At 66.4% G+C, this 115,343-nt stretch carries 97 protein-coding genes (1 of these 97 running past the window's edge); 46 read left to right on the top strand and 51 right to left on the bottom strand.

The annotated features are described in order from the left end of the window. Positions 1 to 374 carry the 5' end (the start) of a GuaB3 family IMP dehydrogenase-related protein gene (locus EPN29_05540; GenBank protein TAN33739.1) on the bottom strand. It extends 841 nt beyond the left edge of the window, so 374 of the gene's 1,215 nt are visible here — the first part of the coding sequence; the start codon lies at positions 372 to 374; the stop codon falls past the left edge of the window. A gap of 83 nt (positions 375 to 457) precedes the next feature. Here EPN29_05540 and EPN29_05535 point away from each other — a divergent pair, with 83 nt between their 5' ends. After that, entirely contained in the window at positions 458 to 880 is a 423-nt protein-coding gene (locus EPN29_05535; GenBank protein ID TAN33738.1) for a DUF4332 domain-containing protein, read from the top strand. Positions 881 to 937: 57 nt separating this feature from the next. Here the strand turns inward: EPN29_05535 and EPN29_05530 are convergent, their stop codons facing one another. From EPN29_05530 to EPN29_05520, 3 genes are read right to left on the bottom strand one after another with little or no spacing between them, the layout of a single operon-like run. Continuing rightward, positions 938 to 1,972, bottom strand: coding sequence for an acyltransferase family protein (locus EPN29_05530; GenBank protein ID TAN33737.1), 1,035 nt, complete (start codon positions 1,970 to 1,972; stop codon positions 938 to 940). Next, a complete protein-coding gene (locus tag EPN29_05525) occupies positions 1,969 to 3,066 on the bottom strand; it encodes an NAD-dependent epimerase/dehydratase family protein (protein TAN33736.1) in 1,098 nt (365 codons plus the stop codon). Before EPN29_05525 ends, EPN29_05530 begins: the two co-directional genes overlap by 4 nt. Beyond that, positions 3,044 to 4,300 carry a Glu/Leu/Phe/Val dehydrogenase gene (locus tag EPN29_05520; protein ID TAN33735.1) on the bottom strand — a complete coding sequence of 419 codons (1,257 nt, stop codon included), beginning with the start codon at positions 4,298 to 4,300 and terminating at the stop codon, positions 3,044 to 3,046. The genes EPN29_05525 and EPN29_05520 overlap by 23 nt, the downstream gene beginning before the upstream one ends. 142 nt (positions 4,301 to 4,442) lie before the next feature. On the opposite strand from EPN29_05520, the gene EPN29_05515 reads away from it, so the two are divergent. Together EPN29_05515 and EPN29_05510 are read left to right on the top strand one after the other, a co-directional pair. Beyond that, complete coding sequence (locus EPN29_05515; protein TAN33734.1) at positions 4,443 to 5,165, top strand: DUF881 domain-containing protein; 723 nt, start codon at positions 4,443 to 4,445, stop codon at positions 5,163 to 5,165. Continuing rightward, complete coding sequence (locus EPN29_05510) at positions 5,149 to 5,841, top strand: DUF881 domain-containing protein (GenBank protein TAN33733.1); 693 nt, start codon at positions 5,149 to 5,151, stop codon at positions 5,839 to 5,841. Before EPN29_05515 ends, EPN29_05510 begins: the two co-directional genes overlap by 17 nt. Positions 5,842 to 6,004: 163 nt before the next feature. Here the strand turns inward: EPN29_05510 and EPN29_05505 are convergent, their stop codons facing one another. Beyond that, positions 6,005 to 6,511, bottom strand: a complete 507-nt coding sequence (locus EPN29_05505) for a hypothetical protein (protein TAN33732.1) — start codon at positions 6,509 to 6,511, stop codon at positions 6,005 to 6,007. Between the two features lie 47 nt (positions 6,512 to 6,558). Between EPN29_05505 and EPN29_05500 the strand changes: the two genes are divergently transcribed. Next, entirely contained in the window at positions 6,559 to 7,098 is a 540-nt protein-coding gene (locus EPN29_05500; GenBank protein ID TAN33731.1) for a hypothetical protein, read from the top strand. Between the two features lie 18 nt (positions 7,099 to 7,116). On the opposite strand, the gene EPN29_05495 is transcribed toward EPN29_05500, so the two are convergent. Further along, positions 7,117 to 8,646, bottom strand: a complete 1,530-nt coding sequence (locus tag EPN29_05495; protein TAN33730.1) for an amidohydrolase — start codon at positions 8,644 to 8,646, stop codon at positions 7,117 to 7,119. A gap of 19 nt (positions 8,647 to 8,665) precedes the next feature. On the opposite strand from EPN29_05495, the gene EPN29_05490 reads away from it, so the two are divergent. Continuing rightward, entirely contained in the window at positions 8,666 to 9,697 is a 1,032-nt protein-coding gene (locus EPN29_05490) for a low-specificity L-threonine aldolase (protein ID TAN33729.1), read from the top strand. Positions 9,698 to 9,733: 36 nt separating this feature from the next. On the opposite strand, the gene EPN29_05485 is transcribed toward EPN29_05490, so the two are convergent. Continuing rightward, positions 9,734 to 10,669 carry a pyridoxal-phosphate dependent enzyme gene (locus tag EPN29_05485; GenBank protein ID TAN33728.1) on the bottom strand — a complete coding sequence of 312 codons (936 nt, stop codon included), beginning with the start codon at positions 10,667 to 10,669 and terminating at the stop codon, positions 9,734 to 9,736. Here EPN29_05485 and EPN29_05480 point away from each other — a divergent pair. Continuing rightward, entirely contained in the window at positions 10,662 to 10,964 is a 303-nt protein-coding gene (locus tag EPN29_05480; protein TAN33727.1) for a zinc ribbon domain-containing protein, read from the top strand. The genes EPN29_05485 and EPN29_05480 overlap by 8 nt on opposite strands. Here the strand turns inward: EPN29_05480 and EPN29_05475 are convergent, their stop codons facing one another. Further along, positions 10,965 to 12,350 (bottom strand): HD domain-containing protein, encoded by a 1,386-nt coding sequence (locus tag EPN29_05475; protein ID TAN33726.1) that lies wholly within the window; start codon positions 12,348 to 12,350, stop codon positions 10,965 to 10,967. On the opposite strand from EPN29_05475, the gene EPN29_05470 reads away from it, so the two are divergent. Then, on the top strand, positions 12,147 to 12,725 hold the full coding sequence (locus EPN29_05470; protein ID TAN33725.1) for a DUF309 domain-containing protein: 579 nt from the start codon (positions 12,147 to 12,149) through the stop codon (positions 12,723 to 12,725). The two genes, EPN29_05475 and EPN29_05470, sit on opposite strands and share 204 nt — an antisense overlap. Here the strand turns inward: EPN29_05470 and EPN29_05465 are convergent. Beyond that, positions 12,716 to 13,609 carry a hypothetical protein gene (locus tag EPN29_05465; GenBank protein TAN33724.1) on the bottom strand — a complete coding sequence of 298 codons (894 nt, stop codon included), beginning with the start codon at positions 13,607 to 13,609 and terminating at the stop codon, positions 12,716 to 12,718. The genes EPN29_05470 and EPN29_05465 overlap by 10 nt on opposite strands. Between EPN29_05465 and EPN29_05460 the strand changes: the two genes are divergently transcribed. After that, complete coding sequence (locus EPN29_05460) at positions 13,559 to 15,142, top strand: cysteine--tRNA ligase (protein TAN33723.1); 1,584 nt, start codon at positions 13,559 to 13,561, stop codon at positions 15,140 to 15,142. The genes EPN29_05465 and EPN29_05460 overlap by 51 nt on opposite strands. 76 nt (positions 15,143 to 15,218) lie before the next feature. Here EPN29_05460 and EPN29_05455 read toward each other — a convergent pair whose 3' ends face one another. Both EPN29_05455 and EPN29_05450 read right to left on the bottom strand, forming a co-directional pair. Next, complete coding sequence (locus tag EPN29_05455) at positions 15,219 to 15,770, bottom strand: hypothetical protein (protein ID TAN33722.1); 552 nt, start codon at positions 15,768 to 15,770, stop codon at positions 15,219 to 15,221. A 32-nt stretch (positions 15,771 to 15,802) separates the two neighbouring features. After that, the gene (locus tag EPN29_05450) at positions 15,803 to 16,366 is read right to left on the bottom strand and encodes a sigma-70 family RNA polymerase sigma factor (GenBank protein ID TAN33721.1); all 564 of its coding nucleotides are present in this window, start codon (positions 16,364 to 16,366) and stop codon (positions 15,803 to 15,805) included. Between the two features lie 26 nt (positions 16,367 to 16,392). On the opposite strand from EPN29_05450, the gene EPN29_05445 reads away from it, so the two are divergent. Next, on the top strand, positions 16,393 to 18,645 hold the full coding sequence (locus EPN29_05445) for a DEAD/DEAH box helicase (protein TAN33720.1): 2,253 nt from the start codon (positions 16,393 to 16,395) through the stop codon (positions 18,643 to 18,645). Beyond that, on the top strand, positions 18,537 to 19,769 hold the full coding sequence (locus tag EPN29_05440) for a hypothetical protein (protein TAN33719.1): 1,233 nt from the start codon (positions 18,537 to 18,539) through the stop codon (positions 19,767 to 19,769). The genes EPN29_05445 and EPN29_05440 overlap by 109 nt, the downstream gene beginning before the upstream one ends. On the opposite strand, the gene EPN29_05435 is transcribed toward EPN29_05440, so the two are convergent. Next, positions 19,698 to 21,869: a diguanylate cyclase gene (locus EPN29_05435; GenBank protein TAN33718.1), complete on the bottom strand. Its 2,172-nt coding sequence runs from the start codon at positions 21,867 to 21,869 to the stop codon at positions 19,698 to 19,700. The two genes, EPN29_05440 and EPN29_05435, sit on opposite strands and share 72 nt — an antisense overlap. A gap of 107 nt (positions 21,870 to 21,976) precedes the next feature. Here EPN29_05435 and EPN29_05430 point away from each other — a divergent pair, with 107 nt between their 5' ends. Genes EPN29_05430 through EPN29_05420 form a run of 3 tightly spaced genes read left to right on the top strand, consistent with a single transcriptional unit; the run spans position 21,977 to position 25,435 of the window. Then, complete coding sequence (locus EPN29_05430; GenBank protein TAN33717.1) at positions 21,977 to 22,579, top strand: hypothetical protein; 603 nt, start codon at positions 21,977 to 21,979, stop codon at positions 22,577 to 22,579. Further along, complete coding sequence (locus EPN29_05425) at positions 22,576 to 23,214, top strand: hypothetical protein (protein TAN33716.1); 639 nt, start codon at positions 22,576 to 22,578, stop codon at positions 23,212 to 23,214. The genes EPN29_05430 and EPN29_05425 overlap by 4 nt, the downstream gene beginning before the upstream one ends. Then, entirely contained in the window at positions 23,183 to 25,435 is a 2,253-nt protein-coding gene (locus tag EPN29_05420) for a hypothetical protein (GenBank protein TAN33715.1), read from the top strand. The genes EPN29_05425 and EPN29_05420 overlap by 32 nt, the downstream gene beginning before the upstream one ends. A 6-nt stretch (positions 25,436 to 25,441) precedes the next feature. On the opposite strand, the gene EPN29_05415 is transcribed toward EPN29_05420, so the two are convergent. Beyond that, on the bottom strand, positions 25,442 to 25,786 hold the full coding sequence (locus EPN29_05415) for a hypothetical protein (protein ID TAN33714.1): 345 nt from the start codon (positions 25,784 to 25,786) through the stop codon (positions 25,442 to 25,444). A gap of 36 nt (positions 25,787 to 25,822) precedes the next feature. On the opposite strand from EPN29_05415, the gene EPN29_05410 reads away from it, so the two are divergent. The 3 genes from EPN29_05410 to EPN29_05400 are packed head-to-tail and all read left to right on the top strand — an operon-like array spanning position 25,823 to position 28,443. Beyond that, positions 25,823 to 26,287, top strand: a complete 465-nt coding sequence (locus tag EPN29_05410; GenBank protein ID TAN33713.1) for a transcription elongation factor GreA — start codon at positions 25,823 to 25,825, stop codon at positions 26,285 to 26,287. 37 nt (positions 26,288 to 26,324) lie between these two features. After that, positions 26,325 to 28,067, top strand: coding sequence for a long-chain fatty acid--CoA ligase (locus EPN29_05405; protein TAN33712.1), 1,743 nt, complete (start codon positions 26,325 to 26,327; stop codon positions 28,065 to 28,067). 10 nt (positions 28,068 to 28,077) lie between these two features. Continuing rightward, entirely contained in the window at positions 28,078 to 28,443 is a 366-nt protein-coding gene (locus EPN29_05400) for a hypothetical protein (GenBank protein TAN33711.1), read from the top strand. Here the strand turns inward: EPN29_05400 and EPN29_05395 are convergent. Then, positions 28,440 to 29,180 carry a hypothetical protein gene (locus EPN29_05395; GenBank protein TAN33710.1) on the bottom strand — a complete coding sequence of 247 codons (741 nt, stop codon included), beginning with the start codon at positions 29,178 to 29,180 and terminating at the stop codon, positions 28,440 to 28,442. The genes EPN29_05400 and EPN29_05395 overlap by 4 nt on opposite strands. Before the next feature lie 93 nt (positions 29,181 to 29,273). Here EPN29_05395 and EPN29_05390 point away from each other — a divergent pair, with 93 nt between their 5' ends. After that, positions 29,274 to 30,968, top strand: a complete 1,695-nt coding sequence (locus EPN29_05390) for a hypothetical protein (GenBank protein ID TAN33709.1) — start codon at positions 29,274 to 29,276, stop codon at positions 30,966 to 30,968. On the opposite strand, the gene EPN29_05385 is transcribed toward EPN29_05390, so the two are convergent. Next, positions 30,904 to 31,881 carry a cation transporter gene (locus EPN29_05385; GenBank protein ID TAN33708.1) on the bottom strand — a complete coding sequence of 326 codons (978 nt, stop codon included), beginning with the start codon at positions 31,879 to 31,881 and terminating at the stop codon, positions 30,904 to 30,906. The two genes, EPN29_05390 and EPN29_05385, sit on opposite strands and share 65 nt — an antisense overlap. Positions 31,882 to 31,969: 88 nt before the next feature. Continuing rightward, entirely contained in the window at positions 31,970 to 32,863 is an 894-nt protein-coding gene (locus EPN29_05380; GenBank protein ID TAN33707.1) for a hypothetical protein, read from the bottom strand. On the opposite strand from EPN29_05380, the gene EPN29_05375 reads away from it, so the two are divergent. The 10 genes from EPN29_05375 (at position 32,774) to EPN29_05330 (ending at position 43,738) form a co-directional block, all read left to right on the top strand. Further along, on the top strand, positions 32,774 to 34,309 hold the full coding sequence (locus tag EPN29_05375; GenBank protein ID TAN33706.1) for a class II fumarate hydratase: 1,536 nt from the start codon (positions 32,774 to 32,776) through the stop codon (positions 34,307 to 34,309). The genes EPN29_05380 and EPN29_05375 overlap by 90 nt on opposite strands. A 20-nt stretch (positions 34,310 to 34,329) precedes the next feature. Further along, positions 34,330 to 35,340 (top strand): potassium channel protein, encoded by a 1,011-nt coding sequence (locus tag EPN29_05370; protein TAN33705.1) that lies wholly within the window; start codon positions 34,330 to 34,332, stop codon positions 35,338 to 35,340. Positions 35,341 to 35,369: 29 nt separating this feature from the next. Continuing rightward, positions 35,370 to 35,630: a hypothetical protein gene (locus EPN29_05365; GenBank protein TAN33704.1), complete on the top strand. Its 261-nt coding sequence runs from the start codon at positions 35,370 to 35,372 to the stop codon at positions 35,628 to 35,630. After that, a complete protein-coding gene (locus EPN29_05360) occupies positions 35,627 to 37,000 on the top strand; it encodes a cation transporter (protein TAN33703.1) in 1,374 nt (457 codons plus the stop codon). Before EPN29_05365 ends, EPN29_05360 begins: the two co-directional genes overlap by 4 nt. Positions 37,001 to 37,129: 129 nt before the next feature. Further along, on the top strand, positions 37,130 to 38,776 hold the full coding sequence (locus EPN29_05355; GenBank protein TAN33702.1) for a hypothetical protein: 1,647 nt from the start codon (positions 37,130 to 37,132) through the stop codon (positions 38,774 to 38,776). Beyond that, entirely contained in the window at positions 38,707 to 39,957 is a 1,251-nt protein-coding gene (locus tag EPN29_05350) for a PrsW family intramembrane metalloprotease (protein ID TAN33701.1), read from the top strand. Before EPN29_05355 ends, EPN29_05350 begins: the two co-directional genes overlap by 70 nt. Continuing rightward, a complete protein-coding gene (locus EPN29_05345) occupies positions 39,894 to 40,730 on the top strand; it encodes a zinc ribbon domain-containing protein (protein TAN33700.1) in 837 nt (278 codons plus the stop codon). The genes EPN29_05350 and EPN29_05345 overlap by 64 nt, the downstream gene beginning before the upstream one ends. Positions 40,731 to 40,746: 16 nt before the next feature. Then, positions 40,747 to 41,370, top strand: a complete 624-nt coding sequence (locus tag EPN29_05340) for a LysE family translocator (GenBank protein TAN33699.1) — start codon at positions 40,747 to 40,749, stop codon at positions 41,368 to 41,370. A gap of 308 nt (positions 41,371 to 41,678) precedes the next feature. Further along, complete coding sequence (locus EPN29_05335) at positions 41,679 to 43,355, top strand: hypothetical protein (GenBank protein TAN33698.1); 1,677 nt, start codon at positions 41,679 to 41,681, stop codon at positions 43,353 to 43,355. Continuing rightward, positions 42,812 to 43,738: a hypothetical protein gene (locus EPN29_05330; protein ID TAN33697.1), complete on the top strand. Its 927-nt coding sequence runs from the start codon at positions 42,812 to 42,814 to the stop codon at positions 43,736 to 43,738. The genes EPN29_05335 and EPN29_05330 overlap by 544 nt, the downstream gene beginning before the upstream one ends. Before the next feature lie 172 nt (positions 43,739 to 43,910). On the opposite strand, the gene EPN29_05325 is transcribed toward EPN29_05330, so the two are convergent. The 3 genes from EPN29_05325 to EPN29_05315 form a co-directional block, all read right to left on the bottom strand. Continuing rightward, positions 43,911 to 44,222, bottom strand: coding sequence for a hypothetical protein (locus tag EPN29_05325; protein ID TAN33696.1), 312 nt, complete (start codon positions 44,220 to 44,222; stop codon positions 43,911 to 43,913). A 27-nt stretch (positions 44,223 to 44,249) separates the two neighbouring features. Further along, positions 44,250 to 45,029, bottom strand: a complete 780-nt coding sequence (locus EPN29_05320; GenBank protein ID TAN33695.1) for an ATP-binding protein — start codon at positions 45,027 to 45,029, stop codon at positions 44,250 to 44,252. 220 nt (positions 45,030 to 45,249) lie between these two features. After that, entirely contained in the window at positions 45,250 to 45,837 is a 588-nt protein-coding gene (locus tag EPN29_05315; protein ID TAN33694.1) for a hypothetical protein, read from the bottom strand. Between the two features lie 408 nt (positions 45,838 to 46,245). Here EPN29_05315 and EPN29_05310 point away from each other — a divergent pair, with 408 nt between their 5' ends. Then, positions 46,246 to 46,911 (top strand): transposase, encoded by a 666-nt coding sequence (locus EPN29_05310; GenBank protein ID TAN33693.1) that lies wholly within the window; start codon positions 46,246 to 46,248, stop codon positions 46,909 to 46,911. Here the strand turns inward: EPN29_05310 and EPN29_05305 are convergent. Next, positions 46,908 to 47,480, bottom strand: coding sequence for a GNAT family N-acetyltransferase (locus EPN29_05305; protein ID TAN33692.1), 573 nt, complete (start codon positions 47,478 to 47,480; stop codon positions 46,908 to 46,910). The genes EPN29_05310 and EPN29_05305 overlap by 4 nt on opposite strands. Before the next feature lie 8 nt (positions 47,481 to 47,488). On the opposite strand from EPN29_05305, the gene EPN29_05300 reads away from it, so the two are divergent. After that, positions 47,489 to 48,718, top strand: a complete 1,230-nt coding sequence (locus EPN29_05300; GenBank protein ID TAN33691.1) for a DUF2029 domain-containing protein — start codon at positions 47,489 to 47,491, stop codon at positions 48,716 to 48,718. On the opposite strand, the gene EPN29_05295 is transcribed toward EPN29_05300, so the two are convergent. Genes EPN29_05295 through pruA form a run of 3 tightly spaced genes read right to left on the bottom strand, consistent with a single transcriptional unit; the run spans position 48,572 to position 52,117 of the window. Beyond that, entirely contained in the window at positions 48,572 to 49,438 is an 867-nt protein-coding gene (locus EPN29_05295) for an ABC transporter (protein ID TAN33762.1), read from the bottom strand. The two genes, EPN29_05300 and EPN29_05295, sit on opposite strands and share 147 nt — an antisense overlap. Positions 49,439 to 49,443: 5 nt before the next feature. Continuing rightward, on the bottom strand, positions 49,444 to 50,436 hold the full coding sequence (locus EPN29_05290) for an ATP-binding cassette domain-containing protein (protein TAN33690.1): 993 nt from the start codon (positions 50,434 to 50,436) through the stop codon (positions 49,444 to 49,446). A gap of 46 nt (positions 50,437 to 50,482) precedes the next feature. Beyond that, entirely contained in the window at positions 50,483 to 52,117 is a 1,635-nt protein-coding gene (gene pruA, locus EPN29_05285) for an L-glutamate gamma-semialdehyde dehydrogenase (protein ID TAN33689.1), read from the bottom strand. A gap of 119 nt (positions 52,118 to 52,236) precedes the next feature. Between pruA and EPN29_05280 the strand changes: the two genes are divergently transcribed. From EPN29_05280 to EPN29_05260, 5 genes are read left to right on the top strand one after another with little or no spacing between them, the layout of a single operon-like run. After that, complete coding sequence (locus EPN29_05280; GenBank protein TAN33688.1) at positions 52,237 to 53,151, top strand: hypothetical protein; 915 nt, start codon at positions 52,237 to 52,239, stop codon at positions 53,149 to 53,151. Next, the gene (locus EPN29_05275; GenBank protein TAN33687.1) at positions 53,037 to 56,753 is read left to right on the top strand and encodes a glycosyltransferase; all 3,717 of its coding nucleotides are present in this window, start codon (positions 53,037 to 53,039) and stop codon (positions 56,751 to 56,753) included. The genes EPN29_05280 and EPN29_05275 overlap by 115 nt, the downstream gene beginning before the upstream one ends. Beyond that, on the top strand, positions 56,750 to 58,087 hold the full coding sequence (locus EPN29_05270) for a B12-binding domain-containing radical SAM protein (GenBank protein TAN33686.1): 1,338 nt from the start codon (positions 56,750 to 56,752) through the stop codon (positions 58,085 to 58,087). The genes EPN29_05275 and EPN29_05270 overlap by 4 nt, the downstream gene beginning before the upstream one ends. A 58-nt stretch (positions 58,088 to 58,145) precedes the next feature. Further along, a complete protein-coding gene (locus EPN29_05265) occupies positions 58,146 to 58,583 on the top strand; it encodes a DoxX family membrane protein (GenBank protein TAN33685.1) in 438 nt (145 codons plus the stop codon). 25 nt (positions 58,584 to 58,608) lie between these two features. Then, complete coding sequence (locus EPN29_05260; GenBank protein TAN33684.1) at positions 58,609 to 59,034, top strand: hypothetical protein; 426 nt, start codon at positions 58,609 to 58,611, stop codon at positions 59,032 to 59,034. Here the strand turns inward: EPN29_05260 and EPN29_05255 are convergent. Continuing rightward, complete coding sequence (locus tag EPN29_05255) at positions 59,031 to 60,260, bottom strand: NAD(P)/FAD-dependent oxidoreductase (GenBank protein TAN33683.1); 1,230 nt, start codon at positions 60,258 to 60,260, stop codon at positions 59,031 to 59,033. The two genes, EPN29_05260 and EPN29_05255, sit on opposite strands and share 4 nt — an antisense overlap. 216 nt (positions 60,261 to 60,476) lie before the next feature. On the opposite strand from EPN29_05255, the gene EPN29_05250 reads away from it, so the two are divergent. Next, positions 60,477 to 61,787: a hypothetical protein gene (locus EPN29_05250; GenBank protein TAN33682.1), complete on the top strand. Its 1,311-nt coding sequence runs from the start codon at positions 60,477 to 60,479 to the stop codon at positions 61,785 to 61,787. A 55-nt stretch (positions 61,788 to 61,842) separates the two neighbouring features. On the opposite strand, the gene EPN29_05245 is transcribed toward EPN29_05250, so the two are convergent. The 15 genes from EPN29_05245 to EPN29_05175 all read right to left on the bottom strand — a co-directional run bounded on the left by EPN29_05245 (position 61,843) and on the right by EPN29_05175 (position 81,516). Further along, positions 61,843 to 62,883 (bottom strand): branched-chain amino acid aminotransferase, encoded by a 1,041-nt coding sequence (locus tag EPN29_05245; protein TAN33761.1) that lies wholly within the window; start codon positions 62,881 to 62,883, stop codon positions 61,843 to 61,845. 188 nt (positions 62,884 to 63,071) lie between these two features. Next, positions 63,072 to 63,476 (bottom strand): large conductance mechanosensitive channel protein MscL, encoded by a 405-nt coding sequence (gene mscL / locus EPN29_05240; GenBank protein TAN33681.1) that lies wholly within the window; start codon positions 63,474 to 63,476, stop codon positions 63,072 to 63,074. 86 nt (positions 63,477 to 63,562) lie between these two features. Then, on the bottom strand, positions 63,563 to 64,726 hold the full coding sequence (locus EPN29_05235) for a DUF2029 domain-containing protein (GenBank protein ID TAN33680.1): 1,164 nt from the start codon (positions 64,724 to 64,726) through the stop codon (positions 63,563 to 63,565). 39 nt (positions 64,727 to 64,765) lie between these two features. Beyond that, the gene (locus EPN29_05230) at positions 64,766 to 65,662 is read right to left on the bottom strand and encodes an NAD-dependent epimerase/dehydratase family protein (GenBank protein ID TAN33679.1); all 897 of its coding nucleotides are present in this window, start codon (positions 65,660 to 65,662) and stop codon (positions 64,766 to 64,768) included. Next, the gene (locus EPN29_05225; GenBank protein ID TAN33760.1) at positions 65,662 to 67,245 is read right to left on the bottom strand and encodes a GMC family oxidoreductase; all 1,584 of its coding nucleotides are present in this window, start codon (positions 67,243 to 67,245) and stop codon (positions 65,662 to 65,664) included. Before EPN29_05225 ends, EPN29_05230 begins: the two co-directional genes overlap by 1 nt. Positions 67,246 to 67,306: 61 nt before the next feature. Next, the gene (locus EPN29_05220; GenBank protein ID TAN33678.1) at positions 67,307 to 68,818 is read right to left on the bottom strand and encodes a gamma-aminobutyraldehyde dehydrogenase; all 1,512 of its coding nucleotides are present in this window, start codon (positions 68,816 to 68,818) and stop codon (positions 67,307 to 67,309) included. A 35-nt stretch (positions 68,819 to 68,853) separates the two neighbouring features. Further along, complete coding sequence (locus tag EPN29_05215; GenBank protein TAN33677.1) at positions 68,854 to 70,281, bottom strand: CoA-acylating methylmalonate-semialdehyde dehydrogenase; 1,428 nt, start codon at positions 70,279 to 70,281, stop codon at positions 68,854 to 68,856. Between the two features lie 22 nt (positions 70,282 to 70,303). Continuing rightward, positions 70,304 to 71,599: an aspartate aminotransferase family protein gene (locus EPN29_05210; protein TAN33676.1), complete on the bottom strand. Its 1,296-nt coding sequence runs from the start codon at positions 71,597 to 71,599 to the stop codon at positions 70,304 to 70,306. Then, positions 71,596 to 72,042 (bottom strand): heme-binding protein, encoded by a 447-nt coding sequence (locus EPN29_05205; GenBank protein TAN33675.1) that lies wholly within the window; start codon positions 72,040 to 72,042, stop codon positions 71,596 to 71,598. Before EPN29_05205 ends, EPN29_05210 begins: the two co-directional genes overlap by 4 nt. 32 nt (positions 72,043 to 72,074) lie before the next feature. After that, complete coding sequence (locus EPN29_05200) at positions 72,075 to 73,547, bottom strand: APC family permease (protein TAN33674.1); 1,473 nt, start codon at positions 73,545 to 73,547, stop codon at positions 72,075 to 72,077. A 199-nt stretch (positions 73,548 to 73,746) separates the two neighbouring features. Then, on the bottom strand, positions 73,747 to 75,645 hold the full coding sequence (locus EPN29_05195) for a PucR family transcriptional regulator (GenBank protein TAN33673.1): 1,899 nt from the start codon (positions 75,643 to 75,645) through the stop codon (positions 73,747 to 73,749). Continuing rightward, positions 75,579 to 75,983 carry a 3-aminobutyryl-CoA ammonia lyase gene (locus tag EPN29_05190; GenBank protein TAN33672.1) on the bottom strand — a complete coding sequence of 135 codons (405 nt, stop codon included), beginning with the start codon at positions 75,981 to 75,983 and terminating at the stop codon, positions 75,579 to 75,581. The genes EPN29_05195 and EPN29_05190 overlap by 67 nt, the downstream gene beginning before the upstream one ends. A 14-nt stretch (positions 75,984 to 75,997) precedes the next feature. Further along, positions 75,998 to 78,082: a CoA-binding protein gene (locus EPN29_05185; protein ID TAN33671.1), complete on the bottom strand. Its 2,085-nt coding sequence runs from the start codon at positions 78,080 to 78,082 to the stop codon at positions 75,998 to 76,000. Then, entirely contained in the window at positions 78,082 to 79,278 is a 1,197-nt protein-coding gene (ccrA, locus tag EPN29_05180) for a crotonyl-CoA carboxylase/reductase (protein TAN33759.1), read from the bottom strand. Before ccrA ends, EPN29_05185 begins: the two co-directional genes overlap by 1 nt. A 336-nt stretch (positions 79,279 to 79,614) precedes the next feature. After that, entirely contained in the window at positions 79,615 to 81,516 is a 1,902-nt protein-coding gene (locus EPN29_05175; GenBank protein ID TAN33670.1) for a hypothetical protein, read from the bottom strand. Between EPN29_05175 and EPN29_05170 the strand changes: the two genes are divergently transcribed. Both EPN29_05170 and EPN29_05165 read left to right on the top strand, forming a co-directional pair. Continuing rightward, positions 81,473 to 82,624: a hypothetical protein gene (locus EPN29_05170; protein TAN33669.1), complete on the top strand. Its 1,152-nt coding sequence runs from the start codon at positions 81,473 to 81,475 to the stop codon at positions 82,622 to 82,624. The two genes, EPN29_05175 and EPN29_05170, sit on opposite strands and share 44 nt — an antisense overlap. A 5-nt stretch (positions 82,625 to 82,629) precedes the next feature. Next, complete coding sequence (locus tag EPN29_05165) at positions 82,630 to 83,835, top strand: glutamate-1-semialdehyde 2,1-aminomutase (GenBank protein ID TAN33758.1); 1,206 nt, start codon at positions 82,630 to 82,632, stop codon at positions 83,833 to 83,835. Positions 83,836 to 83,878: 43 nt separating this feature from the next. On the opposite strand, the gene EPN29_05160 is transcribed toward EPN29_05165, so the two are convergent. The 6 genes from EPN29_05160 to EPN29_05135 form a co-directional block, all read right to left on the bottom strand. Continuing rightward, positions 83,879 to 85,576 carry a response regulator gene (locus EPN29_05160; protein TAN33668.1) on the bottom strand — a complete coding sequence of 566 codons (1,698 nt, stop codon included), beginning with the start codon at positions 85,574 to 85,576 and terminating at the stop codon, positions 83,879 to 83,881. A 124-nt stretch (positions 85,577 to 85,700) separates the two neighbouring features. Further along, positions 85,701 to 86,351 carry a stage II sporulation protein E (SpoIIE) gene (locus EPN29_05155; GenBank protein ID TAN33667.1) on the bottom strand — a complete coding sequence of 217 codons (651 nt, stop codon included), beginning with the start codon at positions 86,349 to 86,351 and terminating at the stop codon, positions 85,701 to 85,703. Beyond that, positions 86,339 to 86,740: an ATP-binding protein gene (locus EPN29_05150; GenBank protein ID TAN33757.1), complete on the bottom strand. Its 402-nt coding sequence runs from the start codon at positions 86,738 to 86,740 to the stop codon at positions 86,339 to 86,341. Before EPN29_05150 ends, EPN29_05155 begins: the two co-directional genes overlap by 13 nt. Continuing rightward, on the bottom strand, positions 86,730 to 87,104 hold the full coding sequence (locus EPN29_05145) for an STAS domain-containing protein (GenBank protein ID TAN33666.1): 375 nt from the start codon (positions 87,102 to 87,104) through the stop codon (positions 86,730 to 86,732). The genes EPN29_05150 and EPN29_05145 overlap by 11 nt, the downstream gene beginning before the upstream one ends. Before the next feature lie 6 nt (positions 87,105 to 87,110). Continuing rightward, positions 87,111 to 87,926, bottom strand: a complete 816-nt coding sequence (locus EPN29_05140; protein TAN33756.1) for an STAS domain-containing protein — start codon at positions 87,924 to 87,926, stop codon at positions 87,111 to 87,113. A gap of 358 nt (positions 87,927 to 88,284) precedes the next feature. Continuing rightward, on the bottom strand, positions 88,285 to 90,201 hold the full coding sequence (locus EPN29_05135) for a response regulator (protein ID TAN33665.1): 1,917 nt from the start codon (positions 90,199 to 90,201) through the stop codon (positions 88,285 to 88,287). A 190-nt stretch (positions 90,202 to 90,391) separates the two neighbouring features. Here EPN29_05135 and EPN29_05130 point away from each other — a divergent pair, with 190 nt between their 5' ends. Beyond that, on the top strand, positions 90,392 to 91,423 hold the full coding sequence (locus EPN29_05130) for a hypothetical protein (protein TAN33664.1): 1,032 nt from the start codon (positions 90,392 to 90,394) through the stop codon (positions 91,421 to 91,423). A 522-nt stretch (positions 91,424 to 91,945) separates the two neighbouring features. Here EPN29_05130 and EPN29_05125 read toward each other — a convergent pair. Next, positions 91,946 to 92,659 carry a DNA-binding protein gene (locus EPN29_05125; GenBank protein ID TAN33663.1) on the bottom strand — a complete coding sequence of 238 codons (714 nt, stop codon included), beginning with the start codon at positions 92,657 to 92,659 and terminating at the stop codon, positions 91,946 to 91,948. Between the two features lie 190 nt (positions 92,660 to 92,849). Between EPN29_05125 and EPN29_05120 the strand changes: the two genes are divergently transcribed. Together EPN29_05120 and EPN29_05115 are read left to right on the top strand one after the other, a co-directional pair. Continuing rightward, positions 92,850 to 93,635, top strand: a complete 786-nt coding sequence (locus tag EPN29_05120; GenBank protein TAN33662.1) for a hypothetical protein — start codon at positions 92,850 to 92,852, stop codon at positions 93,633 to 93,635. Then, positions 93,593 to 94,477 carry a nucleotidyl transferase AbiEii/AbiGii toxin family protein gene (locus EPN29_05115; GenBank protein ID TAN33661.1) on the top strand — a complete coding sequence of 295 codons (885 nt, stop codon included), beginning with the start codon at positions 93,593 to 93,595 and terminating at the stop codon, positions 94,475 to 94,477. The genes EPN29_05120 and EPN29_05115 overlap by 43 nt, the downstream gene beginning before the upstream one ends. Positions 94,478 to 94,897: 420 nt before the next feature. Here EPN29_05115 and EPN29_05110 read toward each other — a convergent pair whose 3' ends face one another. The 5 genes from EPN29_05110 to EPN29_05090 all read right to left on the bottom strand — a co-directional run bounded on the left by EPN29_05110 (position 94,898) and on the right by EPN29_05090 (position 109,191). Next, a complete protein-coding gene (locus tag EPN29_05110) occupies positions 94,898 to 100,150 on the bottom strand; it encodes an ATP-binding protein (protein ID TAN33660.1) in 5,253 nt (1,750 codons plus the stop codon). Between the two features lie 23 nt (positions 100,151 to 100,173). Beyond that, positions 100,174 to 101,787 (bottom strand): hypothetical protein, encoded by a 1,614-nt coding sequence (locus tag EPN29_05105; GenBank protein ID TAN33659.1) that lies wholly within the window; start codon positions 101,785 to 101,787, stop codon positions 100,174 to 100,176. Next, the gene (locus tag EPN29_05100; GenBank protein TAN33658.1) at positions 101,784 to 105,848 is read right to left on the bottom strand and encodes a hypothetical protein; all 4,065 of its coding nucleotides are present in this window, start codon (positions 105,846 to 105,848) and stop codon (positions 101,784 to 101,786) included. Before EPN29_05100 ends, EPN29_05105 begins: the two co-directional genes overlap by 4 nt. Further along, positions 105,833 to 106,936 carry a hypothetical protein gene (locus tag EPN29_05095; GenBank protein ID TAN33657.1) on the bottom strand — a complete coding sequence of 368 codons (1,104 nt, stop codon included), beginning with the start codon at positions 106,934 to 106,936 and terminating at the stop codon, positions 105,833 to 105,835. Before EPN29_05095 ends, EPN29_05100 begins: the two co-directional genes overlap by 16 nt. Before the next feature lie 221 nt (positions 106,937 to 107,157). Continuing rightward, on the bottom strand, positions 107,158 to 109,191 hold the full coding sequence (locus EPN29_05090) for a restriction endonuclease subunit M (GenBank protein TAN33656.1): 2,034 nt from the start codon (positions 109,189 to 109,191) through the stop codon (positions 107,158 to 107,160). Between the two features lie 1,125 nt (positions 109,192 to 110,316). Here EPN29_05090 and EPN29_05085 point away from each other — a divergent pair. The 6 genes from EPN29_05085 to EPN29_05060 all read left to right on the top strand — a co-directional run. Next, positions 110,317 to 112,815 carry a type IV secretory system conjugative DNA transfer family protein gene (locus EPN29_05085; protein TAN33655.1) on the top strand — a complete coding sequence of 833 codons (2,499 nt, stop codon included), beginning with the start codon at positions 110,317 to 110,319 and terminating at the stop codon, positions 112,813 to 112,815. Beyond that, entirely contained in the window at positions 112,812 to 113,906 is a 1,095-nt protein-coding gene (locus EPN29_05080) for a hypothetical protein (protein TAN33654.1), read from the top strand. The genes EPN29_05085 and EPN29_05080 overlap by 4 nt, the downstream gene beginning before the upstream one ends. Positions 113,907 to 114,097: 191 nt before the next feature. Continuing rightward, a complete protein-coding gene (locus EPN29_05075; GenBank protein TAN33653.1) occupies positions 114,098 to 114,304 on the top strand; it encodes an XRE family transcriptional regulator in 207 nt (68 codons plus the stop codon). Between the two features lie 2 nt (positions 114,305 to 114,306). After that, the gene (locus EPN29_05070) at positions 114,307 to 114,576 is read left to right on the top strand and encodes a hypothetical protein (protein ID TAN33652.1); all 270 of its coding nucleotides are present in this window, start codon (positions 114,307 to 114,309) and stop codon (positions 114,574 to 114,576) included. Positions 114,577 to 114,897: 321 nt separating this feature from the next. Beyond that, the gene (locus tag EPN29_05065; protein TAN33651.1) at positions 114,898 to 115,122 is read left to right on the top strand and encodes a hypothetical protein; all 225 of its coding nucleotides are present in this window, start codon (positions 114,898 to 114,900) and stop codon (positions 115,120 to 115,122) included. Beyond that, positions 115,123 to 115,343: hypothetical protein (locus EPN29_05060; protein TAN33650.1), on the top strand; the 221-nt coding region annotated here is incomplete at its 3' end.

Below are 115,343 nucleotides of genomic sequence, written 5' to 3'. Positions count from 1 at the left end.
TCTTTGAGCACGGCGTTGACGTGTGACTTGTCGGCTTCGGCAATCCTCTTGATGATCGGCGCCGAATCCTCGTACCGCGTGTGCACGCCGTCGAGGTTGAGGACGGCAACTCCGCCCAGCCCGCCCATCGCGATGGCGAAGTCGACGTCGACGACGCCGTCCATCGCAGAGCCCCAGATCGGGATCGGCAGCTTGAAGCGATCGCCCATCGAAAAGGAGATGTCGACCTCTTCGGGATTGAGCGTGACGCCGCCGGGGACCAGCGCGACCTCGTCGAAACCGTAGGCGCGGCGCGCTCTCCGGCCGATCCCTATCTCGAGGCCAGACTGCTCCCCGGGAACCGCTCCGCGGGCTTCGAGTCGGGTCTGATTCAGGGTGTGTTTACTCCAGTGGTGGCGGGGGTTGGCCGATTATAGGGGAAGGCGGTGCGGCCGTGAGCCGCATATCCTTTTACCGAATGTATCGAACACTCGAGTACCTGCGAGGGATTGCTGATGACGACGTCCGCCGTCTGCGGGCGCGCGGCGTCCAGCACACCAACCAGCTCCTGCACCGCACATCACTCGCCATCGACCGTGAGCGCCTGTCCAGGAGGACCGGGATCAGCACCGACCGGTTGCTGGAGTTCGCCCACCAATGCACGCTGCTCGAGATCTCCGGGATGGAGCGGTTTCTGCCGATCGTCCGCCGCCTCGGAATCAATTCGATGCGAGACCTGCGCGCCCAGGACGCGACTCAGCTGCATGCCAAGATCACAGACGCGGTCGGCCTCGCGGGCGCACCGCGCATCTCCGACGTGCAGTACTGGATCAGCCAGGCGACCGCACTGGACATCGTCGAGCAACCGGATGAAAAGGCCCCGCTCCGGCTGACGACCTAGGTCTTCGACGAGCGGCGCGGCCGGGACGGCCGGGTTCAACCATCACCCCTGGTGTGCTCAGACGAAGACGCCCCGGCGTTTTTTCAAGTTGTCGTAGATGCCCCGCTGGATGGTTTCGCGCACCTCATCCGCGAGCCCCATCACCAGGCTCTGGTCGTCCGCCGCTTCCGGCGGATTCGCCTCGACATGGATCGGGGCGTGGAACTGGATGCGCCACTTGCTGGGCAGGGGGATCATGCCCAGCGGACCGAGCCACGGCCAGAACGGCGTCACCGGGAAGTAGGGCAGGCCGAAGAACCTGGCGACCGGCGCGAGATCGGCGATCATCGGGTAGATCTCCTCGGAGCCGACGACCGAGACGGGGATGATCGGCGCCCCGGCTCGGATCGCCGTCGCCACGAAACCCCCACGGCCGAAGCGCCGCAGGCGGTAGCGGTCCTTGAATCGCTTGCCGGTGCCCTTGACCCCTTCGGGGAAGACGAGGACCAGCTCGTCGCGCTCGAGCAGGCGGCGTGTGTCGTCAGGGTGCCCCACCGTCTGCCCCGTGCGGCGCAGGAACCAGCTCAGAACCGGCATGCCCATGAAGAGGCTGGCGACGAGGGCGCGCACGTGGCGCGGCTGCGGGTGCTCGGCGAAAACCGCGGTCTTGATCATCGTTCCGTCCCACGGCAGCACGCCTGCGTGGTTGGCAACCAGGAGGGCGCGGCCGGTGGCCGGCACGTGCTCGACGCCGGTCGTCTCGACCCGCCAGTAGTCGCGGTACATGACCATGAACACCGACAGGAACGACTCGGTCCACTCGGCATCGAATCCGAAATCGTCGACCTCATAGTTCGGGCCGCGCTTCGCGAGCTCGCGCTGCCTGTACGCGAACTGGACGAACTCCATGACCCGGTTGAGGTCGATGACATCCCTTCCGGTCAGCCGGCGCAGGCGAAGCGAGAGTTCGCCCAGTCCCTGGAGGGCGTAGAGCGGAGCCTGGCGCCGCAGCCGGCGCACCGGCCTGGGCAGCCGCGGCAGCCTGCCGTTCGGCACGATCGCCGCCTTCTGGCTGTTGCGCCTCCGCTCCTTCGCCTGCGGAGACGCGCTCATCGATGCGCGACCACGGCGGAGCCGCCCCGGTGGCCGTTGCGCTCATGGCGGCGGCGGCGCTGCAGGTAGCGCTGAAGCTCGTATTCCTGCGGCGGCGACGGGGCCCCGATCACCTCGGTGTCCTTGCCTCGGGCCAGGCCGTCCATGACCGCCCGCGAGCTGTGGCCGGGCTTCCAGCCGAACTCGGCTGCCAGCCGCGAGGTGTCGGCCACCGAGCCGAACGCGATGACGTCCGCCAGGTGGCCCGGCAGGTCCACGTGGGTCGCCGCGCGCAGCCCGAGCCGCATCAGCCAACGCCCGACCGGAAGCAGCACGGGTGCCGGCCGGCCGCCCATGATGGCGATCGCCTGGCTCAGCAGGACGACGCCGTCCGCGGCGACGTTGAAAACACCCGCGTGGTCGCCCATCACCGCTCGGACGACCGCCTCGGCCGCATCGTCTTCGTGCAGCAGCTGCAGGCGCGGATCGAAGCCGGCGAAGGTCGGCACGATCGGCAGTGACAGGTACCGGGCAAGCGTGGTGTCCTCGCTCACGCGGAATCCCAGACGAAGGACGGTCACCCGGCAGGCCTCGTTGCGGAGGGCGAACTCGCCGACGAGCTGCTCCAATTCGATCAGGTCGCGCGTCACCGAGGAGCCCCGCCGCTCGCCGATGTTCATCTCTTCGGCAAAAAAGGACGGGTCGGTCGGCCCCGCGCCGTAAACCGCCTGGCTCGATTTCACGATCAGCCGCTGGACCGGGCTCGAGGGACCGGCGCATCCGACCAGCACGTTCATGGTTCCGATCACGTCCGTCTCGTGGACGGCCCGCTCGTGGTGTGGGGAGTCGACCATCACGGCCAGGTGCACGACGGTGTCGATGTGGAGCCGGCGCACCAGCTTACCGATCACCGACTGCCGCGTATCCGCATGCACGAAGTCCATCGCCTCGAGCGCGCTGACCGGGTCGGCCAGGTCGCAGCCGAACAGATGCGGGACCTGCGGGGCGAGGCGGCGCGCGACCTCAGCGCCGAGGGGATTGGATACGCCGGTGATCAGGACGCGGTTGGGCCCTGCGGGGATCACTCCCCGATTATGGATAGATGCCCCTGACAGTCGTCGCGTTGGCCACCCGCTGCACGGCCAGGGCGTAGGCCGCGAGCCGCATGTCGATGTGCTTGTTGACCGAGGTGTGGAGGATCTCGTAGAAGGCGCGCGTGATGACGTGGTGGAGCTTGGTGTTGATCTCCTCCTCCTCCCAGAAGAAAGCCTGGAGATCCTGGACCCACTCGAAGTAGGAGACGATCACGCCGCCCGAGTTCGCGATGATGTCCGGGACGACGAAAATCCCGCGGTCGTGAAGGATGGGGTCGGCCCCGGGCGCGACCGCGGCGTTGGCGCCTTCGGTGATCAGGCGGGCGCGAACGCGGCTGGCGTTTTCCTCGGTGATCTGATCCTGGACCGCCGCCGGCACCAGCACGGTGACCGGCAGCTCGATGAGCTCGGCGTTGGTGAGGTTGTCGGCCTTCTTGAAACCGCTCACCCCGCCGCGAACCTGCCGGTGCTCTTCCAGGGCGGCCAGATCAAGGCCTTTCGGGTTGTACACGCCACCTCTGGAGTCGCTCACGGCCACCACCTTGAGCCCGGCCTCCGCCAGCAGGCGGGCCGCCGATCCGCCCACCTGGCCGTAGCCCTGCACGGCCACCGTCGGCGTTTCATCGTCGACGTGAAGGTACTTCAGGCCCTCGAGCGTGAGGTAGGTGGCGCCGCGTCCGGGGGCGTCGACACGTCCCTCCGACCCGCCCACGTCGACCGGCTTGCCGGTGACCGATGCGGTCACCGAGTGTCCGGAGTGCATGGAGATGGTGTCCATGATCCAAGCCATCACCTGGGGGTTGGTGCCCATGTCCGGCGCGGGGATGTCCTTTTCCGGGCCGATCAGGATCGCGATCTCGGTCGCGAATCGCCGGGTCAGGTGCTCGAGCTCGCTCGACGACATCTTGCTGGGGTCGCAGGCGACCGCGCCCTTCGAACCGCCGTAAGGGATGCCGACGGCGGCGCACTTCCACGTCATGAGCATGGCCAGCGCTTTGACCAGGTCCAGGTTGACGTCGGGGTGGTAGCGGATGCCTCCCTTCGCCGGCCCGCGGCTGATGTTGTGCTGCACGCGCCAGCCCGTGAACACGCGGACCGAGCCGTCGTCCATGCGCACCGGGAAATGCACCGTGAGCTCACGCTTGACATCGCGCAGGCCGCGGCGCGCGCCGTCGGAAAGACCGATCACGTCGGCAGCGGCGTCAAAGCGCCGCTGGGCGGTCTGGAAGGCCGGAGCGCGAGTTTCGACCGCCATTTCGGGACTCCGATACTACTCCGAAGAGGCTGGGAGATCTAAAGATCTCGCCGCAACAAAACTCCGGGCGAAGCTTGGGGGTGCCGAGAAGGGGTGCGGGGTGACGGCGACGCGTTGATCTTGTTCAAGCAGAATTGCGGGCATGTCGCGTCAACAGCTGGCCAGCGCCGTCGTGGTGGCGGCGGTCGCCCTAGCGACCGGGTTCCTGGTCGCCGGCCAGGTCAAGGCCCAGCTACTGACGCCCTCCAACCAGGTCGCCCGCTACCAGGCTCTCGTGCGCAGCGTGCAGGACCTGGAAGCGACCAATGCCGGGTCGCGCCGCAAGATCGCCGCCCTGCGCACGCAGATCGACGTGCTGGAATCGGACGCCGCCCAGCGCTCCGCCGCCACCCAGGCCCTTCAGAACCAGGTCTCGGACCTGCGCGCTCACGCCGGGCTCACCTCGATGCACGGACCGGGAATCGAGGTCGACCTAGGCAACGGCGTGCCGGCGCCCGACCAGAGCGGGCAGACCCGCTACCTGGTCAATTTCCAGGACGTCCAGGACGTGGTCAACCTGCTGTTCGCGCAGGGCGCCGAGGGCATTGCCGTCAATGGGCGGCGGATCACCCCGCTGACCGCGTTTTCAGGATCCGAAGGCCAGGTCGTCATCGACCAGGGGCCGCCCCTGTCCTCGCCGATCAAGGTCATCGCCGTCGGCGACCGCAACCGGATGCAGGCGGCGCTCGACGCCCCGTCGGCGCTCCCGGACATACGCGCGCGGCAGGTGCAATTCCAGCTTCGAGTCACCTATTCCGGCAGCCCCGACCTGTCGCTCCCGGCGTACGACTCGAGCTTGCAGATCTCACATGTCAGCCCGTTCTAGGCCGGCTCGCGGCCCGCGGCGGCGGTCGACGGCCCGCGGCGTCAGCGTCTGGCTGATCGCGTTGGCGGTCGCGTTCATCGCCACCGTGCAGATCCGCAGCCAGGCGGAGGTCGAGCGAAGCCTGGCCGGCACGGACACGACCTCGCTCGCCTTTTTGATCGACGACCTCCACCGGGCCAACGACCTGCTCGACGCCGAAACGACCGACCTGACCAAACGCCAGGTCGCGCTGCAGTCGGGCACCAGCGGCGCCGCCGACCAGGTGTTGACCGATGAGGCCAACCGGCTGCGGGCGCTGGAAGGGCTGGTTCCGGTGCACGGACCCGGAGTGGTGCTCGTGATCGACGCCGGCGGGCTGAAGGTCCTGGACCTGCAGGATGCGTTGAACAATCTCGCGGTCGGCGGAGCGGAGGCGATCGCGGTCAACGACCGGCGGGTCGTCGCCGGCGTGCCGATCGAGCAGGCCCCAGGCGGGGTCGCGATCGGAGGAGTGGTCGTGCCACCCCCCTGGACGATCACGACGATCGGTGACGCCAACCGCCTGGCGGAGACGGCCGAGCTGATGACGCAGCAGCTGCGCGCCGACCGCCGCGTGCGTCAGGCGACCTACCGCGTCGAGGCGGACGTGGTGATCCGGGCGGTCGTCAGCGAGCGGCCTTTCGTTTATGCGACCTAGCGCACCGACCCAGAAATACTTTGCGGGTTGCAGCGCCCCTGCGGGGCGGTGCAATTTCGGCGGCGCCGAAACTCATACCCCAGAGCGGCCCATCTGCGTCGTAGTCGGCTCCGCTCCTCGCTCACGCACGGCACCAGCGGGGTCACGGCCGGTATGAGCCCGGCTACTTACCCCGCCGGCTCTTGTTGGTCTTGGCCGGGGTCTGCGCGCCCAGCCGCTTGAGCTGGGCGGCCAGCCGGTCGAGGCGTTCGTTGACCTGGTCGATGTCCGACCGGCTTGGGATGCGAAGGCGGCGGAGCGCCCGCTCGATCGCCTCGTCGGCCAGCACCTCGAGGTCGCCGCGACGCCGCTCCATCTGGTGCCTCAGATCGGCGGGGACGTTGAGGGTCTTGCGCACGTAGTCCAGAAGCGCCTGGCCGCGTTCGTGGATGACCTCGCCGCCGGCGTCGACCAGCCGCGCGGGGCCGCGTTTCTCCTCGGACAGGACGATCTGCGAAAGGATCACCTGGGTCAGGTCGTGTCCGTTCTCCCGGTCGACAACCTTGATCTCATGCCCGTCGCGCACGAGCTCGGCGATACCTTCCAGCGTGATGTAGCGACTCGTGCGCGTGTCATAGAGCTTGCGATTCGCGTACTTCTTGATAAGGTGTCGTTCAGGGGTTGGAGTCATTTCGTCCGGCCCATTCTAACGCGGTGCGTTATCAGGGAGGTTGATGCATGGCAGCACCAAAGCGGGCGTCAACGCGATCCAGGCTTTTGAAGCGGGCGGTGAAGGCCGGCCGGTCGGCGCTGCGCGAAGCGGAGAAACGGGTGCCCGGTGACCTGCGCCAACAGCTCGAGCGAACGATCAAGGATGGGCAGAAGACGTTGCAATCCGCTCTCCAGCAGGTGCAGGCCCAGGTGGATCGCACCGCGCGTCAGGCCGACCTCGACAAGGCTCTGAAGCGCCTGGACGGCTTGAGCCGGCAGGTCCAGCAACTGGCGCGCGCCGCGGCATCGCGCGGCGCCGAGGTCGCCCCCAGAAAAACCGAACGCAAGCCCGCGGGGCGCCACGCGGCTGCACGCCAACCCGCGGCGCGCCGGTCTGCCGCCCCCAAGGCGGCCCCCAAAACAGCCGCCCGCGGAATCGCGGCGGCGAGGCGTCCATCGTCGCGGCGGACCGCCGCGGCGGCCGGGCCGCACGTCGAGCCGGCTCCCCCGGGCTCGATGCCCGGCCCGCCACCGAAGGGGGTCGACGCGGACGGCAATGCCAGCTGATCCGGCCTCGCCGGGACGCTAGAGCGAGCCGAAGACGCGTACTCCGCCCAGGAGGACCGCTCTCGGGCGGGGGCCCTCGGGGTGGGGTCCAGTCGCCATGAGGGGGTCGCCTTCGTAGACCTGGAGGTCCGCCAGCATGCCCGGCTCGAGGCTTCCCTTCCGGTTTTCCTCAAAGCTTGCGTAGGCGCCGGCCGACGTGTACGCGCGCAGCGCCGCCAGCAAGCTGATGCCGTTCACCTGGTCGTCGACGGCGACGCGAATTCCGGTCCACGGGTTGGGATCGGGAACGACCGGCAGGTCCGAGCTGAACGCGACCGGGACCCCAGATCGCAGCAGGGGGCCATGGGGGACGAGGTGAGAGCGGTCACGAGCCGGAAAGAAGATCGCCGACGCGACCCGCCCGAAGCGAGCCGCCATCGGCTGCATGACCGCCACCATGCCAAGCTTGGCCAGCCGGGCCTGCAGGTCGGGCGGGCAGATGGTGCAGTGCTCGACGCGATGGCGCAGGTGAGCGCCGCCGGACGCTTCAACGGCGTCGCACATGGCTTCGATGGCGCCATCCCCGATGGCGTGCGCCGCCACCTGCAACCCCGCCGCGGTCGCGCGGCCGACGAGCTCGCGGAGCTCGGCCGGCGACGTGCGCCAGACGCCCCCGCCCGATCGCATCGCAACTCGATCCGCACCTCCGTCGACGAAGACTTTGATCGGGCCCGCTCTGACGAGGGCGCCGCCAAAGCCCGCCCGGACGCCCAGGCTGGAGGCGGCGTCCAGCAGCTCCCAGGAGAGGAACTCGTTGACGCGCAGCTTGAGCCGCCGGCCCGCGGCCAGCCCCTGGTAAGCGCGCAGGTCGTCCGCGAAGCCGCGGTTGACGGCGGCGCCGACCGAGGTGATGCCGCGCGAGAGCAGCAGGCGCTGGGCTCTCAGGATCCCCTGCGTTCGGCGCTCGAGGCTCGGCGGCGGCTGCACGTCGGCGACCAGGCGCATGGCGGTCTCGAGCAGCAGCCCGTTGGGCGTGCCGTCAAGTTCACGGCCGATCCGGCCGCCAGGCGGATTCGCTGTGTCGGCGGTGATTCGAGCCACCTCCAGCGCGGCCGAGTTGGCGACGCGCGCGTGGCCGCCACGCTCGTCGATGAAGCACGGGCGCCGGCCGGTGACGCGGTCCAGCTCGCGCCGGTGGGGCTGCCGGCGCTCCGCCAGCTCATCCGCCCGGTAGCCCATCCCGTGCTGCCATTCGCCGGGCTTGAGGCGCCGCGCATGCGCCTTCAATCGATCGAGGATGTCACCGACGCTCCGCGCGCCCCCAAGGTCCGCGCCGAAACGGGTCAGGCCGTAGTAGACGACATGGGCGTGCGCGTCATTGAACCCCGGCAGGACGGCCGAGCCCGAGAGCTTGACGACCTGGGTGCGCGAGCCTCGAAGACCCATCAGCTCGGCGCCGCCGCAGGCGATCACCCGCCCGCCGGCGACCGCGAGGTGGCTGTTCGTCCTGAGGCCGGAGCGTCCGAGCGTGCGAATGCGGCCGCCGGCGAGGATGAGGTCGGCTTTCAAGCGGGGTTAGATTAATCGCGTGACGGCGATCGACCTCCGCTCCGACACCGTCACCCAGCCGACCCCGGAAATGCGACGGGCGATGATGAACGCGCCGCTTGGCGACGACGTTTTCGGCGACGATCCGACGGTCAACCGCCTCGAGGAGGTCGCCGCCGCCCGGCTCGGTAAGGAGGCGTCGGTGTTCGTGCCGACCGGCACGATGGGCAACCTGATCGGCACCGCGGTCCACGCCCGCGCCGGTGACGAGATGATCGCGGACGCGCACTCGCACACGTTTCTCTACGAGGCCGCCGGCGCCGCCGCCATCGCCGGGGTGCAGATCCAACCCGTGGAAACCGAAGCCGGTGTCATGTCGGCGGAGCAGGTCGTCGCTGCGGTGCGGCCGCGTGACGACTCGCATTTCCCCCTGACGGCGATGGTGAGCTTTGAGAACACGCACAACCTGCACGGCGGCGTGGTCTGGCCGATGCCCGCGCTGCGCGCGGCCTCCGACGCGGCCCGGGCTCAGGGCCTGCGGGTGCATCTCGACGGCGCCCGGATCTTCAACGCGGCGGTGGCGCTGGGGGTCGATGTCGCGGACATCGCCGCGTGCGGCGACACCGTGACCTTCTGCCTGTCGAAAGGGCTCGCCTGCCCGGCCGGCAGCATGTTCTGCGGGTCGCGTGAGGCGATCGAGCGGGCCCGGCGCTGGCGCAAGCGGCTCGGCGGTGGGATGCGCCAGACCGGGGTGCTGGCGGCCGCCGGGCTGATCGCCCTCGACAGCATGGTCGACCGCCTGGCCGAGGACCACGCCAACGCCCGAATCCTGGCCGAGGGCCTCGCCGAGCTACCGGGCATCGGCTGTGAGCTCTCGCGAGTCCAGACCAACATCGTGTATTTCGACCTCCAGCAGACGACCGCCTCCGAATTCGAGGAGGAGTGCCGGCGGCGCGGCCTCCTCGGTGGCGCCACCGGTCCGCGCCGCCTGCGTTTCGTGACCCACCACGGCATCAGCGCCGCCGACATCCGGTCGGCGCTGAAGGTCTGCGAGGACGTGCTCAGCGCCTGAGCGGGCGGCCCTCCCCCTGACGGGCATCCAAGCGAGCTAGTCCGCGAGCAGCGAGGCCAGCAGAATCGGATCGATGTTCCCGCCGCTGACCACGGCGACGGTCGGCACCCCGGGAGTCAGCTGTTCCAGGGCCGCATACGCCAGCGCCCCCGCGCCTTCCGCGACCACTTTTCCGGCGGCCGCGAGCTGAGGGACCGCGGCCCGCAGCCGTGGCTCGGGCACGGTCAGCCAGCGGTCGACGCATTCCTTCAGCAGCTCGAACATCCGCGCGTCGAAGGGCGCCGTCGTGCCGTCGGCGATCGTGTCCGGGCGCATCGACACGGGCCCGCCGGCCGCCAGGCTGCGGGTCCAGAGCGCATAGCCGTCCGACTGCACGCCGATCACTTCAATATCGCGGCGCGATCCCTTGAGCGCCGAAGCGATGCCGCCCACCAGCCCGCCGCCTCCGACCGGGACGAGGACCCTCGCGAGGTTGGGCACGTCCTCGAGCAGCTCCAACCCGATGCCCCCGTGGCCGGCCATCACCTCGGGTGAGGCGAAGGGGTGGATGAACGCTTCAGGCTCCTTCGTCCAGCCCTCTGCCGCCATCCACTCGTATAGAGCCTCGCGCGGCATCGGAATGGGGGTGGCGCCCCAGCGCTTGACGCCTTCGACCTTGGGTGGCGGGGCGGTGTCGAACATGACCACCCGACACGGGACGCCCAGCCGGTGAGCGACGTAGGCGCAGGCCTGGGCCGCATTGCCGGCGCTCACGGTGATCAGGCCCCGGCGTAGCTCGTCTTCGGGCAGCGCCAGAGCGGCGGCAAAGAAACCCCGCACCTTGAAGCTCCCAGTCGGTTGGACGCATTCGAGCTTGAGGAGCGCGCCTTCCACCGGGACCAGGGGCGTCCTCTGGACGTAGGGCCGCGCCCGCTCCGCCGCCGTCCTTATCCGCTCGACGCCAATCACTCGGATAATCGTAGGGATGCCGATTTACGAGTACCGGTGCGAGGCGTGCGGCAAGCGATCGTCATCGCTCCTGGGCAGCTTTGCCTCGCCCGACCCGGCGTGCCCCCACTGCGGCAAGCCCGCTCTCCATCGCCTCGTCTCGAACTTCGCCACCGTGCGCTCCGCTGAAGGGGATGGCGGTGACGAGGGCGAATTCGGCGACGACGACCTGGGCGGCGGTGACGACTTCGGCGGCGGTGACGACTTCGGCGGCGGTGACGACTTCGGCGGCGGTGACGACTTCGGCGGCGGTGACGACTTCGGCGGCGACGATTTCTAGCTAACCGACGCCCAGCACGTCGTTCGCGGCCTGGATGAGCTCCCGGCTGTGGGCCTCGTCGTGGGCGAAGATCCGGAACAGCGCCATGCGCACCGGCAGCCGCTTGAACAGGTCGAGCACGCGGCTCTGCTGGTAGCGGTCTTCGAGCGGTTCATAGATGAGTATGTCGGCGGTCTCGTTGATCGGGTTGAAGGCGCGCGACTCCTGCGCGGCCACGTCGACCTCGAACACGATGTCGCGCGCCGTCTCCGGCAACCGCTCGCGGATATGACGCGCGAACTGCTCGCGGGTGACGCTGAGGGCTTCGTTCGGGATGTCTCGGGCATCGGTGTGGCCCTGGTAGATGAGCTTCCATCTGAGCTTGCGCGCGACCACGTCCGCCCATGCGCGGCCAAGCTCCCGGCGTTCGGCGTCGCCGTCACCCGCCGCCCACCGGTTGACCTCCGAAAGCAGCGACCATTCGGTGAGCGCCTGGTAGCGGTCCAGCAGTTGCAGCGGATTGCCCCCGAGCAGCAGCTGCAGCGTCGGGCGGAACACCTCGCGCAGCTGCAGGTCGATGCGGCGCACGGTGCGGTGGAAGTAGACCTGGTGGTACAGGTACAGCCGCGCGGAAAGGAACATGTACAGCGCCTCGGCGGCGTGGGCATGGAGCGTCAGGCCGCGCTCCGAGATGAAGGAGTAGTGAATGATCCGCTGCACGTCGACCGGCCCCGCCGCGACGCCGCAGATGTAGGAATCACGCGGGACGTAGTCCATGTTGTCCGCCGAATAGGCGCCGACCAGCGCCGGCCTCAATGCCGCGAGCCACGGAGGAGGGTGGAAGCCGTCCAGGTCGGCCGATGAGATCAGGTATGCGACCCAGCGCGGATCGATTTGCTCCCTCCGTTCGAAATCGGCGCTCGGCGACGCGCCCAGGGCCTCGATCAGCGGAGCCAGGGGCCCGGTGATCAGGGCCCGTCCGATCACCTCATGATCGATGCCCCATGCGTCGAGGTAGTTCTCGTCGAAGAAGTGGCCAAACGGACCGTGGCCGACGTCGTGCAGCAGCCCCGCCATGCGCATGGTCTCCTCGACCACCTGCGCCGAGGGCACGGACTCGCAGCTGGCGCGCAGCGAGGGGTACAGGTGGCGAGCCCACTCCCCGGCCAGGTGCATGGCGCCCAGGGCGTGCTGGAAGCGCGAATGCTCCGCCGTGGCGAACACCCACCAGGCGCTCTGCAGCTGGTGGATGCGGCGCAGACGCTGGAGCCAGGCGGAATCGACCAGGTCCTGCTCGGCCGCCAGCCCGGCCACGCCCCCAGGCCCGCCCTTGGTGATGCGAAGGTATCGGTAGATGGGATCGCTCGACAGGTTGGCGCGCGAGTACTCGGCCGGAAGCTCAGCCATGCAGCGATTATCGCGGCCCGTGTCAGCGTGAGCGACGGGCTCAGGCACGGCATCGAGCTTTTCAACCGCGGTCGTTACTGGGACGCGCACGAGGTCTGGGAAGGCGAGTGGCTGCCGGATCGCAAGGGTCCTGACGCCGGCTTTTACAAGGGAATGATCCAGGTCGCGGCCGGCTGCCTGCATTACGGCCGCCGCAACCGGCGCGGCGCGAGCAACAAGTGGCGGAGCGGCGCGGACTACCTCCGCCCGTACCTGCCCGAGCACCGCGGGGTGCGATTGGTGGAGCTGGTGACGGCGGTGGACGGGTTGCTCGCGGCGATGGCGGCCAACGGCTGGCCGGAGCTCACGATGCCGGTGATCCGCCTTCAGGAATAGGGAGGAAAGCGGCGCCCGGCGGCGGATTCGATGAGGCCGCCGTGGCCGAGGCGCCGCAGGTCCCCGGCTTCAGCGCGGCCGTAGGCGAAGACGAACGGGAGCAGCAGGTCGAGCGAGCTCGATCGGCCGAAGCCCGCGCACGACGCCACGCCGACCACCGCGGCCTCGCCCAGGCGGCCGAGCCACAGCATGCTGCCGGGGTGCATCGGCGCCCCCAGCTGCAGCAGCGAGCCGCCCGCGCGCGTCAGCTCGGCGTACGCGGGGTCGAGGGGATCGATCGCGGAGGCGCCGGCGAACAGCACCAGGTCCGCATCCACCGCCACCGCCTCCTGGTAAGCCGCGGCCACGGCCTCAGCCGTGCGCGCCACCTCACGCACCTCCAGGACGTCCGCGCCATACCAGCCGAGCTTGGCGGTCACCGCGACGCGGAAGAGCTCGCGCGCCTTCGGCTTCAAGCGCTCGGTCGCGACGACGAAGGTCTTGAGCGGCCGGAACTCGAGCAGCTCCACCACCGGGCCCTGCTCACGGCAGATCTCCTCCGCCGCCGCCACCAGGCGGCCCGGCACGGCCACCGGCGTGACCTTGCAGCCGGCGACCTCCTCACCCTCGGCGACCGCCTGGCCGTCCATCAGGGTGAAGACGGAGATGCAGCCGAGTGCGTTGAGGGCGTCCACCAGGTCGCCGCGCACACGCAACAGACCGCGACGCCGGGCGACCAGGCGGACCTGGCTCTGGACCGGTCGCCGCGGCTCGAGACCCGGCCTGACGAGCGCCGCGGCCAGCCGGCGCGCGGCGGCATCCTCGTGGAGGTCGCCAGGCTCGAGCTCGACGACATGGACCTCGCCCGCCTGCCGGACCCGATCGAGGTGCTCGCCGCCCAGCACCGTCCCCTTGCGAAGGTTGGGCCCGAGGTCGTGGACCAGGACCCGTCCGACCACGTCCTCGACCCGGGCGGATCCGTCCAGCCGGTGAGCCCTCACACCTGGCAGCATAGATTCAGAATGATGGCGACCACTCCGGCGATCCGGCTCTACAACACCTTCACGCGCACCAAGGAGGGGCTCCGTCCTCTGGCCGGCGGGACCGTCCGGATCTACTCCTGCGGGCCCACCGTCTATCGCTACGTGCATGTTGGGAACCTCCGCACGTTCATGCTGCCGGACCTTTTGTGCCGGAGCCTCGAGTACCTCGGCTACCGCACCGAGCAGGTGATGAACATCACCGACGTCGGCCATCTCACCGACGACACGTTCGACCGCGGCGAGGACAAGATGCTCGTCTCCGCGCGCCTGGAGAAAAAGTCGCCGGCAGAGATTGCGGCTCACTACACCGCGGCATTCATGGCGGATGCGGCGAAGCTCAACATCCGCCGTGCGGCCCAGTATCCGCACGCGTCCCACTTCATACCGCGGATGATCGAGCTGATCACCACGCTGATCGCCAAAGGGCATGCCTATGAGGCGGGCGGCACGGTCTATTACGACATCGGGAGCTTTGCCGCCTACGGCAAGCTTTCGCGCAACACGATCGACAAGCTGCTGGCGGGCGCCCGCGGCGAAGTCGACCCGCGGAAGCGCCATCCCGGTGACTTCACGCTCTGGAAGGCCGCCGGTGAGCACCGGCAGCAGGTGTGGCCGAGCCCGTGGGGGCCTGGCTTTCCAGGCTGGCACATCGAATGCTCGGCGATGTCGATGTCGCTCCTTGGAGAGCGCTTCGACATCCACACCGGCGGCGCCGACAACGTGTTTCCGCACCACGAAGCGGAGATCGCACAGTCGGAAGGGGTCACCGGCCACCGCGTGGTGAGCTGCTGGATGCACGGCGGGCTGCTCATGCTCGCGGGTTCGCGCATGGCGAAATCAGCCGGTAACTTCTTTCGTATCACCGAGCTCGAGGAGCAGGGCTTCGACCCGCTGGCGTTCCGATATCTCGCGCTCCAGGCGAAGTACCGCACCAAGCTCAACTTCAGCACCGGCGGCCTCGCGGGCGCCGACCGTGCCCTGCGCCAGCTCCGCGAACGCGTCGCCGGTTGGTCTCGTGACTCAAGCGGCGGCGACCTCCAGGGCGCGGACGCCGCCGCGTTCGAGTCACGGTTCAGATCCGCCCTCGCGGACGACCTCGACCTGCCGGCGGTGATGGCGCTCGTGGCCGAGCTGGCTCACTCGGATGTCGCACCGGGCGCGCGTGCGGCCCTGCTGCGCTCGTGGGACCGCGTGCTGGGACTCGACCTCGACCGATCCCAGCCTGACGTGGCCCTGCCCGGCGGCGCATCAAGCCTGCTCGAGGCGCGCGAGAGAGCGCGGGCGGCCAAAGACTTCGCCACCGCGGATCGGCTGCGCGACGAGCTGGCGACCCTCGGCGTCGCCGTCACCGACACCGCCGCCGGCCAGCGTTGGAAGGTCGCCGGCGACAAATAGGGCGGCCGCACGAACGCAAAGGGGCCGAACCTTGCGGCCCGGCCCCGCCAGAGGAAGGGGTTCTGGTCGACCGCGATTACGGCTGAGGGCTGCTCGCCGGCGCTCCCGGCACATGTGACTCGCCCGCCGCCTGTGCACCGGGCGTCGACTTGGCATGCGCGCCCGAGCCGCCCGGGCCAGCCCCCTGGTGCTTCTGCTTGTCATTGTCCTTGCCGCCGGCGTTGCCGTTGCCATGCTCACGCGCCTGGCTGGCCTGGTGCTGGTCGCTCACCGCGTCGCCATGCTGCTTGGCGAACTGGCTCACGCAGTGGCCGATGCCGCGGGTGCCAGAGGCCCGAAGCGTGTCCTTGCACGTCTGGACCTGCTTGGTGACCTGCTGACCCCAGTCCGCTGGGTTGATGCTGCCGGTGGTCGCGATCTCGGTCGCCACGCCGGCCGCCGTCGCCGCCATCGCGGCCACCGCAAGACCGGTCACGACCTTCATCCCCAGCGCCGCACCGGCGCCTCCCAAAAGCCTCTTCATCGTCCCTCCAGTGGTGGTGACTCTCCGAGCCGGGATCGCGGCGGCCGCGATCGGGTCCAGGATCCGTTGCAGCTCGCGCTCCAGCTCCCGCTCGAAATCGTTCATGTCGGGAAGAACCAACGCCGGCTCAAGGGCAACTACCCATTTTTGGTTTTCCGCGCGTCAGCCAGGGTGACGCTCAGCTGTTTTTTCGCCGCCGCCAGGCGGGAGGCGACGGTCCGCTCCGGCACGCCGAGCGCGGTGGCGATCTCCCGGTTGCTGTAGCCGTGGTAGTGGCGCAGCACCAGCGCGGCGGCCTGCCTGGCCGGAAGCCGCCGGAGCGCCCGGAGGAGATCGGATCTTTCGGCGAGGGTCGCCGGATCGGCGGGCGAGGCGGGGCGGCCCAGGCGGCGGATGACCTCGCCCGCCTGGCGCAGGCGCTGATGCCTCCGATCCGAGATCGCGACGTTGATCGCGATGCGATGCAGCCAGGCCTCGGCCGGCGCGTCGTCGCGCCATGTCCTCCAGCTCTTGTAGGCACGCTCGAAGGCGTCCTGGGCGCAATCCTCCGCCGCCGCCCGGTCGCCGAGCAGGGTGATCAGGGTGCCCAGGATCTGCCGGTAGGCGCTCCGGTAGAGCCGCTCGAAGTCCGCCTCCGAGCCCGGCTCGTAGCGTCCGTACCGAGCGCCGCGGACCTCCGCTTCACTTGACTCCGAACGAATGTTCGTTTAACCTCCCAAGGCGCAGCATGGCCAGCTTTCCTTCATTCGACGCAGCCGGCTTCCAAGGGGATATAACGCTGGACCACGGGATTCCGGAAGCACCGGCGAATTTCGCCCCGCTGCCGTCCGACCTGCGACCGGAGCTGGTTGAAGCCCTGGCCCGGCGGGGAATCCAGCGTCTGTACTCCCACCAGGCCGACGCCTATGACGCCGTGCGGCGTGGACGCCACCTGGTCGTGGTGACGCCGACGGCGAGCGGCAAGACGCTCTGTTACAACCTCCCGGTCCTGGAGCGCCTGCTGGAAAGCCCCGAGCGGCGGGCGCTGTACCTGTATCCGACGAAGGCGCTGGCGCAAGACCAGCTCGCGGAGCTCAGCGCCCTGAAGCACGGCCTGCCCATCGAGGTGCGGGTCGATACCTACGACGGCGACACCTCTCCCGGCCGCCGGACCGCGATCCGCGAAGGCGGTCATGTCGTGATGACCAATCCGGACATGCTGCATGCCGGCGTCCTGCCCCATCACACCCGCTGGCGCCGGCTCTTCTCGAGCTTGGAGTTCGTGGTCATCGACGAGCTCCACACGTATCGCGGACTGTTCGGCAGCCAGGTAGCCAACGTCATCCGGAGGCTGAAGCGAATCTGCACGTTCTACGGCTCGAACCCGACTTTCATCTGCGCGTCCGCGACGATCGCGAATCCGCTGCAGCTCGCGCAGCGCCTCCTCGAGGAAGAGAACATCGAGCTGGTCGACCGCAGCGGCGCACCGCGTGGCGAGCGCCGGCTCATCTTCTACAACCCGCCGTTGATCAATCGCGAGATGGGCGTGCGGCGCAGCTCGATGCTCGAAGCGCGGCGCATCGCGGCACCCTGGATCCGAGCCGGCGTGCAGACCATCGTCTTCTGCAAAAGCCGCCTGCAGGTTGAGGTGATGCTCAGCTACTTGAGGCAGGACCTCGCGCCGCGGCTCGACGTCGCGCAGCGGGTTCGCGGCTACCGCGCCGGCTACCTGCCGCTGCACCGAAGAGAGATCGAGGCCGGGCTGCGAAACGGCGAGATCACCGGCGTCGTCAGCACGAACGCGCTCGAGCTCGGCATCGACATCGGCACCCTGCAGACCGCGGTGCTGGTCGGATATCCGGGAACCATCGCGTCGACGTGGCAGCAGCTCGGCAGGGCCGGTCGCCGCTCCGGGTCCATCGGCGTGTTCGTGGCGTCCAGCTCGCCGCTCGATCAGTTCATCGTGCGTCACCCGGAGTACTTCTTGAGCGCGGATCCCGAGGAAGGGCTCATCGATCCCGACAACCTGTTGCTGCTGGCAGGCCACCTGCAGGCCGGCCTCTTCGAGCTCCCGTTCGAGTCAGAGGAACGGCTCGGCCGCGCCGACGTGCGTGAGCTGCTGCAGCTGTTCGAGGAGGACGGCTCGGCGACCCGCTCCGGCGGGCGCTGGTTCTGGAGCCGACAGGCATTCCCCGCCGAGGAGGTGCACCTGCGCCGGATCGCCGCCGACAACGTGGTCATCATCGACACCTCGCACCCGCGGCCACAGGTCATCGGTGAGATGGACCAGTTCTCCGCTCCCGTGCTGCTGCACGAGGAGGCGGTCTACCTGCACGAAGGCGCGCAGTTTCACGTCGACCGCCTGGATTGGGACGAGAAGAAGGCTTACGTCCGCCCGGTCGAGGTCGATTACTACACAGACGCGCTGGCGTCGGTGACGGTTCAGGTCCTCGACACGTTTGCCGGCCCGGACCTGGCTGCGATTTCGCGCGGTCACGGCGAGCTGAAGATCACCTCGCTCGCGAGCATGTTCAAGAAGATCAAATTTCACACGCACGAGAACATCGGCTCGGGTCCCATCCACCTGCCGGAGCAGACGCTGCACACGACGGGTTACTGGGTCACGGTGGAGGAAGGCCTGTGGCGGTCGCTCGGCCGCGAGACATTGGAGGCAGGGCTGCAGGGAATGGCCCATGCGCTGCGGCACGTGGCCAGCATGCGGTTGATGTGCGACCCCCGCGACCTGGGCGCGGTCGCCGAGGTTCGCTCGGTGACGACGATGCTCCCCACCGTCACGGTGTATGAGGTTTATCCCGGCGGCGTCGGTTTCTCGGCGCGAATGTACGAGCTGCACCGCGAGCTGTTCGAAGACGCCGCCTCGCTCGTGCGCGAATGCCCGTGCCTTGCCGGGTGCCCCTCATGCATCGGGCCGCTGCATCTCGCCCAAGGAGCCAAGCAGGCGTGCCTGAAACTGCTCTCCGCGACCGCCTTACCCGTCTAGGCGCTCCCCGGCGGCCCCGGCCGCAGCCGCCGGGGGAACTGCCGCGAGGGTTCGAGGAGGTGTCGACGCCTTTCGGCACCGCCGTCCTCCGCCAGGACGTCGTCCGGCTGCCCGCGCTGGATCCGGATCCGGGCAGCATCGCGTACTTCGACACCGAGACCACCGGGCTCAGCGGCGGCGCCGGGACCTATGTCTTCGCCGCCGCCGTGGCCCGTCCCATCGACTGCGGCCTGAGGGTCGCCCAGCTGTTCTTGCCGCAGCCCGGCATGGAGGCGGCATTCCTGCATGCCTTGCGCGAAGAGCTGCAGGCGGCCGAGGCGCTGGGCACTTTCAACGGCGGCTCGTTCGACCTCCCGGTCCTGCGGACGCGGTGGGTGATGGCGCGCATGCCTGGCGACTTCGTCGACCTGCCCCACGTCGACCTGCTGACGCTCGTGCGAGCGCTGTACAGGCACCGCCTGGAGAGCTGCACCCTGCGATCGGTCGAGGAGCGCGTCCTGGGTTACGAGCGCGACGACCCCCTCCCCAGCGCGCTGGTGCCCGACGCCTACTTCGACTACCTGCGCGCCGGCACGAGCGACCTGCTGGAGGCGGCCCTGGAGCACAACCGGCTGGATGTGATCAGCCTCGTCCACCTTCACTCGCGCCTGCTGCTCCGGCTACAGGGCGAGCCTGGGATGGACGCCGCGGACTGGCTCGCCCTCGGTCGTCACCGTTTTCGCCGGGGAGCTCGGGCCGACGGCTGGAGGGCGCTGCGCAACGCGACGTCGTTCGCCCAGGGCGAAGCCGCCGCCAGCGCAGGCCTTTTGATCACACGGCGGCTCGTGCGGCGCGGCTCGGTCGCCGCCGCCGACCAGCTGCTCGGCTGGTTGGAGTCGAGCGTCCCCGAGGACATCCGCGTGTCGGTCGCTCGGGCCCGGCTGCTGGAATGGCGGCGACGCGACCCGCAGCAGGCGCTCACCGTCGTCGAGGCCGCTCAGCGGCGGATGCCCGAGGCGGCGCGGGACCTGGACCACAGGCGCGAACGGCTGCGCCGGAAGGTGGCAAGGCGCCTAAGCCGTCGCGGGCAGCGCCACGTCCGGGAGGTTCAGCTCGAGGCTCCCATCCCGGACGGCCCGCCCTAGCGCTTCGACGGCGGCCGGGTCGAACTCGGAACCCGACCCCTCCGCCAGCTTCGCCAACGCCTCCTGCGGCGTCAACCGCGTGCAGGCGCGCCCGGCGGTCAGCGCCTCATACCTCTCGGCCACGGCGAGGGTTCTCGCGCTGATCGGAACGCCGTCCCCGGTCATGCCGTCGGTTTTGCCGCCACCGTCCCAACGCTCATGGTGGAACCGGACGGCGGCCACCACCTCGGCCGGGAATTTCGCCCCGGCGACTATCCTCTCGCCCGCCTCCGCATGGCCCGGGACCTCGAATCCTTGTCCGTCCGGGCCGAGCGTCATGTGGCCGACATCGTGGAGGAACGCCGCTGTCCGGAGGTTCTCCAGCTGACTTGAGGAAAAGCTCGAGCGGCGGCCGATGGCATCCGCGATGGCGGCGACGCGGCTCGAGTGTCCCTGCGCGACGGGGCTGCGGTGATCGACCGCATGGGCGGCCGCCACCATCACCTGGGGCCCGGCCTCGGTCAGCATCGAGACCAGGTTGCCGTCCGCGAGCTCGAGCTCGGTGACGAGCTGGGGAAACGTGCACGGACGGTCTTTGCCCTCGCGCTTGGCCAGGTACAGCGCCTGATCCGCCGCCGCCACGAGCTCAGTCGCCGTGAAGGCGTCATCCGGGTAGGTGGCGACCCCGATGCTGAACGTCAGGTGACCGCCTGGAGTCGTCGACACCGCCGCGGCATGGACCGCGTCCACGATGCGATAAGCCAAACGCTGCGCTCCGGTACCGTTGGTATCGGCGACGATCACCGCCAGCTCGTCACCCCCGTAACGCGCCACCAGGTCCTGCGCTCGCGCCGCCGCCCGCACGATCCTGGCCCCCATCTGCAGCACCAGGTCGCCGTGCTGGTGGCCGAGCTCATCGTTCACGGACTTGAAATGGTCAAAATCGACGAGGAGCAGCGACAGCGGTGCGTTGCGGCGGTCAGGCCGCGCGAACGCGGCCTCCAGCCGCCGGCGGAACTCCCTGACGTTGGCCAGCCCCGTCAAGGCGTCCGTGGTCGCCTCCTGCCGGCTCCGCTGGTAGCGAAGCGCGTTGGCGAGCGGAACCGCCGAGCTGCCGGACAGGGCGTTCACCACGAACAGGTCCTGGTTGGTGAAGGTGGCGGCGATCTGGGTCAGGCACGCGAGGGCGGTGACACCTTCGCCGGATGCGATCGGAATCACCAGGCCCTTGCGGTCGGCGGCGAAGGCGGCCTCGCCTGTGGTGGCCGCCTGGGCCAGCTGGTGCTCGTCAATCGTTTCACCTTCGGGAGCGAGCTCCGACTCCGGCCCGCGGCTCGCGCTGGCGACGACGGTGAACCCCTCCTGCGAAGCGAGAATCAAGCGCCCGCGCTCGGCGCTCGTCATCTGGACGGCGTTGTCGATCAGCACGTCGAACACGTCTTTGATGTCGGTGTCGCTGGTCATGTCCATGCTCAGCTCGCGGAGCGAGTCCGCCTGCGCCGCCCGCTCGACGGCCGAGCGCCTCTGGCGCTCCAGCTCGCGCGTCATGTAACCGGTGGTGAGCGCGACAACGAGGAAGAGGAACACCTTGCCCACCGTCGCGTTGGGGTCGATGTAGAAGTTGGCGGGCGTGAAACTGCCGCCGATGAACAGGTAGATGAAAGAGATGATCAGCGCCGACATGAAGCTGGCGGTGGCGCCGAACCGCACGGCGTTGGTGATCACGGCCAGAAACAGCGCCAAGAAGAAAGGGCTGCTGAAGCCGTCCGACAGGTAGACCAGGGCGACCGCGAAAAAGATGTCGAGCGCCATGGTCGTCAGGCTGAACTGCTTCCCCGGCCGGTAACCGCGGGCGAGGAGCACGTTCACCGCGACGTTCATGGCTCCCCAGCCGGCAAGGACGGCGTCGCTGGTCACTTTGGCTTCCGCCCCGCTGTGTGGGTTGACGGTGTTCAGCACCGCCAGGACGATCAGGAAGAGCCAGCGGAAGACGACCGCCACCCGCTCCCCGACGCGGCGGCGATCGGAATCGAAGGTGGCGTCGATGGCCCGCGCGCGGATGTCCTGCCAGCGACGCGACTCGTGGACGTCAGCGGGCTTGGTGGTCATGCTTTGCGCCATCAGCGATTGCCGCCGTTAACTTACTCGCGTGCAACGCGACTGAAAACCGTCTTAAGTTCGTTAGACGCGGTACACATGGTGCATCCTGGTGCGCGATCCGATTGAATATGAGCGCTGAAATGAACCGAACAAGCGTTCACGGCATGGCGGCCAAACGCCAGCGCGGGCAGTCGCTGGTCGAGTTCGCCATCTCGTCGATCGTCCTGCTGCTGCTGATGATGGGCCTCCTGGACCTGTCGCGGGCGTTCTATTTCTCCGTCAACATGCAGGGCGCCGCCCGCGAGGGCGCCCGCCACGGCGCCTGGTTCGACACTCGATCACGGCTCAATATCTATCTCGACGACGCGGATGTCATCACCGCCGTCAACCAGTCGCTTTCAGGCTCCGGCTTGACGGGCACGCTGAAGGCAAGCGGCTCCTGCCTGGCCCCGACGGACGGCAACGCCGTCAACAACAAGCCGTATGCCGCGGCGGCCTATCCGGCGGCGACGCAATCGCCGTGGATTTACATCTGCTACACGTACCCCGGCGGCAACCCTCAGACCGGGACGATGGCCAGCCATCCCACCGACAACTCGTGGCGGCTGGGCGACATCAACGTCTCCATCCTGATGAACTTCGCCCTCATCACGCCGTTCATCCAGAATCTGTTCGGCGCCGGTATCCCGCTCGCGTACAACGAGCATTTCACCATCCAAGGCAAGCCATGAAAAAAGCGATGCGCGTGTGGTTCCGCAGCCAGAAGTCGCAGGGGATGACCGAATTCGCGCTCATCGCACCGGTGATCCTGCTTCTGACGTTCGGGATCATCGACTTCGGTCGCGGCCTGTACTTCTACATCACTTTGCAGCAGGCGGCCAACGAAGGCGCGCGGGCGGCCGTGCGGGCGTCCGACTACATCGACCCGAACGGTGTCGGTTGCGCGCCGCCCGCCTACGTCCACTGCTGGCCCACCGACACCGACGTGGCAACCGCCATCCAAGCGCACGCAGTCACCGAAAACCTCGCCAACAACCCGGCGTGCCCCAACGGACCGCTCCCCAACGGCGGCAACCCCGTGGGTTCGCCTTCGCTGCCGGCACCCAACACCGGTTGGATCTTCATCACCGATCCCAGCCCCGCCGGCAACGGCTATCCGAACGGCCCGAAAGGCGGCCTCGGTTCCTACCCGCCGCCCAACGCCGGAGCCGGCTGCAACCCCATCCAGGCGGCCCAGGGCAACGATCCGATCAAGGTGACCCTCTGGTTCAACTTCCAGCCGCTGACCCCCGTGATCCAGCAAGTTGTCGGCAACCAGATCGTCATCACCGCATATGCGGTCTACCGTGCCGAGTACTCGAACTAGGTCGCCGCAGCGACGGCTGCAGGAGGGACAGGCGATCGTCCTGATCGGCCTTCTGATCCTGGTGCTGTTCGGCATGCTCGGCCTCGCCATCGACTCGGGTCGAGGCTACGTCGACCGCCGCGACCAGCAGGCCGCCGTCGACGCGGCGGCGCTGGCGTCAGGCGACTGGTACGAAAACTTCCGCAACCTCACGGGCAGCACCGTGCCACAGTCGGTGAAGCTCTACCAGAACGACCTGCACCTGTATTCCGGCTCCGCCTCCTCCACCCATACGATCGCGCTCGTCGGACCGAGCAACAACCTTCAGCAGGACACCTGGACCTACAGCTACACGGGCGGCTACACGCTCACGATCGTCGCCACCAACACCCTGTTCAACGGCTACGAGTTCACCTTCACCTCCGTCCACGCTCTCCCGCTTGCCTTCATGCAAATCTTCGGAGGCCCGACCACCGTCACCGTCAACGCCACGGCGACGGCCATCGTCGGCAACCAGCGCCAGACGCCGGCGCTGCTCACGCTCAGCACAGGAACGTGCGCGACCAACCTCAAGGGTTCAGCCTCGCTGACCATCCTGGGCGACACGTATTCCAACGGCACCGCCTGCGTCGACGCCGGTCTGAAGGAAGCGGGCAACTGCTACGGAGCGGCCGGATCGACCTGCAGCTCCGCTTCGTATTACTGCTACAACTCCACCCCCGGCTTCGTCCCCTACCCGCCTCCCTGCCTGGCGGGCGACACCGCGGGCGCGCCGATCGTGCCGGCCCCGACGCTGCCCGACCCCGGTTACCTGGCCAACTCCGTCTCCTACTACTCGACCGTGCAGAGCTACAACCAGTACAACCGCGGCACGTGGACCGAGATGCAGCCAGGCCAGTACGGCAGCTTTCACCTCTCAGGCGGCTCGGCCAGCTGCGCCTTTCTCGATGCCGGCGTCTACAACTGGACCGGCGGCTATCAGTCCGACGCCACCGGCAGCCTCTTGTCCAACGAGCTGAAGGCGCCGGACGAGGAGCGGTACTCAGCTCCCGGCACGACGAACCTTGCGAACCCGCAGTTCTGGAACCAGAACGGCGTCACCTGCGCGGGCGATTTCAACGTCACGATGCCGGCGACGGCGGCCGGCAACGGGGTCGCGGAGAAGGGTTCCAAGAACAAGCTCAACCAGTGGGGCGTCGTCGTGACGGCGGTTCGATACGACACCTTCGCCGACCCGAACATCACGCCCAACCCCTGCTCCTCATCGCCGGGATGTCCGCGCGAGAGCGCGCCCTCTGAATGTCAGCTGACGCCTGGGAACATGACCAACAACGGGACGACGGGGATCGACGTCAACATCACGCGCAACGCCCCGGGCGCGCAGTACTACAACGTCTACCTGGACGTTTACGGGTGTGACGGCATCCCGAGCGACTTTGGATTCGTCGGCCGCTTCCTGGCGCCCGGGTTCAGAGACGTTGGCGGCGTCCCTCCCGCGGGCGGGGCGTCCCCGTACCTCGGCGGCTCCCCGCCCGCTTCGCCTGACGGATCGGGCGCCAACCCCTACCCGAACACTGGCTCCCAGATCACGCTGGGCTACACCACCAATCAGCCGCCGAGCGTGGCCACGATCATGAACCTCACCCACCTCGGCATCCTCTACAGCCCGGTCAAGTGCTACAGCCTGGCCCGCGCCGTGGGGTGCCAGCCGCCCGCCGACGAGGTCGCGCCGCAGTGCTTCAGCGGGTGCCCCCCTCCGCCGGGGACGATAAGCCAGCAGAACTCACCGATGTCGCTCCAGTACGCGCCGTCCAGCGGCGGCGACGTCACCAACGAGAACTACTGCGTGATCTCGCCCAACCCGGGCGACCCCAACGCCCCCTGCTCGGGCGCCAAGGTGACGCCGGGGGCGGTCCAGTTCTACATGCCCGCGGGGTCCTGCATGAGCCAGAACGCCCAGGGCGCGACCTACGTCTTCAGCGGCCTGCAGTACAACTGGATCGTGATCTACCAGCCGGCCGGCAACACCTGCTCGAACACGATGAACGGCGGCTCGGCCACGCAGTACATCGGCACGATCTACACCCCCGCCGCCAACTGGACGATCAACGGCGGCAACATAGCGCCACTCGCCGGCCAGGTCATCTGCTCCACCGCCAGCGTCAGCGGTGGAGCCTCGGTCGGGATCGACTTCAACCCGAACTACTCCCCCGTGCCTCCTGCCGCCCGCCTCATCAACTGACGCGCATCACCAGGTCGCATCGGGGCGTGTCAGCTCCGGCCGCCCCCCGCCGGGCACCGGACTCACCTGATAGCCGAGAGCCCGCAGAGCCTCGTCGATCCACTGCAGCGCCATCTCCTCGGTGTTGGGCCAGACGCCCGCGGGGGAACCCGGCATGCCGGCATCGATGACGACGCGGCCGGCGATACGCAGCAAGCGCCGCGCCAGCGGCGCCGCCTCGGGGACGCTCAGACTGAGATCCTCCAGGGCGCGGGAGAGCACGAAGCAGGCGGTGTTGAACGTCTGCGCGTCAATCGGTCTGGCTCCGGCCAGCCGCTCGGCCAGCCCGGCCCTCAAGTCAGTGGGGTCCATTCGCCAGGTTATTATTTCCCGAAGGGCTGGGGAGAGATGGATCTAACTGAACCTGTCTTGCTGACGCCGGAGGGGCTGGAGAAGCTCAAGCGCAACCTCGAGGTCGCGCTGAACCGGCGTGCCGAGGCGGGCGAGCGCCTGAAGGAGGCGTTTCAGCCCGGTGACATCGAGGACAACCCCGAGTACGAGCAGGCGAAGGAGGAGGTGGGACTCCTCGACAGCCGGATCTACGAGCTCCAGGAGATGATCGGCCGGGCGCAGATCATCAGGGACACGCACTCCAGCGTGGCCGGGCCGGGCTCGACGATCGAGGTCGTCGACACCGAAGGCGCCGCCGAAACCTACCATCTGGTGGGCGCGGTGGAGTCCGACCCGTCGGCCGGCCGTATCTCCGTCGAGTCGCCCGTCGGCCGCGCCCTGGTGGGCCGGAAGAAGGGGGACAGGGTTACGGTGAGCGTACCGTCGGGCACGCTCACGCTCACGATCAAGGCGGTCAAATAAGCAGACGGCTGGGGCAACGACCGCTTCGACCCACGAGCTGAACCCCGATACCATCGCCGACCGCACGACGGTCGGCGTCTTCTTCAGGCAGGCGGCTCGCTTCGGCGACCGGCCCCTTGTTCATCACCCCGACGGCGAGGCCTGGAAGGTCGCCACCTGGGCGGACATGAAGCGCGGCGTGCTGGCGATCGCTTCCGCCCTCATCGATGCCGGCGTCAAGGCGGGCGATCACGTCGTGCTCATCAGCGAGAACCGCGTCGAATGGCTGTATTGCGACTTCGGCATCCAGGCGGCGGGAGCGGTCACCGTGCCGATCTATTCGGGCACCGTCCCCCACATGGCTCAGGTCATCGCCGCCGACTGCGAGGCGGTGCTGGCGATCGCATCCGATGAGGGGATGGCCGCCAAGCTGAAGGCCGCAGGCCCTCTCCGCCGCATCGTGCGCATGGACGTCGAGGTGGCGGAGTGGCTGCAGGCGCCCCCGCGGCGCATGGAGGAGATCGCCGCCCGGCTCGAGCGGATCGGTCCGGACGGCATCTGCACCATTGTCTACACCTCGGGCACGACGGGCGATCCGAAAGGCGCCGAGCTCACCCACCGCAACTTCGTCGATTCGGCTCGTGCGGTCATGCAGGTCTTCCCGCTCGAGCCGGGCGACTCGACCCTCTCCTGGCTGCCTTACTCGCACGTGTTCGAGCGCATCAACGGCACCTTCACGCTGCTTTCGTTCGGCGGCCAGATGTGGATCTCGCGCGGTGTCGAACACCTGGCCGAAGACCTGGTGAAGGTGCGGCCCACCATCCTCGTCAGCGTCCCGCGCGTGTACGAGAAGATGCACGCTGCGGTCATGCAGCGCGTTCGAGCGGCGAGTCCCATCCGCCGGGCGCTGTTCAACTGGGCGATCCGGGTCGGGATACGCTTTTCTCACGAGGCCCGGCCGGGACCCGCGCTCACCGCCGAGCGCCGGCTCGCCGAGCGAGTCGTCCTGGCGGCCCTCCGGCGCCGCCTGACCGGTGGGCGCCTCCGATTCGTCATCAGCGGCGGTGCGGCGCTGGCGCGCGACATCGAAGAGTTCTTCTGGGCGATCGGCGTGCCGATCCTCAACGGTTGGGGCTTGACCGAGACCTCGTCGGGGGTTTGCTCGAACACCCTCTCACGGCACCGCTTCCTCACCGTCGGCAAGCCGTTTCCGGGCGTCGAGCTGAAGATCGCCGAGGACGGAGAGATCCTGGTCAAGAGCCCGGGCAACATGTCCGGCTACCACAACAACCCCGGCGCGACCGCCGACATGATCAAGGACGGCTGGATCTACACCGGGGACATCGGGGAGATCGACGAGGATGGCTTCCTCAAGATCACCGATCGCAAGAAGGACCTGATCAAGACCGCGGGCGGCAAGTACGTGGCGCCGCAGCCGCTCGAGTTCCAGATCCAGCGCGACGAATTCGTCGAGCAGGCCGTGGTCATCGGGGAGAGCCGGCCCTACGTGACCGCGCTGATCGTCCCCGACTGGGACGCGGTCACTCAGAAGGTGCCCGGGCGTCCGGAAGACCTGGTCGACGACGAGCGCGTGATCGGCCTCATTCAGCCCGGCGTCGACGCCCTCAACAAGACCCTGGGCAACTGGGAGTCGATCAAGCGCTTCAGGCTGCTGCCCCACCCGTTCACAGAGGGGGGCGGCGAGATCACCCCGACCCTCAAGATCAAGCGCCGGGTGATCGCCCAGAAGTACGCGGCGCAGATCGACGCGATGTACACGGCAGGCACCCAGCCCGCGTAAATTTGGCGGCATGGCGGGCCCCGCGGACATGTCAGAGCTTCACGCGGCGCTCGATCGCCTCCGACCGCAGCTCTGCCACTGCGGGCTCAAGGGCGAGTGCCTGGGCTGCAAGGGGATCGAGATGGTGCGCGCCCAGGCCGAGGCGATGGTCGCCGCGGCGAGCCAGCCGATCCTCATCCAGGTCGCGCAGGAATCGGCCATGAATGACATGGCGACCCGATTCCAGGCGATGTCCGAGCGCCTGATGTCCGACCCCGAGATCCGCCGTTCGGCGGAGCAGATGCAGGAGCGCCTGATGGCCGACCCGGAGACGCGGCAGCTGCTCGAGGACCTGATGCGCCGGCTGGGCGGACCGCCCGACGCGCCGACTGACTAGGTCGTCGAGGCGGCCGGCACCCAGGACTTCGCCCGCGGCGCCGGCGTGTTCCAGAACGGGATTGGCCCGGTCTGCAGCTGCTTGAGGATCGCCTGCTCCTGGGTGCCGGTCAACCGCTTGCTCTTGACGGCCGCGTCCAGCAGCGGAGTGAGCTTCCCGATCAGGCGCGAGCGAAACTGCGCTTCGGTCACGGGCGGGTTCTGAGCCGCCGCGACCTGCGAGAGCGTCATGCCCTGGGCGAGATCGGCCTTCAGCTGCGCCTCGCTGATACCGAGCGCCGAGGCGGCGGCGCTCAGCAACTGCTGCAAGTACGCGCCCGCCCCGGACCGAGCGCCGGGCTTCCTGCCGAGACCGCCTGCGAGCGAGCAAGGCGCCTGTCCCGTCAGCTTCTGCTTGATGGCGTCGGCCTGCGCCTGGGTGAGGTCGCCGTTCTTGACCTCGTCGGCGAGGGTCTCGCCGGCGGCCTTCTGGATGGCCGCATTGAGCTTGCTCTGGCTGATACCAAGATCGTTGGAGAGATGCGAGACGAAGTCCCCGCACACCGCGGATGCCTTGCCCGTCTTCTGCGCGAACGCCGCCGTGTCCGCCGGGTTGGGTTGGGACCCAGACGAGTGGAAGCCGAGTTGAAGACCGGCGGCCGAAGCGGTGATCAAGACGGCGGCGCCGCTGACGGCGACGGCACCGGCGGCAAAGCCGGCGATCCGGATGTAGCGCATTTTCGCGATGCTGGTGATCACGCCCTCAACTAAACGACGTGGCGGTCTCAGGTTCCTCACTCAGAAGGTCAAGGTTTTGTAAGCCCGGCCGGGGCAGCGTCTTATAGTCGCCTGATGGAATCGCCGCCGGCCCCGGGCTGGACCGGCAAGCACGCCGTCGAGCTCTACGTGCGCACCTACACGACCATGCTCCAGAGCTCGGGGGACATCAAGGTCGAATCCCTGGTCCAGGCCCACCTCGGCATGGGCTCCGTGCTGCACCCGCTGGCCGCCCAGCCCCAGATCGACATGGGAGCGCTCCTGTACGCGGTGCGGCGGCTGCCGGAAGCCATCAGCCGCTGCCGCCACGTCGTCATGGGCCAGAGCCCGCAGGGCTTCAGCGTGGTCCTTCGCGCGGACATCCTGGCGTGGCAGGCGGTCAAGGCGCCGGCCCGGCGGCGCCGCTGGTACCACGACGGCAAGGACACCCTGGCGGTGCTGATCGCCTCGACCTCGGACATCGACGACCTGGTGCCGACGCTCGTCGCCTACCAGATCGAATGGAACAAGCTGCACCGCTCGCTCCAGGGCGTCGAGACCTCCGACGAACAGGCGCGGCTGGCGGCGGGTGCCACCGAGGACGACTGGCGCCGGCTGCGTGACGCGTGGGGCGACGCCTTCGACTCGATCCTCGCCGCCGTCAAGCGCGAGGAGTGCAAGATCGTCCTCCGCCTCATCGGCGGCAGCCACCTGGGTTACGCGCGTAACGCGAGTCGCTGGTGGCTGCCGATCGCGTCGGTGATGCAGGAGATGGGGGCGCGGGACGCGCCGCTATATTTCGTGTCCTCCAACTCGCACAGCCTGGTCAACGTCCTGACCGGCGTCGCCCGCCAGTTCGAAAACGAGATCGTGGACTGGATCGCGAAGAACAACCCGGAGCTCGACGACGAGCGCCGCAAGCTGGAGGCGGGGCACAGCCGCGCCTCGCGCGACAACTGGCTGTACTACGGCGCGCGCCAGGTGTTCGACTCGCATCCCGATCGTGAGCGGTTGCGCCGCCGGCGCGCCGAGATGGAGGCGGCCAACGGCATCCGGCACATCGCCGCCAAGGGGACGGGCGTCGACTCGGCGGCGCAGGTGTTCAAACTCTCCCAGCTCGACCCGGCATCGATCGATCCGCGAATCGGCACAGTGGACGAGCGCAAGCTCCACGCCTCGGATGCGTGCATCCTCAACGTCGACTACCCGCTCGGCCAGGCCGCGTACCACATTCTCCGGCAGGTCGCCGAGCAAGCATCATGGGTGGCGGGCGTGTACGTGCTGGGCAAGGCGGCAACGCTCAACGCGGACGTCGGCGACGTGATGATCCCGAACGTCGTCCATAACGAGCACTCGAGCGACACCTACTGGCTCGACAATTGCTTCACGGCCGCCGACGTGCAGCCGAACCTGGTTTACGGGTCAGCCCTGGACAACCAGCGGGCGGTCACCGTGCGCGGCACGTTCCTGCAGAACCGCGACTATCTCGACTTCTACTATCACGGGCGATACACGGTGGTCGAGATGGAGGCCGGACCCTATCTCGATGCCTGCTATGAGATCGTCCAGCCCGGCCGGTATCCGATCGGCGAGAGCGTCAACATGGCCCAGCTGAACTTCGACCTGGGCATCGTCCACTACGCGTCCGACACCCCCTACACGCAGGCCCGCACCCTGGGGGCTCGCGGCCTGAGCTATCGGGGTATGGACTCGACCTACGCCTCGGCTATCGCTGTCGCGCGGAGGATCCTGCGGCGGGAGGGAGCTCTTCTGCACCAGACCCAGGGCTGACGAACACCACGTGCTGGTGCGGGTGGTTGTGGTCGCCCGCACCGTGGTGGATCTCACCGCACGGGTGACAGCTCTCGACCTGGATGGTCGTGTGTCCGATCGAGAAACGGCCGCACAGCCGGCTCTCCAGGTCGCGGACGACGTGCTCGGCATCGCCCAGCGGGCATTCCCCGATCACGACGTGGCAGCTGAGAGCCGTCTCGTCCGACGACAGCGCCCAGACGTGCAGGTCGTGCATGGCCGTCACGAGCTCGGTGCTCGTGATCTCAGCCGTCACGGCGGCGAGATCGATCTCGCCTGGCGTGCCTTCGAGGAGCAGGTTCACCGTCTCGCGCACGATCCTCCAAGCGCCCCACGCGATCAGGGCCGCGATGCCCAGCGACAGCAGCGGGTCGATGTAGAGCCAGCCGGTGAGCAGGATGACGGCGCCCGCAATCACCACGCCCCCGGAGGCGGCGAGGTCGCCGGTGACGTGGAGAAGCGCCGCTCGCAGGTTCAAGCTCTTCTCGTCGCCGTGCAGGCTGAGGGCGACGAACGAATTGATGGCGATGCCGACCAGCGCGGTGACGATCACCACGCCGCCCTGGACCGGTTCCGGGCTCATCAGCCGGCGAACCGCCTCGTACGCGATGGCGATCACGATCACGATCAAGGTCACTGAGTTGACGAGCGCGGCAAGGATGCTCACGCGGTGGTACCCGTAGCTGCGGCGCTGGTCGGCGGGGCGCTTGGCCTGCTCCACCGCGAACCAGGCAAGGCCGAGCGCAAAGACGTCGGTGAGCACATGCCCGGCATCGGAGAGAAGCGCCAGGGAGTGGGAGATCAGGCCCCCGGCAAACTCGACCGCGAGAATCAGGGCGGTGAGGGCCAGCGCCCGCTTCAGGGTCCGGCCGCGGTCGCTCACGTGCTCCATCGATTCATCCTACCCACCCGCTGCAACGATTCATCCCCCTTCCGCGCGCTTCCGGCGGGGAACCCCAAGGGTGGACGGCGGCCGGCCCTCAGTGCCACCAGTCGTCCCCCCGCTCCAGGTAGCTGAGCAGCATGCCGTGGCGGAGTCCCTGGTGACTGATCCGCAGCTCCGCTAGCCCATACCAATCGAGGAAGAGCAGCAGCGCCTCGATTCCCGCCCGCATCGCCTTGACCCGGTTGACCGGCAGCTCGACCGCCCCGGCCACGTCGGCCGCCCGGCCTCCGTCCAGGCGTGCGGCGCAGGTGAGCAGGTCGGCGGTGGTCAAAACCGAGGGCGGGTGGTGCCGGGTCAGCACGTGGGGCAGGTTGGACGCGGTGCCTCCGGTCGCCACCAGGCGTTCCGCCTCGCCGTCCGGGGCATGGACGAGCTCGCGGAGCGCGGCCTGGCGCAGGCGGGCGCGCTCATCCGGCCGGGGTGGATCCGACAAATAGGTGCTGGACAGCACCCCGGAACCGAGCGGCAGGGTGGCCGCGCGAACCAGCTCACGACCGCGCCCGATCACCACCTCCGTGGAGGCCCCGCCAAGGTCGACCATCGTCCACTCACGCTTGGCTGCGTGACGGCTGGCCACGCCCAGGAAGCTCAGCTCCGCTTCCCGCCGCCCGGAGATGAGGTGGACCGGCACCCCGATCGCGTCACCCGCCTCTTGGACGAAGGCCGGCCCGTCCGACGCCTGCCGGACGGCCTCGGTCGCGCCGGCGATCAGGTGCTCGTACCCATGGCCGCGAGCTTGTGCGAGAACGGAGACCAGGGCTCGGATCGCCTGCCGCTTGCGGGTGCCGATGGCGCCCGTGCGGGCCACGTGCGGCCCGAGCTCCGGCATCTCGACGTAATGGGCGACGTCTTCGAGCCGGCCCCTCACGACGTCGGCCACCAGCGCGTGAACGGTGTTGCTGCCGATGTCGACCGCGGCGAGACGCATAGGTTCCTCACTCTAGAATCTCCCTCGGTGCCACAGAAGAAAGGCGTTCGCGTCGAGCGGGACTCCATGGGCGAGATGGAGGTCCCCGCGGACGCTTACTACGGCGCCTCGACGCAGCGGGCGGTCCTCAACTTTCCGATCTCCGGCCAGCCGTTTCCCCGCCGCTTCATCCGCGCGCTCGGATTGGTCAAGAAGGCTGCCGCCCAGACCAACGCCGGGCTCGGCCTGCTGACGAGGCGGCGGGCGCGCGCGATCAGCGCCGCCGCGCAAGAGGTCATCGACGGCAAGCTCGACGATCAGTTCCCCATCGACATCTATCAGACCGGGTCGGGAACCTCGACCAACACCAACGCCAACGAGGTGATCGCCAATCGCGCCACCGAGATCCTCGGCGGGGAACGCGGCTCGAAGCTGGTGCACCCGAACGACCACGTGAACCTGTGCCAATCCTCCAACGACGTCATCCCGACCGCGATCCAGCTGTCGAGCGCGATGGCGATCGCCGGCGAGCTCATCCCCGCGCTGAGGCAGCTGCTCAAAGCCCTCGAGGCCAAGGGCGACGAGTTCTGGCCGGTGATGAAGACCGGCCGGACCCACCTCCAGGACGCGACCCCCATCCGGCTCGGCCAGGAGTTCAAGGGCTACGCGGGCCAGGTCGAGGAATCCATTCGCCGGGCGCAGGCCGCCGTGGATGAGCTGGTTCGGGTGCCCCTTGGCGGAACGGCCGTCGGCACCGGCCTCAACTCCCACGCCCAGTACGCCCGGATGACCTGCGCCCGGCTGTCGCGCGCGACCGGGTTGAGCGTACGCGAGGCGCGCAATCACTTCCACGCGCAGGCGACCCTCGACGTCCTGGTGGCCGCGCACGGCGCGCTGCGAACGATTGCGTCCAGCCTCTGGAAGATCGGCTCCGACATCCGGCTCATGGGCACCGGGCCCATCGCGGGACTCGGCGAGCTGCGGCTGCCGGAAACGCAGCCCGGATCGAGCATCATGCCGGGCAAGGTCAATCCAGTGATCGTGGAGTCGCTCACGATGGCCGCCGCGCGAGTGTTCGGCAACGACCTCACGGTCACCCTCTGCGGCCAGTCGGGGAGCCTGTTCGAAATGAATGTGATGATGCCGGTGGCGGGAGTCGCGGCCCTCGAGTCGATCACCCTGCTGGCGACGTCAGCGCGCAACTTCTCCGAGCGATGCGTCGAAGGCCTTCAGGCGACCGACCGCGGGCCTGAGCTGGTCGAGCGGAGCCCCATGCTGGCGACAGCGCTCAACCCGGTCATCGGCTACGACGAGGCGGCGAAGATCGCCAAAGAGTCGATCCGCACCGGGCGCTCGATCCGGCAGCTCGCCCGGAGCAAGGGCGTGAGCGAAGCCGTGCTCAACAAGGTCCTCGACCTGGGCAAGATGACCAAGCCCGGCCTCGAAGGACCCGGCGGAGGCGGCTAGGCGGGCAGAACGGAAAAGCGGTGAGGAAAGCGCGCGCGCCCAACCCGCTGCTCCGATTTCGACTTGCGATCGTGCTCCTCGCCGTGGTCATCGTCTGCGGCATCGCCGGTTACATGTTGATCGACGGGTGGAATCTGCTCGACGCGTTCTACATGGTGATCATCACCATCAGCACGGTCGGATACACCGAGGTCCACCCTCAGGCCGCCGCGGGCAAGGTCTTCACCTCGGCGCTCATCGTGGTCGGGGTGGCTACCATGCTGTATGGCTTCGGCGTGTTCGCCGAGACCCTGGCCGACAACGCGTTTGGCAACTACAGGAGGGAGCGCCAGTTGGAGCGCAGGCTGAGCCAGCTCCGCGACCACTTCATCATCTGCGGCTACGGCCGCATCGGGACCCAGATCGTGGCTGAGTTCGAACGGCACAAGGTCCGGTACGCGGTCATCGACCAGACCGAAGAGGCATTGGGACGGCTGCGCGCCGAGGACAGGCTTCACGTCGAGGGCGACGCATCCAGCGAGGACATCCTGAAGCAGGCGGGGATCGAGCGGGCCCGAGGCTTGATCTCAGCGGTGGATTCAGACGAGCGTGCCGTCTACATCACGCTCGCCGCTCGGGCGCTCAGCCCGGAGCTCTACATCATCGCGAGGGGGGGCCGCCCGGAATCGATACGGCGGCTGGAGCTGGCGGGCGCGACGCGGGCCATCTCGCCCTACCTGATGGCCGGGCATCGAATGGCCGAGCTCGCGGTCCGCCCCGCGGTGGTCGACGTTCTGGACACCCTCCATCACCGCGAGTCGGAGATCGGCGTGGAGGAGATGCTCGTCACGGCGGGCATGGCCGCCGCCGGCAAGACCATCCAGGAGTCCGGATTGCTCGACCCATCCGCGGCCAGGTTGCTCGCGCTGCGACGGCGCGACGGATCCTTGCACGTCAGCCCGGACGGCGACCTGCGACTGGAAGCGGGTGACCTGGTCATCGCGTTGGGCTCGGAGAACCAGCTCTTCGCCTCAGCCGCCATGCTCAAATAAATGCCCTCTCCCCTTTGGGGAGAGGTCCGGTGAGGGGGCTGCTGGACCTGGCAAAGGCCAGCCCGCACGCGACGGGGCTGCTGGAACTGGCAAAGACCACCTCGCACGCGACGGGGCTGCTGGAACTGGCTAAGACCAGCTCGCACTCGACGGGGCTGCTGGAACTGGCCAAGACCAGCTCGCACGCGACGGGGCTGCTGGAACTGGCCAAGACCAGCTCGCACGCGACGGGCTGCTGGACCTGGCCCAAGCCGGCAAGCCAGCTGCGTCTAGAGTTTTCGGTGACATGAAATCGCTGGGACGGCGCCCTGAGCTCGTCGCCCTCGGCTCGGTTTTCATCGGCGTGGCGCTGGTGCTGGGCAAGCTCATCGTCGGCCTGCTCACCGGAAGCCTCGGCATCCTGAGTGAGGCGGTCCACTCGACCCTCGACCTGGTGGCGAGCGCTTTCACCCTGATCGCCGTCCGCACCTCGCGCAAGCCCGCCGACTCCGAGCACCCGTACGGGCACGGCCGGGCCGAGAACCTGGCTGCTTTCGCCGAGGGCGTTCTGCTGATGGTCACCGCGGCGGGGATAGCGTTCGAAGCGCTGCGCCGGCTGCTGGTGGGCGGCGGCATCGTCAACCCCGCCGGTTACGCCTTCGCGCTCCTGCTCGCGACCCTGCTGGTCGAGGCAGGCCGGGCCGGCATCCTGCGGCGGGTGGGCCGTTTGGCGGACAGCGAAGCGATGCTGGCCGACGCCACCAACCGGCTCGCCGACGTCCTTGCCACGCTTGGCGTCCTCGCCGGGCTGGTGGGCGTGCGCATGGGCTTTGCCTGGGCGGACTCGGTGGCGGCGCTGCTGGTGGCCGCGATCATCGCGCGCGCCGCCGCGCTGCTGGCCTGGCACTCGGGCGACATTCTCATCGACCGCGCACCGGCTGGAGCCGAGAAGCAGCTGCGCGCCGCCATCCAGGGTGTGAGCGGGGTCCGCGAGGTGAGATCCGTACGCGTGCGCCGGTCTGGGCCCAACCTCATCGGCGACGCCAGCGTCGCGACCGCCCGCATGCTCTCGGTCGAAGCGGCCGGAGCCCTCGCCAGTGACGTCAAGCTCAAAGCCCGCTCGGTCCTGCCCACCCTCGACCTGACCGTGCTCGTCGAGGGACAGGCGCAGCCGAGTGACCTGGTCGAGCGCATCCATGCCGCGGCGGCACGCAACGGCGGCGTGCGCGACCTCCACAACGTGACGGTGGAGCGTGAAGCCGACGGGTCGTTGCACCTCACGATGCACGCGAAACTGCCTGGAGACATAACGCTCGCCAGGGCGACCCGGGCCAGCGCCGGACTAGAGCACACCCTGCGCACAGAGCTGCCGGAGGCCACGCGCATCGACATCCACCTCGAGCCGATGGAGCCGCATCTGGTGGCGGGAGAGGACGTTACCGCGCGACGGGCCAACCTCGCCGCGCGGATGCGCGAAGTGGTCGCCTCGCATCCCGACGTGCAGCGATGCGTCGACGTCGAGCTGAGCGACCGCCACCACCGCATCCATGCGCACGTCGTCGCCGAGGTTTCCGGCCACGTCAGCCTGGAGCATGCGCACCAGATCGAAACCGAGCTGGAGGAGAACATCCGGCGCGCCATGCCAGAGGTCCATGAGGTGGTGGCGCGGGCGACCGCATGAGACCCGGTCGCGAGGAGGACCTGCCCGCCATCCTCGAGCTGTCTGGAACCACACGCGCGCGTTCGACCTGTACGAAATGCTCGGTTTTGAGGTGGCATTCGAGGCTGGGGTCTGGGAAGCTACGTCTCCGTGAAGTTCCGAGCCGGGCTGGCGCTCGCCCTCCTGGCGGGCGCGACCGCCATGGCTTGTGGATCCCCACCCCCGGGCCCTCACATCACAGCGAAGACGGAAAGCAAGCCGCCCGCCCCCATCGCCAGCGCCATCCGCGCGTCGACCCACCTCGGCCCGGCGGGCGCGGCGACCATCGTCTCTCTCAGCTTCGGCCTCAGGGTTCGCCGGCCGGACCTGCTGGCCTCACTCATCGCCTCGGGTCGCACCGTGACGCCGGCCGCGTATGCCGCCGAGTTCGGGCCCGACCCCGCCCTTGTGCGGCGAGCCGTGACGGCGCTGGACGGTGCCGGGCTCCGCGCCTCATGGCGAGAGGGATCGAGCGTGATCGCAGCCGACGGTCCCGCGCCCGTGGCGGCCTCACTGCTGCATATGGATATCGAGGCCTACCGGCGGGCCGACGGCACGACCTTCTACGCGTCGCTGGACGAGCCTCAGCTGCCACCGCCGCTGGCCGTCGTGGCCGGCAGCGTGAGTGGGCTCGACGATTACCACCGGGCCCGGGGCTTGGCGGTCCGCCCAGGCGGACTGACGCCCACGGACGTTCTGGCTTTCTACGACCTCAAGGCGCTGCGGGACAGGGGACTCGACGGGTCTGGTGAAACCATCGTTCTGCCGGAGATCGACGACCTGCCCAACCTCAACGACCTCGACCAGTTCGCCGCCGAGTTCGGGTTGCCGCCTTTCGATCCGATCTTGACGATCAAGCGTGACCCCGGCTGGGGCACGCCGGCAAAACCTCAAGGCGAGACCGTGCTCGACCTCGAGATCATCCACGAGGTGGCCCCCCGAGCGCACCTGGTCGTCTACCTTTCCGCCGCGGACTTCGGGCACGGCGACCGCGCTTTCGACCAGATGGTCACCGATCATCTGGGCTCGATCATCTCCGAGAGCCTCGGCTCGTGCGAGTCCCAGACGCCGAGCGGTCACCGCAACACGTACGCGAGCATCCAGGACCGCGCTGTGGCCGAGGGGATGTCGCACTTCGTCGCCAGCGGCGACAACGGCGCCTACACGTGCGGCCAGGACCAGGATCCCGCGGCCAGTTTCCCGGCGACCCTGCCGACCGTGACCGCCGTCGGCGGCACGAGCGTGTTCGAGTCCCTGCAGGGGGCGTACTTCAGGGAAGCCGCATGGGGGAGCCCCCTCGACGAGAGCGGCAGCGGCGGCGGGCCGAGCCAGTTCTACCCGGTTCCCGATTACCAGAAAAGCGAGGCGGCGGCCGCCGGGCACGGCCTGAGACAGGTGCCTGACGTGGCCGCGGACGCCGATCCGGCGACCGGGTTCCACATCCTCTTCCAGGGCCAGGACGGGCAGGCGGGCGGCACCTCGGCGGCGACTCCGCTGTGGGCCGCGACGGTGGCGCTGATCGACCAGGACCTCAGGCAAAAGGGGCTGCGCGAGACGGGTTTCGCCAACCCCGCCCTTTACTGGATGGGCGAGAACGCATCGAAGCTGCCCGCCAAGCCGTTCCATGACGTGAGCATCGGCAACAACCTCGCCTACGATGCCGGTCCGGGTTGGGACTTCGCGACCGGATGGGGAAGCATGGACGGGGCGGCGCTGGATGCCGCGTGGATCCTCTACATCAAGGGTGGCGGGGCATGAGCCCTTCCGAACGCCGTGGCGGGCGGGAAAAGGACGCCAGTGATAGCGGCGCCCGTCCGCACGAGGCACCGCCGCTAGTCACGTGTCCGCACTGCGCGATGCCGGTGCCTGCCGGCGCATTCTGCGGCCACTGCGGCGCGCACCTCACGTCCGCCAGCCGTTCGCGCCGCCACGCCTTCGCGGCCGTGCCCTCCGAGGCGGTGGCGCACGTGGCCATCATCAGCACGCTGTTCCCGCATCTGCCCCATCGCCGCGGCGGCGCCTTCCGCACCGCGCTCATCGCCGGCATCGCCGCGGTCGTGTTGCTGGCGGCCCTGCACCTGTTCGCTCCGGCCACGGCCGCCGCGACGTTCCTGCTGCCGGCGCTCTACTTGCTGTACCTGTACGAGGTCGAGGTGTACGAGAGCGAGCCATGGCTCGTCATCGGGGCAACGATGGTCGCCGGCGTGGTGCTCGGCTACGCCTTCATCACGTTCGCGGGCGGCGCCGTCGCCCACCTGAACCTCACGGGCGACAGGGAGAACGCTTTCGTGCTCGCCGGCGTGGCCCTCCCCATCGTCGCGCAAGCCCTGATGCTCGCCGGGCCGCTGTTCCTCTTCCTATTGGGAGGCCGGTTTCGCGAGCCGCTCGACGGCCTCACCTTCGGCGCGGCGTCGGCGCTCGGATTCACCCTGAGCAGCTCGCTCGCCGCGTTCTGGCCGCTGATCAACGGCCCGCTGGTCGCGACCGGCGCCCCACTCGATTGGTCCCTCCGGCTGCTCCAGGCGGGCATCCTTGTCTCACTCGTCAACGCCAGCACGACCGCCCTGATCGCGGCATCGGTGTGGCTGCATCGTTACAACCGGCGTCGGGCAGGCCGGCCGTGGGCATCGAGCATCCTTGCGGCCCTGGTCGTCGCCATCGGATCGCAGGTCCTGCTCGCCACGCTCGACCTCGCCCTCCCCGACCTCGTCACGGTGGTGGCGAGCCGCGTGCTGGCGACGGTCGCGGTGCTGCTCTACGTCCGTTTGGTGATCCACGAGGCGCTTCTGGCTGAAGGCGCCGAACACGAAATCGGTCCCGACGGGCCGTGCCCCGAGTGTCACCGGGTCGTGCCGGCGATGACGTTCTGTCCGGCGTGCGGCGCAGCGCGGGCGGCGGCGCCGAAGCAGGGCCGGCCGCGACCGGGCGGGGCCGCCTGATGGCCGCCCAGCCGCGTTTCTGCGGCCGATGCGGCAGCCGGCTCGTCCCCGGCGCCGGGTTCTGCGGTCGATGCGGCGCGGCCCAGGTCCCCCAGGCGATGGCGGCGCCGGCCCCCTACACCTACCCGATGGCCCAGCGCACGGCTTACCCCACGGTGGGCCGGTCCAAGCTCGCACCGATCGCGATCGCCGGCGGCCTGCTCGTGATCCTGGCGATCGCGATGTTGGGAGTGAGCGCGCTGGCGGTGTCTCGAGCCGTCGGGAATCACCCGGCGTGCAAGGCCGGCTGCGGTCCCAAGATCCTCACCCCGCTGCCGGAGTCCAGCACCTACCGCAGCGCGGCGTTCAAGTACGAGGTGGACTACAGCGCGCAGTGGACCGTGCGCAACCAGGACGCCGATGGGATCTCGTTCGGCACCAAGCTCGGCACGCTTCAGGTCACGGGCATGAAGGCCGGCCAGCCTCTCGACTCGGTGATGCGGAGCACGGTCTCGGCCCTGCCCTCGTCCGAGTGGCAGGACGTGAGCCAGGTCTCAGGGTTGAAGGGCGCGCACATCGGCAGCCAGGATGGGATCGGAGCCGTCTACGCCGCGAACCTAATCGGCGCGAACTCGCAGGCGGCCAAGGTGCGGTTTGCCGTCATCGTCGCCAGCCGGCAGGGAGTGACCGTGGTCATCCTTGCCGTCGGGCCGGCCGACCCGAAAAATTCCCCGCACGGCATGCCCGAGGGGCAGGAGTTCGACTACCTGTGCCAGGAGTTCCGCTGGGGCTAGTGCAAAATCGGTGAACGTGGACTCCGAGCTCCTCGCCTTCGCCGGCGTCTCGCTGCTCCTGGCGGTGACGCCCGGCCCTGACATGGCGGTCGTCACCAAGAACGCGCTGGCTCACGGCCGGCGGGGAGTCATCCTGACCACGACCGGCATCGCCCTCGCGCTGTCGATCTGGGTCACCGCCACGGCGGTCGGCCTCTCGGCTTTGCTGCGCACCTCGAGCGAGCTGCTGTTCATGCTCAAAATTGCCGGCGCCGCCTATCTCGCGTACCTGGGCTTGCGCGCGCTCAACGATTCGCGGCGCCGGCCCGCCGACCTCCTGGCCGGCACGCCGCCGCCCGCGCCCGCGCATGCCATCTTCCGGCAGGGATTTCTTTCCGCCCTCACCAATCCCAAGCTGGGAGTGTTCTTCGTCACCTTCCTGCCGCAGTTCGTGGCTCCGGGACAGGCGCTGCTGCCCCGCCTGCTCTTGCTGGGGCTGGTCTTCGCCGTGATCGGATGGACCTGGATGAACGTCTACGGCATCTTCGTCACGCGGATCCGCGACTTCATCACCGCGCCGCGCGTTCGCCAGTGGATGGAACGGGTCACGGGCGTGGTCCTGCTCGGCTTCGGAGCCCGGCTGGCGGTCGAGCGGCTATAGCAGTCCTTCCCGAAATTCGGGCCCACTGGAGCGCGTCAGCGGCCTGCCGCAGGGCGGGAATCTTTAGGCCCACCTGCGGCAATGGCAATCGGCTCACCAAGCAGGATCCCGGCGGGAACTGCAGCGCCACTCCCGGGGTCGCCTGTACCAGCTTTGCCTACGACGCGGCCAACCAGCTGATCGGGATCAACTACAGCGACGGCCTCACGCCCAACGTTTCCGGCATCACCTACGACCTCGACGGGCAGCGAACCGGGCTGGCGGACGGTACGGGCACCAGTGCCTGGAGCTTGGACAGCCTCCACCGGATGGTCAGCTACACCAACGGCAACGGCGCCCAGGTGCAATGGGCTTACAACCTGCGCAACCTGCCGACCACGATCACGTACCCGGGGAATCTAAACGTGAGTCGAGGCTATGACGCCGCCGGTCGCTGGACCTCGGTCCAGGACTGGAACGGCAACCAGACGAGCTTTGGCTACGACGCCAACTCCAACCTGACGACTGAGACTCTCCCGACCGCATCCGGCGTCGTCGACACCTCCACCTTCGATAACGCCGATCGGCTGAGCGCGATCAAGGTGACCAAGGGGCTCGTGCCCCTTTTCACCGCCAACTACACTCGCGACGCCGCCAACCAGTTGACCAGCGACAGCTCGGCTTCGACTGGGGCCGGCTCCTACAAGTACACACCGCTCAATCAGCTCTGCTATGCCGGGGCCGCAAACCTGACCGCCTGTTCCTCGCCCCCACCGAGCAGTATTACCTACAAATACGATGCTGCCGACAACCTCACGCAGACCGGCAGCACCCAGCAGGTCTTCAACAATGCTGACGAGCTGTGCTGGACGGCATCGACGTCGGGTACTTGCTCGACTCCCCCGACCGGCGCGACCACCTACCAGTACGACACGCGGGGAAATCGCACATCGGTCACCCCGGCTACGGGTCAAGCCCAGACCTTGACCTACGACCAGGCGAACCGCCTGACCAAATACGCCGCGGCTAGCACCACAAGCTACGGCTACAACGCCGACGGATTGAGAATGTCCAAAACTGCCACCGCTACCACACAATTCGTGTGGGATATGGCCGCAGGCCTACCGCTGTTGCTCAAAGACGGGACCACGGCCTACGTGTACGGACCTGGCGGGCTGCCGCTCGAGCAGATCAGCGGCAGCGCAACCTACTATCTACACCACGACCAGCTCGGATCCACGCGGCTAGTGACCGACTCATCGGGAACAGGCCAGGCCACCTACACGTTCGATCCGTATGGGAACCTGGTCGCCAGCACGGGAGCACTGACCAATCCATTCCGATTTGCTGGTCAGTATCTCGATCCTGAGTCCGACCTTTACTACTTGAGGGCCAGGTATTACGACCCGGGGACGGGCCAGTTCATGTCTCGTGACCCGATGGTGCGGATCACGCGGCAGGCATATACCTACGCCGGCGATACGCCGCTGAACGGAACAGATCCTGCGGGGCTCGCGTGGTGGAACCAGGCGGCCGCGGCGGTGGTTGGTGGTGTCGGCGCGTTCGTGGGCAACGCGGTCGACAACCTGCACAGCAGCAATCCCGCGCTGGTCGCGCTCGGAGTGGCCGAGTCGGTCGTGATCGCAGCGCCGATTGCCGGCGTCATCTTCGTCGCCGGCGGGGGCGCAGCCGTGGCGGCCGGGATCGAAGCGGTGAGTGGTGCAATAGCAGCGACTTCCGAAGCCGCGGCGGTCTATGGACCGCTTGGTGGGATCTACACCGCGAGAGTGCTGGCTCAGATGAGCCAAGACGACTACCACGGGTTTCCGACCCTGATGGACAGCATGGTCAACGAGAGCGATGCAACTGCGGGAGTCGGGGCCGACGGCCAAGCCTACACGTACGTCAATCTGCCCGGCTTCATCAACGGCTGCTCTGGCACCTACCAGTGGGTCATCAATGGCGCGGGCGAGATCACGCACCGATTCTTCGCGCCGGGAACGTGACCGTGGACATCTCCAGGTTCTTGAACGCAGCGCTTCTCGAGCGGGCCACTCGGTTCTTCACTGGTGAACTCGGGTGGACGCAGAACGACGTGCCAGAGGTTGCAGCCGCAGTTGCCGCCAACGGCTATGCCATCCTCGGCGGCGACGTGTGGACCAAGCGCGAAGACGGCAGGTGGCTGCCCGTGGGTGCTGGGGGGACGTGGGACACAAAACGCTTGCCGTCGGACTCCGACTCTGACTATGTGGCGCGCTCCCTCAAGGCAGCTGTCGCCTATGTGTCGGCGCAGCCGGCGACTGACACCGATGAGCGGCGATATGTGTTGACCTGTGAGAGCCCCGACTTCATGTCCCGAGTCGCCGGTCAGCCGGAACGGGTCGGCTGAAACGAGGTCGTCATCGACGAAATCGGCAGGGGTCAGGAGTCGCGCTTGGGGAGGAAGAAGGGACGGCGAATCGAGTTTCGAACTCAGGCTCGCCTTCAGGCGCTCGACGGCGGTCTTCTATCGCTGTCGGGCGGTGAGCTGCTTGCTCCTGTCGCTGACTGTTTGATCGCCCTCAGCTGACGCGAGTGAGGCGGAGGGCTGCTTCTGCGTGCTGGTGCTGGAGGAGGATGCCCTCGAAGATGAGCATGAGAGCCTTCTTCTCCTCGGGGTTGAGTCGGGCGGCGGCCTCGATCTGTAGGCGAAGGGTGTCGTCGGGGCCGCGTTCCTCTTTATCGAAGATGAGCAGGTCGGCGCTTACCGACAGGGCGACGGCCAGACCACGGAGAACTGATGACGATCGCCGAAATTGACCACCTACGATCGCTGAAACTGACCAGCCGGGTGCTCTGTCAATGGCCATCTCAAAGTCCGCGGTTTTGGCCAACTGAAAGTCCGCACCCAGTGAGGCTTCTCAAGCCTTCTTTCTAGCCAGCTCACCTCCTCTAGTCTTGGCCTCTTTCATGCGGAAGGACTCGCCCTCGGTGACGACCACGACCGCGTGGTGGAGGATGCGATCAATCATTGAAACGGCGGTGGTCTCGTCGGGAAGGAAGTGACCCCACTGGTCGAAGGGCCAGTGACTGGCGAGGCCCAGGCTGCGTCGCTCATAGGCGGCGGCGATGAAGCGGAAGAAGAGCTGACTTCCGGTTGGGTCAAGAGGGGCGAACCCTAGCTCGTCGAGGATGACCAGGTCGACGCGGAGCAGGTTGTCGATGACCCGACCGACCGAGTTGTCGGCCAGACCGCGATAGAGCGTCTCGACGAGGTCGGATGCGGTGAAATAGCGAACGCGTAGCCCGGTCTGCACGGCGGCGTGACCGACGCCAACCAGAAGGTGAGACTTACCGGTGCCGGCGGGACCGACCAGACAGAGGTTATCCTTGGCGCGGATCCATTCCAGGCCGGCGATGTAGTTGAAGGTTGCCTGCGGCACCGACGAGGCCTGGACCTTGAAGTCGTCCAGGCTCTTGACCACCGGGAAGCCGGCCTGCTTGACGCGGCCGCGCAGGTTGGACTCGTCGCGGGCGGCAAGCTCGGCCTCGATGAGGGTGCGCAGGAATTCGTCTGGTGCCCAGCGCTGAGTCTTGGCGGTCTGGCAGACCTCGGGCGCGATGACCCTGACGCGAGCGAGCTTGAGTCGACGCAGTCCGGCGACCAAGTCGGGCGCCAGAGCGGCCGCCGGAGCGGTCATCGAACCTCCTCCAAGGCGTAGGCACTGAGAGGTCGGACCGGGACTTCAGGCAAATTCAGTTTCAAGGTCTTGCCCGGCGGTGCGGGGTTGGGAGCGAGCCAGCCCGCGGCCAGGATGTCGCGCACATCCTTGGCCTTGAAGCGGCGAAAGCGAGTCGCCCGCTCCAGGGCTGTCAGCAGCTGGTCGTGGCCCCAGCTTCGCTCCAGGGTGACGATGTCGGCTAGCTCAGCGGCCAGGCGCGAACTGCCGGTCGCTGCAGCTGAGCGGAGGAAGGCTTCGGCTGCAGGACCGAGCGCGATGAAGGCACGCTCGGTTCCGGTGCGAACACGAATCGCCCGCGCCGGCACTCTGGGCTTGCCCTTGTAGTGCTCGTCCTTAATGGAGACCTCGCCCGGAGCCTGAGCGGATGGCGGTCGATCTGGCGACCGTCATAGGCCAACACCACTTGGTGGTCGACGACCGAGACCTCGACCACCTTGTCGACCCACTCCGTCGGCAGTGAGTAGCGCGCCGAGCCGAAGCGAATCGTCTGCGTCTTGTTCACCTTGCGCAGCTCACCTCGGCACGGCGCCGGTCGCAAGGACGGCAGCGGTCGCATCAGTTGACGCTCCTGCTCGAGGCGCATCGCCGGCACGGCTTGGGTCTCGCTATGGAGGCGGGCATTGACCTCGATTCCCCACAGCTTGGCCTGACGGTTGCCCTCGGCGACGTTGCCGCCGAAGTTGCCTTCCGGAACCACCAAGTCGCGCTGGGCATAGCCGACCAGGTTTTCGACCACGCCCTTGACCAGGATCTTCGCCGTATTCATTGAGGATGCGGACCTTGTACGTTGCGCCGTACGAACGTCGATGAGACCAGCCACCGCCGTGGCCACGACTACGTCAGCGTGTTCGTCGACCTGGACCGGGCCAAAGTCGTGTTCGCCACCCGACTCGGGAGAAGAAGGTGATCGGCGAGTTCAAAACCGACCTTGAAGCCCACGGCGGAGATGCCGCCAAGGTGACCAACTTCAGCGACGATCTCTGACAGCCGCGTGCTCCAGCTCCTGAATCGGGGGGTCGACGAGGTGCGAACTTCCCCCTCGCCGAGCTCACCATCGACCGCTACCACGTATCGGGACGGCATCAAAGAGGCGCGGACAACTTCTAGCGATCGGACTGAAGCGATCCTCGATCTTCGACGACGTCTGCGCTGGGGACCTCATCAGATTGGGCTGATGCTGGACATGGCCCCGTCGACCGTCCACGCCGTTTTGAGACGCGCCGGGGAGTCGCGATTGTCTGACGTCGACCGTGTCACCGGAGTCCGGATCCGATATGTCAAAGACAACCCCGGCGAATTGGTTCACCTCGACGTCAAGAGGCTGGGCCGTATACCAGATGGCGGTGGCCACGCCATTTTGGGCAACAGCGCAAGAATCCGACGAGGTGGTGGCTGGGAGTTCTACCACGTCGCTGTGGACGATTGCTCTCGCGTTGCCTTCGGTCAGGTCCTCGACCATGACGACGGGCTTACCGCAGCCGAGTTCCTTCTCGATGTTGCCTCCTATTTCGAGAGCTTGGGAGTCCACATCGAGCGCGTCATGACGGACCGGGCATACGCCTACATGCTCTCCAAACGCTTCAAGGCAAGCCTCGGCGAGATCGGCGCCAAGCATCGCCCGACCAAGCCCTTCCATCCGCAGACGAATGGAAAGGCCGAGGCCTTCATCAAAACATCGCTTCGCGAGTGGGCCTACGCCCAGCTCTACAGGTCGAACGCCGAGCGCAAGGACGCTCTGCCCAACTGGATCCACTACTACGTCCGCCACCGGATCCATACCGAGCTAGGCACGACGCCGATGCAGGCGCTTGTAAACAACGTCCCTGGGAAGTACAACTAGCGGCTCTCTGCCGGGAGGTCGAAGGTGATCTCGTATACGCCTCCGGCCAGCTTGGCCTGGTGGATCCAACCCATCTTCCGCAGCAGCCCGAGCATCTGGCGATTCTCGGGCAGGACGATGAGTGAGAAGGTCTTGATCCCGTGCTCCCGGGCAACCCGGCCGAGGATGGCCATGAGTGCACCGCCCAGGCCGCGGCGCTGGAACTCGTCCACCACCGCCACCGCCGTTTCGGCCACCTCGGTCCCCGCCACACGGTCGTAGCGCGCCACCCCCAGGATCCGCTCCCTGTCCTTGCTGGCCGGCTTGTGGGTGGTCGCGACCAGCGCGAACCGGTCCTTGTAGTCGACCACGGCGAGCCGGTGCGCGAGCGCGTCGGGCAGACGTTTGAGCGGCGAGAAGAACCTGAAGTACACGGATCGCTCGGACATCGCCGCCATGGCCTCGTGCAGTCGCGACTCATCATCGGGGGCGATCGGCCTCACGTGGACTTTCGTCCCGTCGCGCAGTTCGAGGAGGCGAGGCTCGAAGGGAGGCGGCAGCATGGCAACAAGGTAGCGGCCAACTAACATCCGCGTCCATGGGCGGCTCGCGGCGCTGGCGCAACCTCGGTATCGCCGCCGGGGCCGTCACCGCGACCCTGTTCGCCACTTTCGACCTGTACCAGTGGGCGCTCGCCTATCTGTCCGACGCATTCCACAACGACTTCACCTTCTACTACGCCGCGGCGCGCGTCGGCCTCGGCCACGGCTGGCAGTCGATCTACGACCTGCACCTCCAGCAGGTCGAGCTGGACGCCATCGGCTCGCGCATCCAGATCGCGGAGCTGGCGCGTTACATCAGCCCGCCGCCTGTGGCCTGGTCCGTGCTCCCGCTGACCGCGCTTCCATACCCGGTCGCGTACTGGATCTGGAGCGCACTCCTCCTTTTCGCCCTCGCGCTGACCTGGCGCCTGGCCGCTCCGGGGCACGGTCCGGCGCGGCTCATCCATCTGGCCGCCGCCCTGGGCTGGCTGCCGGTCATCTACGGTCTGCAGCTGGGCCAGCCGGGGCTGTTGGTCGCCCTCGGCCTCGCCGCGTCCTGCGCGCTGCTGGGCGCGGGCCGGCCGGGCTGGGCGGGCGTCGCCCTCGGCGTCCTCGCGCTGAAACCGCAGCTGGCGTTCCTGGTCCCGGCCGCCCTGCTGGTGGCGGGCAGGCACCGAGCTTTCTGGTTCAGCGTCCTCACCCTCGGCCTGCTGGGGATCGCGTCGGCGATCAGCCTCGGACCCCAGGGCATGGCCGCCTACGAGGCACGCCTGAGCTTTGCCGCGAGCGTACCGGTGAACCGCGAGCTCACGCTGGCACCGCTCATCGGCAGCCTGGCCGTGACCCGCTCGGTCCAGGGCGCGATCGCGCTCTGGGCGCTCGCGCTCTCATACCGGCTACGCCGAAGAGGCCCCGAATGGATCCTGCTGCCCGCGCTGATCGGCGCCCTGCTGGCCAGCCCCTACCTGCATCTCGACGACCTGGTGATGCTCGGGCTCGCCGGCTGGCTCTATCTCCGAGCCGGCGGGCCGGCCCGGGCCTGGGTCCTGGTGCCGGCCGCCGTGATCGCGGTCGAGGGCATCACCTTCTGGGGGCCGCTGCCCGTGATCGCCGGCGAGCTCACGAGCCTGGCGCTGCTCTCAGTCGCGGCGTTGAAAGTTGATGACCGCGATCGCGAGCATCACGGCGCCGAACGCGAACATGATGCCGGCCTCGAGGGGGATGGCGAGCGCATGACCGTTGATCGAAAGGCTGAGCCCGTCGATGAGCGCACCGGGCAGGCCTGAGTCCGAGAGCACGACGCGCCGCAGCGGATCGATGCCGTAAGACGCCGGGTCGAGCCGGGTCAGCACGGTCATCCAGCCGGGCAGGTTGGTGAGCGGAAAGAGCGCGCCCGAGAGAAAGAACATCGGCATCATCAGGAAGTTCATCACCACCTGGAAGCCCTGCAGCGATTTCATCATCGAGGCCAGGGCAACCCCGAACGCCGACAGCCCGAACGCCAGCACCGCCGCGAGCGGAACGATCTCCAGCACGGTGAGCGGGCTCAGCTTCACACCGACGAGCGGCGCCAGGACCAGCAGGACCAGGCCCTGGATCATGGCCTGGGTCGTGCCGCCGAGCGCCTTGCCGATCGCCACCGACCAGCGGTCGATGGGCGCCACCAGCACCTCCTTGAGAAAGCCGAACTCCCGGTCCCAGACGATGGACATCGCACCGAAGATGGCGGTGAAGAGGATGGCCATGCCGATGATGCCGGGGTACATGAACTGGATGTAGGAGAGGCCGCCGGAGCCGAAGCTGAGGCCGGATCTCAGCGAGGAGCTCAGGCCGGACCCGAACACGATCAGGAACAAAAGCGGCTGCGCCAGCGAAGCGACCAGGCGCCAGCGGTCGCGCCAGTACCGGAGGATGTCGCGGTACCAGATGATGTAGATCGCGCGCAGGCTGGCAAGGCGCGTGTCGGCGGGGGCCGTCGTGGCGGCCGGCGTCGCGGCGACGGCGATCCCGCTCACCGCCGCCGTCCCATCCAGCGGCTGGCCATCGCGCGCATCTGGTCCTTGGTGCCGGCCTCCTCGTCACGGATGGCGTGGCCGGTCAGCTTGAGAAAGACGTCATCGAGGCTCGGGCGGCGCAGTGAGACGGTGTCGACCGGCGCCACCAGCTCGCGCACCAACCGCGGCACGAACGCCTTACCGTCCGGCACCTCCATGCGAAGGGTCCCGTTCTCGCGAAATGGCGTGACGCCGAGAACCTCCCGGATCTCGGTGGCCGCCTCGTCAGGCCGGCTCGAGGTCATCGTCACCACGTCGCCGCCGACCATCGCCTTCAGCTCGTCCGGCGTGCCCAGCGCGACGATGTGGCCGCGGTCGATGATCGCGATCCGGTCGCAATACTCCGCCTCGTCCATGTAATGCGTGGTCATGAAGATCGTGATGCCCTTGGCCCCGCGAAGCGCATTGAGGTGCGCCCAGATGCTCTGCCTGGTCTGCGGATCGAGGCCGAGCGTGGGCTCGTCGAGGAAGAGGATCTGTGGCTGGTGCAGCATGCCACGAGCGATCTCGAGCCGCCGCTTCATGCCTCCTGAATAGGTCCTGACCTGCGAACCCGCGCGATCGGTGAGCTGCAAGAGGGAGAGCATCTCGTCGATGCGCTGGCGCCGCACCGATGCCGGGACGCTGTAGATGAACGCGTGGAACTCCAGGTTCTCGCGCCCGGTCAGCTGATCGTCCAGCGAGGGGTCCTGGAAGACCAGTCCGATGCGCTGCCTCACGCCCGCGGGGTCGTGCATGACGTCGATCCCGGCGACGCGCGCCGTGCCTGCCGTCGGGGTCAGCAGCGTGCAGAGGATGGAGATGGTCGTCGACTTGCCGGCGCCGTTCGGCCCGAGGAAGCCGAAGATCTCTCCCGCGCGCACCCCGAGGTCGATGCCGCGCACGGCCTCGAGGGCGCCATATCGCTTGACCAGGCCTTGGGCCTGAATCACCATCCCGGCCTCAGTCATGGCCACATCCGACTCTACAAGGCTCAGGGCTGGACCGGGCGGCGGCTCACTCCGCGTCCATGGACGGATATCGGTGATCGGTGGGCGGTGCGTACGTCTCCTTGATCACGCGGGGGCTCACCCAGCGAATCAGGTTCAGGAACGAACCCGCCTTGTCGTTGGTGCCCGACGCGCGGGCGCCGCCAAACGGCTGCATACCGACGACCGCACCGGTCGGCTTGTCGTTGATGTAGAAGTTGCCCGCCGCGTTGACCAGGGTCTCGGACGCCTTGCGAATCGCCTGCCGGTCACGCGCGAAGATCGCACCCGTGAGGCCATAGGGACTCGTCCGATCGCACAGCTCGAGCGTCTCCTCGAACTTGCCGTCGGCGTAGGGATACACGGTGAGGATTGGGCCGAAGAGCTCCTCCCGCAGGAGCTTGAAGTCGGGGTCGCTCGCCTCGATGACCGTCGGGCGGATGAACCAGCCGACCTTGTCGTCGCCCTTGCCGCCGGCGATGACCTTGGCGCCGTCCGCCTGGCGGGCGAAGTCGATCGCCTTCATGTGATTCGAGTAGGCCTTGCCGTCGATCACCGCGCCCATGAAGTTGCGGAAGTCGGCGACGTCGCCCTGTGGGATCGCCTCGACCTGGTCGGCGAGCTCGGACTTGAGGCGCTTCCAGATCGACTGCGGGATGTAGGCGCGCGAGGCCGCCGAGCATTTCTGGCCCTGGTACTCGAAGGCCCCCCGGACGAGCGCGGTGCGCAGCGCATCGGGATCGGCCGAGGCGTGGGCGACGACGAAGTCCTTGCCCCCGGTCTCGCCGACGAGCCTGGGGTAGGTGCGGTAACGGTCGATGTTCTGGCCCACCTCGCGCCACATGCCCTGGAACACCGCCGTCGAGCCCGTGAAGTGAATGCCGGCGAGCTCCCGGTGACCGATCACCCGCTCCGAGATCTCGGCCGCGCTGCCGCTGACCATGTTGATCACGCCCGGCGGAAGCCCAGCTTCGTTCAACAGCTCCATCAGGAAGTGGCTGACCAGCAAGGTCTGGGTGGCCGGCTTGAAGATCACCGTGTTGCCCATGAGCATCGGCGCGGTGGGCAGGTTGCCGGCGATCGAGGTGAAGTTGAAGGGGCTGACCGCAAAGACGAAGCCCTCGAGCGGCCGGTATTCGAGCCGGTTCCAGGCCGTGCCGTCGTTGAACGGCTGCTGGCTCAGAAGCTGGTCGCCGAAGTGGGCGTTGTAGCGCCAGAAGTCGATCGTCTCGCACGCGGCATCGATCTCGGCCTGGTGCACGGTCTTGGACTGGCCGAGCATCGTCGCGGCGTTGATCGTGTCGCGCCAGGGGCCCGCCAGCAGCGCCGCGGCCCGCAGGAGCACGGCCGCCCTCTCGGCGTACGAGGTGGCCGCCCACATCCTTCGCGCCGCGAGCGCGGCCTCGACCGCGTCATCGAAGTCCTTGCTCGCACCGTTCGCGTACTCAGCGATCGTGAGCTCGTGCCGGTGGGGCGAGCGCAGGTCGCCCTTCGATGCGCCCCAGCGGCGTTCGCCGCCGATCTGCATCGGCACCTCGGTGCGGGCGTCGGTGAGCTCGGCGAGCCGGGCCTTCAGGCTCTTGCGGTGGGGATCGCCGGGGGTGTACGGGCGCACCGGCTCGTTGACTGGGTTGGGGACTCGGAAGTGTCCGTCGGCCGTCATCTCCGCTCCTCGCGTGTTGGCTTGGTGGGGTCACCGTCGATGATGACCCAATCGGGCGTCCGACGTAACCCGGCCTCGTATCCAACCTTGACTCGGTCATCACTTTTGGAGGCGCCGCGGTGGTTGGCTACGCCCCAGCCCGTTCTGCACCCACGTCGGACCGGGTCCGCCAGACGGTCGCGCTGCTGCAGCGGCGCGGCTACGCGCTGACGCCCGAGCGCCTCGCCGGGCTGTGCCTTGGCGGCTCGATCTCCGGCGACGAGGTCCGCTGGGCGGTGGCCGCCAGCCCGGACCTGGAGCTGGTGCAGGACCTGGTGGTCGATCGCGCCGCGGCCAGCCGGGTGGCGGACATCCGCTCGCGAGCGCTGGCGCACGGCTCGGAGGCGGGGCGTTACGTGCGGTTGACCGTTGGCTTCGTCCGCGCCCTGGTCGCCCTGGCGCCCTTCATCCGGAGCGTCTCGATCGCGGGCTCGCTCGCGAGCGGCGGTTTTCGCGAATCGGACGACGTCGACCTGAACCTCATCGTCGACGACGGCCACCGCCACCTGGCCTACGTCGCCGTCAACCTTCTGGGCCTGCTGCATGCGATCCCCCATCGCGCCAAGCCAGTGGACGACCTCACGCGACGGCCCTTGGCGCCGCGCCTGATGACCGCCAACCTGATCCTCGAGCGCTCCCAGTGCCTGCCGCTGCGGCGGCAGGACGCGGACATGGCGTTCGAGCTATTGGTGGCCGAGCCCGTCTTCGGACTGGATGCGATCAACGAGCTGATCGACGCCAACCCGCCGCTGCTCGACCACTTCCCGCAGCTGGCCCGCAAGCCCGCGCCCCTCCTCATCGATCCACCCGCCCGGCGCGTGCCGGCCGCGCTCTTCCCCAAGCGCCTCGACGGCGCGGCTCGAGTCTTTGGCCATACCGCATGGCGATACATGCAGTGGACGCGCCGCCACCGTCCGGAAGCGCTCGCGCGCGTCGCCTTCGTGCGCGCGACCATGCGTCCCTACACCCTGTTCGACGGATCGCGCGCCGATTGATCAGCGCGATCATCGTCGGCATCCTCGCCGTCACGACCACCGCCCTCTTCGCCTTCGGCGTGAACCTGCTGTTCCTCACGTGGCGGGCAACTCGCCTGCGGGCCCGCCCGCGCCGCTCCATCGCCCAGGGGGAGGAGCCGCACGTGTGCGTGCAGGTGCCGATCTACAACGAGCGCTACGTCGCCGAGCGCGTCCTCGACGCGGTCTGTGCCCTCGACTGGCCCGCCGATCGGTTGGAGGTCCAGGTCCTGGACGACTCCGACGACGAGACCACCTCGATCGCCGCGCGCCGGGTGGCTCATTGGCGCCGGAAGGGGATCCGTGCCACCCACGTCAGGCGCGGTTCGCGCGCCGGTTACAAGGCCGGCGCGCTCGCCCACGGCCTGGAGCTTACAGACGCGCCGTTCATCGCCATCTTCGACGCCGACTTCGTGCCTCCGCCGGACTTTCTCCGGCGGATCATGGCCGCCTTCGACGACCCCGCGGTCGGGTTCGCGCAGGCCAGGTGGGGCCACCTCGACGAGGCGTACTCGTGGTTCACCCGCCTGCAGGCGCTGGCGATCGACTTCCACTTCCTCATCGAGCAGCCGGTGCGGTCGGCGAACGGCTATTTCACCAACTTCACCGGCACCGCCGGAGTGTGGCGGCGCATCGCGATCGAAGCATCGGGTGGCTGGAGCGCCGCGACTCTGACGGAGGACCTGGACCTGAGCTACCGCGCCCAGCTTTGCGGGTGGAGGGCCGCCTATCTCGAAGACCTGGTCGTGCCGGAAGAGCTTCCCGTTTCGATCGACGCGTATCGCCGCCAGCAGTCCCGCTGGGCGACCGGCAGCTTTCAATCCGCCTTCAAGCTGCTGGTGCCGGTGCTTCGCAGCCGCAACCGGGCCGCGGTCAAGCTCCAGGCGACCGTCCACCTGCTGGCTTACGGCGTCGGGCCGCTGATGCTCGTCCAGCTCATGTGCTACCCGGCGCTCCTGCTCATCGTCGGCCGGCACGAGCTTCCGTGGCAGCTTGCCGACGCCTCCGTGCTCGTGATCCTCATCGGCGTCTCGCCGTGGATCGGCTTCATCGTCGCGCAGACCCGGCGCGGGCGCAGCTGGTGGGCGGGGCTGCCGTCGCTGCTGTGCCAGGTCGTCGGCGCCGGGATGTCGCTGACGGCGATGATCGCGCTGTTCTCGGCCATGCGTCACGGCGGGGAGTTCGTCCGCACCCCGAAGCACCGCATCGTGCAGCGCGGACAGGAGTGGCGCGACCAGGCCTACGTCCGGGTTGGCGATCCGCGGGCGCTGGCCGAAGCGCTGCTCGGTCTGGCCGCGCTCGCCATCGTGCCGTTCGCCGTCTCGATGGGCCGGGAGATGGTCGCCGTGTACTCGAGCATGTTCGGGCTCGGCTTTCTCACCGTGGCGGCGCTGAGCGGGCTCGAGTTCCTGGAGGTGCTCACGCTGCGCAACCTCGGACGGCGGGCGCTGTCACGGCTTCGGACCGCGGCCCCGGCGCTCGGCCTGCTGGCCGTCTGCGGACTGCTGCTGCTGGCAGCGGCGCAGATGCCCGAGCCCTTCGAGGACGGCTACGGACACTGGCTCATCGCCGCGAACCTGGCCTCGACCGGGCAGCTGCACGACCCGCTCTTCGGGATGGAGGACACCTGGCTGCCCGGCTACCACCTGCTCGCGGCCGCCGTGCTCCGCCTCTTCGGCCTGTGGCAGATCGGGGCGTTGAAAGCCCTCGGCGCCCTGCTTGGCGTGACCACGCTCGCCTGCGTTTACGCACTCGCGTCCAGCGTTCGCCAGGCCCGTCTCGCGGTGGCGCTGCTGGTGCTCAACCCGGTCTTCCTGTTCACGTCCGGATCCACGGTCGTGGAGCCCTTGCTCACCGCGCTGCTGACGGGCGCCGCGCTCGCCGCCATCCGTGGGCGCATGAAGGTCGCGGCTCTGTTGGCCGCGCTGGCGGGCGCCACCGCGACCAAGGCCTGGATCTGGGTCGCCGCCGCCGTCGCCTTCGCCGTGGTGGAGTCGCTGCTCGCGGCCGCCCCCGCTCCCCACGGAAGGGGGCTGGCGGGCAGGCGCCGTGGGGCCGGGTGGCAGGCGCCCGCGATCGCCTGGGCGGTGCCCGCGATCGCCCTCCTGGTCTTTTTTCAGCTCGGCTTCGCGCCCGCGAGCCACTCGGTCGCCCGGGGCTCGGTCGAGGTCATGTCCGCGACCGCTCGCGGCAGCCTGCCGGGCGGGGCGATGGCCAGGCTGGCGGAGCTCGCCGGCAGCTTCGGGCTCGCGGCGCTGCCGCTCTTCGCCTTGGGGCTGGCCGGCTTGGCGATGGCGGTCCGCCAACCCGACGCCACGGGCGGCAAGTCCGTGCTTCGATTCCTCTACGTCCCCGCCCTCGTGTACCTGGCCGCGGTTTTCGCCCTGGTCGCGATCGGCGCGTATTCCGGCAGCCATCGCTACCTATACCCGGCCCTGCCGGCGCTGGCCCTGCTCGCGGCGGCGGTGCTGGACCGGCACGCTTCCCCGCTTCGCCTCGCGGCGGCCGGCGCGGCGGGCCTGCTGGCGGTCGCGTTCCTACCCGTGTTCGCGAGCTTTGCCGCAGACAACACTGGGCTGGTCGCGGCCGGCAGGGCGGCGAGCGGCAGCTCCGGCTTGCTCGTCACGGACTCGCCCGTGGTCGCGTTCTACAGCGGCAAGCCACCGTCGGAGATCACCGGTTCGCAAGCGCTTCCGCTCGACCGCGGCCGGGCGATCGATTGGCTGCGTGCCAGGGGGGTGACCGAGTTCGTGGTCGAAAACGTCAGCTACTACCGCGCGGCCATCGTGTTTCCCGACCTGGCCGCGGGCCGGGCGAGCCCTCCCTTCGAATCGCTCGGCGAGCCGAGCCGCTACCAGGTCAGCGGCGGCAAGCCTGTCTACGCGTACAGGTTGGGCGCCGCCCTGGCCCTGCAGTCGATCTACCCGGGCGTCGAGGCGGCGATCTCGCCCATGCCCGCGCGGGGCAAAACCGCACCACTCACCAAGGGGGTCACGCTCAAGGTGGCTCGCACCGACATCGCCGGAGAGGGCATGGGCTTCGGCGTCCCGATCGTGCGCTACGCCGACGGCTGGGTCTACTCGCGGACCGCGACCACGGTCGACGTCTCCACTTCGACCCATGCGATCTGGCAGCGCACCTTCGACCTGGACGAGATCGGAGGCGACGCCGCCCATCGCTATGCCTTCGTGCCGATCGCCCCACGCGGCCAGGTCCAGGTCACCTACACCGTCGACCCGAGCGGCATCTCCATCACGGTGCGGCCTCTGTGGCTCGCGACCGGCTACAGCCAGGTGGGGATCCTCAACGAGCAGTCGGCCGCCTTCAACGATTTCGCCGCCGACCAGAGCCGCACCTACGTCGATGGCGACTTCGGCAACTGGATGCCCGTCACCGGCAGCTGGGCGCGGCTTCGCTCCGCCCGCCTGGACGTCGAGTGGTCGGTGCCGGCGCTGCCGGGCGCGACCCTGCACGGGGGCCGCGAGCTCATCCCACCCGATTTCGACTGGGCGGGACTCGACTACCTCTTCCCGGCGTCCTTCGCCGGCACCACCTATCAGATCAATGTGCAGGAGGCTAGATGACGCCAATGGAAAGAGCCGACGTGGTGCTCGTCTATCCGCAGCGAGTCCCCGAGCGGGGCCGCCACTGGATCATGCCCTCGCTCGGGCTCATGTACCTCAGCGCTTCCCTCCGCCGCGCCGGTTACACGGTGAGGCACATCGACCACACCTTCATGGAGCGCCGCGAGGTGCTGGACGAGATCAGCCGGTTGCGGCCGGCGGTCATCGGCATCTACTGCATGATCACCATGCAGGACGAGGCACTCTCCCTCGCGCGGCAGGTGCGCGGCCAAGCGCTGACGGTCGTCGGCGGTCCGTATCCCTCGGGAGAACCCGACACGTTCGTCGACCAGTTCGACCTGGTGGCGGTCGGCGAGGGCGAGGAGACGATCGTCCAGATCATGCGGCACCTCGACGACCGGCGCTTCGAGGAGATCCCCGGCTTGGTCTTCAAGCGGGACGACGAAATCGTGCGGGGCCAGGCCCGGGTCCGCACCAAGGACATGTCCCAACTCCCGCTGCCCTACCGCGGTGACGTCCCGAATGCCGAGTACATCCGGTACTGGCGCAAGCACTGGAAGGACGCGACCACGCCGCTGATGTCCACGCGCGGTTGTCCTTTCCGCTGCGACTTCTGCCACAAGTCGGTATTCGGTGAGTTGTTCAGCGCGCGGCCGGTGGAGTCCGTGGTGGCGGAGATGCGCGAGATCGCTGAGCTCGGTTACGACCACATCTGGATGTCGGACGACCTCTTCACGCTGAACTACAAGCGCACTTTCGAGCTGGCCGAAGCCATCGAGGATGCGCACCTACCGCTCACGTGGGAGTGCCTCAGCCGCGTCACCCACGTCGACGGCGCACTGTTCGAGCAGATGCGCCGCGCCGGCTGCAAGCGAATATTCTTCGGCATCGAGTCGGGTGACGAGCGGGTGCTGAAGGAGATGAAGAAGGGCATCACCCCCGACCAGGCCCGGGCGGCCGTCGAGGCCTGTGTCCAGGCCGGCATCAAGGCGGCTGGGTTCTTCATGGTCGGATACCTCGGCGAGACGACCGAATCGCTGATCCGCAGCATCAACTTTTCGAGCAGCCTGCCGCTCGACTACGTGAGCTACACGATCGCCTACCCGCTGCCCGGCACCGGTTTCTACGAGCGCGTACGGGAGCGCCGCCGGCGCGGGGAGTGGCACAAGGTGCGTCACAACCGCCTGCTCTTCAATACCGACTTCTCCGAGCACAAGCTCCGCGCGGCGATCCTGAAGGGCGCCATCCAGCACCGCTTGAACCGCATGCACCTGCAACCCGCCGCCCGCGCCTTCGAGCTCGCCACCAACCCGTTGTTGCGAGCGCTTCGCTGAGGGGCGCGCTTGCGCCTTGGCCAGCCGTTGCCCGATCTTGTAGTCGTGGTCCTTGCGCATGAGTGAAGCCTGGCCGAGCCTGTACCGCTTCGCGGTGGGATTGTTCTGGCTGTATTTCGCGAGCCAGAAATGGCAGGGCGTCGGCTGGATGCGCGGTGTGATCACGTCGACCGCAAACGCCAACCCGCTCCCAGGGCTCCACGAGTTCCTGGTGTCCGTGGTCGTTCCGAACTGGCAGCCATTCGCGCTCGCGCAGGCAGCGGGAGAAACGCTGGTCGCCCTCCTGCTGATCCTTGGGCTGGGCACCCGCTGGGCGGGAGTGCTCGGCCTGCTGCTCGCGGGCAACCTCGCGCTGACGGTCGCATTCGCGGTCCACGACGACGGCTTCCGGTGGCTCTACTACCTGGCGGTCCTGGCCAATGCACAGGTCATCGTCTCCGGACCTGGACCGTTCGCCCTGGCGCGTTTCAACTGGGTGCCGGCCTACCTGCGCTGAGGCTGGGGCGGTTACGCTAGACGTCGTGAGCGTCGACGCCGAGGGTTATGGGTTCCCGGAGCACCAGCAGACGCTGGCCAGGTTGACGGACGACGTGCGGGTCCTGTCTCCCGCCGGCGTCGAGCGGGTGGCGCTGGGCTGGGACCGCCACGTCGGTGAGCACGGGCTCCAGGCTCTTCACGACGCCGAGAAGGCCGCTCTGCACGCCATCGAGCGGGCCGACCGCGGTGGTGCGTGGGACCAGGTGCGAAAGTCGTTGTTCGGCTTGACCGAGTCGGGCGCCGCGCTGGTTTCGTGGAAGGCCGAGCATGGCGAGATCGGCCACAAAGCCGAGGACGCGGCCTTCGCGGCCGCCCTGGGCCTCGTGGCCGGCCACCTGATCACCAAGGAGCAGGCCGCGACCTTGAAGCGGCCCCTGGCCGAGGCCCTGCCCTGGCTCCTGGCCGATTAGCCAGCGGCGCCCAGCAGCTCCGAGAGGTCGGCGCCCAGGCTTGACAGGGCCGACTCGCTCACCGGCCGGCGGCTTTCGATCAGCTTGCCACCCAGCTCGTTCGTCTTCCCGTCGTTCATCGACAGCACTCCGTCGATGAGCCCGTCGCGGAGATAGAAGACCGAGAACGAAAGCCCGTCGCGGTCACCGCGCCAGACCGCATGGTCGTCGCCGGAGGCATGACCGCGGTATTCCAGGCTGACGTCGTACTGATCCGACCAGAAGTACGGCAGCTTGGTGTACGGGGCGGCCCCGCCGGTGATGGCGGCGGCGATCCCGCGGCCCTGGTTCTTGGCGACCTCCCAGTGCTCGACCCGGATCGCCCGGCCGAGCACCGGGTGGGGGTGGAAGGCAATGTCCCCGCCGCAGTAAACGCCGTCGGCGGCGCGCAGCCCTTCGTCCACGGCCACGCCGCCCCCCTCGAGTGGCAGGCCGAGCGCCCGGGGCAGGTCCAGGTTGGGCTGGATGCCGACCGCCAGCAGGACGAGGTCCACCTCCTCGCGGCGCCCGTCGGACAGGGTCACCGCGACCACTCTCTGGCCGTCGGTGTGCCACTTCTGCACGGTGGTGCCCAGGCGGACGTCGACGCCTTTGGAGCGGTGGATGGTGGCGTAGATCGCACCGACCTCGTGGCCGAGGGCCCGCGAGAGCGGTACCGGGGCCGCCTCGACCATCAGGACCTCCTTGCCCAGCTGGCGGGCGGAGGCGCCCACCTCGGCGCCGATGAAGCCGGCGCCGATCAGCAGCAGGCGCGAGCAGCGGCTGAGCGCCTGGCGGATCGCCTGGCTGTCCCGCAGCGATCGGAGGGTGAGCATGTTCTCCGCCTGCGGAACGTCCGGCAGCCGCCTGGGAGTCCCGCCCAGGCCGAGTACGAGCGTGTCGAACGCGATCTGGGCGCCATCTTCCAGGGTGAGCTTGCGCTCCGATAGCGAGCCGCCGGTCACCTGGTGCTCGAGGCGGAGATCGATGTTCTGTTTCGAGTAGTCGGCCGTGTCGTGGAGGAAGATCTTCGGGAGCTCGACCTCCCCCCGCAGGAACTCCTTGGAGAGATACGGGCGATCGTAGGGCCGGTCGTGGTCCGCGCTCAGGATCACCACCTCGCCGTCGAAGCCCTGCTTGCGCAACGTGAACGCCGCGTAGTCACCGGCTCCGCCTCCCCCGACGATCACAACCCGTTTCCCAGCCATGAGACGACCTCCTGAAAATCGACCAGCGGCATTTCAGACAATACGAGTTTCGGGCAACTGGGTCGGCGGGGACGATCCCCTGACGCAGCCCGGCGGCGGCTAACAACAATTGACGCGTTAACTTGCCGCGCCGGAGCGGATTGGTCATAGAATTCCGGCTCACAGCCAACCCGGTTCCACCGAGTCGCGAAGAGGGAGGAAGGGTCCTTGCGGTCAGTGTTGTCTTCAGCGCGCCTGGCAGCGGCGCAGGTCGGCGCGCTGGCGATCACCCTGCCCATGCTTTTGGCCGGGGCCCTGCCGGCATCCGCCGCCGTCGCCACCCACGCCATGACCCCCGCCGTCGATGACGGCATCCTCTATCGATACGTCGGTGCCGACATGCCGTCCGGCAGGGTCTTGGGCGGCTGTCAGGCGGCCGGCGCCTGCTTCGGTCCGGACCAGATCCGCGCCGCCTACGACATCCAGCCGGTCCTGGACAGCGGGATCACGGGCTCCGGCCGCACGATCGTCATCATCGACGCCTACTCGAGCCCGACGATCCACTCAGACCTGGCCTGGTTCGACAGGATCTGGAACCTCCCGGCGCCGCCGCGCTTCAAGATCCTTGCGCCCGACGGCGTGCCGGCGTTCAACGTGGCGGACCGCAACCAGGTGATCTGGTCGGCCGAGATCTCGGTCGACGTGGAGTGGGCCCACGCCGTGGCGCCCGGCGCCGCCATCGACCTGGTGCTGGCCAGGAGCAGCCAGGACGCCGACATGCTGAGGGCCACGAGGTTCGCTGTCGAGCACAACCTCGGCGACGTGATCTCGCAAAGCTTCGGCGAGGCTGAAGCCTGCGCTGACCCCAGGCTCCTGGAGCAGGAGCACGCTCTGTTCGAGGCGGCGTCCGACAGGGGGATCGCGCTCTTCGCCGCATCGGGAGACTTCGGCTCAGGCCAGCCCACATGCGACGGAGCCACGCTGTTCATCAGCGCATCGACCCCCGCCTCAGACCCGCAGGTGACCGCCGTGGGCGGCACCCGCCTGGCGGCCGACGGCGTCAGCGGCGCATATCGGTCCGAGTCCGCCTGGAACAGGTCCGGCGGCGGATTCAGCAGCGTCTACAGCCGCCCGGGCTACCAGGCGCCGTTCAACGGCAACGAACGGGAGCGCGGCTTGCCGGACGTCGCCTATGACGCAGACCCCAACACAGGCGTCCTGGGGACCTGGAGCGTCCTGTGCGGCTTGGCCTTCCCCTGCCCGCTCGGCGTGGCGATCCTGAGGTTCGGCGGCACCAGCGCCGGGACGCCACAGTGGGCGGGGATCGCGGCGCTTGCCGACCAGGAGGCCGGCCGCCGGCTCGGCCCGATCAACAAGGCGCTCTACCACATCGCCAAGAGCGACTCCTACGGCAGCGCCTTCCACGACGTCACCAGCGGCAACAACGGGTATGCGGGTCTTGCGGGTTTCTCCGCCGCTCCTGGCTGGGACGCGGCCACCGGACTTGGCTCGCCAGACGTCGCTCATCTCCTCCGGCTCCTGACCTAGCGGTCGCGCCCGCAACCGACCGGCGACGGGTCGCCCGCGGGGGCGCCGCTCAGGTTCAGTGAGTGTTCGGCACGCGGTGCATCCAGCCGTGCGGGTCGAGAGCCTCGCCCTTCTGGATGTCGACGAGCGCCTGGCGCAGCCGCATCGTGACTTCGCCCGGCCGGCCGTCGCCCACCGTCCAGGAACCACCGGCCGACTTGACCGCCCCCACAGGCGTGATCACGGCGGCCGTGCCGCATGCGAAGACCTCGGTCAGCGATCCGTCAGCGCAGCCCGACTGCCACTCGGCGGTGCTGATCCTTCCCTCCTCGGCCTTGAACCCCAGGTCGACGCCAAGCTGCAGTAGCGCGTTGCGGGTGACGCCGGGCAGCAGCGTGCCGGTCAGCGCGGGGGTGAGGAGCCTTGCGTTCGATCCCGCGCCGTAAACGAAGAAAAGGTTCATGCCGCCCATCTCCTCGACCCATCGATGCTCCTGCGAATCGAGCCACACCACCTGCTCGCAACCTTGCTCGGCCGCCTGGGCCTGAGCGAGCAGGCCTCCCGCATAGTTGCCGCCGGTCTTCGCCGCCCCGGTGCCGCCCGGCGCCGCCCGGCTGAAGTCCTCCGACAGCCACACCGTGACCGGCTTGACCCCGCTGGGAAAGTAGGGCCCAGAGGGCGAGCCGATCAGAAGGAATGTGACTTGCGAAGCCGGGTGCACCGCCAGGCTCGTCTCGCTCGCGAACGTCAAAGGCCGGAGGTAGAGGCTGTGGTCGGGAGCCGCGGGCACCCAGCCGCCGTCGACGCTCAGGAGCAGGTCGACGGCTTCGATGAAGGTGCGCTCCGGGAGCTCCGGCAATGCCAGCCGGCGCGAGGAGCGACGGAACCGGGCCGCATGCGCGTCGGGGCGAAAGACGGCAATCCCGCCATCGGCCTGCCGGAACGCCTTGAGGCCTTCGAACACCGACTGCGAGTAGTGGAGGACGGAGGCGCCGGGGTCGAGCTGAAGGGGTGCGTAGGGCCGCAGCTCGGCGTCGTGCCAGCCCCGGCTGTCATCCCAGTCGATGCGGGCCATGTGCTCGGTGAAGATCCTTCCGAACCCCGGCTCGAGCAGCATCCGCTCCCGCTCCTCCACCGGCACGCGCGTGGCGGCGGGATTGACGGCGAACGTGATGGCGGCCTCTTGGGTCCCCACGATGTGGCAAGCCTAAGGTCTCAGCGCTTCAATCCGCCGTTCCGGCACGAAACGAGGCCGAGCCATGCGGCACGGCCTCGCGAGAGGAAGACCGCTCAGGGCGCCGGCGATCAGACCCGGTCGAGGTCCGCCGCGCAGAACGCGCAGCGGCTCGCGCCCACGGGAATGGCGCTCAGGCAGCGCGGGCATTCCTTCTTCGCCGGTTCGGGGACGGGCGGCGTCTCGAATCGTGACCTCAGCCGCGCGTACGGTGCGACGACCAGGAAGTACAGAACCGCCGCGACGATGAGGAAGGCGACCACGGCGTTGATGAATTCGCCGAAGAGGAACCTGCTGTTGTTGATCGTGAAGTACAGGCCCGAGAAGTCCGGCTGGCCGACGAGCGCGGCGATGATCGGCGTGATGACGTCCTTGACGAAGGCCGTGACGACGGTGCCGAAGGCGACACCGATGACGATGCCGACCGACATGTCCACCAGGTTGCCCCGGAGCAGGAAGGTCTTGAAACCGCTCATCGCCGCTTCCTCCTGAACAGGCGCATCCGATCAGGCCGCCGGTACGCCTGCGAGCCCGGCGGGCGAAAGGATAGCGGGCCCCGGGGCTAAACGGTCGCGCGAGCCGGCGCGGAGACCGCGGGCCGTGATGCCCGCGGTGACAGGCCCATCGAGAGGAGCCATGCGATCTCGAGCCCGAGGAGGGGCGTCCAGCCGACGCGCGGCGCCTGCCCGAGATCGATCGCGATGTAGCCCGCCACCAGGTAGGCCATCGCCCATGGCGATGGTTGGGTGCGAAGGTACAGCCAACCGGCGGCGACCAGCATGACGGTGTCGGGCTCGTGGAGGTATGGCGTCATCACCATCGACCCGACGATCGCTATCGCCATCGGCAGCTCGATGCCCTCACCACGCCGCCGCCACGCGGCCAAGAGGGCAAAGGCCGCCACGAGGAGCTGGGAGAAGCTTCCCAGGAGGCCTCCGCCGAGCAGGCTCGGCAGCGACATGCCGGGTACGGATTCCCAGATCCCGGGATGCCGCGCGACCTCGCCGAGCCGGTCGAGGTAGACGGCAAGGCTCGAAACGCCGATCACCGCCAGCAGTGCCGATGCGATCAACGCGGCGCCGGCGGCCCAGACGGCGAAGGTCCGGCGCCGGCCGGCCAGGAGCAGCGCGAATGGCAAAAGGATCGCTTCCTGGGGTTTGAGCACGATGAGCAGGAGCACCAACCCCGCCGCCACATCGTGGCCGCGCCGCAGCAGCCACCAGGCCGCCAGCACCGACGCGAAGACCACGAACTCCACCTGGCCGACGTACAGGCCCAGGCCGACCGGGAGCAGAGCCAACAGCGCCACGAGGTGGCCTCCACGGCCCCAGCGCCCGCCCGGCGCACCCATCCACCAGCCGATGAGGATGGCCGTCCCGAGGAGCGACAGCCAGATGGCGTAGGCGACCATGAAAGGCATCAGCGCCAGGGGAGCGATCGCCACCGCCAGGGTCGGCAGCTGAATGATCGGGTAGGGATGCAGCGGGCCGCCCAGGGCGATGCCGAGGGCGTCCCAAACCCGCTGCCGCAGAAAGTCGTCGTACAGGTGCGAGAACCCGGACTGGAGGCCGATCGTCGACATGCCGTAGTAGACGGCGAAGTCGCTGCGGTACGGCGCGAGGATGGCGGTGCGAATCGCGCTCACGACCATCAGCACCGCCAGCGGCACAAGGGCGCCCATCGCCATCGCGAACAGGAGCCGGCGGCGGTCGAGGCCGCGAAGCATCGGCCGCCACACTAGCACTCGGTTGCCGGCCGGAAGGCGTCAGCGGCCGCTGAAATCGCGCACCCCCACGCCCAGCTCGCTCAGGGATCCGAAATCGGGACGGGGGTCCTGATGCACCAGGCTGACGACGCTGTCGCTGCGGTAACCCAGGCGCAGCCGGGCGAGCTCCGCCAGCTTGAGACCAGCCCACACCGCCTGCCAGGGAACGCCGATGAATCTCGGCGCACGCCTCTGGCGACGCGCCAATTCCCGCAGCAGCTCGCGCATCGGCCAGGCCCGGGACGAAGCCGCCACGATCGGTCCGGCCGGCTCACCCAGATCGCCGGCGCAGAGGCGGCTGACCAATCCGAACAGGTCATCGACGTGAACCAGGTACTGGGGATGGACGCCGCCATCGATCAGCGGCACCAGGGGCGCGCGCACGCTCTTCATCAGACTGCCGAACATCCCTCCGACCGGGGTGGGGACGTCGCCGTAGACAAGGCCGGGGCGGACCACGAAGGCTCCGGCGTCGGCAGCCGCCGCCTCGATCTCGAGCTTGGCCCGGCCGTACAGCGAACGGCAGCCGGCAAATGCGCTGATCGTGGAGATCACCACCATCGTTTCGACTCCACCGGCCCTGGCCGCGGCCATCAGCCTCCGCGAACCTTCGACGTTGACGCGGCGGATGTCGGACCAAGTCACCGGCCCGAAGTCGTAAGCGCAGTGGACGAGGGCGGCGATGCGCCTGGAGCGGAAATCATCCGGGTTCACCTCGTCAGCCAGGCGGAAACGCACGGTGCCGCCGGCGCCTTCGCCGGCAGCTCGCGTGAATCGAGTCACCGACCACCCGGCGTGTTCGAAGCGGTCGACCAATTGGGCGCCGACAAATCCCGAAGCGCCGGTGATGGCGACCCTGTTCTGATCCGCGCCGGTAAGCCTCGGATCGTGACCCATCAAGCGGCGGCCCCGGCGCCGATCCGGTGAGCGTTCGCCATGACGCTCAGCGTGATTGTCGTGGCGGGGAGCGTCGGGAACACGCTGGCATCGACCAGGTGCACGCGCGAAAAGCCGTAGGGCCGTCCCAGGCTGTCGGTCTCAAAGGGCTTGGGTTGCGATCGCATGGGAAATGTGCCGCCGGTATGGAAACCACGCCCGGGCTTGCCGACTCTCATTGCCGGCGAGAGGGGGATCGCTCGCATCGATCGGCGCTCCGCCCAGAGCCTCCGTTGCAGGGCGGCAAGGGCCGGACGGGTCGTTGCGTTCGGCTCGACGCTCAAAGCGAGCCTGGCGGCGTGCCCCGGGCTGCCGCGTTGAAGAGTGAGCCTGATCCCGGGTGAGAGATCTGAGTGAAGGTAGCCCTGGATCAGGAGCATCCGGCCGAGCAGGGCTCGCTCGACGGCAGCCCCGAGCACTCCGGCGGCCGGCCCGAGGAGATTGCGAACCTGTTCCCGAAAGAGCTCGTTGTAGGTGTAGATCTGGAGGTGGGAGGTATGCGGGCCGACCTCCGGGTCGACGATCTCCAGGAAGACGTGCGCGAGCGTGTGAAGCGATTCGCGAGTCGCGCCTGCCTGCTGCCGGTAACGGAGGAGGGGCAGCAGGAAGTAGCAGTTGTCGGCGGCCTGAACCGGGTGCTCGTAGGCCTCCAGCGAAGCCAGCAGGACCCTGGCTGTCGAAAGCGCTCCGCAAGCGAGAAACACCCCCTCCGCGCGCAGGCGCAATGGTGTCCCGTCCTCGAGATTCCGACCGCGCAGCTCAACTTCCGCACCGAGCTCGCTCACCTGCTCCACGAGCGCTCCCGGGCGGTAGTCGAACGCAGGGTGGGCGCGCAGCCGATCAAGCGTCTGGCTCGAGTTGTAGATGTACCCGTAAGGGCAGCCGTACATGCATTGAGCGCAGTAAACACACCCCCCTCGACCATCGGCGGATCCCTGAACGGCCAGGCGAGAGGCTCCGAAGCGAACCCCGTGCGCCAGGAGGGTGGCATGCGCAGCCTCGAGGTCACCAAGAAACGCCGCCGCCTGGCTGCTCGCGTTGAGGTCGCCCGGGCGATCGTGATACAGCGGGAACGCGGCCTCGAGCCGGTCGTGTCGAGCAGAGAATGGCATCACCTCCAGCACGGCGCGGTAGTGAGGTTTGAGATCTTCGGCCGTGATCGGCCAGCCATTCATGTCTTCGGTGCGGAAGGGCAGGACGCTTGCGCCCCACACGTTGCTCAGCCCTCCCTGGGCGAAGGAGGGCTGGCCCTCGACTCCGTCACGCGTGATGGGCAGGTCCACCGGTTCCCGGTAGGGGAACCGCGAGCCGTAGGCCAGTTTCATGGGAATCCCCCCGGCGGCGACGGTGACGCCGTCCCGGATGAAGCTCAGTGACGCCTGGTCCCAGTCCCGCGGGGACAGCCGTTGAAGCGCGGCCAGCCGCTCTCGCCTTTGGGGTTCGAGCTCGAGCCCGGCATCCAACAGCGTGACCTTGGCACCCGCCCGCAACAGGGCGTGCGCGCAGGCGACGCCTGCTGGGCCTGACCCGACGACGCAAAACATGTGAGGTGTGGGGCGCAGTGTAACGACGTCAGCGTCGTCTGGCGGCCAGGCCTCAGGAGTGCTACCGCGCCGGTCGGCGCCACACGATTTCGTGCCATGGTCGCGACGACTCACCGGTGTTGTCGATGGCCACGTGCTTGACGATGGTGTACTCGTCCACGCTGTACTGGCTCATGTCCTTGCCGGTCCCCGACTGTTTGAAGCCGCCGTGGGGCATCTCGGACGTGATCGGAATGTGTTCGTTGACCCATACGGTGCCGAACCGCAGGCGCTGAGAGGCCCGCATGGCGCGGGCCACGTCGCCGGTCCACACCGAGGCCGCCAACCCGTAGTCCACATCGTTGGCCAGCTCAAGCGCCTGGTCCTCGGAGGCGAAGGGCAGCAGGGCGAGCACCGGGCCGAAGACCTCGCGCTGCACGATCTCGTCCTTCTGCCCCACCCCTTCGATCACGGTCGGCGTGTAGAACGCTCCGCGTGCCAGCGACGATGCACCCGGCACCTCACCGCCGACCAGGACTTTCGCCCCCTGCGCGCGCGCTCTCTCGACGAAGCCCGCGACCCGGTCGCGGTGGCCGGTGCTGATGAGCGGGCCGAGATCGGTCTTCATGTCTTGCGGGTCGCCGACCACGACTGAAGAGGTCTTCTCGACCACCAGGTCTCGAAACCGCGCATAGACGTCGTGATGGACGTAGAAACGGGTGGCGGCGGTGCAGTCCTGGCCCACGTTGACGAATCCACCCGCGATCGCTCCGTTGGCCGCCGCCTCGAGGTCGGCGTCGGGAAAGACCACGAACGGGGCCTTTCCGCCCAACTCCAGGTGAAGCTTCTTCAGGCTCGGCGCCGCCAGTCTCATGATCTCGGCCCCGGTGGTGGTGTCGCCCGTGATCGAGATCATGTCGACGTCTCGGTGCTGGCACAGCACCGGGCCGATGAGCTCGCCTCGGCCGCTCACCACGTTGACGACTCCGTCCGGGAGTCCCGCCCTGGTGCACAGCTCCGCCAGCCGGAGGCTCGAGAGCGGAGTCAGCGATGCCGGCTTGAGGATGACGGTGTTGCCGGCGGCGATGGCGGGAAAGATCTTCCACACCGCCATCTGGAGCGGGTAGTTCCACGGCGAGATCGACGCGACGACCCCGATGGGCTCTCTCCGGATGAGGCTGGTGATCCCGGGCATGTATTCGGCCGCGGCCTTGCCCTCGAGGTTGCGCGCGGCGCCCGCGTAGAAGCGGATGTTGTCGATGCTGCCGGCGACGTCGAAATCGCGCGCCATCCGGAGCGTCTTGCCGGTGTTGCGGCTCTCGAGGTCGGCCACCCGCTCCTTCTCCGCCTCGAGCAGATCGGCGATCTTCCAGATGACCGCGGCTCGCTCCGCCGGCAGGGTGCGCGACCAGCCGCGAAACGCCGTTCGCGCCGCCTCCACGGCCTTTTGCACCTCTTCAGGGCCGGCGCTCGCGACCATGGCGAGAGCCTCACCGTCGGCAGGGTTGTCGACGCGCCGCTCACGCTCGGAGCCAGGTACCGAGCACCCGTTGATCCACAGGCCGTGATGTTCTATGGCGGCGGTGGTGGCCATCTAGTCGGTCCTCCATGCGAGTCTCTCGCCACCGTTCACCAACGGCTGATGAACGCCTTCTTGCGCGTGTAGAACTCGATCCCGTCGGTGCCATGCACGTGCAGGTCGCCATAGAAGGAGTTCTTCCAGCCTGAGAACGGGAAGAATGCGAACGGCTGGGCGATCGGGACGTTGACACCGACCATGCCCGCCTCGACCCGTTCACGGAACTCGCGCGCCACCCCACCGCTCTTCGTGAACACGACGGCCATGTTGCCGAGGGTCATGCTGTTGACCATCGCGATCGCTTCGTCGAGCGACGGCGCGCGGGAAACCGAGAGCACCGGGCCGAAGATCTCCTCCCGGCCAACCGTCATGGACGGCACGACCCCGTCCAGGATCGTCGGTCCGAGAAAGAAGCCGGGACGCTCCATGTAAGAGCGACCGTCAACCAGGATCTCGGCGCCTTCGCGCGCCCCCTGGTCGATGTACTCGGCGACCTTCTTGCGGTGACTGTCACGGATCAGCGGCCCGACCTGGACGTCCGGCTGGTCACCGGGGCCGACGACGAGCTTCTCGGTGCTTGCGACCAGTGCCTCGAGCAGGCCGGATGCCGAACCGCCGACGGCGACGGCGACGCTGCCGGCCAGGCACCGCTCGCCCGCGTTCCCAAAACCCGCATTCAGGAGGTGCGGCACGACCTCCGAGATGTCCGCGTCGGGCATGACCACCATGTGGTTTTTCGCGCCGCCCAAAGCCTGGACGCGCTTGCCGTAGCGTGCCGCCTCCGCGTAGATGTGGCGGGCGACCGGCTCGGAGCCGACGAACGAGATGGCCCGGACATCAGGGTGCTGGAGCAGAGCGTCGACGGCCGGCTTCGCCCCGTGCACGACATTGAGCACGCCTTCCGGGAACCCGGCCTCTAAGAACAGCTCGGCCAGACGCACGGCGCCAAGCGGGGTTCGCTCGGACGGCTTCAGGATGTACGTGTTTCCAGCCACGACCGCAAGCGGGAACATCCACAGCGGGATCATCACAGGGAAGTTGAAAGGCGGGATGCCGGCGCAGACGCCAACGGGGTAGCGGTAAAGGTCCTGGTCGACACCACCCGAAACCGACCGCAGCGTTCGCCCCTGGAGAAGGGTTGGGGCGCCGCATGCGAAGTCCACGACCTCAATGCCTCGGCGAACTTCGCCCCGGGCCTCGTCCAGGGTCTTCCCGTGGTGCCTGGTGACGATCGCCGCCAGCTCTTCGAAATGTGCCTCGAGCCGGCCCTTGTAGGCGAACATGAGCCTCACGCGCTCGAGCAGTGAGGTGCGCGACCAGGTCTCGAATGCCTCGACGGCGGCCTGCACGGCCGCTTGCACCTCGGCGGCTCCCGAAAGCGGGACCTCGTCAATGACCTCGCCGGTAGCGGGGTTGTAAACGGGCAGGCCCTCCGCCTCCGTCCCCACCCATCGACCTCCGATCAGGTTGCCCAGCACGCTCAGGCGGGCTCCATCCGCCTCAAGAGGCCATGGCTTCGGACAGAGCCCCGTCAAGGACCTCGGCGACGAATCCCAGCTGCTCCTGAGTGATCGTCAGCGGCGGCTGGATCCTCAGCACGTTGCCAAAGTAACCGCCGACCCCGATGAGCACTCCTCGCTGACGGCAGGACGCCTTGATCCGTGCGGCCAGCTCCGGGGCCGGCTCTCGGGTGACGCGGTCGCGCACCAGCTCGAGCCCCTGCATGAGCCCCGCGCCGCGTACATCGCCGACGGCCACATGCCGTTCAGCCAGCCGCTCCAATTGAGGTCGCAGCCAGGATCCCAGGCCGGCTGAGCGAGCGACCAGGCCGTCGGCTTCGAGGACCTCGATGCTCGCCAGGCCGGCGGCGCAGCACACCGGGTTGCCGCCGAAGGTCGACAGGTGCTCGCCCGGTCGAAACGAGTCCGCCACGTCGGGACGCGCGGTGAAGCCGGCGAGAGGGAAGCCGTCACCGATGCCTTTGGCCATGGTCATGATGTCCGGGGCGACTCCCGAACGCTCGATGGCGAACATCGTGCCGGTGCGGCCGAAGCCGGATTGCACCTCGTCGGCGATGAAGAGGATGCCGCGATCGTCCAGGATCTTCTTGACGCGCTCGAAGTAGCCCTCCGGCGGCACGATGATGCCGCCCTCGCCCATCACCGGCTCGGCGATGAAAGCCGCCACATCACCGGACGTGTGGTAGTCGATGACGTCGGAGACGGCGTCGGCGCAGGCCAGGGAGCACTTCCCGTTGCACAGCCGGCAGCGGTACGGATGCGGAGGTGGCGCAAACGCCACCCCGGGCAGGTAGGGCCCCCCGTGCTGCTTGCGCTTTCGGTTGCCCGTCACGCTCAGGGTGGCGTTGGTCCGGCCGTGAAACCCGAGCTCGAGGGCGATGAACTCACTGCGGCCGGTGCTGGCCTTGGCCAACCGGAGCGCGCCCTCGACCGCCTCGGCCCCGCTGTTGCAGAAGAAGGTCTTCTCGAGCCGGCCGGGCGTGATCCAGGCCAGCTTCTCGGCGAGGTCCGCGACCACCGGCACCTCGTACAACAGGGAGCCGATGTGCACGAGCCGCTCCATCTGACGCCGCGCCGCCTCCAGCACACGCGGCTCGCAGTGGCCGGCGTTGACCACAGCGATGCCGGCGAAGCAGTCCACGTACTCGGTGCCGTCGGTCGACCAGACCAGCGCATCGCGCGCCCGCTCGACGGTGATCGGTTCCACGCTCTGGACCGAGCTCAGGATCAGGAATTGCCTGTACTTCTCCGACGTGCTGAGTCCCGTCGCCGTCATGCGCGCGGCCTCTCACCGACCAGCAGACGCTCGGCCGCGGCCAGACCTGCTCTGGCGCACGAGACGTCCTGGCCGACCGCCGCTCCGCTGACCCCGATCGCCCCCACGACCCGGCCGCCGAGGGTGATCGGAATCCCGCCGCCGAAGATGACGTAGCGGCCGCCACCGTTGGCGTGCAAGCCGAACAGGGGGCCGCCCGGCGCCGCCAGCTCGGCCAGTTCGTGCGTGGGCGTGCGGTGGGCGAGCGCGGTATACGCCTTGTCAGTCGCCAGCACCGGCCCTGCGACCTCAGCGCCGTCCATGCGGGCGAAGGCTTTGAGATTGCCGCCGGCATCGACCACGGCGGCAGAGACCTGTACGCCGATGCGGCGTGCCTCGTCGAAGCACGCCGCAAGGATCGCATTGGCAGCGTCGAGCTGAATGTCGACCGACGTGAGTTCCATTTCGGGGATCAATGGGAATTTCGACTGCGCCGTCAGCCGGCGCGCTCCTCGACAGCGACCGACCCGATGGACAGGTTCGTCTCGACCACATGGGCCTTGCGTGGGTCGGAGAAGTACGTGGCCTTGCTCTTGACGCCCACGATCACGGCAATGACGAGGCAGGCAACGAGGATGCCGGCCGCGACCAGGGAGATCGGTCGTAGCTGGGTGGCCAGCCCGTAAGCCAATATGGCGATCATCGCCACGCCGCCGATCAGCGGGAACAGGCCGCTCAGCATGAAGTTTCTGAACGAGGTCGTCAGCAACTGACGGTAGTACCACACACACGCCAGGGCGACGATGCCGTACATGGCGAGGTAGAGCAGACCGTCTGCGCTGAGCAGGTAGCCGATGGCGGAGTTCGCGGAAGCGTTGGCCAGGTACGGGATCAGGGCGAGGGGTGCCAGCAGCGCAATCACTAGGGAGGCAACCCACGGGGTCTTGAAGTTCCAATGCACAGCCGACAGTCGCTTGGGCAGCAGCCGGTCTCGGGCCATCGCGAACGTCAGCCGGCTTGATTCCACCAGCATCATCTGGGTGGTCCCGAAGAGCGCTGAGAGCACCGCCAGGGGAAGCAACCTACCCCACGGATCCGGCGCGAGCAGCCCACCAGCGTAGGCAAGGATGTCAGTACCGTTCTTCTGGATGTCCGCGGGGGAGGCCAGGCCCTGGAACACCGTGACGAGGAAGGCGTAGTAGCCGGTGAGGAAGACCATGCCCAGGATCGCCCCGAGGCCGGGGTACCGCTTCGGCTTCTTGGTTTCCTCGCCAAGGATCAGCGGCGACTCCCAGCCCGCGTAGAGAAAGCCGCAAACGACGCCCGCGCCGATGAGGCCGGCCAGCCCGGTCGGTGAGGTGCTGGGCAGGAAGACGTTCCACGACGGGGCGGTCGTACCCGCGACGTGGTCGATTATCTCGCGCTTCAGAGTGAGGGCGACAAAGACCAGCACGACGGCGTACTCGAAGATGACAATCGCCGTCTGCACCTCGATCGACGGCCGCACGCCGCGAATCGCGAGGTAGGTGACGAGGCCCATGAAAACGACGGCCGTGACGAACACCAGGATCGCCGAGAACGTGCCGCCGGGCTGAATCAGACCGAGCGCATAGGTACCCGCGAGCGCGACATCAGCAATGATCGCGACCGTCGAGGCCATGATCGCCAGCAGCCCAGTGGCGTAGCCGAGAACCGGCGCGACGGCTTCGCCGACCCAAACGAAGGGGGCGCCCGCATGAGGCTTCCAGTTGTTCAGCCGGGCATACCCGCCGGCCACCATGATCATGAAGGCTCCGACCACGACGATCGCCAGAGGCGACCCGAATCCGGCGAAGGACGCGAGCAGAGCCAGCGTGAACGCGACGGTGCTCGACGGAGCAACGCACGCGATCGACGCGACAAACGCTCCCCCCAAGCCGACCGCGTCGGCCATCAGCGTGTGCTGATCACGTGCCGTTTGAACAGCCATTCTCTGCCTCCTCAAAGTCGCGGTAAATTGGATGGGCCGGTTCTGCCGACTCCTCGGCCAAGGCGCCACAGGCCCGGAGGTTAGATTGCTGGGGCATCCGAGATCCGGCAACGCCCACTTTGAGCCGCGTCCTTGCCGTCCGTGTCACAGTGCGTTCGTTTCGACCGAGTTGCGGACCGGCCCGGGGACGCGGTACCGGCTACTCGGCGGCGGCTCCGGGCTTCCCGGCTTCACCCAGAGCGGCGGTTTTCGCCGCCCGGCCCAATCCCGAGACCCCGGGGCGGGCCGCCAGGATGTCCAGGCTCCTCAGCGCCAGCCACAGCCGCATGCGGTCGTCGGAATCGTCGAGACCATGGCCCAGAAGGTCTGTGATGCGACCCAGGCGGTGATAGAGGGAGCGCCGTTCGATATTCAGGGCGCGGGCCGCCGCCTGGACATTGCGGCTCCGGAGGTAGGCCCGCAGGGTGGAGAGCAGCGGTACCGGCGACCGCGCGTCGTGCTCGAGGATGGGCCCGAGCTCGCCCTCGACGAAACGCGCGATGTCCGGCCCGTCGGTCATCCGAAGGACCAGATCCTCGAAGCCGAAGTCGCCGTAGTGGTGCACGGAGCTGCCGATGGTCAGGTATCGACCCCGCTGCGCGGCCTCCCGTGCTTCTTTGAACGCCCGATGCGCCGCCTCCGGGGCAGCCTCCTGGCTGACGCCGACGATGACCCGCACGCCAGCCATGCGCTCGGCGATGCGGCTCGCCGCCTGTTCGCCGACCTGCGTGAGCACGTCCTTGAGGACGTCCTTCGGCTTCACGCCGACCAGGGCCATGACGCGGTCGCCGTCGAACGCCACGACTCCGCGGCAGTGACCGCGCTCGAGCGCGGCACGGACCCACGCCGCGATATGCCCGTACGCCTGCTGTCGCTCCAGCTCAGACAGCCCGCGCTCGTCCATGTGATCGGCGAGGCCCAGAAGGTCGACCACAACCGCGGCCAGCCGGAGCGCCTCCAGATCCACCCCCGCCGCCCGAGCCCGGCGCAGAACGTCATCGCCCGACATGTAGTTGCCTTTCAACAAATCGAAGATCAGCACGCCTCTTGCCTGCTCCGACCAGTGAACAACCGCTTGATCGGTCAGGAGCGAGAGATTGATGACGGCCGCCGTACGGTCGAGCGCGAGCCGATCCAGATCGTCCAAGGGCTTGTTGATCGCGAGCATATGCAGACGCCCCCAGGGCTGGGCCCGCACCGTGATCGGCAGCCACGCGCAGACCGGGTCCGTCTGCTCGATGCGCACCTTGAGTCCGTCGCCGGGAACTGAGGTGTGCGCCTGGCGCGAATGCGCGTGCCAACCCTCGACCAGCGAAGCCGTCGCCGCGGATTGAGGGGCAAACTCGATGATCTGGTGAGCACCGTCCTCGAGGACGACCGGATTGTCGACCAGGCCGGCCAGTTTGTGAACGATGTGGCCGCGCGTCACGCCGTGGATGAGCAGTTCAGTGAAGGTATGGGTGATTTCGTCAGCCCGCTCGAGCAGCTGGTACTGGCGGTTGATGATGCTGGCGTGGACCTGTTCGGTGATCTCCACGTAAAGGGTCTCGCGATGCAGCACGATCAGGGGCAGCCCTTCCGTCTCGGCGGCCTCGACGACGGACGCAGGCACCTGCGGAAGGGTCGGCCCGAGCTCGATCACCACGCCCGCGACACCGGCTCGCTTCAGCTCGGCGACGTATTCGGCCTGCCGGTGCGGATCCTCGCCGCGCAAACCCATTCCGGTGGTCAGCAGGAGTTCGCCGCCCTTCAGGAGATGCGCCACATTGAGCATCTCCGCGATGTGCACCCAGCGCACCCGACCGCCGAGGTTCCGCTGGCCGGCCACCACCTCAGCCTCAGCCTCGCGGAAGACGTCCAGCCCCAGTACCTCGGCGACGGTCGGCACGTGTGCGGCAATAGTAGGTCCCGCATCCCCGCGTAGAACGCCGAAAGACAACGGCTCCCCTCCCGGTTCGTGCCGGCGCGGCCCCACCGGAGGCTGCCGGTGAGTCACGGCCGAGCGCCGAGAGGCCTCTGGCGCTCTTTTCTCACGACCGTGGTGCCGACCGCCCGGCACACCACCACGGGTTCGACGAGCATCTCCGCCGCGGAGTCGGAGATGTCGGCACGCAGCTGTGCCAGCTTGCGGGCCTCGAACTCGCACTTCCGTGACGTCTCGCCAAGCCGAACCAGGCGAGCCCGCGCCTCGATGAAGTCCCCGCCGTACACCGGCGCGAGGAACTCGACCATCTCGTAGCCGGCGAGCAATCCCTCGTCCCCATCCTGCTCGATGGCAATCTGGGTGACGAGGTCGCCGAACAGCCTCAACATGGTCGCGCCGGCCACCAGGTTCCCACCGTAGTGCACGTCTTCGGCACCCATCCGCTCTCTGAGCACGACCCACTCGCCTGACATGACGATTTCCTCCCTTATGCGGGAATCACCAGCGCGTCGACCGCCACCACGCCGTTCGCCCGCACGAACAGCGGATTCACCTCGATCACCTTGACCCGGCCTCGGGCACTTCCGACCACGCCAATCAGCCGGAGGACGATTGCAGCCACCGCGTCGACTGGAAACTGGCGTCCCCGGGCCCCGTCGAGAAGGAGCCGGCCCCAGCGCCGAGACGCGAGCGCGCGCCTGACCGCCTCGAACGATCCGGGACCGGCGACCACGATGGGATCTCCGAGCATCTCGACCCAGGATCCACCCACGCCAACCAGGCAGCAGGGCCCAAAGTCGGGATCGCAAAAGGCGGAGACGATTAGCTCCAGCTCGGCTGAGACCTGCTCGCAAACCAACACGGCGGGAAAGGCGGCCAGCAATTCGGCCGCTGCACCGGCGACGGCCCCCTCCGAGCCCAGATTCAGCCGCACGCCGTTGCCGTCGCTCTTATGCGGAAGATTCGGCCGGGAAGCCTTGATCGCGACGGGATAGCCCATGTCGGAGGCGCTGGCGACCGCCGCGTCCACGGTCCTGACCTCGACCTCGTTCGGCACCGGTATGCCGACGCGTTGCAGCAATTGCTTCGAGGCGTGCTCGCTCCAGGCAAGCTCACCATCCCCAAGCGCCTCCGCGAGCGCTTCGAACGCCGCCTCCTCGACTGCTCCGCGCGCCCCGTCCCGAGTCTTGGAACCGCCACGCCAGGCATGCCAGCGGTCCACTGCAGCGAGCGCCGCGAGGGTGAGGTCCGCTCCTTTGGTGACGGCAATGCCCTGGCGCCAGCACGCCTCCAGCAGAGCGGGGTCGGCGGAGTCCGAGCCGCCGTAGGCCATGAGCAGAGCGCTGCCCGGCGTGCTCACCCCAGCGAGCGCCGCCGCGACCAGGTCGCGCCCCGCCTGACTGGTCGAAAGAAACTTGTCGAGGCCGAACACGGTCAGATGGGGCTCTCCCGAGAGCAGCGTTGAGACGCCTTTGTCATAGACCTCCCGAGGGGGCCCCAGGGCCCACAGGTCGAGCGGATTCGCGGCGGGGTGGAGCTTGGGAAAAAGACGCCTCAGCTCAGAAGCGGTGTCCTCGCCCAGGCGGGGAAGATCGACACCGTGATCCGAGGCGAGGTCCGCAAAGAGGTTGGCCTGGCCGCCCGAATCCCCGACCAGGACCACCTTTCCCGCCGGCCGCAGCAGACCCTTGCCCAGGATCTCCAGCAGCACGAGCATCTGGTCGACGTCGCGGACCTCGATGGCGTTGGCGGCCCGCAGCACGCCGCTGAAAACGTCGCAGTCGCCGACCATGGACCCCGTGTGCGAGGCCGCTCCCAAACGGCCGATCGCGGAGCGGCCAACCTTCAGGACGACCACCGGCTTGTCGAGTCGCGCCGCCGCCTCCAGACCCTCCCGTAACTCAGAAGGACGCCGGATGCCTTCGACGAAGAGCCCGATGACTCTGGTCTCGGCGTCGGCGACAAGGAACTCCAGCGCCGCCGCCATGTCGAGCCCGAACTCGTTGCCCAGCGAAATGACGTGAGAGAACCCGATGCGCCATGGGAGGGCGGTGCAGATCTCGCAGATCGATCCCGAGTGGGACACCAGGCCGACATGGCCGGCTTGCACTCCCGGCTCGATGCTTCCGATGTAGGGAGCCGGGCCGTTCCGAAACGAGACGAACCCCATGCAATTGGGCCCGACGATGCTCAGGCCGCGCGCGCGGATCAGCGCCTTGAGGTCGTTCGCGATCTCCAGACCGCCCTCGTTCCCGCCACCGCCTGGGATGACGAAGCGCTTCACACCGAACCCGGCCGCCGCGTCCACGACGCTCAGCAGGCTGCCGGCTCCAACCAGGGGGACGCACAGGTCGACGGGCTCCGGAATATCCGCCAGCGAGGCGACCGGGATCGCACCCGCGTCCGAGCTCGCTCCTGGGTGGACCGCGTAGCAACGACCGCCGGCGCCGAACCGGCGCAGGTTCGAGATCGTGACCTGGGCGGCCGCATTCCGTGGCGATGCACCGACGACGGCCACCACCTTTGCCTTGGTCAGCTCCGCGAGCACCGGCGCCGGCTCAGACGCGGCCATCAATCCGCGACGATCTTGTCTGAGCGCCTGCCCAGCCCCGGTTGCGCCGCGCCGACAAGGACGACCGTGTTGCCCGCGGGCGCGCTGCCCTCGCCCATCTCATGGTGGACCTGGCCGACCTCCTCGAACTTCACCACGCGGCCCAGGCAGGGATCGATCTTCCCGGCGCGCACGAGGTCGTTGTAGGCAATCGCCTGCTCGTCGTTGCATCCGTGCGACCCCTGGAAGCGCTTCTGCCGCACCCACAGGTAGCGGACGTCGACCATCGCCGAGTAGCCGGTCGTCCCGGCGCAGATGACGACCATGCCGCCCTCTTCGCAGACGAAGATCGAAATTGGGATGGTCTCCTCGCCGGGGTGCTCGAAAACGATCGCCGGATTGCGCCGCTCGCCGAGTGCCTCCCAGATCGCCTTGCCGAAGCGGCGCGCCTCCCCGGTCCAAGCCTTCTGCCCCTGGGCATCGTCCCAATGGGGTGGGACGCCCCAGTGATTGAACTGCTTGCGGTCGACGTAGCCGGCCGCTCCCAGCCGCTTGCAGTACTCGCCGCGCTCGTCACTGGAGACCACGGCCACGGCGCGAGCGCCGGCCAGCCGGCAGAGCTGGACGGCCTGGCCGCCCAACCCGCCAGAGCCTCCCCAGACGAGGACCACGTCGCCCCGCTTCACCTCATGGCCCCTCCAGCCGTGGAGCATCCGGTAGGCGGTGGTGCCGACCAGCGTGGGGGCCGCCGCCTCTTCCCAGGTCAGGTGCTCGGCCTTGGGCAGGACCTGATGGCCCTGGGCGACGCAGAACTCGGCGAAGGAGCCGAAGTTGGTGTCGTAGCCCCAGATTCGACCATTGACCATCGGGTCGCGGCCTGACTTGACCCAGGGATCCTCAGCGTCCCAATAGCCGGGATGGACGATGACTTCGTCGTCGGCGTGGACATTGGTCACCGCCGAGCCCACCGCTTGGACGACGCCGGATGCGTCGCTGCCGCCGATGTGGAAATCCCATGGCTCGCCCGCGCGCTGGCGGCTGGCGATCACGTCGATGGGGACGCCGCGTGCGGCCCACACGTTGTTGAAGTTGACCCCGGCGGCCATCACCCGGATCAGGACCTCGTCCGGCCGGATCTCGGGGACCGCCACCTGCTCGATCTGAAAGGCCGTGCGGGGATCGCCGAAGCGGTCTTGACGGACCACCTGCGCAAACATCCGCCGCGGCACCACGCCGCTGACGCTTTGGCCGCCGGGCGCCAGCCGACCTTTCGCTGTCACGTCTCCTCCCCGGTCTGCAGGAGCGTGGCGGCAACTCCAAAAACAGACGCCGGCGCTCGTGGCGGATCCAAAGGCAGCACGACGATTCCTTTGTAGCCGTTTACGCCCGACCTCGGGCAGCCACTGTGCGCCAGCCCCGGTCGGGCAACGTCACAGTTCGCGCTGCGCCAACCCCATGACCTTCTGCCGCCATGGTCTCGACGCCGACGATGCATGTGCTGAGGGGGCCGAGCGTGGCCCCCTCAGTCGACCGGTCGCGTCAAGCCTCAGGCGTCAGCCCTTGGGCCCGATCTCCTTGGCGCAACGCTCCCCGCTGGTGGTCGCGCCCTCCATGAACCCCTGGAAGTCATGGCTGGTGTGCTCTCCGCCGAAGTGAACGTAGCCCTCCTGCACCCCCTCGTAGCCGCCGATGGTCGTCGCCTGGCCGACCCGCCAGTACGAGTAACCACCCTGCACCCAGGGGTCGTTGCTGCCGAAATGGGCCCAGGCCTTGCCGTTGTACGCCGCGGTCACCCCAGGCAGAACCGGTTCAAGCTGCGCCAGCGTGTCGGTGATGCACTGGGCGGGCGTGACCTGCTCGTGCTGGGTGATGCCGTAGGTGGTCAGGATCTGGTTGGTGTAGTTCCCGCCCGGGAACGCGACCCAGATCGAAGTCGCTCCCGCGTAGTTGTTGTTGGGCACCTCCCACCCGGAGCTGATGAAGCCGTTGTCCTGAAAGGTCACTCCGCTGTAGCCGTTGGTTTGCCAGGGGTGCCCGTTGAACTGCATGAAGAGCTTGCCGCTGGTCCCCATGCCCAGGTTGTTGATGGCGTTCATCTTCAGGCTCGTGAAGCCGGCCTGCGTGAGGTCGACCTTGCTGCGCATCGACTTGAACGGATTGCAAAGCACCAGGCCCTGGACCGTCACGGTGTAGCTGGAGCCACTGGGTTGTGGCTGGAGCGTCAGGGTGTAAGGCCCGGTCGTGCTGCCATTGTTGTTGATCTTCACGAGCGCCACGTTCGAGTGGAGCTGGCCGGCGGGGATCTGATTGATCAGCCCGGTGACTATTTGGTCGTTGCCCCCGATGACGTGCCATCGCTCGTCCGTGCCCGCCCATACGGGGCTGGTGTTGTTCTGGAAGCCCCTGCCGCCGATGCTGTCGTTGTAGCCCAGGATCATGGTCAGGTCGAGCGCCGACGAGTCGCTGGGCTCGCCTCCGTACTCGTCCCGGATGACCTGCATGCAAACCGCCCCGAAGTTGGTCGTCGAGCCCCCTGGGAAGTTCTGGTTCATCCAGGTGACGACGTCCTGGTTGTCCCAGGCCACGCCCTGTGCGTTGTGGTTGCTGTAGGACTGCGGCCACGGAGCGGCGACCACCGCGTTGTGGATGACCTGGTAGTAGGTGTTGTGCCAGTCCGTGTTGACCTGGGCCTGCGTATAGCGGCCCCCGTTGACCCAGTAGGCGGTCACCCGTCCGTTTGACTCGGCGAGATTGGTGTCCTCCAGCTGGAGGTTGAACAGGGTCACCAGGCTGAGCATCGAGGCGTGCTCGGAGGAGATGGACTCGCCGTGGTCGTCGGCGACCTGGCCGTTGAGGAAATAGCCCCGATTGGTCTCGCAACGCCCGCCGAAACCCTGCGCGTCGTAGAGATTGAAGGGCGTTCCCCCGCCGCCGCTGGTCGCGAGGACGTGCCCACAGCGGAGACCCGCCAGCCCGCCGCCGATGATCGCGATGGTGGGTACGCCGCCGGCGGCAACTCGCTTGGGCTGCAAGCCACCCCCGAGCATCGCCGCAGCGGCGAGGCCGGCCGCGGCGGCACCGGCGCCCTTGAGCAGGGTGCGCCTGGTCATGAGCTTGTCCTGCGAGGCAAACCACCGGGCCACACGGTCCTCTTGCGCATTCCCCCCGAACGCCTCATCCCGACCGGCGCTTCGGGCCAATCGGAGATTCCCCATCGCCACCCATTTGTCCACGTGGTCCTCTTGCGAGCCGCGCTCGACCACTCGCCGCGCGGCGTCGTTGTAGGTTTCCAACCGCTCCTTGGCGCCGGCCCGTGCATGGGCGCGCCGCTCCGCGCGCATGTCGGTCACCTCATCGAGGGGGACCCCCGTGGCCGCCGCCTCCTGATTCGCCTCCTTGGCTTCTCGGAGCATGTTGGCCCCAATTGAGTGGAAGGACCGTCGCATTCGTCGCATGAGCTTCCTCCGCTTGAAAGCCGAACCGACTGTTGATCAACTCTTGCGACCCGGCGGGCGAGGCGGCAATGCCCCCGATGTGCCGAGTCGAGGCGTCCGGCGACACAGATTGAGCAGCCGCGCGCGCCGGCGGGAAGGGCCGGGGCGAACGGCTGGTTTGCGTAGACTTCGAACGATGGAAGAGCTCGTGGCCAGGGACCGGGCCCCCATTGGTGAAGTCCCGATGGACGCCCCCTGGGCGTTGACCGCCACCGCAGGAGAGTTTTCCGCCGCGGAGCGCGAAGTGCTCAAGGAGCGGTGGGAGAGCGAGAGCCGGTCGGACAGCCGCCGCGTCCTCCTGGCCACATGTCACCGCGTCGAGCTGTACGGGCTGGGAGCCATCCCCACTGACCACGTACCGCAACTGCAGTCGACCTCGGCTGTGGCGCACCTGCTCCGGGTCGCGGCCGGTATTGAAAGCGCCGTGACCGGAGAGGACGAGGTCCTGCACCAGGTCCGCCAGGGACTGGCCGATGCGCGGGCGGATCGGCTCATCGACGGCTCCCTGATCCGGTTATTCGAGACCGCCATCGCGACCGGACGCCGGGTGCGGACTGGACGCCGGAGCGAAGCGCCCAGCCTGGCCGACCGCGCCGTCGAGTGGTTGTCCGGTCGGGTGCCGCTCGGCGGCGAGCCGGTGTTGGTGGTCGGCGCGGGCCGAATGGGTGCGCTCCTGGCGAGAGCGCTCAACCGCCGGCAGGCACAGGTGACGATCGCGAGCCGGACGCGGACGCGCGCGGAGCGGCTGGCCCGAGAACGTAAGGCGTCGGCGGCGGACCTGGCGGAAGCCGTCGGTCTCGCGCCCCAGATGTCCGCCATCGCGGTGGCGCTGGCCGGCCCCTGGGCGGCGGCGGCCGGACTCCCGCCGACGGCGGACCTGTCCTCGCCTCCAGCCGTGGCGGCGCGTGAGCGCCTGCGTTTGGGCGCGGACTTTTTGGCCATCGACGACTTGTACGACCGCAGTCAGTCCGGGCCCCAGGCGTACGTCGAAGCCGCCCAGTCCGTGGTCGAGCTCAAGACCGCCGATTACATGCGCTGGCTGGAGTGCCGACCGCGACACCGCTCGTGACGGGTATGCATGAATCCGGCCCGGTGAAGGCCGCGGACCTCTTCCCCGGCGGCGTCAACAGCCCGGTGCGCGCCTACGGTGCGGTCGGCGGCGAGCCGCCGTTGCTCGTACGCGGCCAGGGCGCTCGCGTGTGGGACGAGGCCGGTCGTGAGTATGTCGACTATGTGTGCGCCTACGGGCCACTCATCCTCGGCCACGCTCACCCCGCCGTCAGCACCGCGGTGGCGGCCGCGGTGGCGGCCGGAGGCCCATTCGGAGTCACCACCTCGGCGGAGGTTCGGCTGGGGGCTCTGATCCGCGAGCGCATGCCATCGGTCGAACGGATGCGCTTCGTCAACTCGGGGACGGAGGCGGTCATGAGCGCGCTTCGGGTCGCTCGGGCCGCGACCGGGCGAGACCTGGTCCTGAAGTTCGAAGGTTGCTACCACGGGCACTCCGACGGCCTCCTCGCCCGAGCAGGATCCGGCCTGGCGACGTTGAGCCTGCCCGGGAGCGCCGGGGTGACAGAAGCGGTTGCGGCCCAGACACTGGTGGGGCCCTACAACGACCTCGAAGCGGTGGCTTCCGCCCTCGCCGCCAACCCCGGGAAGGTCGCCGCCGTGATCGTGGAGCCGGTGGCGGCGAACATGGGCGTGGTTCCGCCGGCGCCAGGCTTCCTCGAAGGCCTGCGTCGAGTCACCTCCGAGCACGGGGCTCTGTTGGTCTTCGACGAGGTGATCACGGGCTTCCGGGTCGCCCGCGGCGGCGCCCAGGAAAGGTATGGAGTCACACCGGATTTGACCGTGCTCGGCAAGGTGATCGGCGGCGGACTCCCGATCGGGGCATACGGGGGGCGGTCGGATCTCATGGACCTGGTGGCGCCGTCCGGGCCTGTCTACCAGGCGGGCACGCTCTCCGGCCACCCCGCGGTCATGGCGGCCGGCGAGGCGACGTTGCGCAGCCTTGAGCCCGCGGTCTACGAGCGGCTTGAGGATGTTTCGGCCGAACTCGAGGCGGGTCTCCGGCGCGCTCTGCCCAACGCCCGGATCGCTCGCGTTGCGTCCTTACTGACCGTGTTCCTGCCTGGGGGGCCTGCCGAGTTCGCGCGTTTCTTCAACCTGATGCGGGCGCACGGCGTGCTGTTGCCACCGTCTCAGTACGAAGCGTGGTTCGTTTCCGCCGCGCACGACCTGGACGCCGTGCGCCGGACAGTCGACTCAGCCCGAACCTGAGCGCACGGCGCGCGGCAGCTGACGGCAAGGGGTTCGCCGGTGCTCAGACTGCGGTGTCAGCCCTGGGCGCATGAGCGCCGAGCGCTTCCTCCAACCAGGCGAGCAGATCCATTGAGGCGAGCGAGCCCTTGCTGAGCACCGCCTCCACATCACCATTGAGCGCCGCCTTGTCGTGCTCGTTCATGTCTTTGGCGGTGACGATCAGGATGGGGATGGCCCGCGTGTACAGATCCGCCTTCAGCACCTTGACGACCTCGAATCCAGTCATGCCCGGCATCATGAGGTCGAGAATCACCAGGTCGGGCCGGCACCGCCTGGTCGATTGGATGCCCTCCTCACCACTCGCCGCTTTGATGACCGTGAAGCCGAGTGGCTCAAGGATGTTGGCGAGAAGTTCCAACGCCTCGAGCTCATCGTCCACGAGCAGTACTGTGACCTCGCGCTCCTTCACTTTGGCGGTGAAGGCGTAGCGGCTGAGGCGGGCGATGAGGGCGTCCCGGCTGACCGGCTTGACGAAGTAGTCGGCCGCACCCAGGACTCGGCCGAGCGACTGTTCGTCGACGACCGAGACCACCACCACCGGGATGTGGGCCGTCTTCCTGTCGCGCTTGAGCCGGGCGAGCACCTCCCAGCCGTCCAGCTTCGGCAGCAGAACGTCCAGCGTTATGGCCACGGGCTGCAGGCGCTTTGCCTTCTCGAGCGCTTCCCCACCGTGTCTGGCCACCTCCGGCCGGTACCCGGCCGACCGCAGGTAATGAACCAGCAGCTCAGCCGCTTTGGGATCGTCTTCAACCACCAACACAAGCGGCCCGGTGCTATCGCCTTCCAATTCCCGCGCCAGTGGCTCCGCGCCTGTCTCGGTATCCAAGGCGACGGGCATCGTGAACCAGAACGTGCTGCCCTGGGCCAGAGCGCTGCGGACACCAATCTTGCCGCCGTGCAGCTCGACCAAGCGTTTGGTGAGCGCCAATCCGAGACCCGTGCCTTGCTGGCGCCGATCCAGACCGCCAGCCAGCTGCTGGAATTCGACGAACAGGCGCCTGTGGTCCTCGGGGGCGATCCCGATACCGGTGTCGGTGACCTCAAAACGGATCTCGTGACGTTGCCGGCGCGCGGTCACGCAGACCCGGCCTCCGTTCTGGCTGAACTTGATCGCGTTGGACAGCAGGTTGAGCAGGATCTGCTTTAGCCGGCCTGGGTCCGCGATGATCCGGATGGAAGGCCTAACCTTGGCCTCCAGGACGATGCCCCGTTCTCGGGCCAGAGGCTCGATCAGGCCGATCACCTCCGAGACCGCATCAGCGCCGGCCACCGGCTCAGCGGCGATGGTCATCTGCCCTGCATCGACCTTGGCCAGGTCCAAGATGTCATTGATGACGGCCAGGAGATGCTTGCCAGATCGATGGATGGTCTCCAGGAAGGCGCGGCGGCGTTCAGGCCTCAACCCATTTTCGCGGTCGTCCAGCAGAAGCTCCGCAAAGCCGAGTATCGCGTTGAGCGGAGTGCGCAGCTCGTGGCTCATGTTCGCCAGGAAGCGCTTCTCCATCTCGTCCGCCCGCTTCAACTCCATGTTGGCGAGTACGAGCCGGTCGTTGGCTTCCTGAAAGCCCCGAACCGTCATTTCGAACGGCGCCAAAGCTTCCTCCAGGAATTGCGTCGAAAGCTCGACGATCCCCGAAAGGTGCTCTGGTGCCGCCTCACCCGTGACCAAATGCTTGAGGGCTTCGCCATGCAGAGCCACGAGCGAGGTCAGCCCTTCGGCTATCGTCTCCCTGCCGATCGAATAGCCGACAAGCAGCGAGTCCTCACCGCCTCCCCCGACGTACTCCCGGAGTGCTTCTCTGTACCGCTGTCTTGGCTCCGGCTCAGGAGTCTTGATCTCTGCCGCCTCGTAGCAGCCGTGCGACCATCACCAGGGCGTCGTCGGTCCCACGGCCGTAGCGGGCAAGGATGTGGTCAGCCGCCGGCTGGGCTTCCAGCTCGGTGCGCACGTCGAGCGCAAACCCATGCCTGACGCCATCCGTCGCCAGCACCAGAACCGCTCCCGGCTCGAATGAGATGGTGGCGGGCCGCAACGTCGGAAGCTCGTATCCGACGACGCCCCCTCGCTCCAATAGAGTTTCGCGCTGCCGCTCAGGCGGGTGTCCGGTAGCTCGGTTGATGACCAGGCCCTCGACGTTACCGACGCTCAGCCACATCAGACTCAGACCGCTGGTATTGATTCGCGCGGCGCTGATGGCGGCGCCACGAGAGCCAAGCAGAGCTTTGTGGCACGCGCCGAAGATGGTTTCAAGAGGCTTCGAAGCCAGGCTCCTGATGATCTCGACCGCGCGCCGGGACGCGCGAGCCGCTGCCGCGCCGTGGCCGAGCCCGTCGACCACTGCCAAAAGGAACCCGTCCGGGACAGGCTCAACGGCCCAGGCGTCCCCGCATTCCGACTGACCTGGCTGCGCCTGCAAGGCCACGCCCCAATCCAGCCGAAGCGCCGCCGGCTCCTGGAACATCAGCGAACCCATTTCTTGACGGCCACGCGGGTACCCTTGCCGACTTCAGAAACCAGCTCGAAGTCGTCCATGATTCGCTTGGTGCCAGGAAGGCCGAGGCCCAGTCCCCTTCCGGTTGAGAACCCATCCTCGAGGGCTCGTTGCAGATCTTGGATGCCGGGGCCTCGATCGCTGGCGACTACACCAATCCCTGCACGCCCGGCTCTGTGCTCCGTGGTGATTTGGACCAGACCCCGGCCGGCATAAAGGAGGATGTTGCGCGCCAGCTCTGAAATCGCGGTCGCGATGAGAGCCTGCTCACTGCTCGCAAAGCCCAGCTCCGCGGCGAGTGCGCGCCCTTGCTGACGAGCCATGACGATATCGACTTCGGAAACGATCGGGATGTGTAGTTCATCGGCCACGCGCACGCCAACCTGCAGTCGCCGCATTCAGCAAGGCGAGGCCCTCATCGAGGTCCAGGGCGGTAGCAACGCCATCGAGGTACAGACCAAGCTGAACCATCGCAAACGCCACTTGCGGCTGAATGCCGACCACCACCGCCGCGGCTCCCTTCAGCTTTACGGTGTGGGTGATGTCTTGCAGGGTCCGCGCCGTAAACGAGTCGATGACGTCCAAGCCGCTCACATCGATGATGACCGCCCGTGATCGGTTCTTGCCGACCTGGTCGGCGAGCGTGCTCCGAAAGTCGATCATGTCGGTATCGGTGAGCGCGCTCTGTATCGAGCCGATCAGGTAGTCCCCTTGCTTCAGGATTGGCACTGCCATACGCTGCTAGCGATTGGTCGCTTGCTGCGCGTGCAGCCCATTGGCCGCCGATTCGCGATGAGCCCGGGCGACTTGGAGCAACCATTCCGCCTCGTCGATTCCACTCTGCAGGTCGCTCGTGGTCAAAAGACCGCTCAGGTCGACTCCGATCCGCGTCAGGGTCTGCGCGTTCTCGGTCGAAATCCCGGTTATCACGGCGTTAGCCCCCAGCAGCTTGGCCGCGCGAACTGTCTGCAAGAGGTGGTTGGCCACCGCCGAATCCACGGCCGGCACGCCGGTGAGGTCGATCACCACCGCCTTGGCTCGATGAGTGCGGATTCCCTCCAGCAATTGCTCCGTCAGCTGCCGCGCCCGCTCACTGTCAATGACGCCGATGATCGGCAGCAGGAGCAGCCCGCTGCGGACCGGCAGGACGGGGGTTGAAAGTTCTTTGATTGCCTGCTGCTGCTGCTTGATGACATGTTCCCTGGTGTCCAGATATTGCTCGCCAATGCGCGCCAGCGAGATGTCGAAGAGCCACTTGTTCAGCGCCAGCACGATCCGCTGGAGGCCGGCCGGATCCTTGCTGTACGCCTCAAACAGCCGCTCCAGGATCGCCTTCTGAGCCGCGGTGACAATCAAAAACCATGACGAGAATGGCAGCCCAATCCGCGCGTAGTGGCCGCCCTGCTGGCGGATATCGTCGAGGACCGGCTGCCAGTGGCCCTCCTGCATCGCCCGCTGCAGTTGAAGTTTGGACCTCAGCTGTTCGGCCTCCATCCGGCTCGGTGACATCTGGGCGAGGATATTCTTGAGGTCCGGATCAGCCACCGCAGCGGTCATCGTGGCGGCCTGGATCTCATCGAAATGCCGCTCGTACACGTCCCAGAGGTGTCGGAGCGCCTCCTGTTCCGCTTCAGTGAACAGCTCCGCTCCGACTGGATCAATCTGCTTGGTGCTCATGAATTGCCTCACAACATCGGGGAAGTATTCGCAAAAACGTTGCAGCCAACGCTTGCACGCGGACGTTAACCGCAACCATACAGACTCAACGTGGCGGTCGTCGGCTTTGAACACACCTCGATGGGTTTGGGTCGAAGCACTTCAATCAAGTCGCTAAGCGCCAGCATTTGTCACGGTTCATTACCGGCGTTGCTGCACCAGGTGGCGTGACGCCGGGGGCCGCCGGAGGTGTTGTGCTTCACGTGATTGAAGGGGGCGTCGTTGCGGGCGCTGCCGGGGTAATGGTGCCGAAGGCTTCACGCACTCGGGCCAACAAAGTTAGCCCGGTGAAAGGTTTCTCCAAAAGGAGGATGCTCGCGTCCAAAACCCCTGACTTTCCGAGCATTGGCTCGGCATAACCAGACATGAAAAGTACGTGGATGTCAGGCCGGGTTGAAGCGATGGCATCGGCTAGGTCCTGGCCGTCCATCTTCGGCATCACCACGTCGGTCAGCAAAAGGTCGATCTTGGCCTCATAGCGGCGAGCCGCTTCAATTGCCATCGGCCCGTCGCTGGCTGAGATGACGTTATAGCCATTTCCGGTCAGGATTCGCTCCGTCACCTCGCGCAAGTCGGCAGCGTCCTCAACGACGAGGATCGTCCCAGACTCCACATGCCCCATTGGCTTCGGCTGAACGCTGAGCCCGGCGGGCATGTGCTCAGTCGCCGGCAGCATCGCGCTCACACGGGTTCCGTGTCCGAGCTCCGAATAGATGGTGATGAATCCGCCGGACTGCTCGATGATCCCATGCACAGTCGCAAGTCCCAGGCCAGTGCCACGCCCCCTTTCCTTGGTGGTGAAGAACGGCTCGAAAACGTGCTGGAGGGTGTGTTCGTCCATCCCCGTCCCGGTGTCGGTGACCCGGACTCTCACATAACGTCCGGGTTTGAACCCCGGGCGACCAGCCGCGTACGCCTCGTCAGCATCCACGTTGTCGGTATCGATCACGAGCCGGCCACCGTTGGGCATCGCGTCGCGTGCGTTGATCGCCAAATTGGTCAGAACCTGCTCGAGCTGGCCCTTATCCACTAGGGCACGCCACGGTTCCGCGCTCAATGAAGTGCTGAACTCGATATGCTCGCCGAGAGTTCGACGTAAGAGTGGCTCCAACTCACGCACGACCGCGTTCACCTCCAGCGGCTGTGGCCGTAACACCTCTCGTCGGGCGAACGCGAGCAATTGATGCGTCAACCGCGATGCGCTTTCGCTCGCTCTGACGACTCGATCGATATCGCTGGCGGCTGACGTCAGTTGTTCAGTGTTGAGCTCGCCATCTGCTTGGCCCGAGGCCAAGATCTTCTCTTTGGCGAACAGCGCGAAGTTGAGGATTACGCCGAGCAGGTTGTTGAAGTCGTGCGCGACGCCGCCGGCGAGCTGACCCAGGCTCTCGAGTCGCTCCTGCTGGGAAAGCTTCTGCTTCAACTCCGCCGCTGCACGTTCGGCATCGATTACGCGACTGGCTCGAGCCTCCAGGGTTCGGCGGAGCATGATGAACATGGTTCCATCAATCGATAGCGCCATCAGCATGCCGACCAGATTGACCCATCGGTAGAGCTGGTCCGGGACGCCGCTCGTCCAGCGCAGCGCGACCGAGGTAACAAGCAAAATCAGCGCGACCCCAACTGTCAAGGCCACCACCTGCATCGATGCGCGTCCGCTCATGTACGACAAACCGAACGCCAGGAATATGAACGTCGCGAAGGTGAACAAGAGCGACAGCTCCGGAACGAACAGCCCCATGGCCAGGAGAAGCAGCAGGCCCGACACGGTGTAGGCCGCAACCGCCCGCGGCATTCGACCGTGCGAGATATCTCGGAGCGCCCAAGTCCACGTTACGGCCATTGCCAACCCCGCCCCGGCGACGCCGAGGGGCCGAACGTTATGCAGCCACCAGGCCGCGGCACTGTTGATGACAACCCATGCTGCAACGCAAGCCAGGTTTAACCAGATGACAGCCCGGGCTCGGCTAACCTCGTGCGGTTCATAGCGCCCTTCGCCACCCAGCGCCGCCCGCATGAGTTCGGCTCCGCCGGCCGTCTCGCCATCAACACTTGCAACTTCCGACGCTGGCAAGCCGGACAGGGTTCTACTGGCGCTCCCTTCGTGAGTTCGCATGGTGCTTGGCGTCGCCCGCGTCGAGCCCGTTAAGTATGGACCCCAAGCCAGTTGACAACTCCCTTACGGTTGGCATTTGGACACCTATCGGTGCATTGCCTCGCTGGCCCTGGGGACTTGGGACGGGCGGCCGCGCTGCGCGGTCTGGCTGCTGCTTGCGACCCAGTTAGACGGGCCGTAGGCTCACACCATGAGCGCACGGCTCTCGGCGTGGCCGCCGGTGGCCATCGCGCGTGGGGCGCGAACCAACCTTGCCTTGCTCGCTTTCCTGGCGATCGCATTCCTCACTGGCTGGCTCGCGTTCGCCTTCGCCACCGCACCTGCTCGATGGTCGCTTGCCATCCACGCGGCGGGTGGCTTCGGGATCCTCATCCTGCTGCCTTGGAAGTCGATGATCGGTCGGCGGGGACTTGGTCGACCCCGGCCCGGTCGTTGGGCGTCCGTCCTTTTCGGTGTGCTGGTGCTGATCTCGCTGGTGGCCGGCCTGCTCCACTCCACCGGCCTGCTCATCTATTGGGGTCCTCTCACCGCGATGGACTTTCACGTGGGGAGTGCGATCGCCGCAGTTCCGTTCGCCATCTGGCATGTGGCCTCGCGGCCTGTCCGCGTCCGCCCTACCGATCTGTCCCGGCGCAACGTGCTGCTTGCGGGAGCCGTCGTCGCCGGCGCGACCGTGGCCTATGCGGCAAGCGAAGTCGTGGTCAGGGCGACCGCCATGCCAGGCGCGGTGCGCCGGTTCACCGGCTCATACGAGGCCGGCTCTTACCAGCCAGACCTGATGCCCATCAGCTCATGGATGTTCGATGCGGTCCCGCAGACCAACCAGCACGCGTGGCGGTTGACCGCGGGCGGGCGCGAATGGTCGTATGCCGAGCTCTTCGCCTTCGATGACCGAATGAGGGCAACGCTAGACTGCACCGGCGGTTTTTTCTCGACCCAAGAGTGGACCGGCGCACGACTGGATCACCTGATTGGAAAAGTGGACGGCACAAGCATCCGCGTCGTCTCGATCACCGGCTACGACCGCCGGTTCCCGATCGATCAGGCGAGCTCACTCCTGCTGGCCACTCGCGTCGGGGGCTACGCACTGGATCCCGGGCACGGCTTCCCCGCACGCCTGGTCGTACCCGAAGGGCGCGGCTTCTGGTGGGTCAAATGGGTGGGCGCCATCGAGGTCGACGACGTGCCTGCCTGGTGGCAGCCGCCGTTTCCGCTTCAGTAGGTCGGTGACTCCGTGGCTGTCATCGGCGCCGAACTTGGCGGGGATGGATGGGAATCGAACCCACCCAGGACGCCTCAGCAGCGCCCCGCAGACGGTTTTGAAGACCCTTGTGGTGTTGTTGAATTCAGAACCGGCCCCAAAGGGCCCTTAACCCAACGGTCCACTAACCGTTTGGGCGGCTCGCTGATCGTCTTCAGCGAACCCTCGCATTTTACCTGGCGCTAGAAAAACTGCGCGACCGTTGGGGTCGATGACACACGCAAGGCGATAGCCTGATGTCGATGCCCATGTATGACGCTCGCGCCAGGCGCCGGCCCGAGGCTCCGCCTGAGCAGATACGCGAAGCCGCCGCGCGGCTGGTTGCCGAACGAGCGGCGCAAGGTTTCCCACCGAAGGTCACTGACCCCGTTGTGCTCACGCGCATTGCCGCAATTCTGAGGAGCGCGGACACTTCGCGAGCGAGGTCGCAACCCGGCAGGCAGCAGCAGCAGCAGCAAGCCACTGGACGTGCCCGGAGGGTGCCTAAGTGAGAGCCAAAATGTCTTTGGCTGGGATACGCGTTTCCGGCTTCTGATCCCGATACATGGGTGCGATTGTCAAGCGGCGTAGTTTGCCGGCCTTGACCAATTTTTCGACCCCATAGCGACTCAAACCCAGGTACTTGGCGGCGTCGTTGATTGTCAGTAAATTGACCCGATGGACTCCTTCCTTGCGGTCGGCTCGGATCTGATCGACCACGTCCGCCGGCCAGCCCTTCTCGACCATGGAGGCGAGAGCGCGCTCGAACTCTTCGCTGCTCATGTTCAAATCACGAGACGCAGGAGGCAGCGGCTTGGGAGACAGGTCAATCACATCGCCTGGCTTCGACCGACGCGTTTTGGGCTGTTCAGCTCGCGGGCTAGGGGTTCGGGGCGACCTCCGGTAGCTCGCCGATCGCTCGGGCTCAGCCCGCGGTGGCGGTGGGGCGTAGTCCACCGTGTTCTCTCTCGGTCTGGAAATGAACTCGGCGAGAGCAACGGGTGAGATCCGCCTGGTGCGGCCTATAGCTAGCGAGTGGATTTCCCCCTTGTAGAGCAACTCATACACCTTGTTGCGGCTGACGCCAAGGCGGTCGGCTACCTCCCTGACGTTCAATAGCCTTGTTGTCGTCTGCTCCAGGGGAGCGGGCACTTGCTGAGCCAGCGGAGCGAGAAGGCGGCGAATCTCGTCGTCGTCGATGTCAATCGTGATTTTCATGTGTCCACCTCCATTTCGTCCCCACCGTTAGTGTTGGCCAGAGTGCAATAGATTCAAAGGCGCTACCAAGCGATCCATGGTGTCTAGCTCTTCTAAAGTATTGAAACCATATACTTTAGCCGATCTAATCACCCTCGTGGAGTCTATTGTTTGACGTAAAGTAGCTCAGAGGTATACTTCACCCGAAACAATGACCACAACTGTTCCCCCGTCAGAGACCCCCGACGTCCTAATCGCCAAGGGCCGCTATTGGGCAACGACCGCTGAGCTCGAGGAGATGACCGGCCAGAAGCACGCCGTCCTGCGAACATCGCTTGCGCGCTTGACCAAAGAAGGCCGGCTGTTTAGCCCGGCCCGAGGCCTCTATGTCGTAGTTCCGGCAGAGTTTCGGTCCTGGAAGGTTGTGCCAGCCGAGTGGTTCATCGACGCGATGATGAAGCACTTACGACGCGATTACTACGTCGGCTTCCTGAACGCCGCGGCGCTGCATGGGGCATCGCACCAAGCGCCGCAGACGTTCCGTGTCGTCACGACCCAAGCCCTGCCAGATCGCGACTTCGAGAGAGTCCGATTGCGTTTCACTGCCAGCCAGCATGTGGCCGATATGCCAACCGAGCGCCGCACCGTTCAAACCGGTTACATGACAGTGGCGTCCTCTGAAACGACGGTCGTCGACCTCGCTTGGCGACCGAGCCTCGCTGGAGGCATCAGTAATGTTGCGACGGTTCTGAAGGAGATCGGGCAACTCGACACTGAAGTCCTCGCCCGCATAGCACCCCTGCGAAACAGGGCGACGGTCCGCCGCGTCGGCTGGTTGATAGAGCGATTTCGCACTGATCTTGATTCGCACTGGTTGCGCGTGGTCGCTCGACCAGAAGAAGGAGAGCCGGCGCTGCTGGTTCCCGGTCGCAAGCGGGGAGAGCTTGATCGAAGATGGGGACTTCGAATCAACGCTGCTGTGGAGCCCGACGTTTGATACCTCGCGCGCAGATCACAGAGTGGGCCGCGCGCGCACCGTGGCCGACAGAAGCTGACGTCGAACAGGATTTGATCTTGTCGCGGCTCATGGTGCAGATCGCCAACGATGAATTGCTAAGGGATGAGTTGGCGATGCGCGGCGGGACCTGCCTTCACAAGCTCCATCTGCCCCAGCCTCTGCGCTATTCGGAAGATCTTGACTACGTGCGTCGCACTCATTCGGGGATCAAGCCCTACATGGCGGCGCTGCGAAAGATCGCCATCGACGTTGGGCTCGTCGAGCACAGTTTCTTGCAGGTCGGCCAGATGGTCCACATGGTCTTCGTCACGGAATCCACGGATGGATCGCGGCGTATAAGGATCGACATCGAGATGAATGTTCGGGAGACGGAGCCTTGCTTCGAAAGAACCAATCGCAATTACAAGGTGTCGTCAACCTGGTGGTCAGGTGAGGCTGACATCCCCACGTTCCAACTTGACGAACTCATGGGCACGAAGCTCCGCGCCCTCTATCAACGGAGCAAGGGCCGCGACCTTTTCGATCTTTGGCACGTCCTCATCGAGTCAGAGGCAAACGACGAGCGAATCATTCAGGCGTTCAACCACTACATGCAGGGCGGCGCCTTCACCTATTCCGACTTCGCCGGCAACCTAGCGGAGAAGCTCGCCGACCGTGACTTCGCGGGCGACCTGAATGATTTGGTCACGGCCACGCCTGCCGGCTACGAGCTCGTGGCCGCTGCGGATCTTGTCATGGAGCGGCTGGCGAGCCGCTTGGCGCACGCCCCGGGTTTGGATGCGATCAGAGATGGTCGCTGGCGCGCATCAACGAAGACCTAAGGGTGTGTAATGCAAGTGGCGAAGCTATTTCCCTTGATTCACCCGGCCAACTCCTCAAATCTCTCCTTCGACCAGGCATTGGCCCCCGGAGTCACGACCTCGAGCCTTCCCCTCGATCGTGCGGCTTCCCTTCATAGCTCCCCCGATGTATCGATGACTGAGCACGGTGTAATGCAGCAGGGAGCCCGCGAGTGGCGAGCTGCCACTACCATCGATGTCCTCCATCATCCATTCGGCGAGCCTCCGCCGCAGGTGTGCTAAGGCATCATTCCGATTCCGGTGCTGAATAGCCACGATCACTTGGATGCTGTAACGCCCCGCGTTGTCCGCCATGGATCAAAGAATCCCCGCACGCGATCCAGATTGGAACCCTGCCGGTTAAGGGGAATCCACCTACTCGGCGGGTTCGCTTACAGGAGTCTATGCATCGTCGACGGCGGTCCTCGTTGCCCCACCGTGGTTGGTCACACGAGGACGCATCCGAACCTTGACGGCGCGCCGAGTAAATACCGGATCCGTTGATCGGTTAGACCAAACGAAGGCCTCACCCGGCTGGAGAGCATTCATCGCGCCTGGGGTGAGTTCCCCCAACGATGTCAGCGACCGCTGGATGTGCTTCAGCCAATTCGGAGAATTGAACCGATGGAGAACTACCGCCGAGGACAACTCGATGACCGACGACGGGACATTCACAGGGTCCTGCGACGCAACCACTATCGACACGCCTTTGTGCCGCATCTCTCGTATGACCTCGACGACCTGGCCGATCAGCGAGCCTCCCATGTATTTGTGCGCTTCGTCAAAGACGATGAGCTTGTTGAAGGGATCCTTGTCAATACCTGCCCCTGAGAACACATTGAGCATGGTCACGAAAAGACCGAGTGCCTCATCGCGTTCGACGAACTCGTCGCGCAGATCAACCACCACCAAGCGTCCTGGTCTCATCAGTGAACGCAGTGAGCGCCGATCATCAATAAAACGTGCCGCGAAGTCGAGCCTGGTGGTTGCCAACCGAAGTTGGCCGTCATTCAGTCCAGCATGCGACAAGCCGTCTCTGATCCTCGCGAGGTTGAGATCATCCCGCTGCAGCCGCATCACCTCATTGACCAGGCGCAGATAGAGCGCATCCGATCCGGTTGCAGCCATGAGAAAGCGCCAGTCGGCCACCGTCAACTCGGCGCTCGAGAAGGCAATCGGTTCGACCTGAATGTTGGGGAACTGTTCGCGGCGCCGACTCAGAGTGTCGGGGGTCGTCAACAGAAGGACGTCGTCTAATGCAGCCGGCTCCGCGCCCATTTTCCTGAGCGCCTCCACTTCCTCTGCGTGCTTGTTTGGAGCAACCATCGAGACGAATTCAGGCGGGTAATCCTGCGTCTGGTGATAGTGAAAGACCACCGCCCCCAATGGCCGTGGGATTCGGCTTATCGCCGGTATTTCCTGACACGCCATTTCGATAATCGAACCAAGCGTGTAGCTCTTACCTCCTCCTTGCACACCGAAAACGGAGATCGTGTTGCAGCCGTTCAGGTCAAGTGCTACTGATCGCCACGGTTCGGAGGCTACCGATGCCAAAAGGCCGTACTGAGGGGTTGACCGCGATTCGCCTAAAAGCACATCCCACGACGGACCGTCTGTTGCGTCTAAATCGCCGCCCTCAATTTCTGAATGCGACTTCACGGTGCTCGGATGTGGTGCGTCACCAGTGGCGGATTCCTTTGCACGGGTGACCTCGGCGCCTTCGTTCAAATCGCCGGTCGGTTCGCCCGATGGATCGGCACCCGCTGCTACATCATCGCCGCCACTCCCCGCCCTATCATCGCGACTTCGAGTCGCCAAGCCGGGTCCACCGAATGTGTGCCGGACATCCTCCCAGGTGGGTTCGCGATCGCGGGTGCTCGTGATCAATCGGCTCACGCCCGCGGACTCAGACGCCGTCTCAGACGTAGGCTCCTCCGCCGCGACTACGAAGTCTCGGATCGCCTCAGTCAACATGTTCGTGATAGAGCCTTTGCCGATGACCCAAATTGGAATCTCAGGATCGGATTCGTCCAACCACGAGGACTGCTCGTCGAGTCTGAAAACGAGCCCTGCCCGGCGAATCGACATACGGTATCCGCGGTCAAGGTCAGCAATAAATCGGTGGAACGCGGCGGCTGCCGTTGGTCGGACCAAACCATAGCGCCGAGCCCGGTCGAGATAGAAACCCAGTACGGTTGTGAGTTGCCAGCTGCGCAGCGCGCGATCCACTCGGTCCTCCGTTTCGAGAGGCCAGAACAGCGCCCTAAGGCGCTCCGCACTTGCCGTCACTTGCTGCGCGATGCGATTCCTTAGGTCGTCGCCCAGGCCGGTACCACGGTGGCACTTGCTCTCGATCACCATGAAATCGATAAGGCGCTCGGTCGCATCGACCGAAACCACCAACAGGTCCCCTCGCAAGGCGGCCGCTCCCTCTTCCGTTGGCACGGCGAGTTCTGGATGGGCGTCGAGCGGGATGATGATCGCGTCCTCCAGCAGACCGTGGGCCTCAAGGAAGATCCTCGACAGCGCCATACCAAGGGCACCTTGAACTTGGCTCGGTGCCGACATAAGGCGCATCGCGAGGCGACCCGATAGCGACCTCAGTGCCTCGAGGAGTAGCAATGGTCCGGGCCCGTCTGGATCTACGTCCAGCTGCTCGGTCAGAGGCGCCACCAAGCGGGTGACCTCATCCGCGGCCCGAGTGGTCAGCAGTACCTGGCGGCCTCCTGTTGCAACGAACTCCGGAGTGAAATCCAGTAGATAACCGGGGCGTTCCTGGCGGCTAGCCGCATCAAAGTAGTCAACGCCGAGATTCGAATCGACCGTAAGGACCCAAGTCGAAACCAAATGCGCCGCGTACAACAACGTTTGGCCGGCCAGAGAGAGGTCCAGTGCTGAAACTCCGGTGATTGCCTCCGAATCCGCACCAGGCGCTAACACCGCAGCTTGGGTTGAGCCCATTTCGGCAACCAAACCTGCAATGAGCGCAGCCCTATCCGGAGCGCCAACAAGTTCGGTGCAGGCCCGTGGCGCCGGGCGCCGTATCCATGAGAAGGCGTCGCCCCTACCCACGAATCGACGCGGGGCTTCCTGGATCAAACCATGGACGAAGCTGCTGCGATCGTCCGGGTCGACACGTGCCACTCGGAGCATCACTGGAAACGCGTCGAGAATGATTGTTACGTGCGCTGGAAAGCGCTCGGGGTCCTCAAGGAAGCGGGCGGTTGCCTTGCGCGACCAGGCGAGCTTCGGGAACAAGAACGATCGTCCGGGGCCCGCAAGGCGAGCGGCGGCCTCGGCAACCTGGCGTTCTGGTTCCATCAAGTCGCGGAAGGCCTCACCTACAACCTCAGTTGACGGATCCTCCGCAAACAGTCGGACCTCATACCGCAGGGTGCGATCAGCGCGCATCATGCGGCTCTCCAAGTCAATCAGCGCGGCCACGACAAGGCCGCCATCCCCTGGGTTTAGGACGTTGAGCACGAGGGCCGGCGTATAGGGATGTTGCTGAAGGTATGCCTCCAACTTGTCCGCCAAAATCCGAGGTTGGAGATCCGTCTCGGCACGCTGCTCCGCCGCCACACCGAGGCGTGACTTCAACGAGGCGAGCATTGTCCGTGAGTCTCTGAGCCTAGGTGGTACATACAGGCCCCATCCACCAGGAAGGACGCCAGCGTCCACGTAGCCTTCGCTTGCACCGAGAACGGCCAGCGGCGGCAACCCGAACCCATTGAAACTGTCACGAAACAACTGAATAGGATCCATCACAGGTAACGCTGCTCCGGCCAGTCGTCGGATCCAATCACGCGCGACGGCTTGATGCTGAAGCATCCAAAGGAGTCTGAGCGGGTGAGTTGGAGCGACTAGAGCAACTCGACCTGCGTGGCCCAGGTCCACACGAATGACGTCAACCAGAAGCGCTTGAGCGTCGCGGTTCACAAGCCAGTCTAGGTACGCGTGGGCATACCTCTCGATTTGGTCCGACGCCTTCGATAGATCAACAAGACAAACCGCAGGCCCACCGTCCTCAAGAGACGATGCTCGCCCAATAGCTTCAAACGCATCTTGTCGCGCCGCGACAAATTCCGACGGCATCACCAGCGGCACAACCTCGGGGTCGCCGTGCCGTCGATCAAGGTTGACGTAGACGTGCCCGCCGTGAGTTGGCGTCGCGAGGAGTTGAGTTTCGAGCTGCCGGAGCCGTTGACTCAGGCGAACGGTGTACTGGCGCAGATCAAATCTGAGGGTAGCCGTGGCTACGTCGGTGGCAGCCTCAATGCTGTTGTCCCAGGATGCGTCGGTCATTACGATTCCATCGACAGGTCGCGTAGACCCAATGGCAGCCGAACGCGCGAGCAGTTCGGCCTCCGTATGCCCACCCACGAAGTAGGCTCTGGTGGGTGCGACCGAAGTCTCACCGACATCACTGGGAGCGAGCACAAGGAAGTCTTCGGTCTCATTAGTCCGCTTGCCACCGTCGCCCTCTTCGGGATTACGCAGTGGTTGAACAGGAAAGGGATCGGCAGACTCGGCATTTGCCGTGACACGGAAGAAGTGGATGCCGGGCTCAATGTCGTGGAGGTCACGCACGGTCCGGCTCCGGTGACTGGACTTGCCGGTACCCCGACGTATGAGGGGAGACTCCCAGACTACCTCCCGCTCCGAGGTCACGAGCTCCACTCGGAAGGCTGCAAGGCCGGTGACATCGGCCGGCGGTGGTGTCGTACTCCATCCCACTTTCACCTTTGTCCCGGGGTCCCACAACAACAGGCCATCGTCAATGCGTCGTGGGAGTCGGAGAGGCGACACCTCGACCCGGATTTCGCCTGGAGGCACCACTTCGTCGCCAAATGGCCAGAGATCAAGAGACAGGTCGCGCCACCGAAGTTCAGTGGCTATAGCCCGGAGGGCTGGCGCGATATCACCGCCATAACTGGTTAGGAGCTTGAAGAGCTTCTCTCGAAAGGGCTGCTCGGTGACCGGAAGTCGAAGAACTCGCTCAAGCAACGTCCCCGACTTTCCTTCGAGCGCCTTAACCACCGGGAGATTCCGCTGGCCCAGACGAAACGACATCTCCCCGGGCTGGTCAAACAGCGCGAAATCGGGCACGAGACCGAGAACCCCGAGCGCCGCACCGACTGCCCATACTTCCCGAGGCTGACTCGCGACGGTGGCGAGGAACTCGTGTTGCTGACTCTCTGAGAATGCAAAACCCCTTCTATCAAGGTCCTCAAGAAGAAGCTCGACGGAAGGCCCCACCCATCCGTTCAGCTGAGCCAACAGCGTCAGGGTCACCAGATCTCCAAGACTCTCCGTGCGAATTTCGCGAAATACGGATATGTCGACGCTATCGCCGGCCGCCAGCTTCACATCAGGGGGTATCGCTGCCAGGACGACCGGGCCTTCCAGATTCCGATATTCCACGATCCGGTGAACACCAACACGCCACGGCTCGGGTCCGCTGGTTCGGTCAACGAGCCCGATGCGAACCGTGGTGCCATTCCCGGCGTAGAGCGAGCCGATTGCTGTCTCGAGAAGCGAGCGGGGTAGGCCGCCAACCCTTAGACACTGTCCCGGTTCGGCATGAGCCAGTTCCTCTTTGAGATGCCCAAGGAGGACTTCGAGCCAAGCAGCCTGGACGTCTCCTTCCGGCATCGCGACCAAGACCCTTTGGCCTGTCACGAAGAGCTCCCCAATTGATACCGAGGCCTCAGGGTCTGGGAGTTATATGCATCGGACAAATCTACGAAGAAGCCGATTTCATGCAGGCGATCTCTCAATGCTCGCTCGTTCTGCTGCCAGGCTGCGTACTCATCTGGCGGAACCTCGCGATGTGTTGGGGCATATATGACGAAGCCGTATCTACGGCGCAGCCAGGTCACAAAGTCGTCCAGGAGTACTGGGCGGGTATCGAGGCGGCCCTCATTTCGCTCGACAACTGCAATCTGAGCCAGCGTCTCGAGAAGGCCGCTTGACATGACGAACCATCGTGGGGCGCGACTGCCGACAGTCTGGCGAAGGAAGCCGCCGGGGCGATTCTTTTGAGTTAGGGAGTCCACAAGCTCAGTGACCCGCTTGGCTTCATTCCTAAGGCGCTGGAGACAGATCAGTTCCACAAAGCGATCCATCGAGGTCATGTCGCTAGCCACAATCTGACGAACAATTGGGTCTTCTTCCTCGTCTCCATCGTTGTCTCGGGTAAGGACATCGGCAATCCTGGCGCCAAAGAAGCCTTCAGCATCGGACGGGGGATCGTGCAAAATGCTTAGAAGGTCAGCGAGTGACCGCGCGTGCGCACGCCTTCCGGAAGCGGTTAAGACCTGGGCATAGTCCTTCAGCCTGTTTACGGTGAAGACTGCCCGCACATACTCGGGGATACGACCGTAATGGTCGACGGCTGATCGCCGCGCGAGGAGTCCCGGTGGCGACGCAGGATCGTCCGTCATGTCGACCGTGATCTCAGCGCCGAAGGGGCAGTTGGCGCAGTCCGCTACGGCGTGATCCTCGGCCGGGCACGTGACCGAGGGACCGGCGTGACGGGCCTCGTCAACCTTGTGCGGGACAAGCCGAAGCAGGCGGAGCATGAGTAGAGCCAAGTGCAACCCGATGACGTTGCGGATGTAGTCAGCCAGAACGTTGCGCGGCACGCTGCCGTCGTAGGCGAGAAGACGACGCAGATCGTCCGCCAGAATCCGACCCTGCGCCATGCACAGCGGTCGCGTCGGTTCCGCCGGCGCCGCTGTTGCTGGGCTCACCTCAATGTCATCGGCGAGCCCCAGAATTGCCAGTGTCTCCAAATCCAAGATTGTGGATTTGTCGTATCTGTCCAGCGCTGGATCCAGTCCCCGACCAAAGAACTCCTTCAGCTGCGCAAGAATCGGACGATCGGCGTGATACAGCAGAGCCCAAACTTGATCAGAAGCACCGTAGTCCTGGGCGGCCTTCGGATTGGCAAGTTTGAACGCGCTGAGATGAAACGGGCGTGGGCCGACAACGACTTCCGTGCCACGTCGCCCTCGGTTCATGATCTCGAGGAGATCATTTCGGAGCCAGGCCCGGGCAATATCAGGATGGGTCGCAAAACCTGGAAAACGGCCCGGGTTATCGAGCATTGCCTGCGTCACAGTGGCAACGTCAACAGAGCGAGTGCGGCGTCGATGGACCTTCCTCCCGTCATATCTGAGAAGCTCGAAGAGTCGGAGAAGCATTCGATCCAACAGGATTGACTTGCGATCGAGATAGGTGATCTCTTCGGTCTTGAAAGCGACTTGAGACTTAGTGAGGGAATTCACTTCTTGGCCTCGATAAGCTCCACACGGCCATCCAAATGTCCCGCGATTTCGTACTCACCGTCTTCTGCGACGAGTACAAGGGAAGATGTTGGAAGAGCAAGAAGGCGATGCTTGAACAGTTTGAGATTGACCAGCAATCCACGTGCCTCTTCGAGCGAAGGCACGTGACCCTCTTGAAGTCGTTCGAGAACCTCAAGCACATCAACAGTCACGCCCAGGACAATCCCGCTTGGCGAGTGGATCAACTCGAGGTGGTCGGGGGCAGCCTCCACATAGGGCCGTTGCGCAGCGGCTATGCGGACATTGAAGTCGCTGGCGGCGAAACGCTTGTATGACTTGACTCCGACTTCGGTCTCGTCGGTGGTGGCAAGCCACAACGCCTGAGAAGCGCGTGTAACGTCATCGATGCCTTCTGACGTGGATAAGGCGGTAATGATCTCCGCACCCAGGGATTGACGGGCATTCTCAGCATTGGGCTCGAGAGCCTTCTCCAGGGCTTGGAGCTTGCGGTAGGGCACCATGTCCCACCACTTCTCATCGCTCCGCTCGAAGAAGACAAGCCTTCTGAGTCCTTGCAGAATCCGAGACGACTGCGCTGCGTCGCTCTCGTACCCGTATCCCGCGCGCCTTTGTGCCTCAAGCAGTAACTCCGCTGGATGGTCGCTCTCCCTCGTTGGGACAGCCAAGCGCCGTGGCAACTTGCCGAGAGCTACGGCGCGATCCTCGACAGGACTAGCTACGAGGGCAATGTCCGCCTCCGCCAGCAGAAGCGCCGAGCGATCAACAACACTGCCAGCCGGTTGCCCCAGTGCGCCCACAGCCTGGAAGTAGGCAAGGTTTGCGACCACTAACGGATCATCACTTTGAAGAGCTTCAGCGATCTCTTCACATGTGCGGTCTCGGAAGAGTAGAAACGAAATGAGCGAGCGAATATCCCGCATCGTCAGATGGCGTCGCTGGCGAAGCCGTACGAGGTCGACCAAGCGGCGGAGTCGTTCTATAACCACAGGACCTGCAGTGCTGTCGCGCAACGTATCAACGTTGTGCTTGATGGGGCATCTTGCGCGGAAATCGCATGCCTGGCACTTCTCCCAGAATGGGCCGCTGACTACCGCATGCACCTGGCGACTGAAGATTGATTCGTAACCACCGGCTGTAACAGAGCGCCAGTTCAGGTTGACGAGCGCGATGGCTTGATCTTCCGAACGATAAGCCGCGTCATCCAGCTCCACCAATACGTCAACAAGCCGCGGGTATCGGTCACGGAAGCCGAGGACAAAGTCCCGCAACCGCCCCTCATTAATGGCTGCGACTCGCACCGAGCCATCTGAAGCACCCTGGGCCGCAAACGGCGCAAAGAAGGTGTGCAGAACCTCGTCACTGGCTTTGTCGTCTTCGTCCTGACTACCGTCGTACACAGTGATCACGTCTCGCGCCATGAAGCGCAGGCGGCCGCCGTTCGCCGACTGCTCAAGGCGCTTAGCACCGCGTTGCAACGCTTGCGACTCTACCTGTTGAATGAAAGCGGTCTTTCCGTCTCCAGCGTTGCCGGTGATCACCACCAACTGATGCCGGCCTTCGAGAATGGCGTCCGTTAACTCGGCATCGAGGCGGGTTTCCACGTAGGTCACTTCGGCAAGGTCATTCAGTCCTCTCGCGTTCTTATTCGTGAGACGGGCCTGGCTGGCAAGAGACAAGAATTCCCTGACAAATGGATTGACATTTGGTGGGCTTGCCGCCAGTAAGGCTGCTAGCCGAGATGGCAGTCCCACATGAACTTCCGATGCGGTGTTGGACACCACGACATCTATCGAGGCCAGTGCTGCTCGCATCTCCCTAGCGGATTGGAATCTCTGTTCGGATTCAGGAGCGCAGGCCTTGAGGAGGAACTCCGACATCTCCTCTGAGAGCTCTGGGCGCATCGACCTCGGATCGCGAGGTAATCGGTCATTACGCGGGTGGCCGTCTTCATAGGGATGGTCGCCACACAGCAGCTCGAAGAGGACGACCCCAGTGGCGAACAGGTCCGTACTCACGGTCCATCGCGTGTAGTTAGCATCAGGCGGTTGGTAAGGAGGCGTTCCTGAAACGGTCACTACTGGAGCGCCGGCTCTCGAGGCGATGTTGAAGTCAATCAGCACCACGCCTTGCTCGGTAAGCATTAGGTTTTGAGGTTTGATGTCACGGTGCACAACGCCTCGTTGCTGCAACGATTGGAGCTCGTTGAACTCGTCGGTCGTGAGATCTCGATTTGAGCCCGCCTCCTTTAGCTGGGCGATACGCTGCTCGTCAGGATGGATCGCTTCTAAAGCCCCGAGCAGATCGAGGACAACACGAACGGCTTCCTGCGGCCCGAGCTTTTTTGCGGTTCCTATGTAGTCCGATAGGGGCTGGCCGTCCACCAGCTCACTTACCAAATACCACTGCTTGGTCTGCGTCTGATCAGCCCAAATCACCTTCACCACATGAGGGTGGTTGATGGTCCTAAGCACTTGGGTTTCTCGCTGCAGCTTTTCGAAGCTCCCAGCGTTGAAAATCTTCAGGGCGAACTCCCGATCCTCGATGGCGTGATAGACGCGGTAGACGCTCGAGAATCCGCCTTCACCGAGTCGAGACCGAACCTCGAACTTTCCGTCTATAAGATCTCCAGGTTTGTACTCATTCTTGGGGCCGGTGGAAGGTGTCCGACCCTTACGGTTCAGAGACTCAAGTGCTTGAACAATCGCAGCCGTGTCTCCTGCTCGAGCGGCGGGATCAAACCTAAGCAGGTCGGGGAGTAGTTCCCAAAGGCCGGCTGGAGCTCCGTCGGGACGGTCCATCGAGGCGACTGAGTCTTTGTTTCCGCCGGCTAGGGATGGCGCGTGTCCAGCGAACAGCTCGTACGCGATACAACCAAGACCGAACAAATCCGTGCCAGGGCACGGAGGACCGAGGTCTGCGTCGGCAAGCTCAGGGGCTAAGTACGGCGCCACGGTCGGCGATACCGCATCGGACTCCCACACAGTCCCAGCTTCCGGCTTCAAGAGTTTGGCTAGGCCGAAGTGGGCGAGTTGCGCGGTCCCTCGGTCATCCAGCAAGACGTTTTGTGGTGCCACCTGTCGATGGATGACGCCATGCGAGTGAGCGTGCCGCAGACCGCGGGCGAGGCCGATTAGGATCTCGAGTCGCTCTTCAACGGCCAGTGGCGTTCCGTTCATCAACCTCTGCCGAAGGCTTCGCCCCTCGCTCGCATCGTTCACAAGAACGACACGTCCGATGTCGTCCGTGAAAACCGATCGGGCGGCTACCACATTTGGGTGGCTACCCATGGTCAGCAGCGCCTCTGCCTCACGGAAGAGTTGAGCCTTCCGGAGAGACTTCTGCTGTTCGGTGAGGAGGTATGGCGACAATGTAACGACACGAAGTAGGACTTCCGGGGCAGCTGGCATATCTCGATTTCGAGCTCGGTAGATCGTCTCGTCATCACTCTGCTCGAGCGCCTCGATGACGACATAGTCCCCAAATGTCAACTCCGGCTTGCGGGTGCGCCCGATCGACGCTATCGAGCGCGCGATTTCAGGGGCGAATTCCGCGATTGACCCCTTGCCCTGTCTGATGCTCTCGGGGCCCTGAAGAAAACTCATGCACGCTGCCATATCGAAGACTCGGTCGCCGCTCCCCTCCGCCAAATCAAGCCGAACGGCGGCGTCCGTAAGGACAACCATCGACTCGACTCGAACACGTGCCCAGGCCTGTTGGGCGTCGATGAGGTGTGATTTGAGAACCTTCGCCTTGCGTTCGATGAGCATCGTCGGCGCCTTGCGGGTTCTACCATTCACCGACCACTCGACCGCGTCCCCATAAATCGAGCCGCGCCAACCCTTGAGCTCGACCGCATACACTCCGTGCGGAGCCACAATCGCAACGTCGTACTCGAATCGCTGCCCACCACGCTCCTCTAAGACAAAGTTCGGAATAACGAAGTAGTCGGCGGGTAGCTGACCGACAAACTGGCGTACGGCGATTCGCTCGGAATCGTTCGCAGGGCCTTCCGCGCCGGCCACCTCTACGAGTCGAGCCACGCCTCGACCTTGCGGATCGCCTGTTCCTCATCGGCGTCAGCTTGCTCTCGCAATTGAAGGGCGCGTTCGGCGGCACTTACAAGTTCGAGAGGCAGTGCCGGCACCCGTTGGTCGGCAAGACCATCCGGATTTAGCGTGGGGATCGACGTGCCGTAGCTCGTCCGGAGCAGAGACCGCCGGCCAAGCTCTGATCGCAGAAATGCAAAGATGCGTGCCCTAGCCTCCGGGCTTACCGGGGAGATGCGCATAAGGTGGTCCGATGCTGCGTAGCCATCCAGGCGCCGACCGATCAGCGCCGGTCGCCCGAGTAGCCCGTACCTTTGTCCCGACCGCTGCACCACAATCTGCCCGGCGGTGACTAAAGCATTGGCGCGCTCTGCCTCCAGGGTCATCAGTCGGGTTCGGAACGGTGGCCTCACTTGATATACGTCAACGCCGGAAATGAACGGCACCCCTCGCTCAACAAATACCCGCTTGATCATGCCGGGGCGTGACACCGGACCGAGGTCCCCCAAATGGTCGCCGTCGGACAAGTTAGTCTGCGAGGCCCACCCGACATGATGAAAGGCATCTAGCCGCCGACCGGGGCGGACCTTTGTGATAACACCCTCGGCGCGTTGGTGTTCTTGCGTATAGGTGAAGTGGGGACCAAGCGAATCGAAATGGGCACTCGCCGCGTCGAGCAGCATTGCTGCTTCGGTCCGCGCTTCAGCAGCGGTGCACACGAGCCGATCGATGTTGTCCTCATCAGCGGAGTCCGGTGTTGGCACGGGGAGATCCGCGATGTGTCCCGGCTCAATGTGTTGGACGACACTTCCGTAGGTCTTCTGTCGGATCATCGCTAAGGCCTGACGCGACGATAAGAAGGCAAATAAATAGCCCTTCTTGATGTCACCGTCGTGGGGTACAGCCCGGATCACATCGTGGGAGAGGATGTGGCCGGCAATCTCGCGCCGCACAAAGGCGGTGCGCCCTATCGTGCCGGAGCACGAGATTAGCGTCCACCCCTCCAATATGCGTAGAGCGCTAGCCTGCTTCGTTCGCGCGCGGGATATCTGCAGCAGGCCCTGAAGATCTAGCAGGAGCATGTCCGAGCCCGTCAGATACGGAAGGCCCCGAGTTGGATCAGGTACGTACGTCCGAGCGAATCTTGATTCGCTGTAGATAGACGCAACCCGATCCAGTCGTCGTACCGGAGCGCCCAAGCCTCTAATTCGCGCTCGGACGGCCTGTCCACCTTCACGGAATGCACCCGCGTCAAGGCGCCGTTGCTCCTGGTCAAGCCAAGCGCTGCTCGCGATGACAGTGCTCACCCGCGAGCAGGCACGGGGCCAGGATTGGACTCAATCGATCCCGTGTCACGCCATCGGCGGTACCGTGAGGCTACGCTTGGTAGGTCATCGGCGGGCACCCGCATTCTGAGGGTCCGCATCTCCACGACCGACTCGCCGCCTCGTCGCACCTCGAGGGTTTCCGCCCGATTGGCGAATATTTCGAAGCCATCTGGATCCCTTCTGTATATCGTGTTGCCGCGTCGGTCGTGACCGACAAATTCAACAACAGCCATGAAGATCGGGTACTCGTCCTGCACGCCGGCGCGTACTTCGGCTGCGGGTCGCTTCTGAAGGAAGAGCAGAGATGCTTGGACGCCTACCTGCGGGAGAAATGCTTCAACCGGAAGATCGACCGAAGCGAGGATCCGGGAGTGCTGAAGAATCCAGTAGCGGATATATTCCGTGTCCGGATTTCCCAAAATGCCGTCGGGCAGCACAATACCCATCCTTCCACCCTCTCGGAGCCATTGCATGCAGCGCTCAATGAAAAGGATTTCGGGGGGCATCTTTGATTGCAAGTCGTCCTGGCGCATCGCAAAGCTGCCATCGGGTGTTTTATCCCAGCGATGGGCCAACTCGAAGTTCCGCAATATGTCCGGATCGTCGACGGGTATGTTGGCGCCGAACGGAGGGTTCGTTAGAACGATGTCAAACGTCTCGAATCCGACCAGCTCTGCTCCCTTGACGGCACCAGCGCTAAGGTCGGTGCGCGTCAAACTGAGGCTGTTGAAGCTGAATATGCTCCCGTGGCCATCATTGTTGATGAGCATGTTCATTCTCGCGGCTCGCTGGAGCTCAGGATCCAGATCGACGCCAACGAGACAGGAGCGCGCATAGGCAGCGGCTTCGCCAAGGACAGAGTCGGAATTGCGGAGTCGCCTCATTTCAACCTCGCCTGCAGCTGCACCAGCGAGTTCGGTGGCTCGGCTGTTCCTATAGCGGTCAAGACAAGCTACAAGGAACCGACCGCTGCCGCAGGCGGGATCCAGCACTCGCTCTTCCGGCTTCGGATCCAGCATCGCGACCATAGCCTCGACGACGTTGCGGGGAGTGAAGAACTGCCCTCGCTCCTTCTTCATCGTCATTGCAACCATTGCCTCGTAAGCCAAGCCCTTAACATCGACCTCGGCGTCAAGGAACTGGTAACGGGCTAGTTCGCTTGATACCCACGCAAGCTGTCGCGGCTCGAGCTCGACTTCGTCTGCCGGCTTGAAGATGTCGCGCAGGTCCCGGTCTCGCTTCACCTGCGCGAACAGCTCACGTATGCGCGTAGCGATGCGTTGCTGGCCCGCAGTGTCGTTGCGTTCCGTCACTCCGACCCAGAACTGGCGCTGATAAGTATTCCGTGCTCGGAGCTGACGCTCGTCATATATCTTGCAAAAAATGAGCTTGAGCATCTCCGCGAATGCGCGGTTGGCAGTCATCGATTGGTTTCCGTATAGGTAGTCGTGACACCTCAGAACCGTCTCTCGCAAGTCTTCAGCGACAGCGATGCGAGCTATTCTCCGATCGGGTCGATCGAGGTCATCCAATCTCTCGCCGGCTCCCGGGAAGTCCGATAGCTCAACGAAACGCGACTGTAGCGCCCCTTTCTTTTTCTGCAGGTAGGCGACGTCTCTGCCGTTTGTCCATAGTCCGAATTCGCACTCGCCGACGGCGTCCATAAGGTCCTCTAAAGATTCGAGACCTGAAACGCGGTCGGTCGGTTTCGTGCCTGGTCTCCGGATAGAAACAATGCGTTCGATTGGTGGATCCTTATCGACGCCCGTCCCATATACGACCAGTTCGGCGCGCTTCTTTCGATTCTTGCCATCCAGACTGACTGTGATAGTTACGTCGCGACCTATCGTCTCAAGGGGAAAGTGATACTCGCCGGCCAGCACTCGGATCATGCGTTGGACAATCAGCTCAAGATCCGATGCCTTGCGCTCGGCACCCGTGAGTAGGTCGGCGAGGGTATCTTCCTCCGGCTCCGGAGCTGGAGTCTCTTCGCCAGTGACGTCAAGCATCGCTGGTCCTCACGGGCTCACCAAAACAACGGGTGAGCACCTAAGCCGCAGCGCTAACGGCGTCGATTGGACGATTTCTTCCAGGTCGCCAGCGCGTTCTGAGCATTCTTACCGCCTGGGCCGTACCCCATAGCGCGGAGAAATTCAGGGACACCTCCGAACTCGACCAAGATGACCGCTGACTCAGCCCTCTTGTCATGACCCGATAGGAAGAAAGAGCCCACTGGCGTCGCGCCACCGCAGCCGCACCAGCATTCTCCAGTCGGAAGCACTCTGCCTTGCGCTTCAGCTTTGAGTTTAGGCATCCTTGGTTGCCGTCCAAGGCTAACATCCTTGGAGCCAATCCGCCGACCGGCGGCCTCATGCCTCCGATCCTGGTTGGCGTCGCCAGCGCCGACCGCGGCGCCTCCCAAGGCGGGTCTGGCGCCGAGCGAGCTCGCGTTCGCGTTTGGCCTCCGCGCGATCTCCCCTCATAAGGTGGCGACGCAAGGCAATGAACACTCTCCGCCCGAACAACCGACGGGCGTGGCGTTCGGTGATCCCGAGCTCCTCGCCAATATCCTCAAAAGCGAGGCCGAGCCTGCGGAGACGGTGGACCGAAATGAGACGGTAGAGCGGTATGTTCGCGGCTGGCCTCGCTCGGAGCTCGCCGACAAGCGCCAGTTCACGTCTCGACCACTGTTTGGCGGGACTCAGGATGGCATCAACCAACTCCCACGAACCCTCTACTTGGCTTCTAGTGAAGGTACGCCGGGGTGGCCATCCTCGCCGCGGCTCCGGAAGTTCCACTAGATCACGCTCGGCCACGTAGTAGGCACCGTGCGGTCCACGGACGGCGCGTAAGCGGCCGTCGCGCACTCGAATGCGCAGCGTCTCGACGTGACATCCGAGTCGGCGCGCCGCTTCGTCGAGCCTGACCATCTCGATCGCCTTCGAGTCCGCTTCGTTCATGTATCCAGATTCAAGGTAATTCGGACGTGTCTCATTGGGGATTTTATTTATAGAGGCTAATTCGCCAGAAGCGGTGCGGACTTGGCCAAATGGCCTAGCTCGTCTGGGAGAGACCGCGCCGCATTGGCGATCGCGCTTCAGGTTTGCTTTCGATAGTCATCGAGGAGGAACGGGATGCCGAATTCGATCTTCATGGCCTTGGCGTTGGCCGCGCCACGACTCAGTGCCGGCGGTGCCTCACAACAGCAAGTCGATCAACGGGTGGACCAGTTGATGAGGCTCATCAGCGCAATCCAGGCGGCGCTTGACGGCCTGGTAATCCTCCTGGGACACGTGGTTGTCGTTGTGGCCCACGTGATAGTGGCCGCCGTGGTCCCAATCGCAATCGTCTGGCTACTCGTCAAGACCGCAGTACCACGGCTCCATCGCCAACTGGGCCTGTCTCGACTCACTTCGGTGCGCATCGTGCCGCCCGTGGAGGGTGAATACAACTCGGCGAGCTGGGTGGCACTCTTCAGGATGCTCCATGCAATTTCGGCGCCATGGTGGAAGCGCGCTCTGTTCGGCCAGGCCTGGCTCGTGTTTGAACTCGAGGCTCGCGAGGGACACGTTATCGCCCGCTGCTGGTTTCCGACCCAGGCCCGCAGCCTCGTGGCGGCCGCGATCCGCAGCGCACTCCCGGGCGCCAACGTCGCACCCATCGACGATGGCCCTGCACTAGATCGACCTGCGGCCGCTCGGGCTCGGCTCCGCTTGTGGCGTGAGGATCTCTTCCCGCTCGGCGCATCCCACACGGATGCAGTTGCGACCGCGGTTGATGCACTCACCGAGGCTGGCGACGGAGTTATCCAGGTCGCGATGGCGCCGGACACCGGGTGGGAGGCCCGTGCGGCCAAGCGACTTGATCAGCTGTCCGGCATCGACTCACACGAGAGCATCTTGTGGAAGCTCCTTCGCCTCCCACTGGAACTTTTCGACTTCTGGTTTCCTCACCCCACGCTCACTTCGATACCTACGCTGCCGTCGCGGACTGCTACTCCGCTCCCGCCGACGGATAAAGCTTTCCAGGCCTGCTGGCGGATCGAGGTGCGACTCTGCTGTTGGGCGTCGCGCAGAGCGTCGGCCGTTAGCTCGTTGCGCCCGATCGCGTCGGCGTTTCAGGCGCTAGACGGCGAGAACCGGCTTCGCGTCGCGAAAGTTTGGTGGCCGCTCGGTTTCGATAGCGCGCTAACTAAGCGCCTCGGACCCGGGCACACCTCGATGGTGCTGTCACCTGGAGAAGCGGTACAGCTGTTCCACCTGCCGCTGGCTGGCGTGTCGATGGACTCGGCGCGTGTCCGCGTGATGCCGCGACGCCCGTCCCTAGTCGCGGGCGAGGGCAGCGTCTTGTGCCGGCTGGACGACGATCGCAGTGCTGTCGTGAAGATTAGCCAGGCCGACCGGCGTCACCACCTGCACGCTGTCGGTCCGACTGGTGCGGGCAAGAGCACGCTTCTGCTCAACCTCGCGCTACAGGACATCGCGGCCGGTATCGGCGTCGGCATTATCGATCCCAAGGGCGACCTCATCCGCGACCTGCTCGAGCGCATCCCGGCCCACCACGCGAACCGCGTCATCCTGCTCGATCCTTCGACCCGCGAGCGCCCGGTCGGGCTCAACGTCCTTGAGTGCGACGACCCGAGTCAGCGCGAGCTCGTCACCGACGGCGTAGTCACGATCTTTCGCAAGAACTTCGAGCACTTCTGGGGGCCGCGCACTGACGACGTGCTTCGCGCGGCGCTCCTTACCCTCCTTCGCCATCCGGGCGCGACTCTGACGGAGGTGCCGCTTCTGCTGCTCAACCAACGCGTTCGGGCTCGTCTGACCAAGAACCTCGGCGACCCGGTCGGCCTTAAGCCGTTCTGGCAAGAGTACGAGGCGCAGACGGAGGGGCAGCGACTGCAGATGGTCGGCCCGGTTCTAAACAAGCTGCGAACCTTCCTGATGCGGCCGACTGTGCGCAACGTCCTGGGCCAGAGTCGGTCGACCATCGACCTGCGCGAGGTGATCGACGGCGGCGGGATCTTGCTCGTAAACCTCGCAAAAGGCGCGCTCGGCGAGGAAACGAGCCGCCTCGTGGGTTCCTTCGTGATGTCGCGCCTCTGGCAGGCGGCGCTCGCGCGCGCAAGCCGCCCGAAAGCGTGGCGCCCGGACTTCAACCTCTATCTCGACGAATTCCACAACTACCTCCACTTGCCCCAATCGATCGACGATGTGCTCGCTGAGGCGCGGGCTTACCGGCTCAATCTGACGCTAGCCAACCAGCATCTGGCTCAGCTGCACGAGTCCACCCGACAGGCGGTTGCCTCCAACGCGCGAACGCGCATCGTTTTCCAGTGCGGGCCGGATGATGCGCGCCAGGTGGCCCGCGACTTCGAGCCGCTCTCTATCCACCAGCTCCAGTCCCTGGATCGCTTTCAGATCGCAGTACGGCTCAGCGTGGACGGCCACACCCAACCGCCGTTCACAGGTACGACGTTGCCGGCGCCGGCGGGTTTGGGTGAGGAACACGCGGCCGCAGTGGCTACCGCGAGCTCGGCCCGCTACGGGCGGCCAGTGGTTGAGGTTGAGGCCGAGATCATTGCGCGCCTTGGCCGGTTCGGAGCCGCCGGCGGCTTCAGGGAGATCGCATGAACACGGCAGCGATCCCTGCGCGCAACTCTTCGCGCCGCGAACTCCAGCCAGCTTCGCGCCGCCATTCGCGCCGTGGCGCGAACCCCTTGCCAAGTTCCAGCTGGCCGATTCCGTCCCCGGGACTGTCTCCCCTATCCGCATCGTCTACGAGAACCATTCGAACCGTCGAGCTGCAACTTGCTGACTCTCCATTGAGGTCGACGTCCGACTACACGCCGACACCGCGCGACATGGCGATGCTGATGGCTCTCGATTCCTATCGCTACCTCGACCGCGGCCAACTCCAGGCGCTCTTCTTCTCCGGTTCGCGAAGCTGCCAGTACCGACTCCGCTGGCTCGTCGGGCATGGACTCGTGCATACGTGGCGCGTCGTCATGCGACCCGGACGCGTGTGCCGATTCTCGATCTACCTACTCTCGCGGCGGGGGGCGGTCGCACTGGCAGAGTGGCTTGACGAGGACCCGCGGCCATACCTCCGGCGAGCGGAGCACGCACTCGAGCGACGCTTTCACCTTGTCCACCAACTCGAGGCCAACCAGTTCTTCGTCGACCTTGCCTTCGCCGCACGCGAGCTGCCCGGCCACGGCCTCTACCACTGGGTCGGCGAGCACGGTGTTCAGGACGCGTACGCGGAAGGCGACGAACGCGGACCAATCCCGGACGGATGGGGTCGGTTGCTCGCGCCCGACCGGGAGGTGTTGATCCACCTCGAGTGGGATCGCGGCACTGAGCAACCACGTCGCCTTCGCGCCAAGCTCCATGCGTACACGTCCTACTTCTCCGACCGCGCCGGCGCGTCCGCTAACCAAGTTCTGTTCGTTGCACCGACCGAGCAGCGGGAGCGACAGATCGGCGGCCTGTTGCCGGACCACGTCGACACCGACCGCGAAACCTGCAGATTGTGGACGACGACGACCGCCTTCATCGCTGCCGCCGGGCCGCTCGGAGCTGTGTGGGCCGGCAATGGCTCTGGTCGGAGGGTCTCCGTGCTGGACATGGCAGGCCTTCCTAGGTCGGACCGACACGTTGAAGACGCTGTCGGCAAGCCAGCGTGGTGGCTGCGGCGCCCGGGCGGAGGCGGGGGCTCGTGAGCCGGCAGGGGTCAGAATCTGACCCCCTAACCGACTTCGCGAGCTCACCGAGTGAGCCTGGTCTGAGGTCACTCGCGGACCACCTGAGGGGGCCGGAGTCCGGCCCCCTCCCGCAGCCGACCCTGGATCGAAGGGTAGCCGGCGCGGCTAATCCGAACGCCTTCGAGGTTGGGCCTGCGGGACTTGTAGTTGTGCTGTCATCGCACGCAGTCAAGAAAGCGTGTGCCGAGCGAGGGTGGAGCCTATCGGAGCTTGCTCGGCGCGCCGGGATTTCACGACCAACATTGGCGAGCGCGTTGCGCGGCCAGCCGGTGCGATCGCGGACAGCTTGGAAGGTTGCCAGGGCGCTTGAGCAAGGCGCTCCGACCCAACTCGGTCAACTGCTCAAGGTGGCTTGAAGTTGGAGGAAGGACGGGCCATCGGCGCGCGGGATCTGATCCTCGCGGTCTTCCGGCTCGCCGTTGCGGACTCCCTGGGCGTGTGGTACGGCCACGACGAACCCGCGCCGGTGAAGCGGACGAAGGGAGGGCTCAACGTCGAGGCTGGCGAATTCCTTCGCAGTCCCTGGGCGGCCTACTTGGCCGACCTCGTTGGCCTTCAGGCCAAGGCCATCTGGGGTGACACCGTTCGACTGCAGCTCGCCGACCCGCAATTGAGTCTGGCAGCTTAGCCGGCGGCGGCCGACTGATAGAGGAGAACAATCCAGGCGGCCCTCCAGCAGTTCAGACCTAATGAGGCTGTCCATCGCCGTGGGAACAAATGTACGATATGCCTGGGTACTCATTCACCGATAAACGCGCCCACCTGGTCGGTTAGGGGCTGTTACCAGAAGCTGAATACGTGGTAGACGATGCCTAAACCTAGGAAGTTTGTCTCAGGGCCGTGGACCATGGTCGCGGACCCACCGCCGTGCGACCCGGGTAACCCGCGTCGCGCTTTCGCATACTGTGAGAAGGCGAGGCGCGGGCAGCGCTGTTCGTGCCAGTTCGAGTTGGCCGCGATCGCCGAAGACCTTGAAGAACTCGGCCTCGGCGAATTCAGCACCGAGTTCGAGAACGAGCTCGACGCGGAGTCACTTGCGGACCTGACAGCAGATCTTCTACGTCAGATTCGGGGCTCGCAGGACAGTTCAGCTCAGCGCCTTCGAGAGGAGCTGGTGCTACTTCAACAGTTGGCTCGTGTGGGGTCGGGCGTGAAGCCCGTCGACGAGGACTAGATGATCGACTACGACAACGACGACGAATTGGCCGACGCAGTCCAGCGCGGCGACATCGTGGCCCAGGAGGCGTTTTTCAACCGGTTCCAGACGCCGCTAATCAAGTTCGCGATGAGCAAACACTTTTCCAACGAGGATGCCGAGGATCTCGCACAGGAGTCCTTGGAGACAGGGTTCAGGACTATCGCCTCATTCCGCCGCGGCGAGGTCCTCGTGCGGTG

This window comes from bacterium, assembly GCA_004299235.1.
In the GTDB taxonomy this organism is placed as follows: Bacteria; Chloroflexota; Dormibacteria; order Dormibacterales; family Dormibacteraceae; genus SCQL01.
The sequence above is the reverse complement of the archived record's forward strand: the minus strand, read 5'-3'. Positions and strand labels throughout refer to the sequence as shown.

Excerpts from the sequence above, each read along its gene's own strand:
- EPN29_05535 (TAN33738.1), top strand. The coding sequence starts at position 458 with ATGTATCGAACACTCGAGTACCTGCGAGGGATTGCTGATGACGACGTC.
- EPN29_05530 (TAN33737.1), bottom strand. The coding sequence starts at position 1,972 with ATGAGCGCGTCTCCGCAGGCGAAGGAGCGGAGGCGCAACAGCCAGAAG.
- EPN29_05520 (TAN33735.1), bottom strand. The coding sequence starts at position 4,300 with ATGGCGGTCGAAACTCGCGCTCCGGCCTTCCAGACCGCCCAGCGGCGC.
- EPN29_05515 (TAN33734.1), top strand. The coding sequence starts at position 4,443 with ATGTCGCGTCAACAGCTGGCCAGCGCCGTCGTGGTGGCGGCGGTCGCC.
- EPN29_05510 (TAN33733.1), top strand. The coding sequence starts at position 5,149 with ATGTCAGCCCGTTCTAGGCCGGCTCGCGGCCCGCGGCGGCGGTCGACG.
- EPN29_05505 (TAN33732.1), bottom strand. The coding sequence starts at position 6,511 with ATGACTCCAACCCCTGAACGACACCTTATCAAGAAGTACGCGAATCGC.
- EPN29_05500 (TAN33731.1), top strand. The coding sequence starts at position 6,559 with ATGGCAGCACCAAAGCGGGCGTCAACGCGATCCAGGCTTTTGAAGCGG.
- EPN29_05480 (TAN33727.1), top strand. The coding sequence starts at position 10,662 with ATGCCGATTTACGAGTACCGGTGCGAGGCGTGCGGCAAGCGATCGTCA.
- EPN29_05470 (TAN33725.1), top strand. The coding sequence starts at position 12,147 with ATGCTCCGCCGTGGCGAACACCCACCAGGCGCTCTGCAGCTGGTGGAT.
- EPN29_05475 (TAN33726.1), bottom strand. The coding sequence starts at position 12,350 with ATGGCTGAGCTTCCGGCCGAGTACTCGCGCGCCAACCTGTCGAGCGAT.
- EPN29_05460 (TAN33723.1), top strand. The coding sequence starts at position 13,559 with ATGGACCTCGCCCGCCTGCCGGACCCGATCGAGGTGCTCGCCGCCCAG.
- EPN29_05455 (TAN33722.1), bottom strand. The coding sequence starts at position 15,770 with ATGAACGATTTCGAGCGGGAGCTGGAGCGCGAGCTGCAACGGATCCTG.
- EPN29_05445 (TAN33720.1), top strand. The coding sequence starts at position 16,393 with ATGGCCAGCTTTCCTTCATTCGACGCAGCCGGCTTCCAAGGGGATATA.
- EPN29_05440 (TAN33719.1), top strand. The coding sequence starts at position 18,537 with ATGCCCGTGCCTTGCCGGGTGCCCCTCATGCATCGGGCCGCTGCATCT.
- EPN29_05435 (TAN33718.1), bottom strand. The coding sequence starts at position 21,869 with ATGGCGCAAAGCATGACCACCAAGCCCGCTGACGTCCACGAGTCGCGT.
- EPN29_05430 (TAN33717.1), top strand. The coding sequence starts at position 21,977 with ATGAGCGCTGAAATGAACCGAACAAGCGTTCACGGCATGGCGGCCAAA.
- EPN29_05425 (TAN33716.1), top strand. The coding sequence starts at position 22,576 with ATGAAAAAAGCGATGCGCGTGTGGTTCCGCAGCCAGAAGTCGCAGGGG.
- EPN29_05420 (TAN33715.1), top strand. The coding sequence starts at position 23,183 with ATGCGGTCTACCGTGCCGAGTACTCGAACTAGGTCGCCGCAGCGACGG.
- EPN29_05415 (TAN33714.1), bottom strand. The coding sequence starts at position 25,786 with ATGGACCCCACTGACTTGAGGGCCGGGCTGGCCGAGCGGCTGGCCGGA.
- EPN29_05410 (TAN33713.1), top strand. The coding sequence starts at position 25,823 with ATGGATCTAACTGAACCTGTCTTGCTGACGCCGGAGGGGCTGGAGAAG.
- EPN29_05400 (TAN33711.1), top strand. The coding sequence starts at position 28,078 with ATGGCGGGCCCCGCGGACATGTCAGAGCTTCACGCGGCGCTCGATCGC.
- EPN29_05390 (TAN33709.1), top strand. The coding sequence starts at position 29,274 with ATGGAATCGCCGCCGGCCCCGGGCTGGACCGGCAAGCACGCCGTCGAG.
- EPN29_05385 (TAN33708.1), bottom strand. The coding sequence starts at position 31,881 with ATGGAGCACGTGAGCGACCGCGGCCGGACCCTGAAGCGGGCGCTGGCC.
- EPN29_05375 (TAN33706.1), top strand. The coding sequence starts at position 32,774 with ATGGGCGACGTCTTCGAGCCGGCCCCTCACGACGTCGGCCACCAGCGC.
- EPN29_05380 (TAN33707.1), bottom strand. The coding sequence starts at position 32,863 with ATGCGTCTCGCCGCGGTCGACATCGGCAGCAACACCGTTCACGCGCTG.
- EPN29_05360 (TAN33703.1), top strand. The coding sequence starts at position 35,627 with ATGAAATCGCTGGGACGGCGCCCTGAGCTCGTCGCCCTCGGCTCGGTT.
- EPN29_05350 (TAN33701.1), top strand. The coding sequence starts at position 38,707 with ATGGGGAAGCATGGACGGGGCGGCGCTGGATGCCGCGTGGATCCTCTA.
- EPN29_05335 (TAN33698.1), top strand. The coding sequence starts at position 41,679 with ATGGTCAGCTACACCAACGGCAACGGCGCCCAGGTGCAATGGGCTTAC.
- EPN29_05320 (TAN33695.1), bottom strand. The coding sequence starts at position 45,029 with ATGACCGCTCCGGCGGCCGCTCTGGCGCCCGACTTGGTCGCCGGACTG.
- EPN29_05315 (TAN33694.1), bottom strand. The coding sequence starts at position 45,837 with ATGAATACGGCGAAGATCCTGGTCAAGGGCGTGGTCGAAAACCTGGTC.
- EPN29_05310 (TAN33693.1), top strand. The coding sequence starts at position 46,246 with ATGCTGGACATGGCCCCGTCGACCGTCCACGCCGTTTTGAGACGCGCC.
- EPN29_05305 (TAN33692.1), bottom strand. The coding sequence starts at position 47,480 with ATGTTAGTTGGCCGCTACCTTGTTGCCATGCTGCCGCCTCCCTTCGAG.
- EPN29_05300 (TAN33691.1), top strand. The coding sequence starts at position 47,489 with ATGGGCGGCTCGCGGCGCTGGCGCAACCTCGGTATCGCCGCCGGGGCC.
- EPN29_05290 (TAN33690.1), bottom strand. The coding sequence starts at position 50,436 with ATGACTGAGGCCGGGATGGTGATTCAGGCCCAAGGCCTGGTCAAGCGA.
- pruA (TAN33689.1), bottom strand. The coding sequence starts at position 52,117 with ATGACGGCCGACGGACACTTCCGAGTCCCCAACCCAGTCAACGAGCCG.
- EPN29_05275 (TAN33687.1), top strand. The coding sequence starts at position 53,037 with ATGGCGATACATGCAGTGGACGCGCCGCCACCGTCCGGAAGCGCTCGC.
- EPN29_05270 (TAN33686.1), top strand. The coding sequence starts at position 56,750 with ATGACGCCAATGGAAAGAGCCGACGTGGTGCTCGTCTATCCGCAGCGA.
- EPN29_05265 (TAN33685.1), top strand. The coding sequence starts at position 58,146 with ATGAGTGAAGCCTGGCCGAGCCTGTACCGCTTCGCGGTGGGATTGTTC.
- EPN29_05255 (TAN33683.1), bottom strand. The coding sequence starts at position 60,260 with ATGGCTGGGAAACGGGTTGTGATCGTCGGGGGAGGCGGAGCCGGTGAC.
- EPN29_05245 (TAN33761.1), bottom strand. The coding sequence starts at position 62,883 with ATGCTGCTCGAGCCGGGGTTCGGAAGGATCTTCACCGAGCACATGGCC.
- mscL (TAN33681.1), bottom strand. The coding sequence starts at position 63,476 with ATGAGCGGTTTCAAGACCTTCCTGCTCCGGGGCAACCTGGTGGACATG.
- EPN29_05235 (TAN33680.1), bottom strand. The coding sequence starts at position 64,726 with ATGCTTCGCGGCCTCGACCGCCGCCGGCTCCTGTTCGCGATGGCGATG.
- EPN29_05230 (TAN33679.1), bottom strand. The coding sequence starts at position 65,662 with ATGGGTCACGATCCGAGGCTTACCGGCGCGGATCAGAACAGGGTCGCC.
- EPN29_05225 (TAN33760.1), bottom strand. The coding sequence starts at position 67,245 with ATGTTTTGCGTCGTCGGGTCAGGCCCAGCAGGCGTCGCCTGCGCGCAC.
- EPN29_05220 (TAN33678.1), bottom strand. The coding sequence starts at position 68,818 with ATGGCCACCACCGCCGCCATAGAACATCACGGCCTGTGGATCAACGGG.
- EPN29_05210 (TAN33676.1), bottom strand. The coding sequence starts at position 71,599 with ATGACGGCGACGGGACTCAGCACGTCGGAGAAGTACAGGCAATTCCTG.
- EPN29_05205 (TAN33675.1), bottom strand. The coding sequence starts at position 72,042 with ATGGAACTCACGTCGGTCGACATTCAGCTCGACGCTGCCAATGCGATC.
- EPN29_05200 (TAN33674.1), bottom strand. The coding sequence starts at position 73,547 with ATGGCTGTTCAAACGGCACGTGATCAGCACACGCTGATGGCCGACGCG.
- EPN29_05190 (TAN33672.1), bottom strand. The coding sequence starts at position 75,983 with ATGTCAGGCGAGTGGGTCGTGCTCAGAGAGCGGATGGGTGCCGAAGAC.
- EPN29_05185 (TAN33671.1), bottom strand. The coding sequence starts at position 78,082 with ATGGCCGCGTCTGAGCCGGCGCCGGTGCTCGCGGAGCTGACCAAGGCA.
- ccrA (TAN33759.1), bottom strand. The coding sequence starts at position 79,278 with ATGTTTGCGCAGGTGGTCCGTCAAGACCGCTTCGGCGATCCCCGCACG.
- EPN29_05170 (TAN33669.1), top strand. The coding sequence starts at position 81,473 with ATGTTGGCCCCAATTGAGTGGAAGGACCGTCGCATTCGTCGCATGAGC.
- EPN29_05175 (TAN33670.1), bottom strand. The coding sequence starts at position 81,516 with ATGCGACGAATGCGACGGTCCTTCCACTCAATTGGGGCCAACATGCTC.
- EPN29_05165 (TAN33758.1), top strand. The coding sequence starts at position 82,630 with ATGCATGAATCCGGCCCGGTGAAGGCCGCGGACCTCTTCCCCGGCGGC.
- EPN29_05155 (TAN33667.1), bottom strand. The coding sequence starts at position 86,351 with ATGGGTTCGCTGATGTTCCAGGAGCCGGCGGCGCTTCGGCTGGATTGG.
- EPN29_05145 (TAN33666.1), bottom strand. The coding sequence starts at position 87,104 with ATGGCAGTGCCAATCCTGAAGCAAGGGGACTACCTGATCGGCTCGATA.
- EPN29_05140 (TAN33756.1), bottom strand. The coding sequence starts at position 87,926 with ATGACCGCTGCGGTGGCTGATCCGGACCTCAAGAATATCCTCGCCCAG.
- EPN29_05135 (TAN33665.1), bottom strand. The coding sequence starts at position 90,201 with ATGCGAACTCACGAAGGGAGCGCCAGTAGAACCCTGTCCGGCTTGCCA.
- EPN29_05130 (TAN33664.1), top strand. The coding sequence starts at position 90,392 with ATGAGCGCACGGCTCTCGGCGTGGCCGCCGGTGGCCATCGCGCGTGGG.
- EPN29_05125 (TAN33663.1), bottom strand. The coding sequence starts at position 92,659 with ATGAAAATCACGATTGACATCGACGACGACGAGATTCGCCGCCTTCTC.
- EPN29_05120 (TAN33662.1), top strand. The coding sequence starts at position 92,850 with ATGACCACAACTGTTCCCCCGTCAGAGACCCCCGACGTCCTAATCGCC.
- EPN29_05115 (TAN33661.1), top strand. The coding sequence starts at position 93,593 with ATGGGGACTTCGAATCAACGCTGCTGTGGAGCCCGACGTTTGATACCT.
- EPN29_05110 (TAN33660.1), bottom strand. The coding sequence starts at position 100,150 with ATGCCGGAAGGAGACGTCCAGGCTGCTTGGCTCGAAGTCCTCCTTGGG.
- EPN29_05095 (TAN33657.1), bottom strand. The coding sequence starts at position 106,936 with ATGCTCCTGCTAGATCTTCAGGGCCTGCTGCAGATATCCCGCGCGCGA.
- EPN29_05090 (TAN33656.1), bottom strand. The coding sequence starts at position 109,191 with ATGCTTGACGTCACTGGCGAAGAGACTCCAGCTCCGGAGCCGGAGGAA.
- EPN29_05085 (TAN33655.1), top strand. The coding sequence starts at position 110,317 with ATGCCGAATTCGATCTTCATGGCCTTGGCGTTGGCCGCGCCACGACTC.
- EPN29_05080 (TAN33654.1), top strand. The coding sequence starts at position 112,812 with ATGAACACGGCAGCGATCCCTGCGCGCAACTCTTCGCGCCGCGAACTC.